This is a genomic window from Clostridium sp. Marseille-P2415 (assembly GCF_900155545.1).
Classification (GTDB): Bacteria; Bacillota; Clostridia; order Lachnospirales; family Lachnospiraceae; genus Lacrimispora.
The window spans coordinates 2,844,656-2,959,998 of the sequence record NZ_LT732526.1 but is presented as its reverse complement, the minus strand read 5'-3'; the positions used below and the strand labels follow the sequence as shown (position 1 = coordinate 2,959,998).

82 protein-coding genes and 6 pseudogenes (1 of these 88 cut by a window edge) are annotated in these 115,343 nt (G+C 42.7%); 80 read left to right on the top strand and 8 right to left on the bottom strand.

Annotation, left to right across the window (positions count from 1 at the left end):
• The 22 genes and pseudogenes from allD to BQ9856_RS18295 form a co-directional block, all read left to right on the top strand.
• Window positions 1–901, top strand: partial view of an ureidoglycolate dehydrogenase gene (gene allD, locus BQ9856_RS18400; RefSeq protein ID WP_077612324.1) — the 3' portion only. 152 nt of this gene lie to the left of the window's left edge; only the last 901 of its 1,053 coding nucleotides appear in the window; the start codon falls outside the window, past its left edge; it ends in the stop codon at window positions 899–901.
• A gap of 14 nt (window positions 902–915) precedes the next feature.
• On the top strand, window positions 916–3,939 hold the full coding sequence (fdrA, locus tag BQ9856_RS18395; RefSeq protein ID WP_077612323.1) for a DUF1116 domain-containing protein: 3,024 nt from the start codon (window positions 916–918) through the stop codon (window positions 3,937–3,939).
• Window positions 3,914–4,864, top strand: a complete 951-nt coding sequence (arcC, locus tag BQ9856_RS18390) for a carbamate kinase (RefSeq protein ID WP_442855546.1) — start codon at window positions 3,914–3,916, stop codon at window positions 4,862–4,864. The genes fdrA and arcC overlap by 26 nt, the downstream gene beginning before the upstream one ends.
• A 21-nt stretch (window positions 4,865–4,885) precedes the next feature.
• Complete coding sequence (locus BQ9856_RS18385) at window positions 4,886–6,496, top strand: L-lactate permease (protein WP_077612321.1); 1,611 nt, start codon at window positions 4,886–4,888, stop codon at window positions 6,494–6,496.
• A 42-nt stretch (window positions 6,497–6,538) separates the two neighbouring features.
• Window positions 6,539–6,751: a hypothetical protein gene (locus tag BQ9856_RS18380; protein WP_077612320.1), complete on the top strand. Its 213-nt coding sequence runs from the start codon at window positions 6,539–6,541 to the stop codon at window positions 6,749–6,751.
• A gap of 14 nt (window positions 6,752–6,765) precedes the next feature.
• Window positions 6,766–8,004, top strand: coding sequence for a M20 family metallo-hydrolase (locus tag BQ9856_RS18375; RefSeq protein WP_077612319.1), 1,239 nt, complete (start codon window positions 6,766–6,768; stop codon window positions 8,002–8,004).
• A gap of 155 nt (window positions 8,005–8,159) precedes the next feature.
• Complete coding sequence (locus BQ9856_RS18370; RefSeq protein ID WP_077613440.1) at window positions 8,160–9,824, top strand: PucR family transcriptional regulator; 1,665 nt, start codon at window positions 8,160–8,162, stop codon at window positions 9,822–9,824.
• A gap of 107 nt (window positions 9,825–9,931) precedes the next feature.
• Window positions 9,932–10,374, top strand: a pseudogene (locus BQ9856_RS18365) (nitroreductase family protein).
• A 225-nt stretch (window positions 10,375–10,599) separates the two neighbouring features.
• Window positions 10,600–11,154: a dTDP-4-dehydrorhamnose 3,5-epimerase gene (rfbC, locus tag BQ9856_RS18360; RefSeq protein WP_077612318.1), complete on the top strand. Its 555-nt coding sequence runs from the start codon at window positions 10,600–10,602 to the stop codon at window positions 11,152–11,154.
• A gap of 15 nt (window positions 11,155–11,169) precedes the next feature.
• On the top strand, window positions 11,170–11,982 hold the full coding sequence (locus BQ9856_RS18355; RefSeq protein WP_077612317.1) for an ABC transporter permease: 813 nt from the start codon (window positions 11,170–11,172) through the stop codon (window positions 11,980–11,982).
• A 22-nt stretch (window positions 11,983–12,004) separates the two neighbouring features.
• Entirely contained in the window at window positions 12,005–13,351 is a 1,347-nt protein-coding gene (locus tag BQ9856_RS18350; RefSeq protein ID WP_077612316.1) for an ABC transporter ATP-binding protein, read from the top strand.
• 13 nt (window positions 13,352–13,364) lie between these two features.
• On the top strand, window positions 13,365–14,144 hold the full coding sequence (locus BQ9856_RS18345; protein WP_077612315.1) for a class I SAM-dependent methyltransferase: 780 nt from the start codon (window positions 13,365–13,367) through the stop codon (window positions 14,142–14,144).
• A complete protein-coding gene (locus tag BQ9856_RS18340) occupies window positions 14,131–17,244 on the top strand; it encodes a glycosyltransferase (RefSeq protein WP_077612314.1) in 3,114 nt (1,037 codons plus the stop codon). The genes BQ9856_RS18345 and BQ9856_RS18340 overlap by 14 nt, the downstream gene beginning before the upstream one ends.
• A 70-nt stretch (window positions 17,245–17,314) precedes the next feature.
• On the top strand, window positions 17,315–18,403 hold the full coding sequence (locus tag BQ9856_RS18335; RefSeq protein WP_077612313.1) for an acyltransferase family protein: 1,089 nt from the start codon (window positions 17,315–17,317) through the stop codon (window positions 18,401–18,403).
• Window positions 18,404–18,518: 115 nt separating this feature from the next.
• Complete coding sequence (locus BQ9856_RS18330; protein WP_077612312.1) at window positions 18,519–19,226, top strand: nucleotidyltransferase family protein; 708 nt, start codon at window positions 18,519–18,521, stop codon at window positions 19,224–19,226.
• A complete protein-coding gene (locus BQ9856_RS18325; protein ID WP_077612311.1) occupies window positions 19,223–20,293 on the top strand; it encodes a GHMP family kinase ATP-binding protein in 1,071 nt (356 codons plus the stop codon). Before BQ9856_RS18330 ends, BQ9856_RS18325 begins: the two co-directional genes overlap by 4 nt.
• Before the next feature lie 36 nt (window positions 20,294–20,329).
• Complete coding sequence (locus tag BQ9856_RS18320; protein WP_077612310.1) at window positions 20,330–20,908, top strand: D-glycero-alpha-D-manno-heptose-1,7-bisphosphate 7-phosphatase; 579 nt, start codon at window positions 20,330–20,332, stop codon at window positions 20,906–20,908.
• Window positions 20,909–20,922: 14 nt separating this feature from the next.
• Window positions 20,923–21,549 carry a D-sedoheptulose-7-phosphate isomerase gene (locus tag BQ9856_RS18315; RefSeq protein ID WP_442855595.1) on the top strand — a complete coding sequence of 209 codons (627 nt, stop codon included), beginning with the start codon at window positions 20,923–20,925 and terminating at the stop codon, window positions 21,547–21,549.
• A gap of 75 nt (window positions 21,550–21,624) precedes the next feature.
• Complete coding sequence (locus BQ9856_RS18310) at window positions 21,625–23,457, top strand: hypothetical protein (protein WP_077612308.1); 1,833 nt, start codon at window positions 21,625–21,627, stop codon at window positions 23,455–23,457.
• Window positions 23,458–23,475: 18 nt separating this feature from the next.
• Entirely contained in the window at window positions 23,476–24,864 is a 1,389-nt protein-coding gene (locus tag BQ9856_RS18305; protein ID WP_077612307.1) for a hypothetical protein, read from the top strand.
• A gap of 12 nt (window positions 24,865–24,876) precedes the next feature.
• Window positions 24,877–27,141: a sodium:solute symporter gene (locus BQ9856_RS18300; protein ID WP_077612306.1), complete on the top strand. Its 2,265-nt coding sequence runs from the start codon at window positions 24,877–24,879 to the stop codon at window positions 27,139–27,141.
• Window positions 27,142–27,158: 17 nt separating this feature from the next.
• Entirely contained in the window at window positions 27,159–28,094 is a 936-nt protein-coding gene (locus BQ9856_RS18295) for a glycosyltransferase family 2 protein (RefSeq protein WP_077612305.1), read from the top strand.
• Window positions 28,095–28,181: 87 nt separating this feature from the next.
• On the opposite strand, the gene BQ9856_RS18290 is transcribed toward BQ9856_RS18295, so the two are convergent.
• The 3 genes from BQ9856_RS18290 to BQ9856_RS18280 form a co-directional block, all read right to left on the bottom strand.
• The gene (locus BQ9856_RS18290; protein WP_077612304.1) at window positions 28,182–29,981 is read right to left on the bottom strand and encodes a GH25 family lysozyme; all 1,800 of its coding nucleotides are present in this window, start codon (window positions 29,979–29,981) and stop codon (window positions 28,182–28,184) included.
• Between the two features lie 144 nt (window positions 29,982–30,125).
• Window positions 30,126–31,226, bottom strand: coding sequence for a cell wall-binding protein (locus tag BQ9856_RS18285; protein WP_077612303.1), 1,101 nt, complete (start codon window positions 31,224–31,226; stop codon window positions 30,126–30,128).
• Between the two features lie 116 nt (window positions 31,227–31,342).
• On the bottom strand, window positions 31,343–33,172 hold the full coding sequence (locus BQ9856_RS18280; protein WP_077612302.1) for a sugar phosphate nucleotidyltransferase: 1,830 nt from the start codon (window positions 33,170–33,172) through the stop codon (window positions 31,343–31,345).
• A gap of 450 nt (window positions 33,173–33,622) precedes the next feature.
• On the opposite strand from BQ9856_RS18280, the gene BQ9856_RS18275 reads away from it, so the two are divergent.
• From BQ9856_RS18275 to BQ9856_RS18120, 29 genes and pseudogenes are all read left to right on the top strand, one after another.
• A complete protein-coding gene (locus BQ9856_RS18275) occupies window positions 33,623–35,293 on the top strand; it encodes a cell wall-binding protein (RefSeq protein WP_077612301.1) in 1,671 nt (556 codons plus the stop codon).
• 682 nt (window positions 35,294–35,975) lie between these two features.
• On the top strand, window positions 35,976–37,550 hold the full coding sequence (locus BQ9856_RS18270) for an O-antigen ligase family protein (RefSeq protein WP_077612300.1): 1,575 nt from the start codon (window positions 35,976–35,978) through the stop codon (window positions 37,548–37,550).
• A 217-nt stretch (window positions 37,551–37,767) separates the two neighbouring features.
• On the top strand, window positions 37,768–39,123 hold the full coding sequence (locus BQ9856_RS18265; RefSeq protein WP_077612299.1) for an exopolysaccharide biosynthesis polyprenyl glycosylphosphotransferase: 1,356 nt from the start codon (window positions 37,768–37,770) through the stop codon (window positions 39,121–39,123).
• 4 nt (window positions 39,124–39,127) lie between these two features.
• Entirely contained in the window at window positions 39,128–40,111 is a 984-nt protein-coding gene (locus BQ9856_RS18260; protein WP_077612298.1) for a glycosyltransferase family 2 protein, read from the top strand.
• Window positions 40,111–41,637: a glycosyltransferase family 2 protein gene (locus BQ9856_RS18255; RefSeq protein WP_077612297.1), complete on the top strand. Its 1,527-nt coding sequence runs from the start codon at window positions 40,111–40,113 to the stop codon at window positions 41,635–41,637. Before BQ9856_RS18260 ends, BQ9856_RS18255 begins: the two co-directional genes overlap by 1 nt.
• Window positions 41,638–41,658: 21 nt before the next feature.
• Window positions 41,659–42,447 (top strand): ABC transporter permease, encoded by a 789-nt coding sequence (locus BQ9856_RS18250; RefSeq protein WP_077612296.1) that lies wholly within the window; start codon window positions 41,659–41,661, stop codon window positions 42,445–42,447.
• Window positions 42,448–42,469: 22 nt separating this feature from the next.
• Window positions 42,470–43,213 carry an ABC transporter ATP-binding protein gene (locus BQ9856_RS18245; protein WP_077612295.1) on the top strand — a complete coding sequence of 248 codons (744 nt, stop codon included), beginning with the start codon at window positions 42,470–42,472 and terminating at the stop codon, window positions 43,211–43,213.
• 17 nt (window positions 43,214–43,230) lie between these two features.
• Window positions 43,231–45,039: a glycosyltransferase gene (locus tag BQ9856_RS18240; RefSeq protein ID WP_077612294.1), complete on the top strand. Its 1,809-nt coding sequence runs from the start codon at window positions 43,231–43,233 to the stop codon at window positions 45,037–45,039.
• A 16-nt stretch (window positions 45,040–45,055) separates the two neighbouring features.
• Window positions 45,056–45,991 carry a glycosyltransferase family 2 protein gene (locus tag BQ9856_RS18235; RefSeq protein ID WP_077612293.1) on the top strand — a complete coding sequence of 312 codons (936 nt, stop codon included), beginning with the start codon at window positions 45,056–45,058 and terminating at the stop codon, window positions 45,989–45,991.
• A gap of 31 nt (window positions 45,992–46,022) precedes the next feature.
• Window positions 46,023–48,560 carry a YfhO family protein gene (locus BQ9856_RS18230; RefSeq protein ID WP_077612292.1) on the top strand — a complete coding sequence of 846 codons (2,538 nt, stop codon included), beginning with the start codon at window positions 46,023–46,025 and terminating at the stop codon, window positions 48,558–48,560.
• Window positions 48,561–51,029, top strand: a complete 2,469-nt coding sequence (locus BQ9856_RS18225) for a hypothetical protein (RefSeq protein ID WP_077612291.1) — start codon at window positions 48,561–48,563, stop codon at window positions 51,027–51,029. It abuts the gene before it with no gap.
• A 448-nt stretch (window positions 51,030–51,477) separates the two neighbouring features.
• A pseudogene (locus BQ9856_RS25785) lies at window positions 51,478–51,822 on the top strand (transposase); the annotation flags it as partial.
• A 136-nt stretch (window positions 51,823–51,958) separates the two neighbouring features.
• Window positions 51,959–52,300: pseudogene (locus tag BQ9856_RS24995) on the top strand (transposase); the annotation flags it as partial.
• A 454-nt stretch (window positions 52,301–52,754) separates the two neighbouring features.
• Window positions 52,755–52,832 (top strand): annotated as a pseudogene (locus BQ9856_RS25780) (dTDP-4-dehydrorhamnose 3,5-epimerase); the annotation flags it as partial.
• Window positions 52,833–52,965: 133 nt separating this feature from the next.
• Window positions 52,966–53,403, top strand: coding sequence for a DUF1972 domain-containing protein (locus BQ9856_RS18210; RefSeq protein WP_077612290.1), 438 nt, complete (start codon window positions 52,966–52,968; stop codon window positions 53,401–53,403).
• 317 nt (window positions 53,404–53,720) lie between these two features.
• Window positions 53,721–55,421 (top strand): phospho-sugar mutase, encoded by a 1,701-nt coding sequence (locus tag BQ9856_RS18205; protein WP_077613439.1) that lies wholly within the window; start codon window positions 53,721–53,723, stop codon window positions 55,419–55,421.
• A 17-nt stretch (window positions 55,422–55,438) separates the two neighbouring features.
• Window positions 55,439–56,752 carry a sugar phosphate nucleotidyltransferase gene (locus BQ9856_RS18200; RefSeq protein ID WP_077612289.1) on the top strand — a complete coding sequence of 438 codons (1,314 nt, stop codon included), beginning with the start codon at window positions 55,439–55,441 and terminating at the stop codon, window positions 56,750–56,752.
• A 534-nt stretch (window positions 56,753–57,286) separates the two neighbouring features.
• Window positions 57,287–58,036 (top strand): WecB/TagA/CpsF family glycosyltransferase, encoded by a 750-nt coding sequence (locus tag BQ9856_RS18190; RefSeq protein ID WP_077612288.1) that lies wholly within the window; start codon window positions 57,287–57,289, stop codon window positions 58,034–58,036.
• 263 nt (window positions 58,037–58,299) lie between these two features.
• The gene (locus BQ9856_RS18185) at window positions 58,300–59,442 is read left to right on the top strand and encodes a glycosyltransferase family 4 protein (protein ID WP_139348726.1); all 1,143 of its coding nucleotides are present in this window, start codon (window positions 58,300–58,302) and stop codon (window positions 59,440–59,442) included.
• A gap of 337 nt (window positions 59,443–59,779) precedes the next feature.
• A complete protein-coding gene (locus BQ9856_RS18180) occupies window positions 59,780–60,901 on the top strand; it encodes a glycosyltransferase WbsX family protein (RefSeq protein ID WP_077612286.1) in 1,122 nt (373 codons plus the stop codon).
• Window positions 60,882–62,006 carry a Coenzyme F420 hydrogenase/dehydrogenase, beta subunit C-terminal domain gene (locus BQ9856_RS18175; protein ID WP_077612285.1) on the top strand — a complete coding sequence of 375 codons (1,125 nt, stop codon included), beginning with the start codon at window positions 60,882–60,884 and terminating at the stop codon, window positions 62,004–62,006. The genes BQ9856_RS18180 and BQ9856_RS18175 overlap by 20 nt, the downstream gene beginning before the upstream one ends.
• Window positions 62,007–62,035: 29 nt before the next feature.
• Window positions 62,036–63,376 carry an oligosaccharide repeat unit polymerase gene (locus tag BQ9856_RS18170; RefSeq protein WP_159442031.1) on the top strand — a complete coding sequence of 447 codons (1,341 nt, stop codon included), beginning with the start codon at window positions 62,036–62,038 and terminating at the stop codon, window positions 63,374–63,376.
• A gap of 5 nt (window positions 63,377–63,381) precedes the next feature.
• Window positions 63,382–64,008: a hypothetical protein gene (locus tag BQ9856_RS18165; protein ID WP_077612283.1), complete on the top strand. Its 627-nt coding sequence runs from the start codon at window positions 63,382–63,384 to the stop codon at window positions 64,006–64,008.
• Between the two features lie 33 nt (window positions 64,009–64,041).
• Window positions 64,042–65,178, top strand: coding sequence for a polysaccharide pyruvyl transferase family protein (locus tag BQ9856_RS18160; protein WP_077612282.1), 1,137 nt, complete (start codon window positions 64,042–64,044; stop codon window positions 65,176–65,178).
• 39 nt (window positions 65,179–65,217) lie between these two features.
• A complete protein-coding gene (locus BQ9856_RS18155; RefSeq protein WP_159442030.1) occupies window positions 65,218–66,633 on the top strand; it encodes an oligosaccharide flippase family protein in 1,416 nt (471 codons plus the stop codon).
• A 223-nt stretch (window positions 66,634–66,856) separates the two neighbouring features.
• A pseudogene (gene tnpA, locus BQ9856_RS25775) lies at window positions 66,857–66,955 on the top strand (IS66 family insertion sequence element accessory protein TnpA); the annotation flags it as partial.
• 278 nt (window positions 66,956–67,233) lie between these two features.
• Window positions 67,234–67,476 (top strand): annotated as a pseudogene (locus BQ9856_RS18145) (IS66 family transposase); the annotation flags it as partial.
• 1,553 nt (window positions 67,477–69,029) lie between these two features.
• On the top strand, window positions 69,030–70,448 hold the full coding sequence (locus tag BQ9856_RS18125; protein ID WP_077612278.1) for a sugar transferase: 1,419 nt from the start codon (window positions 69,030–69,032) through the stop codon (window positions 70,446–70,448).
• A gap of 29 nt (window positions 70,449–70,477) precedes the next feature.
• Complete coding sequence (locus tag BQ9856_RS18120; RefSeq protein ID WP_077612277.1) at window positions 70,478–71,851, top strand: hypothetical protein; 1,374 nt, start codon at window positions 70,478–70,480, stop codon at window positions 71,849–71,851.
• Between the two features lie 86 nt (window positions 71,852–71,937).
• On the opposite strand, the gene BQ9856_RS18115 is transcribed toward BQ9856_RS18120, so the two are convergent.
• A complete protein-coding gene (locus tag BQ9856_RS18115; RefSeq protein ID WP_235839320.1) occupies window positions 71,938–73,065 on the bottom strand; it encodes a glycosyltransferase family 4 protein in 1,128 nt (375 codons plus the stop codon).
• A gap of 499 nt (window positions 73,066–73,564) precedes the next feature.
• Here BQ9856_RS18115 and BQ9856_RS18110 point away from each other — a divergent pair, with 499 nt between their 5' ends.
• From BQ9856_RS18110 to BQ9856_RS18085, 6 genes are all read left to right on the top strand, one after another.
• The gene (locus tag BQ9856_RS18110; RefSeq protein WP_077612275.1) at window positions 73,565–74,218 is read left to right on the top strand and encodes a DUF5710 domain-containing protein; all 654 of its coding nucleotides are present in this window, start codon (window positions 73,565–73,567) and stop codon (window positions 74,216–74,218) included.
• A gap of 36 nt (window positions 74,219–74,254) precedes the next feature.
• Window positions 74,255–74,473 carry a hypothetical protein gene (locus BQ9856_RS18105; RefSeq protein ID WP_077612274.1) on the top strand — a complete coding sequence of 73 codons (219 nt, stop codon included), beginning with the start codon at window positions 74,255–74,257 and terminating at the stop codon, window positions 74,471–74,473.
• Between the two features lie 438 nt (window positions 74,474–74,911).
• On the top strand, window positions 74,912–76,399 hold the full coding sequence (locus BQ9856_RS18100) for a TIGR02677 family protein (RefSeq protein ID WP_077612273.1): 1,488 nt from the start codon (window positions 74,912–74,914) through the stop codon (window positions 76,397–76,399).
• The gene (locus BQ9856_RS18095) at window positions 76,396–77,559 is read left to right on the top strand and encodes a TIGR02678 family protein (RefSeq protein WP_077612272.1); all 1,164 of its coding nucleotides are present in this window, start codon (window positions 76,396–76,398) and stop codon (window positions 77,557–77,559) included. The genes BQ9856_RS18100 and BQ9856_RS18095 overlap by 4 nt, the downstream gene beginning before the upstream one ends.
• The gene (locus BQ9856_RS18090) at window positions 77,546–81,646 is read left to right on the top strand and encodes a TIGR02680 family protein (protein ID WP_077612271.1); all 4,101 of its coding nucleotides are present in this window, start codon (window positions 77,546–77,548) and stop codon (window positions 81,644–81,646) included. The genes BQ9856_RS18095 and BQ9856_RS18090 overlap by 14 nt, the downstream gene beginning before the upstream one ends.
• Window positions 81,624–82,910, top strand: coding sequence for a TIGR02679 domain-containing protein (locus BQ9856_RS18085; RefSeq protein ID WP_159442028.1), 1,287 nt, complete (start codon window positions 81,624–81,626; stop codon window positions 82,908–82,910). Before BQ9856_RS18090 ends, BQ9856_RS18085 begins: the two co-directional genes overlap by 23 nt.
• A gap of 168 nt (window positions 82,911–83,078) precedes the next feature.
• On the opposite strand, the gene BQ9856_RS18080 is transcribed toward BQ9856_RS18085, so the two are convergent.
• The gene (locus tag BQ9856_RS18080) at window positions 83,079–83,222 is read right to left on the bottom strand and encodes a hypothetical protein (protein WP_235839246.1); all 144 of its coding nucleotides are present in this window, start codon (window positions 83,220–83,222) and stop codon (window positions 83,079–83,081) included.
• A 324-nt stretch (window positions 83,223–83,546) separates the two neighbouring features.
• Between BQ9856_RS18080 and BQ9856_RS18075 the strand changes: the two genes are divergently transcribed.
• The 4 genes from BQ9856_RS18075 (at window position 83,547) to BQ9856_RS24930 (ending at window position 87,085) form a co-directional block, all read left to right on the top strand.
• Window positions 83,547–84,938 carry a citrate transporter gene (locus tag BQ9856_RS18075; protein ID WP_077612268.1) on the top strand — a complete coding sequence of 464 codons (1,392 nt, stop codon included), beginning with the start codon at window positions 83,547–83,549 and terminating at the stop codon, window positions 84,936–84,938.
• 63 nt (window positions 84,939–85,001) lie between these two features.
• Window positions 85,002–85,544 carry a hydantoinase/oxoprolinase N-terminal domain-containing protein gene (locus BQ9856_RS18070; RefSeq protein ID WP_442855545.1) on the top strand — a complete coding sequence of 181 codons (543 nt, stop codon included), beginning with the start codon at window positions 85,002–85,004 and terminating at the stop codon, window positions 85,542–85,544.
• Between the two features lie 74 nt (window positions 85,545–85,618).
• Window positions 85,619–86,386, top strand: a complete 768-nt coding sequence (locus BQ9856_RS18065) for a hypothetical protein (protein ID WP_077612267.1) — start codon at window positions 85,619–85,621, stop codon at window positions 86,384–86,386.
• Window positions 86,387–86,935: 549 nt separating this feature from the next.
• Window positions 86,936–87,085, top strand: coding sequence for a hypothetical protein (locus tag BQ9856_RS24930; protein ID WP_200801323.1), 150 nt, complete (start codon window positions 86,936–86,938; stop codon window positions 87,083–87,085).
• Between the two features lie 52 nt (window positions 87,086–87,137).
• On the opposite strand, the gene BQ9856_RS18060 is transcribed toward BQ9856_RS24930, so the two are convergent.
• Together BQ9856_RS18060 and BQ9856_RS18055 are read right to left on the bottom strand one after the other, a co-directional pair.
• Window positions 87,138–87,539 (bottom strand): hypothetical protein, encoded by a 402-nt coding sequence (locus tag BQ9856_RS18060; protein WP_077612266.1) that lies wholly within the window; start codon window positions 87,537–87,539, stop codon window positions 87,138–87,140.
• A gap of 243 nt (window positions 87,540–87,782) precedes the next feature.
• Window positions 87,783–89,123 carry a cell wall-binding protein gene (locus tag BQ9856_RS18055; protein WP_077612265.1) on the bottom strand — a complete coding sequence of 447 codons (1,341 nt, stop codon included), beginning with the start codon at window positions 89,121–89,123 and terminating at the stop codon, window positions 87,783–87,785.
• Between the two features lie 408 nt (window positions 89,124–89,531).
• Between BQ9856_RS18055 and BQ9856_RS18050 the strand changes: the two genes are divergently transcribed.
• From BQ9856_RS18050 to BQ9856_RS17990, 13 genes are all read left to right on the top strand, one after another.
• Window positions 89,532–91,466, top strand: a complete 1,935-nt coding sequence (locus tag BQ9856_RS18050) for a thiamine pyrophosphate-binding protein (protein WP_077612264.1) — start codon at window positions 89,532–89,534, stop codon at window positions 91,464–91,466.
• Window positions 91,467–91,491: 25 nt separating this feature from the next.
• On the top strand, window positions 91,492–92,433 hold the full coding sequence (locus tag BQ9856_RS18045) for an NAD-dependent epimerase/dehydratase family protein (protein ID WP_077612263.1): 942 nt from the start codon (window positions 91,492–91,494) through the stop codon (window positions 92,431–92,433).
• Between the two features lie 20 nt (window positions 92,434–92,453).
• The gene (locus BQ9856_RS18040) at window positions 92,454–93,653 is read left to right on the top strand and encodes a class I SAM-dependent methyltransferase (RefSeq protein WP_077612262.1); all 1,200 of its coding nucleotides are present in this window, start codon (window positions 92,454–92,456) and stop codon (window positions 93,651–93,653) included.
• Between the two features lie 8 nt (window positions 93,654–93,661).
• A complete protein-coding gene (locus tag BQ9856_RS18035) occupies window positions 93,662–94,729 on the top strand; it encodes a zinc-binding dehydrogenase (protein ID WP_077612261.1) in 1,068 nt (355 codons plus the stop codon).
• Between the two features lie 4 nt (window positions 94,730–94,733).
• Window positions 94,734–95,741: a glycosyltransferase family 2 protein gene (locus BQ9856_RS18030; protein WP_077612260.1), complete on the top strand. Its 1,008-nt coding sequence runs from the start codon at window positions 94,734–94,736 to the stop codon at window positions 95,739–95,741.
• On the top strand, window positions 95,738–97,930 hold the full coding sequence (locus BQ9856_RS18025) for a glycosyltransferase family 2 protein (protein WP_077612259.1): 2,193 nt from the start codon (window positions 95,738–95,740) through the stop codon (window positions 97,928–97,930). Before BQ9856_RS18030 ends, BQ9856_RS18025 begins: the two co-directional genes overlap by 4 nt.
• Window position 97,931: 1 nt before the next feature.
• The gene (locus BQ9856_RS18020; RefSeq protein ID WP_077612258.1) at window positions 97,932–98,921 is read left to right on the top strand and encodes a glycosyltransferase family 2 protein; all 990 of its coding nucleotides are present in this window, start codon (window positions 97,932–97,934) and stop codon (window positions 98,919–98,921) included.
• 99 nt (window positions 98,922–99,020) lie between these two features.
• Window positions 99,021–100,439: an undecaprenyl-phosphate glucose phosphotransferase gene (locus BQ9856_RS18015; protein ID WP_077612257.1), complete on the top strand. Its 1,419-nt coding sequence runs from the start codon at window positions 99,021–99,023 to the stop codon at window positions 100,437–100,439.
• A gap of 36 nt (window positions 100,440–100,475) precedes the next feature.
• Window positions 100,476–102,602 carry an LCP family protein gene (locus BQ9856_RS18010; protein WP_077612256.1) on the top strand — a complete coding sequence of 709 codons (2,127 nt, stop codon included), beginning with the start codon at window positions 100,476–100,478 and terminating at the stop codon, window positions 102,600–102,602.
• A 185-nt stretch (window positions 102,603–102,787) separates the two neighbouring features.
• Window positions 102,788–104,233 (top strand): S1C family serine protease, encoded by a 1,446-nt coding sequence (locus tag BQ9856_RS18005; protein WP_077612255.1) that lies wholly within the window; start codon window positions 102,788–102,790, stop codon window positions 104,231–104,233.
• Between the two features lie 187 nt (window positions 104,234–104,420).
• A complete protein-coding gene (gene clpX / locus BQ9856_RS18000) occupies window positions 104,421–105,824 on the top strand; it encodes an ATP-dependent Clp protease ATP-binding subunit ClpX (RefSeq protein ID WP_200801381.1) in 1,404 nt (467 codons plus the stop codon).
• A 29-nt stretch (window positions 105,825–105,853) separates the two neighbouring features.
• Window positions 105,854–106,378, top strand: a complete 525-nt coding sequence (locus tag BQ9856_RS17995) for a signal peptidase II (RefSeq protein ID WP_442855544.1) — start codon at window positions 105,854–105,856, stop codon at window positions 106,376–106,378.
• Window positions 106,379–106,464: 86 nt separating this feature from the next.
• Window positions 106,465–107,715: an HlyC/CorC family transporter gene (locus BQ9856_RS17990; protein WP_077612253.1), complete on the top strand. Its 1,251-nt coding sequence runs from the start codon at window positions 106,465–106,467 to the stop codon at window positions 107,713–107,715.
• A 738-nt stretch (window positions 107,716–108,453) separates the two neighbouring features.
• Here the strand turns inward: BQ9856_RS17990 and BQ9856_RS17985 are convergent.
• A complete protein-coding gene (locus BQ9856_RS17985) occupies window positions 108,454–108,813 on the bottom strand; it encodes a TIGR04086 family membrane protein (RefSeq protein ID WP_077612252.1) in 360 nt (119 codons plus the stop codon).
• Window positions 108,814–108,996: 183 nt separating this feature from the next.
• Between BQ9856_RS17985 and scfA the strand changes: the two genes are divergently transcribed.
• From scfA to BQ9856_RS17955, 6 genes are all read left to right on the top strand, one after another.
• Complete coding sequence (gene scfA, locus BQ9856_RS17980) at window positions 108,997–109,143, top strand: six-cysteine ranthipeptide SCIFF (protein ID WP_002601553.1); 147 nt, start codon at window positions 108,997–108,999, stop codon at window positions 109,141–109,143.
• A gap of 135 nt (window positions 109,144–109,278) precedes the next feature.
• Entirely contained in the window at window positions 109,279–110,673 is a 1,395-nt protein-coding gene (gene scfB / locus BQ9856_RS17975) for a thioether cross-link-forming SCIFF peptide maturase (RefSeq protein WP_077612251.1), read from the top strand.
• Between the two features lie 45 nt (window positions 110,674–110,718).
• Window positions 110,719–112,872 (top strand): protein translocase subunit SecDF, encoded by a 2,154-nt coding sequence (locus BQ9856_RS17970; protein WP_077612250.1) that lies wholly within the window; start codon window positions 110,719–110,721, stop codon window positions 112,870–112,872.
• Window positions 112,873–112,888: 16 nt separating this feature from the next.
• On the top strand, window positions 112,889–114,031 hold the full coding sequence (gene tgt / locus BQ9856_RS17965) for a tRNA guanosine(34) transglycosylase Tgt (RefSeq protein ID WP_077612249.1): 1,143 nt from the start codon (window positions 112,889–112,891) through the stop codon (window positions 114,029–114,031).
• Window positions 114,032–114,171: 140 nt separating this feature from the next.
• A complete protein-coding gene (gene yajC, locus BQ9856_RS17960; protein WP_442855594.1) occupies window positions 114,172–114,438 on the top strand; it encodes a preprotein translocase subunit YajC in 267 nt (88 codons plus the stop codon).
• A 262-nt stretch (window positions 114,439–114,700) separates the two neighbouring features.
• Complete coding sequence (locus BQ9856_RS17955) at window positions 114,701–115,153, top strand: MarR family winged helix-turn-helix transcriptional regulator (RefSeq protein ID WP_077612247.1); 453 nt, start codon at window positions 114,701–114,703, stop codon at window positions 115,151–115,153.
• Window positions 115,154–115,343 lie beyond the last annotated feature (190 nt).

Sequence of the window (115,343 nt, the reverse complement as noted above, 5' to 3'; positions counted from 1 at the left end):
TTATTGTGAGAGAATTTCGAAAGGCGGCATTACAACAGATCCCCATTTTGAATTTAAGGAAACAGGTCCGTGTTCTGCTATTTTCGAAGGGGATAATGGATGCGGATATGTGGCTGTGAAAATGGCAATGGATAAGGCAATTGAAATGGCAGAGAAAAATGGTATTGCAGTTGTTGGTATCCGTAATATTTCACACAGCGGTTCTTTGGGATATTATACGGAAATGGCAGCAGACCGGGACATGGTGGCAATTTCCTTCTGCCAGTCAGATCCAATGGCGGTTCCGACCGGAGGAACAGAGCCGTATTACGGAACAAATCCAATTTCTTTTGCAGCGCCCACGGCGGATGAAAGAAAAGTCGTATTTGATATGGCAACCACGGTGCAGGCATGGGGCAAGATTCTGGATAAAAGATCCAGGGGAGAATCCATTCCGGATACCTGGGCTGTAGATGAAAAAGGGAATCCGGTAACAGATCCTAAGAAAGTAAACGCGCTGGTTCCGATTGCAGGCCCAAAAGGATATGGCCTTATGATGATGGTGGATGTTTTTTCGGGAATCCTTCTGGGCGTGCCTTTCGGCAAGCATGTAAGCTCCATGTATCATGACTGCTCGAAAGGGAGAGAGCTGGGACAGATGCATATTGTTATGGATCCGAAGCGTTTTACAGGAATAGAAGAGTTTAAGAAAAACATGTCCGTTACCTGCGATGAGTTAAACGCAATACCGCCGGCAGAAGGATATAACAAAGTATACTATCCGGGCGAGAGGGCAGTTATGAGACGGGACAATGCTTATGAGACCGGCGGAATTGAAATCGTAGATTCTATTTATGAGTATTTAAATAGCGATGCGGTCCATTTTAACAGGTATGATCACAAAAACAGATTTGCAGAATAAGGAGAAATGCCAATATGTTAAGAACAGTAGTAAAAAAAGGAAGCTATCATGATTCAGTGGTACTGATGCTTCTTACAAACCAGTTATCAACAATCAAAGGAGTAAACAAAGTTTCTGTCATGATGGCGACGCCGGCTAACAAAGATATTTTTAAGCAGAGCGGTCTGGATACGGAAGAATTAATGGAATCCACAGCAAATGATATGGTTGTTGTTGCCGACGTGGAAGATGACAGTATGCTTGATACCATTATGGAAGAAGCAGAGGAATTCTTAAAGAAGCAGTCCGCATCTGCAGAAAATAAGACAGGAGCAGAAAATGTAAAATCATGGGACAAGGCACTGGAGAAGCTTCCGGATGCCAATCTTGCGGTGATTTCCATACCGGGAGCCTATGCGGCCCTTGAGGCAGACCGGGCATTAAATGAGGGTATGAACGTGTTCATGTTCAGTGACAATGTCACGATTGAGGACGAAAAGAAATTGAAAGAAAAGGCACATGAAAAAGGACTTGTTGTTATGGGCCCGGATTGCGGGACCAGCATTATTCAGGGTGTGCCGATTGCGTTTACAAACCGTGTAACACCAGGTGCCATTGGAATTATAGGGGCATCCGGAACAGGCATCCAGGAGCTTACTACAATCATTGACCGTCTCGGCGAAGGTGTAAAAAACGCCATAGGGACCGGCGGCCGGGATCTGTCGACGGAAGTCGGTGGTATTACTATGATGGATATGATCGATGCAATGGAAGATGATGACAGCGTGAAGGTCATGATCGTAATTTCCAAGCCGCCGGCAAAATCAGTCAGAGAAAAAATTTCAGCAAGACTGAGTGTCAGCAGGAAACCGGTAATTACTTTGTTCCTGGGAGAAAAACCGGAATATCATGAGGAGAATTTCTATCATACATATACACTTGATGAAGCAGCCCGTCTGGCAGTCAGTCTGGTACGCGGGGAAAAGGTAAATGAAGGTGAGGTTCATGTGGATAAATCCGCATGTTATCCTGCAAAAGCGAAGAAGACGATCAAGGCATATTACTCAGGCGGAACGCTTGCCGGAGAAGCTGCTATGCTGATGAAAGATGCGTTGAAGCTTAAAATTCCGCCGGAAAAAGCAGAAGGATATATGCTGAAAACCGGAGGGCACATCGTTGTAGATCTGGGTGATGATGTATATACACAGGGCAAGCCCCATCCGATGATTGATCCCGCAAAAAGAATCGAATGCATGAAAGAAGCAATTGATGATGAATCTACAGGAGTAATTCTTCTGGATATCATGCTTGGATATGGATCTCATGCAGACATGGCAGGAGCTTTGCTTCCGACAATAAAGGAACTTCGTGATAAGGCAGAGAAAGAAGGCAGAAAAGTTTTCTTTATTGCAACTGTCTGCGGTACAAGAAGCGATTTCCAGGGGTATGATGATGCGGTGAAAAAGCTTAAGGATGCCGGAGTTATTGTATGCGAAACAAATAAGCTTGCTGTTCGTACGGCTATCCAGTCGATTGGTCTTGACTTTGAGGAGCCGAAAAAAGAAATCCGGCCAAAGCAGGTTTCGGATGTGATTCCGGGAAAGGCTTCAGAAAAATTGCTGCAGATGCTGGCAGAGAAACCAAAGATTATAAATCTTGGGCTGAAAAGCTTTTCAGAAGTCGCAGAGCAGTTTGGATGTGAAGTGGTACAGTACGATTGGACGCCTCCGGCAGGCGGAAATGTGGAATTAATAAAGATTCTGAATTTTCTTAGAAATTATAAAAATCTGGATATCGATGAGGCGAATCGTGCAGTAATCACAAAAGTCGTTGCAAGTCAGCCGGTTATAAAAGACAATGTCCGTGCAAAAGAGGTGATTCCTGAATTGAATGAAGGAAAAGTCATCCTTCATGCAGGTCCTCCGATTGCTTACAGCGATATGCCGGACCCGATGCAGGGATCATGTGTGGGCGCAGTTCTTTTTGAAGAATGGGCGGATACCGAAGAAGAGGCAAGAAAGCTTTTGGAGTCCGGAGAAGTGAAATTCATTCCCTGTCATTCTGTAAGGGCAGTAGGACCGATGGGCGGAATTACCTCTCCGAATATGGCAGTGTTTGTTGTGGAAAATACGACAGACGGGAATGAAGCTTACTGTACCATGAATGAGGGAATTGGTAAGGTACTTCGTTTCGGCGCATACTCCGGAGAAGTTGTAAGCAGACTCCGCTGGATGAGAGATGTCCTTGGACCGGTCCTGGGAACAGCAATCAGGGAGATAGGAGGAATTAATGTAAATCCTCTTATTGCAAAAGCCATTGCCATGGGAGATGAATTCCACCAAAGAAATATTGCTGCTTCTCTGGCATTTTTGAAAGAAGTCGCCCCGGCAATTACGAAAATGAAAATGGATGAAAAGGATCGTTATGACGTTATTAAATTCCTGTCAGATACAGATCAGTTCTTCTTGAATATTATGATGGCAACCGGAAAGTCAGTTATGGATGCGGCACGGACTCTGACAGACGGTACGATTGTGACTGCGATGTGCAGAAATGGTGTGGAATTTGGTATCCGCATTGCCGGAATGGGTGATGAATGGTTCACAGGACCGGTAAATACTCCGCAGGGGCTGTATTTTACAGGCTATGACAGCGAGGATGCCTGCCCGGATATGGGAGACAGTGCAATTACAGAAACATTTGGGGTAGGCGGCATGGCAATGATCGCTGCACCTGCTGTTACAAGATTCGTAGGGGCGGGCGGATATGAAGATGCGCTCCGTACCAGCACAGAAATGGCGGAAATCACCGTTGACAGGAATCCGAACTTTATCATTCCAAACTGGAATTTCCAGGGAATCTGTCTTGGAATTGATGCAAGGCTTGTTGTGGAAAAAGGAATTACTCCGGTAATCAACACAGGAATTGCCCATAAAATTGCCGGATATGGACAAATAGGAGCAGGGACGGTGCATCCGCCGATGGAATGCTTTGAAAAAGCGATCACGGCGTATGCGAAGAAACTGGGTTTCGATGAAGGAGAAAGCCGTGGAAAATAAAAGAATTGTAATAGCCCTGGGAGGAAATGCCCTGGGCAAAGATATAGAAGAGCAAAAGGAAGCAGTTGCCAGGACAGCCAGGGTTATCGTGGATCTTGTACAACAGGGGTTTTCTATTATTGTTACACATGGTAACGGACCTCAGGTGGGGCTGATTCAAAATGCCATGGATAACCTTACCCTGGTGCAGGAAGGCTGTAAACAGGTACCTCTGCCGACCAGTGTGGCAATGAGCCAGGGATATATAGGAATTGACCTGCAAAATGCGATCAAATATGAATTTTTCAGGCGCAATATAGATGGAAAGGTTTCTACCATTCTTTCACAGGTGGAAGTGGATGAGAACGACGAAGCCTTTCAGAATCCAACAAAGCCAATCGGAAGATTTCTTACGAAGGAAGAGGCGGAGAAAAATGAGGCAAATGGAGTGCGGTGTATGGAAGATGCAGGCAGAGGATACCGCATCGCCGTACCGTCTCCCATGCCAAAGAGAATCCGGGAGTTGGAAACAATAAGGACACTCATGAACGCAGGGCATGTGGTTATAACCTGCGGAGGAGGAGGAATCCCGGTTGTCAGCAGAGCCGGGAAGCTTGTCGGCATGAATGCGGTAATTGATAAAGACAACGTGAGCAGCCTGCTGGCATCGCAGACAGGAGCTGATTATCTGGTCATTCTGACGGCTGTGGAAAAGGTTGCGGTAAATTTCGGAAAGGAAAACCAGGAATGGCTTTCAGACCTGACAGTAGAAAAAGCCAGAGAATGTATTGCGCAGGGACAGTTTGCAAAAGGTTCCATGCTTCCGAAAGTCGAAGCAGCCATCCGGTTTGCAGAATCCGGGAAAGGCAGAAAAACGTTAATTACGCTGCTGGATAAAGCATCGGACGGAATTACCGGAAAGACGGGAACCCTTATTCATGTATAGTAAGAACGAGGAAATTTTGATATGAATATACCAGTTAATATATTTACGTGGGGAATGGCATTTCTGCCGATCATTGTATTATTGATCCTGATGATTAAATTCCGGTGGGGAGCGACGGAGGCTGCACCTGTCGGGCTTATTATAACAATTATTACGGGAGCTGTTTTTTTTAAGGCTGATTTAACAGTGATTGCATCGGAAAGTGCGAAGGGCATATGGAATGCATTGATTATTTTGATTATTGTCTGGACAGCGATTCTTTTATATCAGGTAGGCGATGAAGCAAAAGCTTTTCTGGTAATACGGGACGGAATGAGAAAGCTGCTGCCCAATGAACTGCTGCTGGTACTTGCAATGGGCTGGGTGTTTGAAGGTTTCCTTCAGGGAATTACCGGATTTGGTGTTCCGGTTGCCGTTGGCGCCCCTCTTTTGATCGGAATCGGAGTGCAGCCGGTCTGGGCAGTCATTATTCCCCTTCTTGGACAGGCATGGGGAAACACTTTTGGAACATTAGGAGCAGCGTGGGATTCCTTGGTCATGAGTGTCAGTCTGGCAGCAGGAAGCAGAGAGTATATGATGACTGCATTTTGGACTGCTGTATTTATCTGGTTCTGGAATATTGCTGTGGGAGTTGTCGTATGCTGGTTTTACGGAAGAGGAAAGGCTGTAAGGAAGGGGCTGGCAGCAGTGATCATTCTATCATTGATACAAGGCGGAGGGCAACTTCTGCTTACGCAGGTCAACACAACGATAGCCTGCTTTGTACCGGCCTGCCTGTCTTTGCTTGTCATACTTCTTCTGGGGAGAACCAGAATGTATAAAAATGAATGGAGCCTGGAAGACAGTCCGATCATGGATCGGGAATTTGCAAAACAAGAGGGCGGGCAACTTCCGAAAGGCATGACGCTGGTACAGGCATTTGTCCCTTATTTTCTGCTGTCAGCGATTGCGCTGGCCGTTCTCGTAGTAAAACCGGTTCACGGGTTTCTGGCGCAATTCCAGTTTGGACTGGCTTTTCCGGAGACTTCGACCGGATATGGATTCGTGAATGCGGCAAGCGGCTGTTTTTCCCCATTAGCACCATTCACGCATGCAAGCATGTTTTTGCTGGTGTCTTCTGTTGCCGGACTTTTGTATTACAGGAAGAAAGGCTTTATAAAAGAGGGAGGGACAAAGCGGGTATTTGTTAAATCCGTTTCCATGACCATGCCTTCTGGTATTGCGATCATTGGTCTTGTAATGATGTCAAAAATTATGGCTGGAACAGGCCAGACGGTTGTATTGGCCAACGGAATTGCGAACGTGCTTGGAAAGGTATATATTGCGCTGGTACCTTTTGTGGGACTTTTAGGTACATTTATGACCGGAAGCAATATGAGCTCCAATATTTTATTCGGCGGATTCCAGATGACAACAGCAAATCTGCTGCAGGTTGATCCGACAGCTGTTTTAGGAGCCCAGTCAGCAGGCGGTTCAATCGGAGGTGCAGTAAGCCCGAGCAACATTATTCTGGGAACCACAACAGCAGAAATTCTGGGAAGTGAAGGGGAAGTGCTAAAAAGAATTCTCATGGTTACGGTCCCGGTTACAATCGTAATCGGATTGTTTCTGTTTGTATTGCTGGGAATATAATAAATTCATAATAAATTCATAAGAAAGAAGAAGCAAGTGTGAATGAAAGAGAAAGGTTTTTTTCAAACGAAAGCAGGAGGATTGACCATTGCATTTATTGCAATTATAGTTGCATTTATTACAATAATGATTGGCTTGTATAGTGCCAGTAAGGTGTTATGTCTCGTGGGCTTCGCGATTGTTGTTGCTGCAATGCTTTATTCACCTTGTAAAGTGTATATTTACGATTGCATGAAAAACGATAAAAGAAAATAAGCGAGGGAAAACAAATGGCTGTTGAAGAGGTAACAGGCAGAATCGCCAAAGATTTGGAGTGTTTAAAACAGTATACTGCAACTCCGGGAGAAGGATGTACCCGTCTTCCTTTTACAAAAGAGTCCAGAAATGCGGTAGAATATCTTAAAACAGTTATGAGGGAAGCAGGGCTAAAAGTGCATGAAGATGCGGCAGGAAATGTAATAGGTGTCCTTGAAGGAGAAAATCCGGAGCTTCCATGTGTTATGATGGGATCTCATTATGACTCTGTAATGAATGGTGGAGACTTTGACGGGATTGCAGGAATTGTATGCGCGATAGAAGTTGCACGGGAGCTGAAGGAAAATTGCATTACACCAAAAAGAAATTTTGTGGTTGTTGGCTTTTGTGATGAAGAAGGCATGCGGTTTGGAACCGGTTATTTTGGCTCCGGAGCAATACTGGGCAACCGGGATGCAGAGTATTGCGGGAAATTTAAAGATACCGACGGAATTTCCATTTATGACGCTATGAAAGGATATGGATTGGATCCTGAGAAGATCGGAGAGGCAAAATGGCCGGAAGGCTCTATTGGATATTTTCTGGAGATGCATATCGAGCAGGGGCCTGTTCTGGATGCGGAAGGAACGGAACTGGGGTTGGTGGACTGTATTGTCGGCATTCAAAGATATATGGTTACAGTCCACGGAAGAGCAGATCATGCCGGAACAACACCAATGGACATGAGGAAGGATGCGGTAGATGCTGCTTCCAAAGTCATCTCAAAGATAGCGGACTGGGCCAGAGAAAAAGCGGATGGAACCGTTGCAACAGTAGGATATATCAATACGATTCCGGGAGGCATGAATATTGTGGCTGAAAAGTGCGGGTTTACAGTGGATATCCGCTCAAGAAACAACGATAATATCAGTGACATTGCAAAAAGAATTCGTACTGCTTTGGACCATGAAGTAAAGCTGATGGGAGGCAGTTACGAAATGGAAAACAAGCTTAAGATTACATCGGTAAATTTATCGGCGGATATGCTGAAAATAATGGAAGAAAGCTGTAAAGAACATGGATTCAGCTATAAGTATCTTTCGAGCGGAGCCGGACATGATGCGCTGGAAATCGGGCAGGTGATCCCTGCGGTTATGCTTTTTGTTCCAAGTAAAGATGGAAGAAGCCATTGCCCGGTAGAATTTACAAAATTCAGTGATTTTGCAAAGGCATCAGTCATTATGACGGAACTTGCGGAGAAATTGCTGGCATAGAGGAAATGAGTTTACAGCCTGAAATTCAGGAGCCGGGCTTTTCAAAGCCCGGCTATTATGCCCCAATGAGGACACTCATTAACTACCGTTTCCTGCTATTTTGTGTTATACTAAATGAATATGATAAAACAATAAGAAGGGAGGCGAAGGAGGCAATGAAATTTACAGTTGAAGAATTTCTCCGGATGGAAGAATTAGGAAAGATGACTTTGATTTGCGGAGAGAACGGCTTAAAAAAGGAAATCAAGGGCGCTACAATCATTGAGGCTCCTGATATTGTCAAATTTATCAATGGAGGAGAGCTGTTGCTGACAGGTTTGTATGCGTTTCGTTCATGTACAATTGAAGAGTTTAAAAACTATATTTCCGAGCTGCAGAGAAAAGAAGTAAGCGGATTGATTTTAAAAAGAAGGAGACTGGTGGAAGATGTGGAAAGTAAGATCGTGCTGTTGAAAGAATATGCAGAAAAATGCAATGTTCCTTTGATCGAGGTCCCTTTTGAAATATCTTTCCAGACCATTTTGTCACTGGTTATGGAGCGGCTTTTTAACGAAGAAGTGACAAAATTAAAATACTATAAAACAACGCATGATAATTTTATGGCTTTGTCGCTTTCCAACAGTTATAAAAAAAATCCGGTCGGGGATATTTTAGATATGCTCAACAAACTGATTCGTAATCCGATCGCTCTTTACAATCAGAATATGTCGTGTTATGCGTCAGCAGGTGATGAGGAGATAGGATTTGAATTATCCAAAAATGCGAGTGAGTATGATCCCGGTATTTTTTCTAATTATAAGTACATGGAGCAGAAGGGGGAATATACCCAGTATATTGTCAGAATTAGTCTGAATGTAGGGGTACAGATGTACCTCGTGATTATAGAAAAAGAGATCAGGTTTAATCAGATGGATTGTATTGCAGTGGAGAATGCTATCGTTGCACTTCAATATGAATTCTCAAGAAAGTTCGCCGTATCGAAACTGGAAAAGAAGTATCAGCATGATTTGTTGAATAATATTCTGAATGGAAAAGTAACTTCTGCTGATGAGCTGAAAAAGAATGCGAGCCTTCTTGGGATGAACCCAAATGGATATTACCGGGTTATTGTCTTTGGAGTAACGTATGAAGGAAGCCCACAGAAGAAAATGAACGAGAGGCTACGTCACATTAATTGGCTGGAAGAAGTTGTAAAACAGCAGCTTATGGATGTGAAAGTGCTTACGGATATGGATAAGGTAGTTGCTATAAAGACAGTAAACCCGAATCGGACACAGGTAGAATACCGCAAAGAATTAAAAGAAATGTGGAACAAGGTGCAGACTGGCATGAGCCGGCATAATAAAAAGTTTCGGGTTAAGGCCGGAGTGGGAAAGATTGTAGATGGGATTATGCAGCTGGCGGTGTCATACCAGGAAGCGGCCGATGCATTTTCCTTCATTGATATTGCAGCGGATATTTTATATGAGGGAAATTCGTATATCATGATGTTTTCGGATTTAGGAATCTTCAAGCTGCTGTGTCAGATGGATGATCCGGCTATGCTGCTGGAGTATGTTCCGGAATCGCTTCAGAAATTATATAATTATAAGAAACCGCAGCAGGAAGATCTTGTTATAACACTGAAGACCTATCTGAATTATAACCAGAATCTTTCGAAGACGGCGCAGGACTTATATGTGCACTATAAAACGGCGGCTTACCGCATTGCAAAAATCTCAAAGATTACAGGGATAGATTTTGACAATGCTAATGAAAGGCTTGCAGTCAGGATCGGGCTGGTAGTTTACAAGCTGATTGAGAATTACAATAAAATGTAAAGCAGGTAAGCGGCGAGAATGGCAATAAGGCTTGGTGCGGATGTACATGTTGTTGAAAATGTGGCTGTTTATAATTTTACAGACAAAATGGAAGTGAGGGAAGGAATATGGATCTGATAGAAATTATGAGAACAAGACGGAGTGTCAGAAGTTATACAGAGGAAGAGATTTCTGAAGAAAAGATTATGAAAATCGTGCAGGCAGGGCTCTTATCAGCTTCAGGAAAGGCAAGCTGAAAGAAGCGGCATGTGCGATTGTAGTCATCGGAAATTCAGACGTGACGGATGTATGGATAGAAGACTGTTCTGTAGCAATGAGCAACATGCATCTCGCAGCGCACAGTCTTGGACTTGGAAGCTGCTGGGTGCAGGGACGGCTGCGTAAGGCAAACGATGGAAGAGATACAGAAGATTTTTTACGGGATATACTGGAGTTTCCTGAAAATTATAAGCTTCAGGCTATCCTGACAGTTGGAGTTCCGAACGAAGAAAGGGGAGCATACGGTTTATCGCAGCTTCCGATGGATAAAGTCCATATTGGGAAATTTTAAAGATGCCGCAGTCATGAAATGGCTGTAGTAAGTGCTTCAAAAGATGACGTACGCAATATCCACACCATGGTGGTAAGCGGGTGATATCATTTTTTGAGGCACTTCTTATTGGCCCCGTTCCTGTCATATTTTAACAAAAATCCCCCTATATATAGAAATCTGCTCCAACTTGTGGTAGAATGCTACAAGTAAAAGAATGATTTAACAGGTAAAGGAGCATAAATTATGGGAAAGATAAAAGTAACAGAATGCGGGATTGAAGGGCTATATGTGATCGAACCAACGGTATTTCCTGATTCCAGAGGTTATTTTATGGAAACCTATAACCAGAATGATTTTAAGGAAGCCGGACTTTCCATGGTTTTTGTACAGGATAACCAGTCCATGTCCGTAAGAGGGGTCCTGCGTGGCCTCCATTTCCAGAAGCAGTTTCCCCAGGGAAAGCTTGTGCGGGTCGTGAGAGGAAAGGTATTTGATGTGGCGGTGGATTTACGTTCCTCTTCAGGGACCTACGGAAAATGGTTTGGCGTGGAGCTGTCTGCGGAAAACAAGAAGCAGTTTTATATTCCGGAAGGCTTTGCACACGGATTTTTAGTTCTGTCCGATGAGGCGGAGTTCGCGTATAAGTGTACCGATTTCTATCATCCGGGCGATGAAGGCGGAATTTTATGGAGTGACCCGGAAATCGGCATTGACTGGCCGGTCGAAGAGGGTATGAAGCTGATTATTTCCGATAAGGACCAGAAATGGAGCGGAATCCGCGATACCTTCAAATTTTAGTGAGAGGAGAAAACCATGAGTTATCTGGTTTCCTTGTTAAAAGAAATCGTCATAAAAAGAAAATTGATTCTGGACTTGTCAAAAGCCGATTTTAAGAAGCGGTTTGTAGGCTCCTATTTCGGCATTGCGTGGATGTTTCTGCAGCCTCTGGCAACGATTCTGGTGTACTTTTTCGTGTTTCAGCTGGGCTTTAAAAGTGTTCCTCCCGTACCGGATTACCCATATGTGCTGTGGCTGATACCCGGCATCGTTCCCTGGTTTTATTTCAGCGAGGTTTTGAATATGGGAACCAACTGCCTGCAGGAATACAATTACCTGGTGAAAAAGGTGGTGTTCCGGGTGGAGATCCTGCCGGTCATCAAGATGCTTTCCTGCCTGATGGTTCATGGCATTTTTGCAGTCATCATGATCGTGGTATTTCTCTGCTATGGTTTTCTGCCTAAGATCAGCTGGATCCAGATCATCTATTATTCCTTTGCAAGCTCCATGCTGTCTCTGGCGATCGCATATTTTACCAGTGCCGTCAATGTATTTTTCAAGGATATCGCTCAGATCGTAGGGATATTCCTGCAGTTTGGTATCTGGATGGTGCCTGTTATGTGGGCACCGGAGATGTTTCCCTCCATACCCGCCTGGCTGCCTTCCCTGCTTAAGGTCAACCCGTTCTATTATATCGTGGCGGGGTACCGTGACAGCATGCTGACCGGAAACTGGCTGAACGAGCGGCCCACTCTGGGACTGTATTTCTGGGGTGTTACCATTGTCCTCATGCTTGTGGGGCTGAAAGTATTTAAAAAGCTGCGTCCGCATTTTTCTGATGTGCTGTAACCAGCTTAATTTGGAGGATTTAATGTCCGTAGAATCGAACAACAAAGCAATTTCTGTTAATAATGTAACAAAAATCTATAGATTATATGACAAGCCTATAGACCGTTTAAAAGAATCCTTAAGTATAACCCATAAGAACTACCATCGGGATTTCTATGCCTTAAACGGCATTTCCTTTGATGTGGAAAAGGGACAAACCGTGGGAATCATCGGTACCAACGGTTCGGGCAAGTCCACCATACTGAAGATCATCACCGGAGTCCTGACTCCTACCAGCGGCAAGCTGGAGGTAAATGGGGTCATTTCCGCTCTGTTGGAGCTAGGAGCCGGGTTTAACATGGATTATACCGGCATCGAAAACATTTACATGAACGGAACCATGATGGGTTTTTCCAAAAAGGAGATGGATGAAAAACTTCAGGATATCCTGGAATTTGCGGATATCGGGGATTTTGTTTATCAGCCGGTCAAGACCTATTCCAGCGGCATGTTCGTCCGGCTGGCATTCGCCCTGGCGATCAATGTGGAACCTGAAATTCTGATCGTTGATGAGGCGCTGTCCGTAGGCGATGTATTCTTTCAGGCAAAATGCTACCGCCGCATGGAGGATATCCGGAAGAACGGCACCACCATTTTGATGGTTACACATGATATGGGAGCAATCATTAAATACTGTGACCGTGTAGTAGTACTGAACAAAGGGAATTTCATTGCCGAGGGAGAACCGGGGAAAATGGTGGATCTTTATAAGAAGATCCTGGCAAACCAGATGGACGACCTCGGTGAGGAGCTGGAAGAGATCAGAACCGGCGTTTTAAACGATTTTTCCGGGGAACCGGCTGTTTCCGGGAAGCAACCGGAGAGTACCCGTTATCAGGGTCTTATGAAGGAGAAGCTTACGGTTAACCCCAATCGCACCGAATACGGTGACAAAAGGGCGGAAATCGTGGATTTCGGGCTTTTTGACGAGAGGGGAAATGTGACTAACCTGCTGTTAAAGGGGGAACGCTTTACCATTAAGGAACGGATCCATTTCAATACGGAGATCGAGACGCCGATTTTCACGTACACCATCAAGGATAAAAGAGGAGCCGATTTGACCGGCACCAATACCATGTACGAAGCCTCTGATGTAAAGGCTGTAAAAAAAGGCGATGAGTATGAGGTGGAATTCAACCAGAAAATGACCCTTCAGGGAGGGGAATATCTGCTGTCCATGAGCTGTACCGGTTTTGAAAACGGAGAACATGTAGTCTACCACCGCCTGTATGATATTGCAAACATTACAGTCATTTCCAATAAGAATACGGTAGGGATTTATGATATGGAATCGGAAGTAAGCCTAAAGCTTTACCGTGCAGGAGAATGAGGAGGAAGTATGCATGAAAGATATCAGTCCTGAGGTCAGGAATCTGTTGCTTAAATATAACGGGGATATGAAAAAGCTGCTTAAGGAAAATCCTAACCAGGATTACTTATATGCCTTATCGGATATCCGTGAGAACATACTGGAGTGGTACGGGTTTGATGAGGAGGCTTCATTACTGCAGGTTGGTTCCGACTACGGCGCTCTTACCGGCTTATACAGCAGAAGGGTGAGCCAGGTAACGGTCCTTGACCCGAACCGGAATAACCTGTCAGTCAACCGCCTCCGCTATCAGAAGCAGGAGAATATCCGTTATGTGACCGGGGATTTAGACTCCTTTGAAGAAGATGGGTTTGATTATGTGGTCATGGTTGGATCCCTGACGTCCCCTTATGACGGGCAGATCAAAAAAGCAAAATCCCTTTTAAAGCCGCAGGGAAAGCTTATTCTGGCTGTTTGCAACCGCCTGGGCTTAAAATATCAGGCAGGGGCTGTGCCGGACAAAGACCGGCTTTCCAGGGCAGAAGTCCGGGAGCTTCTGTGCGGCAGGGAAGGAACGGACGGACAGGCAGAATTCTATTATCCCATGCCGGACTACCGTCTGCCCATAACAATATATTCCGACGGGTACCTGCCGGGCAAGGGAGATTTGTCCCATGCCATTCTGGCCTATGATTATCCCAAATACTTAAGGTTTGATTTGGGAAAGATGTTTGATGAGGTATGCGAGGGAAAGCAGTTTGAGACATTTGCCAATTCATTTTTAGTCATATGGAGCCGCCATGAAGAAAATTAATTTTGTAAAATACAACAAAACCCGCAGGGAAGCGTTCCAGATCCGCACCAGTCTGGTGGAGGTGGATGGTTGTCCCTTTGTGGAAAAAACAGCCTTAAGGGATGAAGGCGCCGCCCATATAAAATCACTTGCGGACAAATACCGGAGCTTAAAGGAGCAAAACCAGAAGCTGAAGGTTGTAGAGGTTTCCCTAAGTCCCGATGGGCGGACCGCCCGTTTTGATTTCCTGAAAGGGGAAACCTTATCCGAGCTTCTTGGAAAGGAGATCCGTGATGGAAAGGTTTCCGTTTCCCACGTGGAAGACGGGATTTCCATGATTTTAAATGTCAGGGAAAACTACATTATTCCCTTTACCATCACCCCCGAATTTGAAGAGGTATTCGGCAGCCTTTCTGAGGCGGATGAAAGCATGAAAAAGGACTGGTCCTTTCAAACGTCCAACATCGATTGTCTTTTTGAGAACATCATGATGACCGCGGATGGCCCGTATTGTCTGGATTATGAATGGGTATTTTCCTTTCCGGTCCCCATGACATTTATTAAATTCCGGATGCTCTATTATTTTTATGAGCAGTATAAGAGTATTTTACGCTATGGTTCCATGGAAGAGTATATGGAAGAATTCGGCGTGGAGACAGAGCGCATCGGTACGTATCAGGAGATGGAGCGCCATTTCCAGGAATACGTCCACGGGGAGAACCAGCAGATCTATCTGGTCAATTATATGCATGAAACCCATGCACTGCCGGAGGATATGTACGTCCTGTCACAGATGATCGATGATACAAAAGAACATATATCTCAACTGGAGCTGGAGATAAAGGAAAAGGATGTAACCATCACAAAGCAGCAGGAAGAGAAGCGCCTGACCGATAATCATGTGAGCAACCAGGAAATGATCATTGACACGCTTCGCAGGGACTGCCAGAATATGCAGGAGATGGTCGCCGGCCTTCAGGGGCACCTGGCATTTACCTACCGCGTTGGGAGAAAGCTTGGAAGAATCTTCGATGATAAATTTCCCGAAGGGACGAGAAAACGGAAATTTTTATCTTACGCCAGGGATACAGTTCTCCATCCGGTCCGGTCCTTTCGCCTCTATACAACCGAAGAGGGGAAAAACCTGATCGAAGGGGATATGAAAATCGGAGATATATACCGTATACATGGAAAACTCCGCTTTGTAAAAGAGGGGCACCCAACCGTGTCCATCATCATTCCGGTTTACAACCAGATCCATTATACCTATGCCTGCCTTGCGTCCATTCTGGAACATACAAAGGATGTGGTCTATGAAGTCATCATAGCGGACGATGTTTCCACCGACGCCACGGCGGAACTGTCTAAATTCACCGAAAATGTAGTGATCTGCCGCAATGAGACCAACCAGGGGTTTTTAAGAAACTGCAACCAGGCGGCTAAGGCGGCCAGAGGAAAGTATATCATGTTTCTTAACAACGATACCCAGGTGATGGAAGGCTGGCTCAGCAGTCTGGTAAATTTGATCGAATCCGATCCGTCCATCGGCATGGTGGGTTCCAAACTGGTTTATCCGGATGGGCGGCTGCAGGAAGCAGGCGGGATCATCTGGAGCGATGGTTCCGGCTGGAATTACGGGCGCCTCGATGATCCGGATAAGCCGGAGTACAATTATGTGAAGGATGTGGATTATATTTCCGGTGCAGCGATCCTCCTGTCCAATGATCTGTGGAAATGGATCGGCGGATTTGATGAACGCTTTGCGCCTGCTTACTGCGAAGATTCTGATCTCGCCTTTGAGGTGCGGAAGGCGGGGCTGCGGGTCGTCTATCAGCCGCTTTCGAGGGTCATTCATTTTGAAGGCGTATCAAACGGTACGGATGTCAATGGCTCAGGCCTTAAGCGGTATCAGGTGGAAAATGGACGGAAGCTGAAAGAAAAATGGGCGGCCGAGTTTCGGAAGCAGTGTGAAAACGACGGAAATCCCGACCCCTTCAGGGCCAGAGAGAGAAGCCAGGGCAAGGATATCATTCTGGTGGTTGACCACTATGTGCCGACCTATGACCGGGATGCCGGTTCCAAGACCACCTTTCAGTATTTGAAGATGTTCCTGGAAAAGGGGTATGTGGTGAAATTCCTGGGCGATAACTTCCTTCATGAGGAACCTTATTCCACTGTTTTGCAGCAGATGGGAATCGAGATTCTTTACGGCAAGGATCATCAGGCCGGGATCTGGGACTGGTTAAAGAAACATGGAGATGACATAAAGGTGGCATATTTAAACCGCCCCCATATTGCTACAAAGTATGCTGATTTTATCAAAAACCACACAAAAATGAAAATCATTTATTACGGTCACGACCTGCACTTCTTGCGGGAAGGCAGAGAGTATGAACTGACCGGAGATCCGGAAAAGAGGAGGTCCTCTGAATACTGGAAGTCCGTGGAGCTGCGTATTATGAGAAAGGCGGCGGTTTCCTATTATCCCTCCTATGTGGAGCGGGAGGCCATCCATCAGATCGAGCCATCCATAAATGTGAAGGCCATTGTGGCCTATGTATTTGAGAAGTTCCTAAATCACATACCGGCTGACTTTGAAAAGAGGGAAGGTCTGCTGTTTGTAGGAGGCTTTGCCCATCCGCCGAATGCAGATGCGGTTTTATGGTTTGCCGGAGAAATATTCCCCCTTATCCGGGAACGGCTCAAGGTGAATTTCTATATCGTCGGCTCCAAGGTGACGGATGAGATTAAAGCTCTGGAACAGCCGGATAACGGGATCATTGTTAAGGGCTTTGTTACGGAAGAAGAATTGTCAAGGCTTTATGCCGGCTGCAGGATCGTGGTGGTGCCGCTGCGCTACGGCGCCGGAGTGAAAGGAAAAGTCATTGAAGCCTTGTATCATGGTGCTCCTGTGGTTACCACGTCTATAGGCGCGGAAGGAATTCCGGAGTCAGAGACGGTTATGGCGGTAAGAGATGAACCGGAGGCTTTTGCCGGGGAGGTCTTATCCCTTTACCAGGATGCAGACCGGTGCAGGCAGATGTGCCGGGATACCCAGGATTATATCCGCAGATATCACAGCATAGACGCAGCCTGGAACGTGATCGGAGAAGATTTTTAAAGGAACTGTCTGGAAGGCGGCCGCGCCCTGGTTTCCCCGGGTGCGGTACCGTCCAGTCAGGGAGAATTACATGGAAGAAAAAAAGAAGGAACGGTTTTTGTTCTGGGATATTTTAAAAGGAATCGGCATTGTATCCATTGTTTTCGGACATTCCCAAAACCTTGGGATTGCCATTCGCACCGTATATTACTATCATCTGGCTATATTCTTTTTCATATCAGGATATCTTTATAATGAAGAGCGCTATGGCGATAAACCCTTTGAATTTTTTGCACGCAGGCTGAAGAATATGTGGGTTTCTTATATCAGCTATGGCGGCCTGTTTGTTTTATTACATAACCTGCTTTCTGAATATCTTCTTTTTCCGTCAGATGATTACAACAAAAAAGAACTTTTGTACGCCATGATGAACACCCTGTTCCTTCGCTGCGCCGAAGGGCCTGCAGGCGCGTTATGGTTTGTTCCTGTCATGCTGGGAGCCGGTACGGTCTTTTCGGTCATCATCTGGTTTTGCCGTAACTACCTTCCCGCTTCTGTTCGTTCGTGGGCGGCAGCAGCTTTCTGTATTGTGACCGGCCTATTTGGCATAGCCTTAAACCGGAAAGGATTATTCTTAAACTACCACATGCAGACAGCCATACTGGTGATTCCGGTTTACTATGGAGGATATCTGCTGCGGAAAAGGAAGATCTCCGTTGAGAAATACACGACCTGGTATGGTGCAGCCGCCTGTGCAGGGCTTTTCTGGTATTTTCTGGCGTTTACCAAAGAGAGTGTAGAGTTATCCGTCAATGAAATACCGGGAGGAATCAATTTCTATGTAATATCCGCAGCCGGGATCTATCTCTGCTGCTTTGCGGCCAAATGCCTTCAGAAAATTCCAAAGGCAGGCCGGGCAGCGGCTCTGCTTGGAAGATATTCCTTTGACATTATGGCTCTTCATTTTCTGGTGTTTAAGACCATTGACTGGATCCATGCACGGCTCATATCCGAGCTCATAGAAAACCAGGGCGGATTTCCCTATTCCTATCCGGAACTCCATTTCCTGTACCTGGTTTTAGGAGTGCTCTTACCTGTACTGGCTGCAATGGGAATAAGGAAAGCGGTCCATGGGCTGGGGCATGTGGTCCGGACATGGGCCGGAAGTCAGGAAACATGACCTTCCGCCTTTCCAACTTTATGCCAAATATAGTGGATTGTTCCAAAGGATATATGATATAATAAGAACGTTTCAACCATTTAACCGATGAAGATGATATCAGGAGGATACCGATATGCAGGCAGTTTTGCTGGCAGGAGGTCTTGGCACACGGCTCCGTTCCGTGGTAAGCGACAGGCCTAAGCCAATGGCGCTGATTGAAGAGAAACCTTTTATGGAATATGTAGTAATGGAGTTAAGGAAACATGGAGTGACTGAAATTATTTTTGCTGTTGGATATAAGGGCTCCATGGTAGAAGAATATTTTAAAAACGGATCAGAGTGGGGAATCCGGGTTTCCTATGCCTATGAGGAGGAACTCCTGGGAACCGCAGGAGCCATTAAGAATGCAGGACAAAAGGTGACCGAAGACCGGTTCCTGGTCTTAAACGCGGATACCTTTTACCAGATTGATTATACCAGGCTGATGACCTTAAGCGAAGAGCGCGGCCTTGACATGGCTCTGGTGCTGCGGGAGGTGCCGGATGTGTCCCGTTACGGACAGGCTGTTTTAGAAGACGGCTGGCTGACGGCATTTGATGAAAAGACAGAAGAAAAGCGCCGGGGAACCATTAACGGAGGCGTTTATCTGATGAACCGCTCCCTGCTCGATGCCATACCAAAAGGTAAGGTGTCCTTAGAGCACGACATGATTCCGAAATGGCTGTCCGGGGGAAAGAAGCTTGGCGGTTTTGTCAATGACGGATATTTTATTGATATCGGAATCCCGGAGGACTATTACCGGTTTATGGATGATGTGAAGAAAGGAACGGTGATCATATGATAATCAGAGGACGTGCACCCCTGCGGGTGAGCTTTGGCGGAGGCGGTACGGATGTGGCTCCATTCTGTGACGAGCAGGGAGGAGCGATCATCGGAAGCACCATCAATAAATACGCATACTGCTCCATCGTTCCCAGGGAAGATGATCAGATCATCGTTCATTCCCTGGACTTTGATATGACAGTCAAGTATAATACCAAAGAAAATTATGTATATGACGGACGCCTTGATCTGGTAACGGCTGCATTAAAAGCCATGGACATCAAACAGGGTTGTGAAGTGTATTTGCAGTGCGATGCGCCGCCGGGATCGGGTCTTGGGACATCCTCCACCGTCATGGTGGCCTTGCTCACCGCCATGGCCAAATGGAAAGGCGTGGAGATGGACTGCTACGCCATGGCGGATCTGGCTTATAAAGTAGAGCGGGAGGATTTGAAAATCGACGGCGGATATCAGGACCAGTATGCCGCCACCTTCGGAGGCTTTAACTTCATTGAATTCCACGGACGCAACAATGTGGTGGTCAATCCTCTCCGGATCAAGAAGGAAATCATCCACGAGCTGCAGTACAACCTGCTGCTCTGCTATACGGGCAACGTCCACGTATCCGCCAATATCATCAAGGATCAGGTAAAGAATTATGAAAAGAAGGATCCGTTTGATGCCATGTGCGAGGTAAAGGCTCTGGCTTATGCCATGAAGGATGAATTGTTAAAGGGGAATTTATACAGCTTTGGAAAGCTTTTGGATTACGGATGGAAGAGCAAAAAACGTATGAGCAGCAAGATATCCACGCCTCAGATAGAAGAGCTTTACGAAGAGGCCTTAAAAGCAGGAGCCTTAGGCGGAAAGCTTTTAGGAGCCGGCGGAGGCGGGTTTCTCCTGGTATACTGCCCTTATAACGTGCGCCATAAGGTGGCGGCCCGAATGGAAGAAGCCGGGGGACAGCTTACGGACTGGAACTTCGAGCTGCGTGGAGCCCAGGCGTGGATCACCGATGAAAACCGCTGGGATTATAATAATATCCGGGTTGCCATTCCAGGCGGCGAATATCATTTTGAACTGTAAACGAGAGAGAAAGGCACCAGGAGAATCGAAAAACAGATGGAGAAAATTGTATTTTTAGACCGGGACGGTACCATTAACGAAGAAGTGGAATACTTGCACAAACCGTCGGATCTGGTCATCCTGACCGGGGTGCCGGATGCCTTAAGGCGGCTGAAAGAGCACGGATTCAAGCTTGTGGTGGTCACCAACCAGGCGGGGGTGGCAAGAGGGTATTATGGCGAAGAGGATGTGGTATCCCTGCACGAATATTTAAACAGCCTCCTTTTAAAAGAGGGAGCCGGGATCGACCACTTTTTTTACTGTCCCCACCATCCGGTCCATGGAATCGGAAAATACCGCCGGGAATGCCATTGCCGGAAGCCGGAGACCGGCATGTTTGAGATGGCGGAAGAATATTTCCAAGTGGACAAGGACCACTCTTATATGATCGGGGATAAGCTTCTGGATACGGAAGCCGGAAGGAGATATGGAGTGAGTACGGTGCTGGTAGGAACCGGATATGGCCGGGAATTGTATGAAAGCATGGCCGGGGAACAGAAGAAGGAATCTTTTGATGCCTATGCCGCAACCATGAAAGAGGCTGTGGACTGGATACTGAACAGAGAAGGAGTGTAAAATACATGGAGCCAATGAAATATTTAGAAGAACTGATGGAGCGTTACCCGGTGCTTGAGAGAGTGAAGCCTCAGATCAGGGAAGCTTATGAAATTCTGGCAGCCTGCTATGAAAGCGGCGGAAAGCTGTTGATCGCCGGAAACGGCGGAAGCTGTGCCGACGCAGAGCACATTGTGGGGGAATTGATGAAGGGGTTTGTGAAGCGCCGTGCCGTATCTGCGGATTTTGCAAAGAGGCTTATGGAAGCGGATCCGGAGCGCGGAAAAGAACTTGCTGAGAAACTGCAGGGTGGCCTTCCGGCCATTGCCTTGACCGGCCATCCCGGCCTTTCGACCGCATATTTAAACGATGTGGACGGTGAGATGATTTATGCCCAGCAGACCTATGGCTATGGAAGAAAGGGCGATGTATTTCTGGGAATCTCCACTTCCGGCAATTCGAAGAATATCATGTATGCCCTTACGGCAGCAAAAGCGATCGGAATGAAGACCATTGGCCTTACCGGAAAAGACGGGGGGCTTTTAAAAAGGGCGGCAGATGTTGCCATTGTGGTCCCGGAGACGGAGACATTTAAAATACAGGAACTCCATCTTCCGGTTTATCATGCGCTCTGCCTGATGTTAGAAGAACGGTTTTTTTAAGAAAGGGAGTAAGGGGAAAGAAATTTCCCCCATTCCTGAGCAAATGACGTTTAAAACGCGTAACAGGAGGAAAAGATGGAAGACAGACAATGGATCGGAAAAGAAGCCGCATGGAAAGACGAAATCATCGCAGCCGCACTTTTGCTGGCCTTTGCTTTTTTCATAAACAGGGGGATTGAGATAAAAGGACTTTATATGGATGACCTCTACCTTTGGTCCTGCTACGGAGAGCAGTCGTTCCGTGAATTTGTATTTCCATTGGGAGGTACCAGGTTCCGTTTTGTGTATTATCTGGCAGCCTGGCTGGAGCTTATGATCACAGGCAGCCATATCGGCTGGTTTGTACCGTTTAACATTTTATTAAACACCTGCATTGCCTATACGGTATACCGGTTCGGAAAACGTTTGTCAGGCAGGTGGCTGATCGGATTTCCCTGCGGGATCCTGTATCTGCTCTCCAGAATGTCCTACTATCAGATCAGCCAGGTATACGGTCTGATGGAAAGCATGGCGCTGTGGGCAGCGATCGGCATTTTTTATTGCCTGTACCGCTATGTGTCTGAGGAAGAAGAAAGTAAGGGACTTGCATCCGCGGCAGTGGCTCTGTATTTTTCCGTGTGCTTTATCCATGAACGTTACATGGTTCTGCTTCCGCTGTTTTATGCAGCTTTTCTTATGAGAAAGGAAAGGCGTCCGAAACACTGGCTTGGTGTTACGGCCGTATTTCTGGCAGTTCAGGCAATCCGCTTTTTTACGATTGGAAACCTCTCTCCGGCAGGAACCGGCGGAACGACGGTGGCGGATACCTTCCGGCTTTCAGATGCATTCCGGTATGCCATCAGCCAGGTGTTCTACCTGTTCGGAATCAACGCAGGACCGGATCACTTAAACGGTTTAAGCTGGGGGAAATCACCGGCCTGGCTTCATGTTCTGGTAGTTTTTGCGGATCTGTTCCTTTTCAGTATGATCGTAATGTTTCTGATAACAGTCATCAGAGAACGGGAATACTTAAAAGTACGCCTTCGTGTAATAATCCTGTTTCTCCTGTTCATCGCCTTGTGCATCGGCTCCTCCAGCGTTACGATCCGGGTGGAAACCAGATGGATTTATGTATCCATGACGGCTGCATGGCTTTTTGCTGCCTACATGTGCGGTGTTGTGGTGCCGAAAAAGGAGACAGGAGTGAAGCTTGCCAAACCGCTTTTTTACTGTGGCCTGTTCTTTTTTTACGGTCTTTTCATGCTGCCTGTGGAAAGTTTTTACCGCGGGAAATATGAGAACCTGTATTACTGGTCCGACCAGCAGCGGTATAACTCGCTTGCAGAGGTGACTTACGAAAAATATAAGAATGATATATTTGGGAAAAAGATCTTTATTATGGGTGATTCTTATGAGATGAGCGATTTTACCGCCCATACTTTTTTTAAGACCTTTGACAGGCAGCGGAAAGCAGAAGGGACGGAGGTGTACTTCATTAAATCCATTCACGACATCGGCCTGGTAACTCCCAATATGCTGATCCTTCGGGAAGATCCGGCCCACAATGCATTTCAGGATGTCACAGATTTTGTCCGGACCATGAAATTAGAGCCGGTATATGGATATTATGAGGACGGCTGGCTGGATGAAAGTGCCAAAGTCCGGATAATGGCAGGGAAAGAAGGAAAAATTCTTTTAAAGTTCTACTATCCGGGAAAGATTACCGGCTTGGAACACATTACCGTGACCATTGATGGGAAAGAAGAAAATGTAATTCCCATCAATTCCAGTACGGTAACCGCTGAAATTGACGGGTCGCCGTATCAGGTCACAGAGCTGGGTTTTGAAAGCAACTTTTATTATGAAGATGCGACGGAACAAAGAGGAGAGAAGCACCTCTCTGTGGTCGCTGAAATGACCGCAGATTAAGGGATATAAGGTGAATGCATGAAGCGTAAGTATTTTTATTATTTGTTACCTCTTTTGGGGACGGTTTTCGGCCTCTGGTATATCTTTGCTGCTACCTGTGACGGGATATATTCGGATTATGTCCGCCTTGTTAACAGCTATCTGCCGGATGTATGGAATCCGGCCAGGTTTTTTGTTCCGGATATCCTTACCAGAATTCCGGTCAATTACCTGGGCAGGATCATCAATGTATCCCTTTTTGGGTATAATATCATGTTCGACCGGGTTCTGGGCGTTCTGGCCCTGGGACTTTCCGGTGCGGTACTGGGAGGATACTGTTACCGCCGGCGGATTTCCACCGGCTGGTTTGCTCTTATCCTGGTCGTGCTGTTCAGCCTCAATAAATGGGAAATGCTGACCAATGGAAGCGGCTGGGCCCATTTTTTATCCTTTGCATGTTTCTATTACCATTATGAGGTTCTGGACCGGGTTTGGAGCGGCCAGGAAAAAAGGCATGACCGCATAAAGCTCATGCTCCTTCCTTTTATCACGACACTGTTCATAGCAGGGCCATATTGCGCGATCTATTCGGTGACAGTGATTCTAGCCTGCGGCCTTTGCTTTTTGTTGAAGAGGCATGACAAAAAATCCGGTTACGGCCTTTATGGACTCTGCGCTCTGGTACCGCTCCTTCTTTATCTGTGGAGCAATTCCTATGCGGTGGAAGATCATGCCGCACCGGCGGAAGTATCCCTTTTCACCCAGTTAAAGGATACGCCCGGTTTTTTTGCGCGTTTTTTTGTAAAATCCTTCTCTTCCATGGTCATAGGCGGGGAACGGGCCGAAGAAATCTTTCACAGCAACGCACCGTTTCTGATCCTGGGCTTTCTGGTCATAGCGTTATACCTGCTTGCCCTGTGGTTTCACTGGCGTTACCGGCTGTATGAGGAAACAATCCTGCCTCTCATTCTTATCGTATCCGGTGGGCTGAATCATGTGCTCATTATGCTGTCCAGATGGATATTCCTACAGGAAAATTACGGTCTCAGTTCCAGGTATGCACTTCAGTTTCAGACCGGTATCCTGGGGATTCTGCTGACTTTTGCTTTATTATTAAAAAGGCAAAGAGAAAAAAACAGGTGTCTGGTGCGGATTGCGGCCGGGACAGCCTGTGTTTTGTTTCTCGTTGGAAACTGTTACACCACTTATATTGAAGTAAAAAAGATTCCCAACCGCAGAGATCTTTATGAAAAAAGGGCAGAATTGGCTCTGAATTTTGAGCAGTGTACGGACGAGGAACTGCGGGCAGGCTTTGAATACCGGCCCGGCAGGTCGGACAGCGGTGCTAAGGTACGGAGCGCCTTGGCCATTTTAAAAGAGAATGGATACAGCGTTTTCCGGAATGATTTTATGCGGGAAAAAAGATAGTTGGGGGTTTTTATGAATCGGTCACAAAAACATCGGTATGGGGTGCTGCTGTTCATGCTGCTCTCAGCAGCAGCGATCCTGTATTCTCTGGAGCAGATTCTTAATCAGGAAGCTTTTCAGTGGATCATGAATCAGAACGAATATAAAACCATGCTGGCAGAGACGGCGGAGCTGTTTGCTGCCTTCTGCTTATCCGGATTTTTGATTCCGGGGAACCGGCAGAAGCTTATGGCAGCAGTTCTGATCCTGTCCGTCTTTTTGTGGGCTCATACGACTTTTGTACCTGTGCTTGCTTCCGGCCTTTATCTGGCCTATATTCTGTTTTTGGGACGCTTCCTGAGGGTTTCTGTGTGGAGGCTTCCGGGAAAAGACGGTATGGCATCGGACTTCCTCACCGGCGGGGCCTTTCTCATGATTATTTTTTGTCTGATGTCCGCTGTGGGCATTGGATCCGTTCCCTGTTTAAATATTTTTGTTTTTATCAGTGCCGGAGCGCTGGTGTTCCTGGGAAGATCCTGTCTGAAAACAGACTGGGATAAGGAAAAAGCTGCTCCATATAACTGGAAGGAAATATTCTTTCTTGCATTTCTTATGACCATGCTGTGCATTCAGGCCGGAAGGATTAACATTGCAGTGGATTATGACAGTCTGTGGTATGGAGTCAGATCCCGCTATATTCTGGATAATGGCCACGGAATCTATGAGAATATGGGGACCATCGGAATCGTTTATACCTATTCCAAAGGCTTTGAGGTTTTGACGCTTCCCCTGTCTCAGCTTCCTTCCTATAGCTTTATCACCTCCGTTAACCTGTGGCTGGCAGGAGGAGTCCTTTATCTGGGATACAAGATCGGCCGGTTTTATATGAAACGGGAACAGGCGGTCTTTTTGGCGGCCATGCTCTCGGCGAATCCTGGGATTATGAATATGGCGGTTACTGCAAAAAGCGATATGATCACGCTGTTATTTCAGGAGATCATGGTATATTACCTGCTTTGCTACAGAAAGGCAGGGAGGCAGTCCTGGCGTTATCTGGGGTATGCAGTTTCCGCCTTTTTCATCAGCCTTACCTTAAAGCCGACGGCCCTGGTTTTTTCCACCGCTGTTTTTGGCATGGCCGTCTTATACCTGCTCGGAAAGCTTTATTTCCCGAAATTCTGGGCAGAAGGGCAAAACAGCGGAGTTTTGGCAGTTATGGCGGGGGCTGCTCTGGCCTTGGCAGGAATCTGGGCAAGAACACTGATCATAACGGGGCTTCCCCTTACATCGGTATTTTCCTCTCTGCTGACAAGGCTGGGATTTCATATGAAATATCCCTTTGTGGCCAATTCCATACCCAATTGCAGCTCAGGAAGCTCCCTAAAAGAACAGGCATGGCAGTTCGCAAACAGGCTTTATGGATTTTTCTTCTGCCCGGTTGGTGCAGACATGGATCATGTCATACTTGCCTGGGGAGGATTTATGCTGTTCTTTCTTCTCCTTTTGTGGATTGTAAGCCATTTTTGCGGCAAAAATGTGGACAGAGGGGAAAAGCATGAGCTCTCCGTGCTTTTAGGGCTCATCTATGTACCGTTTTTAATCGTAAATCTCATAAGTCTGGCTATGCTGACCCAGGTAGACGGGAATTATTTTATGCTTCTCTATGTGCTTACAACGGTCTATGTATTAAAGGCCGCGGCAGAAGCCGGAGAGAGGGCCGTATGGCGGGGAGCAGTAGGAGCCGGGGTCTGGGTGCTTCTTTTCTCTGTATTTTTCACGGCCATGGTAAATTGGAACTGGAGCCTTGGCTTTACCCCTGTATCATTCCGGCACAGGGGATATTATAACCATCAGGATGCAGCCAGACAGGACATGATTTCAAAGGGAAACGAAAAGATATGGAATCTTCTTGCCGCCGACCCGGAAACAAGGCTCATTGCCATCGGAGAACACCCGGGTGTACTGGCGTTCCCATGCAGTGTCCAGTCCTACGATGATATTACAGGGGTCTGGGGAAATGTGGCTCTGGTCAAGAAAATGGATTATTTCGTAGAATTCATGAATTATGCAAAAACCGATTATGTTTATGTACAGGCAGGCTATAGCGGAGAAAAGAACCGGTCTTATACCCTGATAAAAGATTTGATCGAATGGGGGAAGCTGGTCCCGGTCTGCTTTGAGGACGGAAATCTCCTGGCTGCAGTAGAAATAAACGGGGAGTACAGTGAAATGTCGGCCAGGGCATTGACAGAATTTGAACGATGTTATATAAAAAAGGAAGCAAATGAAAAGCAATAGCTTGAGGAGCATAAATTATGAGAAAAACACTATCGGTCGTTGTATCGTGCTACAACGAAGAGCTGGCTTTGGACCAGTTCTATCAGGAAACGGCCATTATTTTAAATAAGCTGCACTGGAATTATGAACTTATTTTTGTAAATGACGGAAGCCAGGATGGAACCATGAAGATCCTCACCCGTTTATCTGAAATGGATAAACAGGTAAAGGTCATCAGCTTTTCCAGGAATTTCGGCCATGAAGCCGCTATGATCGCAGGGCTTGATTACAGCAGCGGGGATGGAATCGTCTGCATGGATGCGGACCTTCAGCACCCACCGGAATATTTGCCAGAGATCATTAAGAAATTAGAGGATGGTAATGACGTCATAAATATGGTCCGCACCAAAAATGAGTCCGCAGGCTGGTTTAAAAATTTTGCCTCCTCTGCCTTTTATCATTTGATCAATGCACTTGCCGACGTGAAATTTGAGCCAAATGCTTCCGATTTTTTTGCTGTATCAAAGCGGGCATCAATCGTGCTTAAGGATAATTACAGGGAAAAGGTACGTTTCCTGCGCGGATATGTGCAAAATATCGGCTTTAACCGGACCACCATTGAATATGAGGCCAGAGTCAGGGTAGCAGGTGAAAGCAAATACAGCATTAAAAAGCTGGTGGCCTTTTCCCTAAATACTATCATGTGCTTTTCCAACCTCCCCTTAAAGCTTGGAATTTATGCCGGCTGCGGAGCCGGTCTTTTGGGAGTGCTGATGATGATCTATACCATATGGAGTTGGGCAAGAGTCGGGACGCCAAACGGATATGCCACCACCATTGTACTGATCTGTTTCATGTTTGCGGTTTTGTTCCTGATCGTGGGTATAATCGGCAATTACATTGCCATCCTGTTTGCAGAGCTAAAGGACAGGCCCATTTATATTGTGGGAGAAACGAAAAATTTTCCGGAATAAAAGAATGTATGGATGCAAAAAACCACCTTGGCTTTTCATTTTACATTTGAACAAAGCCTTAGGTGGTTTTTTCCATTTACTTATTACTTATTTGTGAATTCCAATTCCAGGGCCGATTTCTTTCGTCGGGTTGGTACCGGAATCAGTCGACGCAGTATCCGTTTGTGCAGTCTGACTTTCCGCCGTGTTCTGTCCATCCGTCTGTTCGGCTGTTGTTTCCGGAGTCAAAGTGCAGACGCCGTTTGCATCGGCGGTGTAGGAAACGCCTTCCAGGACAAACGTAGCAGATTCTGCCATTTTCCCGTCAGCCGGATTTAAATAATACTGTTGGCCGTTGACCTGCGTCATGCCGGTTGTCATGGCGCCGCTTCCGCCGAAGTAATACCAATTTCCATCGATCTGTCTCCAGCCAACGGTCATCTTACCGGAAGAAGTGCTTAAATAATACTTTGCTCCCCGGTCCTCCAGCCATCCGGACTGCATTTTTCCGTCCGTTCCAATGTAATACCAGTTCCCATCCGGGCTGACCCAGCCTGTCGACATGGCTCCATTGGGGTTAAAGAAATACCAATCGTTGTTAAGCTGCTTCCATCCGGTAGAAACTGCACCGCTTTCAGCCATATAATATTTGGAAGAACCATCGGTGTGCCATCCCGTTACCATAGAACCGTCGTTATTCAGATAATACCGTGTACCGTTGTTATCGAGCCATCCGGTAGCCATAACTCCGCTTTCCTGCAGGAAGTACCACTTGCCGTTTAAGTCCTTCCATCCGGTTGCCATCTGGCCGGAAGAAGGCTCCAGGTAGTAATACTGGTCGTTTAATTCCTGCCAGCCTGTTGCCATGGAACCATCGGAATTTAAATAATAACGTGCTCCGCTGTCAGAGAGCCAGCCGGTATTCATGGAGCCGCCGGCGTTAAAGAAGTACCATTTGTCAGAAAGCAGCTTCCAGCCGGTGTTCATCCGCCCCGTGGTTTCATCAAGATAATAGTGCCGCCCGTCCTTATCAAACCATCCGGTGGCAGGCTGCCCCTCTCCGTTCATATAGAACCATCCGGTACCATCGTTGATCCAGGTATCCTTCTGCATAGAATAATTTTGATAGTAATAAGTCCTTCCTCCAATGGTTCTCCAAATATTTCCCGGAAGCTTTGGAGTCAGATCCTTATAGAGAAAATCAATATCAACGTTTCCGCTTATGCCATCGATGGAGCCGGAGCTGGTGACCTGCCACATAATCGGGTTGGAATAACTGTGCTTTGCCTCATACCGGGCAACCCACACATCATATTTCATGTTGGATAAATCGATTTTGTTCGATAACCAGTAATCATTGGCGTAAACGATCGGGTAATATCCGGCATCCGCGATGCGCTCACAGAATGCATTGATAACCTTGCTTACTTCTGCGGGCGGGAGCGTTCCAAGGGTGGCACTGTCCTCTGCGTCAAAAGCAATGGGAAATGAGACCGGATAATCCTTTACCAGACTCAGGACAAAATCCGCTTCTTCCCTTGCCATTTCAGGAGTGGTGGCCAGTGAATAGATATAAGCCCCAACCTTGAGTCCGGCTTCTGATGCACTCTGAACATTGGTATGGAAATATGGATCCACCACGCCCTTAGACCTGGTACCCAACATGACGAAACTGACATCATCCGCAGCCACCGCCGTCCAGTCTACATTGCCCTGCCATCTGGAAACGTCGATTCCTCTGGCAATAACCTGTTGAATCACCGTACCATCTGCCAGCTGATAATGCCCATTTACCTTTTCATAACCCGCTGCCCAGGAATTCATGGCCGGGTAAAAACCGGCGCTCATTCCCATAAAAGCACATAATGCTGCTGCGGCAAAACGCCGGCTTCCTTTTTTGTGTCTCAATGCTTTAGCCTCCTTATCATTCAGGTATTTTTGAATACTGTGCGGAAAACGCTAACATGTTCATTTGGCTCGTTGCCCGCGTAAATAAAAGCGGGTATCCGCGCCGAGGTGCAGATACCCACACAGATACGAAGTATGAGGATATCAGCCAGGTCCGGAAGTAAGTCCCGGTGATAACTGATAAACTCCGTTGCTTGAAGAACTTCCTGAACCGCCCGGTGTGTCGTTTGCAGTGCTGCCCGGGGCTCCGCTTAACGTATTGCCGTCGGAGGAAGATCCGCCTGGTCCGCTGGAATCCGATCCAGTTGTGGTGGTTCCGCCCGGCGCGTTGACCGTACCGGTGGCAGTGCCTCCGGGAGTGGTTCCATTGTTTGTTCCGGAAGGTGAATTGGAAGCGCTCTCCTGATAAGCTCCGCTGGAACCAAAGGTATAGCTTTTTCCATCAATGGTAAGGGTCGTATTGGCCGCCATCTTACCGGTGGAAGGATCAAGATAGTAATAAACTCCGGAAAGCTGTACCCAGCCCGTCTGCATATGTCCGGAATCGTTGAAGTAATAATAAGAACCGTCGATCTGTTTCCAGCCATGAGCCATCTTTCCGCTGCTGGTATCCATGTAATACTTATTCGCCCCGTCGCTGAGCCAGCCGGTCATCATCCTGCCTAACACAGATTTTGAATCAGCATTCAAATAATAGTAGGCATTATCAACCTGTTTCCAACCGGTGACCATTTTACCGTCAGAGCCAAAATAAAACCAATCGCTTCCAATCTGCCCCCAGCCAATGATACATTTTCCGTTTTCCTTAAAATAATACCAGCCGCCATCCATCTCGCGCCAACCTGTGGACATGGAACCGTCGCCCTTCATATAATAATAGTCGTTCCCGATTTTCAGCCAGCCCTTTACGAGAACACCGGTGTTATCCATGAGGTAATAATACTTTCCTCCATCCTGGATCCACTTGGTAGCCATGGCTCCGTTGGAATGGAAATAATACCAGTTCCCGTTGATCTGTTTCCAGCCGGTTGCCATATGACCGGTGGAGAGATCAAGAAAATAAAAAGTTCCGTCTGAGGTCTTTACCCAGCCCTTATGTACCGAGCCGTCCTGGTCAACATACTTCCATTGGGAACCATCCGCAACCCATCCTGTCGCTCCCCAGGCCGTACCAGCCGGTATCAGAGCAGCGGTTCCTATAAGCCCCGCCATTAACAGTGCGGTCGCTTTCTTTCTATATCGCATGCCGTTCTCCTCCTCCTGTTCTAGCCTTTCCCTTTTTCACACATAAAGCCATTATAGCATAGTACCCATAAGAATGCATAAAATTTTTATTACGATTTAAAGACAAATTTCCAAAATTATCTTATATTCGCGATTTTACAGCATTTTTTGTAGTAGTTCTTCGCATAGCGATACATGATAATCGTGTATTCGCCAAATTCATCACCCAGTGATGCCTTGTATATTGCCCAGAGGCTCCACAGGAAACCGCCCAGAGCCATATAAGCATAAATTGTAAACCTCTCTTCCCCGGTAGGTTCCCGCTCTAAGTAAACTTCGATCAGGTGATCGGTTTCTTCCTTGCTGTAATAAGAGTAAATTGCACACATGGCAATATCAGCCAACGGGTCGCACATTCCGGCATACTCCCAGTCAATTAAGCGCACATCGCCGTTCGGCAGCATCAGGAAATTGTCCACGACCGTATCCAGATGAGAAAGAACCTTCTCATGTCCAAAGCTTTCCAGTTTATTAAGAAGTTCTGTCATATGACCGCGGACCTGGCTGTAATCTTCAAATAAAATATCACCATGAGACTTGCAGAGCTTTTCATAAAAGTCAATGCGTTCCTTAAAATCAAAGGTATGTCCGACCTTAAGACCGGATTTATGAAATCTGCGGACCACTGCCATACACTTCTCCATTTCCTCCTGGCTGCGTGGATCGGCATTGTGGGCGCCTTCGTAAAATTCTGCGATTTTATATCCGGTTTCTCCGTTAAAATAAATCACCTTCTCCGAGATATCAAACCCGGTCAAAGCATCATAAACTGCCTTTTCCTGCTTCCTGTTGATCAAAGCTTCTGTTCCGGGTCCCGGGATGCGGCAGATGTAATGGCGGTCCTTAACTTTAAACAGGAAGGATTTATTCGTCATGCCCGCCTTTAAACAGCGTATTTCCGTAATTTCAGATTCCTTTACGTGAAAAACCTTAGAAACCAGTTCCATTGCTTCATTATCAGAATGATGCTGATATTTAATATCAAAGCGGCGCAGCTCTTCCAGATTTTCAAATTCATATACTTCGTCTGCCGGTCTGCGGTTGATGAACATATCGATCTCCCGGCCGGCTTCCGGTACATCCGGAAGTCTCCCCGCAGCCTCCCCGGACAACATATCCATATAAACGTTTTCCCAATAGAACTGTTCTGTTCCCGGAAGCTTATAATAGCCTTCCAATACGGTCAGAAACTGCTCAGAAAAGGATTTTGAAAAAAATGCCGGTCCGTACATGACCCATTTGTCCCGGCCGCCTACGGATACATTCAGAATCCGGCCCTTTTTATTATAGTCCAGGCACCATTCCGAGGTTTCCCCTTCCATATAAGATGAGGAATACCAGGCGCCGCCTTCATAAGCGTGGTACATGTTATGTCTCATCCAGTTATCAGAAGAGAGGACATACATGTTCTTCCCGCGTAGAACCTCCCTGGCATGGTAAATGGTGGTCAGAGTATTTTTATGGGAATACTCCGGATTATATAGAAGCTTAACCTGATATTTATCCATAAGATATTCGAATTTTTCTTTTAAATAACCGACTACGATTGTGATATCAGTAATCCCGGCCTCATGCAGCTGCCGGATCTGTCGTTCAATCATGCGTTCTCCAAATACCTCCAAAAGTCCCTTGGGAGTTTCAAAGGTCAGGGGAACGAAGCGGGAACCGAAGCCTGCCGCGATGATCAAAGCACCGTCAACCTTATTTTGACTTAAAAGCATCCTCCCTGCTGGGAGCAGTTCATAGGAACAGTTGACCTTTCCTGTAGTTATCAGTTCTTTTTCCATGCATTCTTTTACCAGGTTATTGGCAGTTCCAAGAGAAACATTCAGCTCCTGGGACAACTCTCTCTGGGTGACAGCCGGATTCTCAAGGATAGAGCGGCAGATAATGACATTGCGGTCCATAGCGGTGTAACCTCCATATATTCAATGAAATAATGTTCAAAAGTAAAAAAATAAATCAACAATATGAACATTATAACATTGAAATGGTAAAAAGCAATACGGTATTTCCATATTTTATATAGAAGAAAAGGGTACTTTAAGGTTGAAAATCAATCTTATGTATGGATAAAAATACAATATTTGAGGAAAAAACCTATTCCGTAAAGATTATGTAAGAAAATGAACAGAGAAATGTTATAGCATTTTCCTAAAATTTGTATTATACTGTTCCATGTGATGGAGGAATTGATAGCTTCTGCCGGAAATGTAAATATTTTTTGCTTTTTGAAAAATATGCAAAAAAAGTAAAAAAAGTATTGATAATTTCCATTATAGGAAGTATAATTACCTCGTAATGCAATTAGGAATTTCAGAAAGTATTTCAAAAAGAAAAAGGAGAGTGCATTAATTATGAGAAAGCAGACCAAATTAGTTGCTGTATTATCCACAGCAGCACTGCTTGCAGTAGGCGCTTCCATGACCTCTTTCGCAGCAACAGGCTGGCAGGAAGAAAATGGTACATGGGTGTACTACGATAAGAGCGGCGACTTAGAAACCGAAAAGTGGGAGAAATCCGGTGACAACTGGTTCTACCTGAACGAAGACGGTGAGATGGCTACCGATGCTATCGTTGAATACAACGACAACTACTACTATGTAGACGAGAACGGCGCTATGGTAGCTAATAAGTGGGTTTCCGTTGAAAATGACGAATATGGTGATGGTGATGAGGACGAGGAACCGGTAAATCACTGGTATTACTTCGGATCCAATGGTAAGGCTTATAAGAGCTCTTCTACCAGCAACGCAGCTTCCTTCAAGACCGTAAACGGTAAGAAATACATCTTTGATGATGAAGGTAAGATGCTCTATGGTTGGATCAATTCCAATGGCGAGAGAGAGACCGGCGATGAAAAGTGGCAGGAAGGTGTTTACTACTGCGGCGATGAGAATGACGGCGCACAGGCTGTTGGTTGGGCTTATCTTGACATTATAGACAATAATTATGAGACAGACAACGAAGGTATGTCCAGCAGCAATGTCTTCGATGATGAGAACCAGACACGTTGGTTCTACTTCAAGGGCAACGGTAAGAAGATGGTTGACGAAAAGGGCAAGACCATCAATGGCAAGAAGTACAGCTTTGATGAATATGGCCGTATGAATGCAGAGTGGGTAGTTTATGATGCTTCACCAACTACAGCAACTGCTAGCCAGGGTACAGCAGACTATTCAAGCAATTGGAGATATTATGGAACACCAGAAGATGGTGCCAGAGTAACCAAGGGCTGGTTTAAAGTTGTTCCGGATGAGAATCTGTATGAAGATAAGTACAATGATGATGAAGATTATTGGTACTATTCCGACAAGGATGGTAAGTTAGTAGCTTCTGAAATCAAGTCTATCAATGGTAAGAAGTATGCATTCGACTCTTATGGTAGAATGAAAGACGGTCTGAAGTTCATCAAGTTCGAAGACGGAAGCACAACTAAGATTGAAGAAATCTTAGCTGATGATACCCGCGATGATGCTAAGTTTGATACAGAAGATAACTTCAAAGAAAGCGCTAATAAGTTGTTAAGTGAGGGATATTACTGCTACTACTTCGGTAATGGCGATGATGGCTCAATGAAGACCAACAAGCAGAGCGTTGAAGTCGATGGAGAATCTTTCAACTTCTTATTCAACAAGTCCGGCAGCTATAAGGGTGCTGGTAAGTCTGGCGTAGATAACAGCAAGTATTACATGGCTGGTATGCTTATGAAGGCTGATAAGGATGATAAGTATGCAGTTCTGAAAATTGACGAAAGTGGTGCTACACCAACATATGAACTTTTAACAACTGATAAGTTCATTGATGAACCTGATGCATATGTAAAAGAAGAAGCTGTTCCAGATAAGAAAGATTGGGAAGAGTATTATGTAGTTGATAATGCTGCTGCTGCAGCTAATAAGATTACCTATAAGCTGATCAATACTTCTGGTAGTGTACAGAAGAGCAAATCCAAAGCTAAAGATGGTAATGATCGTTGCTACAATCAGACTGGCGAGAAGATTAACTATATCTTCGTAGAAGATTAATCATATTTTTTGATGTGAAATTCTAATTGCTTTGAAACCGGTGATAAGGAGTCTTATCACCGGTTTTTACAATGTGTTTAATCTTTTTCATTATCAATCATTGGAGTGGGATTCTCTAGTATCCTGCTCCATTACTATATTTAAAGCTAATTTTACATTGAATGGTATGACCTTCGGCTACGTGAAGAAAGCAAATCCAAGATGGTTTTTATTCTAGTGAGAACCTGCTAAAGATGTTTATTTGGCAATAATGCCCCCGATTGGACAGGCTACCAGTACCCATGATCGATATGCCTGGAATTTGCATTATTATAAGTAAAGATTAAGAGTGAAAAAACAACTCCACCCTAAAATAGCTATTTACATATCCTTCATCAGTTTTTCAAGCTTATGCAGATTATGTAACAGTCTCTCGCCTGAAGGCCCCATATTATAATGATTATGTTTTGGTACTTTGATTTTACAATAGGAACTTAGTGCGATATGTCTGAAAGTTCATTTTGAAGATATTCAGGATATCTAATTTCCAGTTGTTATATTGAATATTTTTAATTGCTTATGTGATCTTTTAGATAAAATAATGTTTCCATTCACAAAGAAGAATAAAAACCTGGAAAAAGTTGCAGTCTGAGATATAAGGTGTTATACTAAGACAAAACATTTGGAATGAAAGGAATTATATATGTCAACTAATTCTTATAAAAATGTGGAAAGAACAGATGAAAAGCGAGATTTATTATCAATACTCCTTGGAATATATGTAATATCCATTGGCGTAGGTCTTCCGCTTGCTGTTAGGGATCGCTATTTTGATATTCTACTCTTTAAATACTATTATTTTTGCTTTTGCACAATATTAATGGTGGTATTGCTGGTAGGATATTCCTTCACTATAGGGTTTAAACGTACGGCATTATATTTGAAAAATTTTACTTTAAAAGCCTTTTTAAAAAATTTAAAGGTACAAGACTATTTTGTATTGATTTATTTATTCATAGCTATAATATCGACTGTCACATCGGATTATCTTTATGAATCATTTTGGGGTAATGAGGGAAGATATACAGGACTTTTTTTGATTACCCAGTATGTTGTAGCCTATTTTTGTATAAGCAGATTCTGGAATTATAAACGCTGGTATATTGATTTGATATTAGCAACTGGAATATTTGTATGCCTATTTGGGATTACAGACTATTTTAATTTGGATATTTTTCGTTTCAAGGTTGCTATGATTGCTGAACAAAGGCCAATTTTCACCTCCACTCTTGGCAATATAAATACTTACACCGCTTATGTTGGGTTAATCACTGCTATTGCTACAGTTCTTTTTACGACAGAAGAACGGTTTAAATATAAAATTTGGTATTTTGCTTGCATGGTAATCAGCTTTTTTGCTATTATTATGGGAGTTAGCGATAACGCTTATCTTTCCTTAGCTGCATTATTTGGTTTTTTACCTTTGTATTTATTCAAGAGTAAAAAAGGCATTCAAAGATATCTCATTCTACTGGCAACGTTTTTTACTGTTACTCAATGCATTGAATGGATTAATACTTGTTTTGGAGATAAAGTTCTTGGCATAAATAGTGCATTCAATCTGGTGATTGGATTTGGCGGTTTACACTTTTTAGTAATTACCATGTGGGCTGTTGTTCTGTTTTTATATATTATAGGCTATAAAAGAAAAGCGGGAGTGAAAGAGTACGGCAATACGTTCAGATATGTATGGTTGGGGATGATTGGATTAGTTTTAATTGCTATTCTATATGTCTTTTTTGATTGTAATGTTGCAGGCAATGTTGAAAAATACGGGAACTTAAGTAATTATATCCTTTTCAATGATGAGTGGGGAACTCATCGAGGATATATCTGGAGAAATACTATGGAATGCTATTTAAAACTATCTACGTGGAAGAAAATAATCGGATTTGGGCCTGAAACCTTCGGCATTTTGGTGATGAGAAAAACTGCTAACAATCCCTATCATGAATTATTTGACAGTGCACATAATGAATATTTGCATACCTTGGTGACTGTCGGCATAGCAGGCTTGACTGCATATCTGATTTTTATATTTTCTTATATAAAAAAATGTTTTAGCTATAAAAAGAAAGATCCATATATCATAGCAATCGCTTTTGGCGTTATTTGTTACAGTGTCCAGGCCTTTGTAAATCTCAATCTCCCTATTACTACACCTATACTTTGGCTTTTATTGGGAATAGGATCTGCAAGATCAATAGAAGAACAATAAATGTAAAATAATTGCAAACTCCAAAAACTGATGAATTCTGCCTAAATTCACCAGCTTTTGGAGTTTTTTAATAGAAAGGTAAAATATTCATAAAATCTTAAATAATAACAGCGCTTTTTGTCATGGAGAAGATTGTACTAAGCGGAGAAAATATGGTATACTAATAAGGCCTTAGGCGGATTACAACAAGATTAATAGAGATAAAGGTGCATTTTAAATGAAAGTTGATCAGAAATATAAACGGCTCATTAAAATAATATTCACTTTTGGGATCACGTCAATGCTGATTGCGCTGTATGGCTGGACGTGGATTTACCATTATAATAGGATTATTGAGTTTCCGTTTTTTAGAAGAGGAAACTGGATGATGATTTTCCTCTATGGTGTTCTTCTTGTCCTTTTTATGAGTACATACGGTGGATTTAAGGTTGGATATCTAAAAAAAGGGAATCTAATATATTCCCAGATTCTGGCCGTAATATTTACTAATATTTTTACATACTTGCAAATTGCAGTTTTGGACAAGCACTTTTTAGGCCCTTTGCAGTTGATTAAGATGACAGTGTTGGATTTTCTGGTCATTATATGCTGGACTCTGGTGTACCAGTGGATTTATGGTAAGATGTTTCCTCCGAGAAAGATGCTTTTGGTATCCGGAAAAAGATCAGACTATCATCTTATGGAAAAGATCAATTCAAGAGAGGATAAATACGAAATATGTCAGATCATTAACATTGAACAGGGTATTCCTTTATTGATGCAGGAAATATTAAAATATGATGGTGTTATAGTGGGGGATATTTCTTCCCATGAGAGAAATCTGATATTAAAATATTGCTTTGCAAATTCCATTCGTACCTACAATGTTCCCAAGATATCAGACATTCTGTTAAAGAGTTCGGTAGAGTTGAATCTTTTTGATTCACCGCTTCTGTTGTCCAGAAATGAAGGGTTAACCATTGAACAGGAGTTTTTGAAACGACTGGTCGATATAGTCGGGGCTTTGATCGGATTAGTGGTGTCAAGTCCCCTTTTCCTTGTCATAGGTATTTGCATTAAGCTGACGGATCAAGGTCCAATTTTCTTTAAACAGACCAGACTAACAAAGAATGATAAAATATTTGAAATTTATAAGTTCCGTACCATGGTTCAGGAAGCGGAAGAGGATGGAGTAGCGCGTTTGGCATCGGAAGGGGATTCCAGAATTTTGCCGATCGGGCATCTTCTTAGGAGAACGAGGCTGGATGAACTTCCACAGTTGTTTAATATACTGATGGGAGATATGACCTTTGTAGGCCCTCGTCCTGAGAGACCAGAACTGGCGGAAGAAATTCTAAAGGAAATTCCGGAATTTTCATATCGAACCAAGGTCAAGGCAGGTTTAACTGGATATGCACAAATTTATGGAAAATACAATACAACATCATACGATAAGCTGAAGTTGGATTTGACCTATATAAGGAACTATTCACTACTTCTTGATTTAAAGCTGATATTTATGACTCCTAAGATTATGTTTATGAAAGAGGCTACAGAAGGGGTATTGCCGGATTCAGAAAATAAAAGGAAATAATAAAATGAAAACTTTGACAGTTATTGTGCCAACTTATAATGTAGAAAAATATCTAAATCAATGTCTGAATTCTTTTGTGGTCCCAGAAATTATGGGAGAATTAGAAGTTTTAATCATTAATGATGGATCAACTGATTCCAGTCCGCAAATTGGTCAAAAGTATGTAAATAACTATCCCCAGACTTTCCGGATGATCACAAAGGAGAATGGTGGTCACGGTTCTACAATCAATAAAGGGATTGAAGAAGCAGCTGGTAAATATTTTAAGGTGGTAGACGGCGATGACTGGGTTCTGGCAGAAGGGCTTAAAAGCCTGATGGCTCTATTAAAGTCTATAGAGGCTGATCTCGTACTGAACAATTATTACTGGGTGAATGATTCAACAGGAAGGAAAAGCAAAGAGGTTGATCAGATATGTCCGGGAATAAAATATGGTCAAGAGGTTTCATTTAACAGTATATCGGATAAAATATTCTTTAAAATGCACGCTATTACATATCGTACAGAAATCCTTAGAAAAATTCCTGAAAAAATTGATGAACATTGTTATTATGTAGATATGGAATACATGACATTTCCGCTTCCTTATATTAATTCTGTAGCTGCTATACCAGATTATGTATATATGTACCGGATTGGACAGCCGACACAAAGTGTGAGCATTGAAAATATGAGGAAACGATGCGCGCAGCATGAAAAGGTTTTAGGTCATTTGCTTCAATATTTTGAAGCTTGCAGGAATGAAGAGTGTAGGTACTGTATGGCTGGAATAGTTGGTAGAGTGGTTACCAGCCAGTATAAGATTTATTTAAGCTTCGGGTTGGATCATAAAAGAAAATTAATCAGAATGGAAAAAGATTTACGAAACAAATATCCGGAAATTTACGGGGTAGTTAAAAACCCAGCAATACTGATTATGAGGAAGAGCAGCTATTGCCTTTACGGTTTGATATCTAGACTGGTAAATTATAAACATGGAGGTAGCTGATGAGATTACAATCAATAATATTCCCCTCTCTAGAAGGTCTTGATGCAAAAGAATTGTACGCCAAGTTTAATGAGAAGGTTCAAATTTTGAATTATAATAAAGCTCGGGTTGACAGTGGTGGAGTTCTTGATACTGGAACTTATTTTAATAGTATTTCAATTAGAAAGTGGAGAGAATATACAAAGATTAAACAAATTAAATTAGAAGGAAAAATAAAAGGACATTATTGTCTGGAAGTTTTCGAAAGAGCTTTTTTCAAAGATAATGTACAAGATCAATGTATATTTAGTTGCGAACAGAATGCTGAGGACGAAATATCTCTTGATGTGGCACTGACTCCACAGCATTTGAATAGTATGTGCTACGTAAAAATAAGGTCAATTTCAGATGTTGAAGTGGAAGACCTGCATTATTCTGGAGAAGAAACGTGTGATTATAGTATAAAGATTGCTATGATCGTATGCACTTATAAAAGAGAAGAGTTTATTAAACGGAATATAGACCAGATTAGAAAAAGAATTTTACAGAATGGTGAAGCGCTTTTAAGAAAACATTTAGATATAATCGTAGTAGATAATGGACAAACATTAAATGATGGTTTTGAAGACATTCTTTTAATTAAAAATCGTAATACGGGTGGAACAGGGGGATTTACCAGAGGGATTATTGAAGCACTCCACCAGAAAGAAGAGAAGGCATATACGCATATTCTTTTAATGGATGATGATGTTGATATAGAACCTGAAGCATTTGAAAGAATGTATTCTATGCTATGCCTGCTAAAAGATAATTATAGAAAGTCTTTTATAGGCGGCGCAATGTTGAGACGTGATGAGCCATGTGTGCAAGAAGAAGCCGGTGCTGCTTGGGATGGAATCTTACACCCACAGGGCAAGGGCTATGATTTAAAAAAAGCAGAAAATATTTTAAAAAACGATGAAATTTATCCTGTAGATTATAATGCATGGTGGTATTGCTGTATGCCATTGTCAGAGATAGGATTGAATAATTTACCTCTTCCGTTTTTTATACATTGTGACGACATGGAGTATGGTCTACGTAATGCTAGAAATTGGATTCTTCTTAATGGAATTTGTGTATGGCATGAAATTGCTGCTGTTAGAAAAAATATTATAAGGGATTATTATGATGTTAGGAACTTTATGGTTTTAAATATTCTTTATAATAAAAAAGGATATTCAAGGTGGCGGTTGACTAAAGCACTTATCCGTCGACTGGCAGCTGGATTAATTATGCCAAGATTAAGTTTTCCAATGCGGGTTAATGCAATGAAGGATTTTTTTAGAGGGGTTGAATGGTGGGAAAAACAGGAAATTGATATTCTTCACCAGAAAGTGAATTCTGAAAAAGAAAAGGCTTCTGTTAGAGATATTATTAATGTGTGTGTAACAGTACTGCTTTTCCCTGTATTCTATGATAAATACCATAATAATTATCATAAATATTGGCGGTTATTAACTACTGAAAAATATTGGAATAAATATGAAACGCCTCCAAATGTATAAAAATGAGGAAAGGTAAGAAAAATGAAGCCATTTATAGAACATTTTAATGTATTCTATTCATATCGTTTTTTGCTTCAGCAATTAGTGGAAAAAGATATTAAACTGAAATATAGACGTAGCTTTTTGGGCTATATCTGGAGCATATTGAATCCTTTGATGATCATGATGATCATGGTGATTGTGTTTTCGAATATGTTCCGTTTTGAAATAGAAAATTATCCAGTTTATCTTATTATTGGTCAGACAATGTTTAACTTTGTTAATGAATCTACAACCTTATCCATTAATTCTATAATGGATAACGCGCCGTTATTAAAGAAAACATATGTGCCAAAATATATTTTTACTATATCCAAAGTAACAAGTTCATTGGTGAATCTATTGTTTGCTCTGGGAGCGATGTTGCTTGTATTTTTAGTATGTAAAGTCCAGTTTAATATATATTTTCTGTTTATTCCTCTGATTTTGCTTCAAATATATGTATTCAGCCTTGGACTTGGTTTGTTTTTAGCTCAGGCAGCTGTTTTTTTTCGTGATGTTCAGCATATATATGGTGCAGTTATTACAGCTTGGATGTATTTAACTCCTATATTTTACCCTATTACGGCCTTACCTGAAAAAATTTATAAATTAGTAGTAACCTTCAATCCAATGTATTTTTATATATCACAATTCAGGACAATTGTTATGGAAGGGAAGATGCCTTCTCAGGCATTAATCTTGCCGGGAGTATCAATTTCTTTAATAGTCTTAATTATTGGAATTTGGGCATTTAGTAAAACTCAGGATAAGTTTATATTATATATCTGATTGGAAAGTTTAGAGGGTTTCTATGGAAAAAAAAGATTATGTAATAGAAGTATCAGATGCTACAGTTCGTTTTAATATGGCCTCAGAGCAGATTGATAATTTAAAAGAATATTTTATTAAGATGGTTAGAGGGCAGTTAATGTTCCAAGAGTTTCTGGCTTTGCAAAGTATTGATTTTAATGTGAGGAGAGGGGAAGCTTGGGGGATTATCGGTACGAATGGTTCTGGAAAATCTACTTTATTAAAATTGATTTGTGGTATTTTAAAGCCCTATAAGGGGAGTGTGAATATCAATGGTACAATTGCACCTTTGATAGAATTAGGTGCCGGATTTGATGGGAATTTAACTGCTAAAGAAAATATTTTTTTAAATGGTACTTTACTTGGCCATAGTAAGCGATATATGCAGGAACATTTTGATGAGATTGTTGATTTTGCAGAATTAAAGGATTTCTTAGATATGCCTATTAAAAATTACTCCTCAGGTATGGCGGCTCGTCTGGGCTTTTCCATAGCTACTATGGTGTCACCTGATATTTTGATTGTTGATGAAGTGCTCTCTGTAGGAGATTATGCTTTTCAACAGAAATGTGAGAGAAGAATGCAGGAAATGTTGAATGGAGGAACTACATTGCTATATGTATCGCATTCCATTGAATCAGTTAGAAATCTTTGTAATCATGCGTTATGGCTTAGAAAGGGACATTCAGTAATGTGCGGAGATGCAGAGACTGTTTGTGATTCCTACATGAAATCTTTGCAATAGGAGGAGAATAAATAAAGATGAAAAAAGAATTGCAGAAAATATTGTTACCGAAAGATGAAGTTTATAAGGAACAATGGGAGCTTTTTTATCATAATAATAAGTTTATGATTGATAATGATATTGATGCTTTGAGGATTCCGGCCTTTCATGAAGTAGATTTTACCTCTTATTTAAATGGCTGTTCTTATGGAAAATGGAAGAAGTATACTAATGTAGGAACAATATCCTTAAATCTAAAAGTTTCTGGAGATTTTGAGTTAGTACTGGTTGGATATCATTTGGAGTTAGGAGAGGTTGAAAAAAAAATATTTGGAACTACAAGATATAAGGTTGATAAAAAAACTGATATTGTGATTCCATACCCAGACAACAAAGAACAGATTGTGGGTTTTGAGATAAGGACCTACAGTGATTGTGAAATATATGGTGGCTCTTATGTAGGAGATTGTGAAGAGTCAGATGTTAAGAAGGTAGTACTTTCCTTAGCTACAACCACATGTTTTAAAGAAGAATTTATAAAAAGTAATGTAGAACTTATTAAGAAAGAGTTACTACTTGAAGATAGTGAAGTCAGAGAAAACTTATATATTCAGGTGGTTGATAATGGGAGAACATTAAATAAAGAAGATATAGAGGGCTATCACGTAAAGCTGTATCCTAATAAAAATTCTGGCGGATCAGGTGGATTCTCCAGAGGAATGATAGAATCTTTACGTCAGGATCCTCAGGCAACACATGTTTTGTTAATGGATGATGATGTTTTAATGATCCCAGAGAGCATTAGAAGAACGTATATCTTGTTAACGTTGTTAAGAGATGAGTTTAAAGATAGCTTTATAAGTGGAGCTATGCTGTTTTATGAGAGAAAAAATATTCAGCATGAAGATATTGGAACTTTAACAAAAAATTGTAATTTTGTTTCATTAAAAGGCAGGTGTTTTCATGAAAAACTGCAAGAAAATTTAAGAAATGAGTCTGAATTTACAAATACCAGTAATGAATATGCAGGCTGGTGGTATTGCTGCATACCGAGCTCACAGATAAAGAAAAATGGATTATCTTTACCAATATTTATAAGATGCGATGATATGGAATATTCACTAAGATGTAAAGCTCATATATTAACAATGAATGGAATATGTGTTTGGCATATGGGATTTACGAATAAATATAATGCTGCATTTGACAGATATCAGCAGTGTAGGAATTTGTTAATCGGAAAGGCAGTTAATTCGATATCAAATGTTAATGTTTTTGATTTTGTTCATAAATCTTATCGTACAGAACTAATGCGATTTAATTATGATGCCGCAGAATTAGTAATAAAGGCATTGGAAGATTATATGAAGGGACCAGAATTTTTGATTAGTAGTGATGGGGAAGATATTGTTAATAAAAATCGAAAGTTTAATGAAATACTTATATCGTTAAAAGAGTTTAGCAATATAGAGGTAGATTTAAATGCAATATATTATGATCCGCCGCGTACCTTTTTAAAAAAATGGATATTTAGATTAACATATAATGGTCAACGCTTTATTCCTGTAAGCTGGCTGAATCAGGAACCGGTAGCTATAGCATTTGATCATGTTTATCAGCCTGCTAAAATGGCATTACATAGGAATTTATTGGCGGTAAATCCATTTACAAAGCAGGCAGCTATCCGTATTTTGGACAAGCAAAGATATAAAAATTTACAAAGACGCTGGAGAAAAAATGTACGTTTGTATAAGAAGAACAACGGAATAATTGAGGAAGAATATGCAGCTAAACGTGCTTATATTACTTCTGTAGAATTCTGGAAGAAGTATTTAGGTATATTGTAAATTTGGAGAAGGAAAAATGAGAGAACTGATATCTATCATAGTGCCCTGTTATAATGAAAGTGAAGCATTACCATTATTTATGAAGGAAATGGATAAAGTTGCTCATCAAATGCACGAACTGAATTTTGAAATAATTCTAGTGGATGATGGGTCTATAGATAATACAAAACAGATTATAAAACAAATAGCAGAAGTGGATGATAAAGTTAAGTTTATATCTTTTTCTAGAAATTTTGGGAAAGAAGCAGCTATTTATGCAGGTTTTCAACATGCTAAGGGTAGTTTTGTAGCAATGATGGATGCAGATTTACAGGATCCACCAAGCCTTTTACCTGATATGTATAAGGCAGTGACAGAGGAAGGGTATGATTCTGTTGCGACTAGACGAGTTACCCGTAGGGGGGAACCACCCATCAGATCTTTATTTGCCAGATGCTTTTATAAAATTATTAATAAAATGTCAGATGTAGAGATTGTAGATGGTGCCAGAGATTTTAGATTAATGAATAGAAAATTTGTGGACGCACTATTAGAATTAAGTGAATACAATCGATTTTCTAAGGGATTATTTGGCTGGGTTGGATTTAAAAACAAATGGATTGACTATGAAAATGTGGAACGCGTAGCAGGTAAAACAAAGTGGTCTTTTTGGTCTTTATTTCGTTATAGCATAGAAGGTATTGTAGCATTCACTACAACACCATTAGTAATTTCTTCTATAGTCGGTTTTATATTTTGCTTGTTATCAATAATAGCAATTACATTTATAGTAGTAAGAAGGCTTCTGTTTGGTGATCCTGTGGCTGGTTGGGCCTCATTAACATGTATTATTACATTTTTGGGGGGCGTCCAATTATTCTGTCTGGGGATACTAGGGCAATATCTGGCCAAAATGTATCTTGAAATTAAAAAAAGACCTATTTATTTAATAGATGAGAGTAATATAAAATAAAGCTAATTGTATTTTGGGGAAAGGAATTAATATGTTTTTTTCGAAATTATATGAAAAAAAAATTTATATTATTTCAGCGTTGCTATCTATTGTAGGAATTTGCTTGATTTTTTTGTATTGTGGTGTTTATCCGTTAGGAAAGACAAGCAACCTAGCTTCTGATTTATATTATCAATATATTGATTATTTTGGCTGGTTAAGAAATGTATTGTTAGGAAATGCAAAATTGACTTATTCATTTTCAATGTCTTTGGGAAATCAAACCATAGGATTATTTGCATATTATTTATCTTCGCCCTTCAATTTGCTCATCTATTTCTTTTCAGAAGAGCAGATACCTTTATTCGTCTTTTTGATAACCATCTTAAAAATTGCATTATGTGGAGTAACATTTACCTATTTTGCTAGAGTAAGGTTTAAAAATTGCAAGGATAGTTATATTTTAATCGCATCTGTATGCTATTCTTTGATGCAATATAATATAGCGCAGCTTACTAATATTATGTGGCTAGATGGAGTTTATCTACTTCCTCTAATGCTTACTGGAGTGTATCGCTATATTATACAGAAAAATCATAAATTTTTTTGTATAATGGTCTTTATATCAATCCTATTTAATTGGTATACTGCATACATGAATTGTATATTTGTAGTTTTATATTATTTATATGAAAGATTTTTAGTAGAGAGAAAGATTGATTTTATAAAAGATTTTTTCGTTTTTTGTTTTTATGAATTGATAGGAGTTTTAAGTAGTTTCTTTTTTTTCTTACCGGTTATAATAGCTATGATCAAAGGAAAAGCTGATTTTGGATCACAAAATATATTTCAGTTTAGCTTTAATGGGAATTTAAATAACCTTATTAAAGGGTTTATGATAGGAAATTTAGCACCGGATACTACACGTCAATTATCGATGTTTTGTGGATATATTATATTAGTATTTCTATTGTTTTATTTTTCTAATAAAACAATAAATATTAGAGAAAAAATATGTTCTGCTATTTTTTTATTTATAATGCTTATATCAGGATTTGTCTTTGCTATTGAAAATATTTGGAATGGATTTAGAAGAGCAGATAGCTTTTACTGTCGTTTTGGGTATCTTATTATTTTCCTTATTATATATTTAGGCCTTAAAGGAATGACATTATATAAAAGCGCAGATAAACTGGCTTTAGCGAAGCATATAAGCTTACTAGCAGTTACTTTTGAAGCTTTATATCTATTTCTACCATTTGAACCTAAAAAAATCATATTAACATTGTTTATTTTGAGTTTTTATTTAATCTGGATTATTTGCTCAAAATATAGATTGGCTTCGATAATGCTTTGCGGGATAGTGTTTTTCGAATTAATAATAAATGGTATTTTAGTTAGAGATGGGAGCTACAATACTGGAGATATAGAAAAATATAAGCAATATACAAAAGAGCAGACAGAAATAGTAAATGATATTAAAGGATTAGATACAAATTCTTTTTATAGGATTGAAGAGACGCTTAATCGTCAGATAAGCGGGAATGGAATAAGTGCGGCTTTTAATGATAGTATGGTCTATGGATTTCATGGAGTGGCCAATTATACTTCAACGATAAATTCGGACATTATGAAGCTTATGGTGGATCTGGGATACTATGATGGGGAACATTATATTATTCCATATGGAGAACCAAACCTTGCTGCTGATAGTTTTATGGGAATTAAATATCTTATGACACAGAGACAATATGCTGGATTTGATAAGATAGAAGATATTGAGCAGAAATGTGGAAAGAATGTATATATAAATCCATATGCTTTGGGTTTAGGAATGAGTGCTAGTTCAAGAGTACTGGACAAGATAGAAGATGTTAACCCATTTGAATTTCAAAATAAATTATTTTCTGCAATTTTAGGAGAAGATATTGAAATATATAAAAAAATAAGTTTTAATAGTCAAAATGAAAATGGAAATATTATTTTTAATACTCCTGTAATTGATATTGACGGTATTATATATGGTTATGCTGAAACTCCTCGAAGGGAGCTAAAGTTATTTATTGATGATGTTTATCGATGTGATTATAATCAGTGGTTGAGTTATAAGACTTTTAACGTTGGACAGATAAATACTTTACATCAAATACGGTTTGAAAATTATAATGATACAAATGATAATATGGAAATGCAGTTATACTATCTTGATATGGCTGTATTTAGAAGAGCAATTGATCAATTGAAGCAGAATGTTTTTAATGTAAGTAAGTTTATGGATGGCGATGTAGAAGGAGAATTTTATTCGGATAAAGCAGGATACCTCTTATTAACCATTCCATATGATGATGGCTGGGAAATTCAGGTTAATAGCAGTAAAGTCTCAGCGCAAAGGGGAGGAAATACTTTTTTGACTATTCCTGTTGAACAGGGAACAAATAAAATTAAGTTACAGTATAAGATTCCGGGTATTATTCCAGGCTTTATAATATCAGCAATTGCCTTTTTTATTATTTATTTTGATGAAAAAAAGAAAAAATTATTATATTATTATAAGAGTAAACGGGAAACTGGCCGAGGCGAGGTAGAATGAATGAATCAAAATCTTTATTATAAGCATAGAATTGAGGTATTATTAAAACTGAATATATTACTTTTGTTAGCTGTATTCTTATTCGTTTTATTAAAAGCCAGATTTTTCTTTTCTTTTAGTTCTCAATTAGTGTTTGCCGGCATTTTCTTTACTTTTATATTTATGCTGATTTTAAAAGTTAAGGAATTTTCACATATTTTTAAGCTTAATGAATCTTGTAGAATTTCCAATTTAAAAAGTGCTTACTATTTAATCTTGGAAACGAAAAATTTAAAAAAAATAGGTAATATACTCTTTTTTACAGCACTTGGGATTTTTTTTATTCAAAGCACACTAAGCATCAGCATGCTGAATCTCACAGGAGACTGGTGGAAATTAACTTTGCTATTAAAGAAGGTTTGTATTCTAATGGCATTTTTAAAAATTGCACTGGACATTGTTGAGGAGAAGTATAATTTAAAAACATTATTTGTTATTACATTCATTAGTACTTTTCAATGTGTGTTATATTTAAAGACAGAAAATTTGACAATGGTCACTTTATGGGTATTCATATTAGCGGCAAAAGAAATTGAATTTGATCAGATAATAAAATATTCTTTTTATGTAAATGTTTACCTTATGCTATTCGTTGTGGCAAGCAGCTTGTTTGGGGTTGTGGAAAACAGAATATATCTGAGATTCAATGGTGATTACAGGTATAGCTTAGGATACCAGTATACTACTAATATAGCAAACCTTTATATGCATATGATTATCATGTATGTATATTGGAAGAAAAAGAAAATCAGTATTGTATCAATGATTGTATTAATGCTTATAAATGTAGTTATATATAGGTTAACAGATACAAGAAATGCTTTTGGAATAGGTTGTATAGTATTGATTGGGGCATTCGTATTAAAAATTTCATCATATTTCTCTAAGCCTCATAGATGGATAAATTATATATATATATGGTCTATTCCGTTCTTTGCGTTCATAACTGTGTGCATGACAAGTTTGTACAATCAAAATATTTCATGGATGAATTCCATGAACATCTTTTTTAATGATAGGCTAAATCAAGGAAAATTAGGAATAGAACAATACGGTATAGATTTGTTTGGAAATAAAATTGAATGGGTAGGGGGCGGAATTATTTATGAAATTAATCAAAAGGCTTATAATTATGTAGACTCTTCTTATGTTCAATTTTTGTTGGAGTTTGGTCTTATTGCTTTTTTATTGGCATGTATTTATTTTATGAAGCTAAATGATAGAGCAATTAAAAAGAAAGATGTCTGGTTTGGAATGTCAGTATTTTTAATTGCGTCGCACAGTATTTTGGATCCCCAGTTGATGTGGCTGGAATTTAATCCTTTTCTTTTATATGGTTTAAGCAAGGCTTGGGATGGGGAGTATTACAAAGACAATGCATTGAAAGCCGCAGTTGATAAGAAGAATGGAATACTAATAAACTTCTTGCTTGTAGGTATTTTAATTTTAACAATATTTTATGGTTCCGAACTTAGTGGTATGATTCGCACATGGATGAATATGTATCAATTCTATGCGGCTGACAGGCAAAAATATTTTGTTCTATTCTTTATTATCATGTCTGGCATTGTGATTTGTATTGGGTTGAACATTGGTAAGAAAAAAATTAGGAATAGAATTCTTGTTGGGGGCTGTGTTTTGTTAATGGGTGTAGGTTATTGCTCTATTATATTTATGATTGCTCAAAAGCAGAAGGATTATGAAAAGGATATACAAGCAGGAATTCATCTAATAGAAGAGTTGGAGAACCAAGGAAATCAGTTTGATGCAATTTATGTTGAAGATATTCCTTACTGTTATCGAAAACTGTTAAAAGGAGTTCCTGTAATTGCAGGAACAATGCCGAAACAGAATGAAAATGCCATTGTCTTTGCGAAAAAAGGAAATTATTATAAAACTTTGTTTAATAATAATTATTTCGGTAGTTTACTTTATGACAAAGAATATGTTTTTGTGAAAAATGAAAAATTAAAACAAGGAATCATGCAGCAGGGTGTTGATTTAAAACAATATTATGACGGAATTGAGACAGTTGATCTTAAAAATCTAGCAAAGATGAATGATCTTCCTATGATATTACTTAAAAATGGACAGACTGCAATGGAAGTTACTGGAGAAGAAAAATCGTTGGTTCATGGTCCATATCTAACTGTATATAAAGGAAAGTTAAAGGTTACATATGAATTAACTCTACTTGAGACTAATATAGATACTGGTGAGGTCGCAAAAGCCCGAATATCAAGTGACTATGGAAAAAACATAATTGCACTTAGAGATATAAATAAGGGAGAGTTTAATGAGAATGCACAATTAACTATAAGTATGATACAGGATGTTTCAGACAGTGCTAATATGGAGTTTTTACTTTTTGCTAATGGAAATTCGAAAATAGCAATCTCGGCAGTAAAATACCAAATAGTAAGCGATTAGAAAGATAGTTAATACTATTTTTTGAAAGAAATATGTAGATGAAGCTAGAAAATTTATCAAAAATACATATATACCCATAATTTTGAATGTCTGCATTCTGAGCTAGATTATGAGATTCTAACATACTACTATTATCAAGAATGTTTTTGTGGGAGGCGGAACGAATATGTTGGAATTTTTAATGAATATGGAGAGGCAGTTATTTTGCTTCCATTTGACAAATATTGTTATAAAATTAAAGTGAATCATCTTACGCTAGAAATTATATTCCAATATCAGTGTTATAAATAGTGTCTGCTGATTAATTTAAAATCAGCCAGAAACTATTGATTTTACTGACTTTCTCACTCCAGAGTGGTATACTATAAGTGCACGGTTTACGATGAATTCAAATCTTTTTTCGTGCAGTTTTTCATAGAAAAGTACCATTTTAGGAGCAAATAATTTAATGTATAAATACACCGATAATACACAGAGCAACTTTCTCAGTTTCAATCAGCCAATGGGACTCCATATGAATCCGGAGAATCGATGGATAAAAATGGCAGATTCTATTCCGTGGGAGATATTTGAAAAGAAATACTCCCGTTTGTTCAAGGGAAAGAATGGACGCGTAGCAAAACCTTTACGTCTTGCCCTTGGCTCTCTGATTATTCAGACCAAGTATCAGTATTCTGATCGGGAACTGGTTGATCAGCTGACGGAGAATCCGTATTATCAGTATTTTATCGGTCTTCCAGGATATCAGGAAGAACCACCGGTGGATGCAAGTACGCTGGTCTTATTCCGTAAATGCCTGAAAATGGACGTTATCATGGAAGCCAACGAATATATGCTGAATGCCTTCAAAGAGAAGGAGTCCAGTGATGATAATGATGATGATGACCATTCCAATCCTCCAACAGGTGGATGTGGAAATGATGAGCCGCACCGTACTGATTGAGGCAGTAGAACGCTTCAAGAAACGCACCGGTCATTATCCAGAACGTGTACTTGCCGATCAGATTTATCGGACCAGAGGAAACCGCAGTTTCTGCAAGCTCCATGGAATTCGGCTATCTGGACCAAAACTTGGAAGACCAAGTTTGACAAAACCTTCAGCCAAAGATAAAAAACAGGAATATCAGGATAACACAGATCGAATTGAAGTGGAGCGGTTTTTCAGTTTAAGCAAGCGCTGCTATGGACTGGGATTGATCAAGACCAAGCAGTATGATACGACACTTACATCAATTGCGTTATCTGTATTTGTGACGAATCTTTTCAAGATTCAGGCACGAATACTTTTTGCCCTGATTTGGCTTTGGGAGCTGATAGCATATCAACCTGCTGATTTTGAACCGGAGACGGTTTAATCAGCAGACACTAGTTAAACCCATGTTCTGTGTATCATAACAGAGCATGTGAAATAATTCGTTATGAGTTTTCTGGTCATTTTAATTTCATCGTATCGAATCTTTGAATAAATACTCAGATTATCATATTGTTTTATGTGGACTACTTGATTTATGCGGGCAATTTGTCTAAATTGAACGAGGTACTGAAAAATCCGAGTTTTCGTTACTGTAAAATTAGCATTTATGATCGCGAAGCAATTTATCGGCTGTTTGAAGAAGAACTTGCTGATATTATTATTAATTTTTCTGCAAAGTCGCATGTTACTGTTCAATTAAAATCCGGAAGTGTTTCTTAATACCAATATTAAAGGTACTGCTGTGATGGTAGCGAGCCTATGGCAAGTGGTATGATGTGGAGCTGACAGAAGAGAACAAAAAGCAGTTTTACATTTACGAAGGCTTTGCGTAAGGATTCCTTGTTTTGTGTGAGACTGATGAGTTTTGTTACAAAGTGACTGATTTTTATCTCCTGGCGACGAAGGTGAATTGGATTGAAGGATACATTTAAATTCTAAATACTTAAGAGGGGGAGGAAAACTATGAAACATGTGTTTATAGTCGGTGCCCAAAATTGCGGCGCATATGGCGGATATGAAACATTTTTGTATAAGCTAACAGAGTATCACCAAAACAATAAGAAAATTAAATATCATATCGCATGGAAAGGTGCTGAAAACAAAGAGTTTGAATACCATAATGCACATTGTTTCCAGATTAAAGTTCCCAATATCGGTCCAGCTCAAGCGATTTACTATGATGTGGTGGCACTAAATTTTTGCGTAAAGTACATCAAGAAAAATAAAATTAAAAATCCTATCATATACATACTTGCTTGTCGTATTGGTCCATTTGCTGTGCATTTTCAGAAAGAAATCCATAAGCTGAGAGGTAAGGTCTATGTGAATCCAGATGGTGCTTGTGAAATAATTGGGACAACCGGAAAAAAGCTTGATTTTTCAAGGCTTTTGGCGGCTTGACTGTCCAACCTCAATTTATGCTACAGGGTAGAGCAGCAGGCCACAGAGATGCTGAAAACAGGCTTGACGGTGATGTTCCTCATTATTTACCCGAATTATGAGAGCAGAAATTGAACAGGAAGAAGGATGGCCAAGCCTGACGATGGACTTCTGAAAGGAGGTTCTCGACAAGCTATTTGACGTACTTGTTCTTCATGGTAATGGGGTGTTGAAGAATTTCATGAATATCGGACATCATCTTAGACTTAGATGACGTTCAAAGTGATTTGGTAGATTTTCTGTGTTTTAAAAATAGCAGGTTGGGAGAGTTAATGAAGATGGTTTACAAGAAAATATACGAACAGTGGTTAAATGATGAGTTCTTTGATGAAAAAACCCGTAAAGAACTTGCAACGCTTACTGATGAAAAGGAAATAGAAGACCGATTCTATCGCGACCTTGAGTTTGGTACGGGGGGGTTACGAGGCGTGATGGGCGCAGGAACGAACCGTATGAACAAATACACCGTGGGCAAAGCAACTACTGGTTTGGGAAGATATCTGCTTGATACCTATGGTGCAGATGATTGTAAAAAGCGAGGCATTGTCATTGGATATGATACTCGCAATAATAGTGAATATTTCTCAAAAACAGCGGTGGATGTTCTGAGTGGCATGGGCATAAAAGTCTATCTTCATGTCCATGCCCGGCCTACTCCTCAGCTCAGTTTTTCCGTAAAGTTTTGGAATGCGCTTGCTGGCGTTGTCGTGACCGCAAGCCATAATCCGAAAGAGTACAACGGCTACAAAGTTTATGACGAGTTTGGTTGCCAGCTGGTTCCTAGGCAGGCAAAACAAGTTACAGCCTATGTCGATGCCATCACAGATTATCACACTATCAATTTTACTGGTGATGATTCGCTGGTTTCGATGGCAGATGTAACTGACAACTTTGTGATGGCTGTTATGAAACAGAGCCGTTATGACAGTAGCGAAGCAAAGAGCAAGCTGAAAATTGTTTATACTCCGCTGCATGGTACGGGTAATGTCCCTGTGCAGAAAGCACTCCGTTTGGATGGCTTCAATCAAGTGGATGCAGTTGCAGAGCAAGTTGTTCCAGACGGAAATTTCCCGACTGTTGTTTCTCCGAATCCGGAAGACCGTCGGGCGCTGGAACTTGGTATTGCGCAGGCAAAGCGCACGGATGCGGATATTGTTCTTGGCACGGATCCTGATAGCGACCGTGTGGGTGTTGCCATTAAGAAGGTTGAGGGAGAATATCAGCTGCTGACGGGCAATCAAGTTGGCGCATTGCTGATGGATTTCATTCTGAGCCATACGGATATGAACAAATATCAGCATCCCGCAGTGGTTAAGACGGTTGTCACATCGGAACTTGGTGCAGATATTGCCCGTAAGCGTGGTATCGCTGTGTTTTCAACTTTGACCGGCTTTAAGTTCATTGGAGAGAAGATTACCCAGTTTGAGCAGGCAAAGCTGAAGGGTAATAAGGAGCAGGATTATGACTTCCTGTTTGGTTATGAGGAATCTTATGGTTATCTTGCTGGTACCCATGCGAGGGATAAAGACGCAGTTGTTAGTTCTTTGTTGATTTGTGAGATGGCAGCAGAAGCAAAAGCTAACGGTAAATCTCTACTGGATGAGATGGATGAAATCTATGCGGAATATGGCTATTACCGTGACGCTTTGGACAGTTTTACCCTTAAAGGGAAAGATGGGCTGGAGAAGATAAGTTCTTTGATGGCCGCCCTCCGTGATTCCGGTTCCCCATTTGAGGGAACAAAGGCTGTGATTGATTACAGTATTCTGATAGAGGCTGAGCCTGGATTTGGTATATTGCCGACTTCCAACGTCCTGAAATATGTTTTGGAAGATGGCTCTTGGATTGCTGTACGGCGTTCTGGTACAGAACCAAAGATTAAGCTGTACTACAGCATTAAGGGCTCGGATCAGAGTGCTGCTGAGAAGAAGTTGAAAGAAATCCAGGACAAGATCCAGGGCAAATTGGGATTGAAATAACAGGGAGGACAAGGATTATGAATATCATTTTACTTTCTGGTGGTAGTGGCAAGCGTCTTTGGCCTTTATCCAATGATGTGCACAGCAAACAGTTTATTAAATTGTTCAAGGATGACAATGGTGAGTATGAGTCGATGGTTCAGAGAGTTTACCGCCAGATCACCACGGTGGACTGCGATGCCAGGATTACGATTGCGACCAGTAAATCACAGGCGAGCGCCATTAAAAACCAGCTGGGAGAGAAAGCATCCATCTGCGTTGAGCCTTGCCGCCGTGATACGTTCCCGGCTATCGTATTGGCGGCGGCTTATCTGCAAGATGAGCTTCATATAGGCTCTGAAGAAGCTGTTGTGGTCTGCCCAGTTGATCCCTACGTAGACAATACATATTACGAGGCAGTCAAGACCTTGCAGGAACTGGCGGAACATGGAGAGGCTAATCTGACGCTAATGGGTATCGAGCCGACGTATCCGAGCGAAAAGTACGGATATATTATTCCGGAAAGCGGCGATAACGTCAGCAGGGTCAAAGAATTCAAGGAAAAACCTGCCACTGATACTGCAAAGAAATATCTGGATCAGAAGGCTTTGTGGAACGCGGGTATCTTTGCATTCAGGTTGGGTTACTTGTTGGATAAAGCCCACAGTATGATTGAATTTGAGGATTACCGGGATCTGTTTAGCAAATACGATACGCTTACTAAAATCAGCTTTGATTACGCAGTCGTTGAGAGAGAAACAAGTATTCAAGTTCTGCGGTACAGCGGTGATTGGAAGGATGTCGGAACATGGAACATGATGGCAGAGGTTATGGCTGACAAGACCAAGGGTAGAGCAATTCTTGATGAGACTTGTGAGAATACCAATGTTGTGAACGAATTAAATATCCCAATTCTTTGTATGGGATGCAAGGGCTTAATTGTTGCAGCCAGCGGAGATGGTATTTTAATTTCTGACAGAGAACGAAGCGGCTATATGAAACCGTATGTTGAAAAAATCGAGACTGAGGCAATGTATGCTGAGAAGTCATGGGGATCCTATACCGTCATTGATGTCCAGCCAGGTTCCATGACTGTCAAGGTTTCTATGAAGGTTGGAGAAAGAATGAGTTACCATATGCACAATTATCGGGAGGAAGTTTGGACGGTTGTGTCAGGTAAGGGCAAAGCAGTTGTAGACGGTATGGAGCAGATACTTCGCACTGGAGATGTAATCACCATCGCAGCAGGTTGTAAACATACTGTAGAAGCAATTACTGCTATTGATATTGTTGAAGTTCAGTTGGGTGATGAAATCAGTGTAAACGATAAGATCAAATTTTCAATGGAGTAAAAGGCGGTAGGGAAAATGGAAATTCTGAAATTACTACCGACTGGAAAAGATTATCTCTGGGGCGGAACAAGGCTTCGTGAGGAATATGGAAAGAAAATTGATATGACTCCATTATGATACTACTCCACCGTGTAGACAAGGAATGGGAAAAAAAGAGAGTTGCATTTTGATAAAGCAGTGCAGGTCATGAATATGGGAATTGCGTCAGAGGCGAAGCAAAAGCCGCGATTGGTGAAATGTTATCCGGGGTGTTCATGCGAATTGTTGTGCCGTTGCAAGTATTTTGAAGCGGAGTGAATTCAAATGAAAAAAGGTCTCTCATTCTCAGTGCTTAAGAATTCGTTTCAGGTGCTGATGTGTTTGAATGGATACGGACAAATCGAGACTATAGAAGCGGATCAAAAACCGATATGATTCAGCAAAGGGGAGACAATGTTTTTACCAGTTGGAATAGGAAGATGCATGATTATTGGTGATGCGACAGTACTAAAGATAAGATGTTAGCTTGTTTTTCCTGTTGCGGGGAGGATATAAATGGCAAGAATGAATTTTATGAACACAGAAATAGACAATCTGACAATGGAAGAAGCATTGCAGGCTATCGACTTGTTGATTGAGGAAAACAAAGGTTCTTATGTAGTAACGCCAAATGTGGATCATATTGTACAATTAGAAACAAGCAAGGAATTGCAGGCTGTGTATAAGAATGCTTCTCTGATTTTGACTGATGGAAAGCCTCTTTTGTGGATTGCGAAGTGGTATGGAACTCCAATTAAAGAAAAAATATCCGGTTCTGATCTGTTTCCACTTTTATGTAAAATGGCTGCGGAAAAAGGATATAAAATGTTTTTCCTTGGCGCTGCTGAAGGTGTTGCTGCAAAAGCAGCGAAGAATCTTGTAAATCGATATAAGGGGTTGCAGATAGTTGGTACATATTCACCACCGTTTGGCTTTGAAAAAGATATAGGAGAAATGGCAAAGATCAAAGTGATGATAAAAGAAGCGAATCCCCAAATTTTGATTGTTGGATTAGGTTGTCCGAAACAGGAGAAGTTCATGTACCATCATTGCAAAGAATTGTGCGTTCCAATTTCATTAGGATTAGGAGCAAGTTTTAATTTTGAAGCAGGAAATATTAAACGCGCACCAAAGTGGATGTCTAATCATGGACTTGAGTGGGTATTTCGCATCACACAAGATCCTAAAAGAATGGCAAAACGATATCTGGTTGATGATCGGAAAATTATAGGTTTGGCTTTAAAATATAAAAAACAGGGTGTGTAGCAATGAAAGGAAATACTTATTACTGTAATCACGCTTGTCTATAATCATGAAAAATATTATTGACGGTATTTTTAAATTTACCTCATTTATATTTATTGATTATGTAAATGATGGAAGTAATGATCATTTTCGGATAAGTTGAATGCTGTTGATACTATAAAATATAAATCATTTAAGACGCTCTCTGTTTTATTATAGATATAATATGATCGTGATTACAGAAACTATTCTGTACGTCTGAAAAGGACTGGATTTTAGTAAGTTTGAAATTAAAAATGTGGGGTGTGGACATGAGGGTGCTAATAGATTTAACTTCTCTCGCAGATAATTTTTCTGGAATAGAGAGATTTGCACTTAGCATTACAAAAGAATTAATAGTAGATAATAAAAGAAAAGATATAAAGTATATTTTACTGTTTAAAAATAGCATTCATGAAGAATTTAAAAGTATAGAACCGAATGTAAAGAGCATAGTACTGAAAGGGAAAAATAAATTGATTTTCAATCAAGTGATACTTCCATCAGCATTAATGAAAATAAAAGCGGATTACTATTTCTTCCCAGCTTTTCCGGCACCTTTTTTCTTTTTTAACAAGAAAGCTATCAGTACGATTCATGATGTAGGATGTTGGGATTGTCCGAGCAAAAATAAAAAATATATGACAGTATACTTTAAAATTATGTATTGGAAGGCAGCATATGGAAATAAGCAAGTGGTTACTGTCTCAGAATTTTCTAAAGAGAGAATACAAATAATCTTAAAAAAATCACCATCACAAATCAATGTAATATATGATGGAATTGCAGATTGTTTTGAAAATTTTACGTATGATATAGAAAAAAATAAGAAGGCTATTACTGAATATAAATTACCAGATGAGTATCTTTTGTGTCTTTCAACATTAGAACCGCGCAAGAATCTTCGTTTATTAGTTGAGGCTTATGATCAACTTTTGACTGAAGGCAAAGTCAATATTGATTTAGTGCTGGCTGGAAGAAAAGGTTGGCTTGTAGATGATTTGTTGGCAAATTTGAAAAAAAACACAGTGGATAGAATTCATTTCACAGGTTTTGTTGATGATAATTTGCTTCCATATGTGTATAGAAATGCACGATTGTTTGTATTTCCATCTATATATGAAGGCTTTGGTGTCCCTCCTATAGAGGCTATGTCAATGGGGATTCCAGTTGTATCTTCCGATGCAGCATCGCTGCCAGAGGTACTGGGAAATGCTGCATTTTTTTTCCCTAATAGAGATTGTGAAGGACTTAAAAAAGAAATCCTTAATGTGCTTTCTCTTACAGAAAACGAACTATCTTTAATTAAAAAAAAGGGAATAAAACAAGCTCAAAAATTTAGTTGGAAAAAAGAGGCAGAAAAACTTAGAAATAATATTTTCATTTGATTTTATTGAAGGATTAAGTATAACATATAGGCACAGCAGAAAATAGTCAGTATAAAAGTAATATTATATTTGATGTAATAGGAAATGATATCAGATCAGTCTTATCTGATATATCTTAGCTACCAGAGACGCTTGATGATGTAGTCGTTTATTACAAATATAATAAAAAAGAATTATATTGGAGGATCTTCTATTCCCAACTATTGGAGAAAGCAAAGAAATAGAAACAATTCAAAGGTCACATTAATAATAGTTGGAAATTTCAGTGGCTTGTTTTGGTATATAAGATTGGTAATCATATGGATGAATGCCCAGATAGAAGGAGTTGAATAAATATATGGCAAAAATTATAGCATTATATTTACCTCAGTTTCATCCCATTCCAGAGAATGATGAATGGTATGGAAAAGGGTTTACGGAATGGACTAATGTCGCAAAGGCAAAACCACTTTTCGCCGGACATAAACAGCCGAGAGTTCCAGCTGACCTTGGATTCTATGATCTTCGGGTTCCAGAAGTAAGGTATGCACAGGCTGAAATGGCACAGAAATACGGGGTAAATGGATTTTCATTCTATCATTATTGGTTTGGAAATGGTAAGCAGCTTTTGGAGAAACCTTTCCAGGCTATATTAGCAGACAAGAATTATAAGTTCCCGTTTATGTTGCACTGGGCTAACGGCTCATGGTCAAAAAAGCTATGGAACGCCAACGGCACTGGAGACAAGCTCCTTGTAGAGCAGGTCTATCCGGGAGAAGAAGATGCTATCAGGCATTTTTATACGCTTCTACCTGCGTTCAAAGATGAGCGATATATGCGACATGATGGAAAGATCATGTTTGCGGTTGATCTTCCATTGAATTCTCCGGAGATTGAGAAGATACTGTCTTTGTGGAGAAGGCTTGCAGCGAAAGAAGGCCTTGGTGAATTCTTTTTTATTGCACATGCAGCACACTATAAGGAATCTACTGTATTGAGCGAGTCAGGAGTTGGAGGCCTGTTAGGACTGAACGGCTTGTACCATGGCGCTTATGATGCTATTATGGATTCCCAATATAGGAAGGTAATGTATCGAAATCTATATTGTAAGGGTAAGTATGTGATTCGGAAAAAATTAAACATCCCGAACACATATAATTATGGATCGACCATAAAGTGGGTCATGAAGGAATATGACAAGGATGAGAGAGTCTTCCCGGAGATATTCCCGCGCTTTGATCACTCTCCACGTTCAAAGGGAAAAGAACTGATTTACACTGGTTGCACGCCTGATCTTTTTAAAGATTATGTAAAAAATGCGTTAGAGATTGTTAAAGATAAGAAGCCAGAGAATCAGCTAATATTCATTCGCGCATGGAATGAATGGGGCGAGGGCAACTATCTTGAGCCGGATACATATACCGGACTAGGTTATCTGGAGGCCATTAAGGGGGCATTGGATGAGTTCGGGAAACATTAACTGTATTGGAGATAACTGCTGCGGTTGTGAAGCTTGTTATTCGGTCTGTCCGAAAAATGCCATATACGCTGAGCGTGGGCGTAGAGGTGAACTTCTCTATAAGTCAAATGAGGAGTGCATTAACTGTGGTAGGTGTCTCAAAGTATGTGCCGCAAATAATACAAAGCTACATGATGAAGTAGACATATTCTACAGAGCAATTACGAAGCAAAAAGATGTATTGAAGAAATCCTCTTCTGGCGGAATTGCTTATGAAATAGCACGTCTTATTCTTTCAGAGGGAGGTATTACGTATGCGGCAGTTTGGGATGTTGATAAGCAAAGAGTGCAGCATTCAAGGATAGCTTCGGTGCAGGAATTGCCAGCCATTCAGGGAAGCAAATATGTCCATAGTACGATTGAAAAAGATACTTATGAAAATATTCTGAAGGATGTAAAAGAGCACAAAGTACTCTTTATAGGATGTCCTTGTCAGGTTTCTGCAGTAAAAAATCTTGTAGGAGACAAAAGTAAATTAATATGTATTGACTTGGTATGCCATGGAGTACCAAGCGCTGAAATGCTGAAGAAACAAATTAAAAAAATAACAGATGACATGGTTGAGACGATTTCATTCAGACGAGGTCTTAGTTTTTTCTTAAATTTGAAGGATAGATCTGGAAAAACATATTCAATAAATGGATATGATAATCCATATTATGTGCTTTTTCTTACTTATACATCCTTAAGAGAAAGTTGCTATAAATGCAGATATGCTCAAAGGAAGAGAGTTGGGGATCTCACTATCGGAGACTATACCGAGCAGGGAAAGGGATATTCATGCGTTCTTCCGAATTCAGAAGTGGGACAAAGGTTGGTGGCAGAAACCTGTTCATCTATTCAATATGAAGAAAGAAATACTGCATTGTTGAAGGAAAATGATGCTTTAAATCATCCAACTGTCAGAAGTTCAAAGGTGGATGTCTTTACCGAAAGATATAATAAGCGAGGAATTTATTATGCATATTACAGAACATTCTTAGCCTTTGTAATGAAACGCATCGGAAGAAGATTATTAGGGGACAAAATATACGATAAAGCTATAAAACGATTTAAGGGAAAATAGATTTAAAGGAAATACAGGAGGCCGAACGATTGGGACTTTTTTATTTGGTATGCTACGCAGTCATTACGTGCGTAATCACGATTCGATCAATATTGAAAAGAAGGAATATTATATACATTGCGTTATGGTGTGAGTATGCGGTTTCTTCGGTTTTCTGTGTGCTCGGTAAAGTGTATCAAGCTAATTTGGTTGGAATTAGTACATGGCATAACAAGTGGTATGATCTGTCAGATACGACTTGGTGGGGATATGCACTGATTATCATCTGCAACCTGATTGCTTTCAAACCATTTGAGGTTTTTGATCACGATTCATCTTTAGGAGATATGGGTGAAAGAAAAGGTGCAAAACAATATATGGGTTATTATGCTTACATTTATATTTTGTTGGCACTTATATTTGTTATACTTTCATTCAGCAATATTAGAAGTATTCTAGAAACAGGAGACCTCGGTGCATTACGTTCATCTTTGTATGGAAACAGTGATAATGAATCAACGCTGGTAATAACGAATAATTTTGTCGCAAATTTATGCTATAAACTTTGTATTCAATTCAAATATTTAAGTATTTTCATTGCGCTGCTTATGTTTAAGGAAAGATATCGTGTTAAAACAGCAGTGGGTCTCCTTGTGACGACATTTACAATTTATTATATCTATGCATCTGCAAATGCAGCACGTGGCGGATTGCTCATTTTTGTATTTTGTTCATTCCTTATGGTGTTGACATTTTTTAAGTATATGAGCAAGGGCTCAAAAAGGAAACTCATAATCTTAGGGGCTGTGTGCGGTGGAGTTGTGGTTTCGTTTTTCTTAGCCGTTACAATGTCTAGACTTGCTACCGACACTGGTGGAGGAAATTTACTCCTTAGAAACATATCGTTTTATTTGGGACATGGCCCAATTGAGTTTAGCAAAGTAACAGGGTCTTTGGAGGATTTTGCATATGGCAAAACAATCATCGGAAGGCTGTTGAACCACTATTTTGGAATATCCTATAGTTGGGAAAATATTCAAGCGGAGATTGGATATCCAAGTATTGGACCAGTTTTCATCACATATTTGGGCTACATCTATACAGATTTTGGAATCTTTAGCTGTGTTGGTTTCACAGCTTTGTGGTCATACTTTATGTGTAGGCTGTTAAGAAAGCCAACCTTGCGTATTAGCACGGTGTTTATTTTCCTGTATTATCTGAGCTTCTATGTGACTGGAAATTTTGCTGTTGGTCGTTTGGAATACGCAGGAATGATCACAGCGCATATTATCGCGCTTTTGATTCGATTGATTGAGGATCAATTGCGAATTAGAAGCCGTAAGTATTCACTTCTATATACACATAAGGAGAATGTATATGAAAAGAGGTAGCAGAGTTGTTTGGAATAAAGAATAAGATACGAGGGATTGTTATCAGATATAAATGGAGAAAACATAATCCCCACAATTATACTAATGCAAATACTATATTTAATGAGCAGAAGGTATCTGTAGGAAAGAAAACCTATGGAGAGCTGAACATTAACCTTGGTACCAATCCAATTCGTACAGTTAAAATCGGTAGCTTTTGCTCAATTGCTCCGGGAGTTCAGTTCATCATAAATCCTCACAATTATCGTTTCTTCTCATCGTGGGGATGGCAGGTTTATGAGTATCATGAGCGGTATTATGATTGGGAGAAAAAGACCAGCATCATTGTAGAAGATGATGTTTGGCTTGGGCAAGGAGCATCAATACTTGGTGGAGCTATTTTACATCAGGGATGTGTGATTGGTGCAGGTTCTGTAGTAAGCTGTGAGGTTCCACCGTATGCGATATACGCCGGTCATAAGATTATCAAATACCGATTCAGTCAGGAAGTGTGCAATAAATTACAGAAGATTGATTATTCTAAATTTGACCAAGCGGTTATTGATCGAATCAAAGGGTGGCACAAGATAGAAATCAATGAGTCTAATGTAGATGAGTTGCTGAAGCTTGTACCACTGAAAGAAGAGATTTAATTTGAAAATACATAAATATGAGGACATTATGAAATGAGAGTTTTATTACCATATCATTTAGGCTGCGGGAATCGAGGCTGTGAAGGCATAGCGAGGGGCATTGCTAAAATTTTAGATTTAAATAAGGATCAATTAATACTATTTGACATTTCTCCGTATGACTATGCTGGCGATTTAAAATTGGGATTAAATAAAGTCGGAGTATTAAAGCAAACCAAGGACAATAATGGAGTAGAAACGGCAAGATTAATGTGCAGGGTACTGCAGAAAATGAAGCTGCCATATTTTTATAATGAACTGATGAGTGGCTATTATGTAAATACCGCAAAACCAGGGGATGCCATTTTTATAACTGGCGGTGATATCTATTGCTACAAAGGAGCCTCCGCACTTCCCAACCTGATAGCGAAGAAGGCAAGGAAAAAGGGTATAAAGCCAGTACTCTTTGGAGTCTCAATGGAGAAAAAATTCCTTGATGATAAGGTAGTAGCTGGGTTAAGAAACTATGATCTTATTATCACGCGCGAAACAATATCTGCAAAAACTATGACTGATCTCGGATTGAAGAATTATCTTTATCCGGATCCAGCTTTTTCGCTTAAACCTGTAAAGTGTCCGCTACCTAATTATTTTGGCAAAAAGGTTGTCGGTATCAACTCCAGCCCCTTTACAGATGCTGATGGTTTGTTCGAAGAAAATATGAATAAGTTCATCGAATATGTCCTGTCACAGGGCATGGAAGTGTGCTTTATTCCTCATGTGTTCTGGAAAGAACAGGATGATCGGAAGTCAATTGCAAAATACATAAAGAAGTATGGAAATAAGGTTCATGTATTAGATTCAGAGAAGATGTCTTATTTGCAGATTCGATATGCTATTTCGAAATGTAAGTACTTTGTCGGTGGACGCACTCATTCCGTCATCTCTGCATACAGTACTCATGTTCCGTGCATTGCTCTTGGTTATTCGGTAAAAGCCCGAGGAATTGCAGGGGACATCGGTATGCCGGAATATACGGTTGTTGACAGCAAGCATTTGAAAGGTAGCACGGATATCCTAGATGCATTTATTAAAGTAGAGCAGAATTACGATAGTATCATGCGAGCCTATGAAGGCATGGATGCATATATCAAGAGGATAGATGGACTAAAAGAATTGGTCTTGGGATAGTCATATTAAGAAGGCTATTTGACAGGAGGAAAGTATATAGTGGTATCTAAAGATAATAAATATTTCCAGTTGATATTGAATACATCCTTATTTGCGCTTGGAAACCTTGGGTCTAAATTTATAGTGTTCATTCTTATGCCGCTGTATACCAACGCTTTGACTACGACAGAATATGGTATCAGTGAATTGGTTATAACCGGAACCAATCTGCTTATACCTTTCGTATCAGTTTCCATCCAAGACGCAACATTAAGATTTGTACTTGATAAAAATAATAAATCAGGGGAGGTGTTAAAGAATACGATCCTGATTCTTGCCATAGGATCGATTGTGACCTGCCTATTGTATCCGTTCATTGGTCTGTATAAAGCTATTGATGGATGGACGCAGTATTTCTTGATATTGACCATTGTGTATATGGTTCGAAATGCACTTTCTATTTACTTGAAGGCTATCGGAAAAACAAAGCTTTTTGCTATTGACTCTATTTTATATACATTGTTCCTTATGATAAGCAATATTGTGCTTCTGACTGTTGTTAAACTGGGATTGAAAGGATATTTTTATGCTATTATTATTTCTACAGTTGGATCGATAATTATATTATGTATATTTGGGAATGTATTTGGAAGCTGCAAAAAAAACCGTGTCAACAAGAAATTATTAAAGGACATGGTGATTTATTCACTACCGATGATTCTCAATAACATTTCGTGGTGGATTATCAATTCATCTGACAAGATTATGATAGAATATTTTGATTCTGCCTCAGCTTCTGGAATCTATTCTGTTGCATCTAAAATACCGTCGATTCTCACCACGCTGACCAATATTTTCAATCAAGCTTGGATCATCTCTTCTGTTTCCGAATATGATACAACGAGAGATGGAAAGTTCTATTCCAGAACCTTCACAGTATTTAATTGTATGTTGGTTATGGTTGCATCTGGAATTGTTCTTATAATTAAGCCATTTATGCAGATTTATGTTGGTGTAAACTTTGTAGAAAGCTGGCAGTATGTTCCGCTGCTTTTATTGGGAAGTATTTTCCAGTCTTATGCCGCTTTCTTTGGAGCTATATACACATCGGCAAAAAAGAATGTAAGTATAATGTCAACTACATTAATTGCAGCTGTGATCAACATTGTTTTAAATACAATACTGATTCCAACCATAGGAATTCAGGGTGCGGTAATAGCTACAGCTGTAGCATACTTCGTTGTATTTGTGTTCAGAATGATCGATTCTCAAAAGTATATACAGTTCGAAGTTCAGGTTACGCAGGTGCTTCTATCAATGGTTATTTTAACAGGGCAATGTGTTTTAATGATCACAATAGATGGAGTACTCAGGTATGTAACATCAATAGTGTGCTTTGCGGTGTTGTTTGTTCTGAATGCAAAGACTATCGTTTTGCTGTTTAATATGTTCAAGGCGAAGCTTAGGAGACGATAGTATGCGGTAAGAAAAGCGACTAAAATTTGAGAGAGGTGTCAAATTAAATCAACGGATAGCCACCCCATGATTTTGTTCCATAATTGTAGATAAGAAATGCAAGCGTTTTACTTCATTGGTGTTGCTAGATAACGCGGGATGCAAGCATTTTACTACATTGAAATTATGGAGGAATGCCATACGAGCAACTAAAGTATCTGCTGACGAACAGTACCGACTCATTATGGAATGCAGACAAAGTGGTCTGTCTGATCAGCAGTGGTGTCTAAACCACGATATCAACCCCGGTACTTTTTATAACTGGGTGAAACGTCTCCGTCATAAAGGCAGCTATGATATTCCGGCAGCAACACGACGTTCCTACAAAGAAGTTCCAAAACAGGAAGTGGTGAAACTGGAGTTTGAGCAGAAACCTGTTTCTTCCAATTCAGAGTCATCTGCTGTTTATACCGAATCATACCAGGAGCAAAATCCAGGAATGCCTATGATGGAATTATCTCTTGCAGGTGCCTGCCTGCGCATTACAAACGGAATAGCACGGGCCGGATATAATGCAGAGGCATTCCCTGAAGGCGCTGAAGGTTATCTACAAGGGCCTATCTTGAGACGTATCTTGAGGAGGGCAGATGTAGCATTTCGAACAACCTCAGCGAGAATTCTATTCGTCCTTTTACATTGGGCCGAAAGAACTGGTTATTCAGTGATTCTCCCAAAGGGGCAACCGTCAGTGCTACAGTCTACAGTATAGTGGAGATGGCTAAGGCAAACGGTCTCAATATCTATAAGTATTTAAATTACCTGCTGGATCACCGGCCAAACAAGGAGATGTCTGATGAGCAATAGCCTGATGTGCATAACTATCAAAAATTTGAAGAAAAGTGGAAGAGTCATTCCAAAGAAAAAATCGGAGTTTACGGATGAGTTGGCTTTTATTTATTTTTTAACGCCGGCATAACAAACTTCTAATTGTTTTATATAAGAAAATATACTATAATTAAATTCATGATAGTTTATAAATATAATATGAGGGTTAAAACCTTTATATAAAAAGATTCTGTACATTGAAAAATTCACGTTAAAATCGCAAAGCAGTCAATGCGGAGTTATTCTCGTACTAAATCAGTGATTTACTATAACCAATTTTTAGACTATTACCAGGTTTTGGCTGTTCTGTTCTAAGCTATCCTAATATTTGAATATTCTAAAATTCAATGTTGCGATTTTAAATCTGTACCAATGTTTCGTAAGTAGAGTTCCCCGAATTGGCATGTGGCCGACATCATATTTCCTGTGGAGTGTGGAAAGTATAGTTTCCACTCCTTTTCGGAACCGACTTAATTCCGTGAACTCTTCCGTCTTCATCTGTCTTTGTATTTGTATCTGAGCCCCGGAATTGATTTCTGAGATAGGAACACGATAGCTGTTTGTTGAAAGATTTTGAACGGTATTCATTTTTATGCAGATAATTCTCTTAGTCGCTGTTGCAGGCAGAAGGCAGTACATCTGTGTTAGAAGATATGGTTTTTAGTCTATCTTTACATCGGGATTCCGGCTGTAGTAGATGACTCTGTTGCAATTGGCTTGGATCGTAATGATGCTCCATTCCGGTAAATTTGTCGTCCTGCCCTTTCTTACGAGATATGTTACAAGGTTTTAAATACAGATATATAGCAGCTCCAGTCGGTTCAGCTTTAATATTGGCTGCAACCATCAGGGAATCCATTCTCTTAATTCTGGAATTAATCTTCATAAAGGAATCCATCTCACCAGTAAGCCCTGTCACAAAATCATGGTTAAGATATTTACCGTCTATAACCTCGTAAGTAAAGAAGTGGTTTCATAAGCGACTGAGGATTTATCACTCAGCAGCTGTTACTCAAAGCTTGTCGCGTGAAGTACGTATTGAAAGCGAATATCAAACATGAGGAACTCCACGATTTCATCATCCGTCATGTAATGAAGTTCCTTGAGGATAAGAGCTCCAACATGATATTGTACGATGCATTCTGTCTAGATGTTTTTATTATTGTATAAAGGTTCTTCCTTGATGATAGGGAAAATATGTTTAACAAGGACCTTTGCCCATGATTTATCACTCTTTTTTCTTTCCCTGTATGTCAGGTTAACAGTGGAAGTGCTAAAAGAAATTTGTTGACGACGGTTTAACACGAAAGACATCGGTATACCATGCCTGTTTTGTGGTGAGATAAGTATACGATACACCCTGGTTTCAAGGATTTATTAATGTGAAATTTTCAAGATGCAGAAAAGATTTCGGCCTTCGTATCATAGAATTTGAGATTTAAAAAAGTAGTGGCTGAATTATTGTACCTGGCAAACCATCAAGCCTGCGATCTGGTGCAATATATATTACCATTAATTTAAGGAGCCTTATAATGTATCAAAAGAGAAAAGCTATTGAGAATATATTTATATTATTGACTGACATCATCTGTTTATGGATAAGTTTGGGAATAGCCTTTGAAATACGCTATGGAATGGTTTATGGTATATATGATAATGGTGATCAGTTATGGCAGATTGCGCTTATATCCATGCTTTATGGACTTGTTAGTATATTTGGTAATTTCGCCAGACATTTCTTCCGAAGGGGATATTTTGAAGAACTGGTATCTATTATTCGTTCTCAGATGATTTTCTCCGTTCTCTGGGTAGTAACGTTATTTCTTATACATAGAAGCAGTGAACTTTCTCGATTAGTCTATGGTTATTTTATTGTTTTAAATATTTTACTGACTTTTATTGGAAGAATTACATTTAAACAGTTCATGATAAAAGTTTTTAAAACCAGTAAATATAGTAATCGGTTACTTGTAGTAACAACAGCGGAACAGGTCGATACAGTTATCAAAAATTTAATTAAATACAACGAATGGAGTCGTATTCTGACAGGAATTGTTTTAATAGATAAATCTATCATTGGAAATGCTGTATGCGGGTTACCGGTTGTAGCGGATAAGTCAACCTTAATTGATTACGTTATTCACCATAACGTAGATGAGGTATTTATTAACGATCCAGCTATAATGTCTGATTCGATGCTGCAGCAATGGGTATCAGACATGGAAGGGATGGGGGTTATCGTAGATGTAAATATTGATATTTTCAATATTACATCCGGAGGGAAAAAGACCTTAAACCGGGTTGGTAAGTATGCAGTAGTGACATTTGCCAGAAACATCTTTTCCACAAGACAAATGATGGCGAAAAGAATTTTGGATGTTATCGGAAGTATCATAGGAATCATAATACTGGCAATTGCCACAATATTTGTTGCCCCTGCAATAAAGCTGGATTCATCGGGGCCCGTATTTTTCGGACAGACTCGAGTCGGAAAAAACGGACGCAAATTCACTTTCTATAAGTTTCGTTCCATGTATCAGGATGCAGAACAAAGAAAAAAGGAATTAATGAAGAAAAATGAAGTGAAGGGACTTATGTTCAAACTGGAAGATGATCCAAGGATAACAAAGGTAGGCAAGTTTATTCGTAAGACAAGTATTGATGAATTACCACAATTCTGGAATGTCTTAAGAGGTGATATGAGCCTGGTGGGGACCCGTCCTCCGACAGTTGATGAATTTGAACGTTATGAGGCCAAGCATAAATGCCGTTTAAGCATGACGCCTGGTTTGACAGGTTTGTGGCAGATCAGCGGCAGAAGTGATATCAAGGATTTTGACGAAGTCGTGAAGCTGGATATGCAATACATAGATGATTGGTCAATTTTAAAGGATATAAAGATTTTAATTTTGACGGTTTGGGTGGTTTTAACTGGTAAAGGCTCAAGATAAAATATGTTAGGATTTAATAAGGAGAAAATATGGACAATACATATGAACAGGAAATTGATTTAAAGGAGCTGTTGTTTTTTATATTACATAAGTGGCGTCAGGTATTACTTATTGCGCTCGCCATAGCTGCCTTGATGGGGGGCTATAAGTTTGGAAAAGGAATTCTTGATCATCAGGATGAAGAGTACATTGCTAAAATACAGAAAAATTATGAAGCTGATATAAATGAATATGAACAGACGAAAGCTGGTTATGAAAGAGATATTAATAATCTTATAGCAAATATTGCAAATGAAGAAAATTATCAGAAAAAATCTGTTTTATTAAAAGTTGATCCTTATAACAAATGGGTGGCTACGACAGATATTTTTGTGAAGATGGAAGAAAAAACTGCAGAAAATGGTTTGACGGTTACTGCGGTCGACCCTGCAGATAGTGTTTTAAAGGCCTATGCTTCTGCGGTAGATAAAGGAAACAGCCTTTTAAAGTTTTCACAGGAGAATTCGATAGATACACAATATTTAAAAGAGTTAATTAATGTTACCACAGATTATGACGGTAATATGCTTACAATTTCTAGCACTTATATTGATAAAGATGGAGCGGAGGAAATTTTAGATATAATTTTAGACAGTTTGAAATCTATGTATCCGGAAGTTGAAGATAGCTTAGGACTTCATAAAATGGTTGTTATGAACCAGAATATAAGCACGGTAACCGATCCGGTACTTGCAGAGAATCAGAAACAAAGAATTAATAATCTAACTACCATGCATAATAGTCTTGATGATACTCAGGCTGCGCTTGAAGAGTTGAAAGAGCCTGAAAAACCAGTAAGCTTATCAAGGATGAACATATTAAAGAATGGGATCAAATATGGTGTTTTAGGCGGTGTCCTCGGTGGATTTATAACAGTCTTTTTTATCAGCATAGCATTTATGAGCGGTAAGGTGATTTCTTCAAATGAGTTAAAAAATCGTTTTGACATAAAGATCTTAGGTGTTTTTACGAAGGAAAGAAAAAAGAGAGCTTTTTCAGGAATTGACAGCTGGTTAGACAGGCTGGAGGGAAAAGGATACATTTCTGATGAAACTGTTTATGAAAGAATTGCAGCAAACACCGCAAACTATACAGAGGAAGGTCAGGCAATCTTATTAACAGGAACAACCGAAGGCGATATTTTAAGCAGTATTGAGTCTAAGCTAAAAGAGAAACTTCCTGATATACATTTTGAGGTGGCTGTGGATATGAATAAATGTCCGGAAACTTTAACAAGACTTCCAAAGGTGGACGGAGTTATCCTCATTGAAAAGTGCGGAGTTTCAAAATATGATGATATCCTGAAGGAATTAGAAGCTGTTTATAACTTGAATAAGAAAGTGATTGGCTGTATAGTCCTGTAATTAAAAATCCGGTTCTGTGCCAAATATGAGAGATATGAAATATATTTCTTATATTCAGCACAGAACCAGATTTTCTCTGTAAGAAGTTAAGGCAGTAACCCACGATATATTTTTTCCATAGTACTTTTTACAAGTTTATCGCTGAATTCTTTCGCCCTATGGCTATTCTTTTTCCCCATTTCCTGCATCAAGTTCCTATCCTTTAACAATAGTAGAATCGCCTGGCCGTATGCTGATATGTCATCAGTCCGTTTTACCATAATCCCCCCATCACAATAATCCAATGATTGTTCCGCACATTTTCCCATCAGATCTCTGCTTCCGCGTATATCCGAACAGATGACTGGAAGACCGTATGCCATAGCTTCCAGCAAAGCCATGGGAAGCCCCTCCTGAAATGAAGGGAAAATAAACATATCTGCAATTTGGAAAATCTCCATCATATCTTCCCGGTATCCCAAAAAAGATATAGAATCAGAAACCTCAAGCTCTTCAGCTATTTGTTGCAGGTATCCATCTAATACTCCATGTCCGCATATCACATAATGAAAGTCCAAAGGTAAAGGTTCTGAAGAGGCAGCAGATTTCTGCTTTAATTCCGCGACTGCACGGATAATTGCTTCATGGTTCTTACGTTTTATCAGTTCACCCGAAGACAGAAGAATTACTTTATCCTTAGGAAGACCCAGTTCCTCTTTTTTGCGAGAGACATCAACTGTTTTCTGAATTTTTTCAATGTTTATCCCAACTCCTGGAATATAATCAACATGTTTTGCGTGAAAATGTTTTTTTGCGCGTTCATAATCCTCTTTATTAATGCAAATCTGTTCATCAGTAAAACGTGAGAGAATCTTTTCTATCGGATAGTAACACAGCCAGTTGATGATGGAAGCTCCCTTAAAAAAGTGAAATCCATGTGCGGTATAAATGACCGGAGCGGTTTTTGTCGCATGGGCAGCCAAACGTGCCATGACTCCGCCCATGGGCGTATGGCAATGGACAAGGTCAAAGTGTTCCGCCTGCATCAGCTGCTTAAGCTGTTTATAGATTTTGATATTTTGGGGCTTAAAGGGACTTCGGATAAAATCTATCTGATGCCGAATAATACCGGTTCCATCCAGCCGATGGTTATCTTTGCCATAGGAGGGGGTATTATAATTAGCTGCATAATGAATTTCATATCCCATGCTTTGGAGGATATGGACATTTGACATTTCAAATTGGGGAACGAAGCCGCTGACTGTTGTGACTAAAAGTGCTTTTTTTGTTGGTTTCATTTGCATTTACCATACCTTTTATTAATAAGTGTAGTATATCATATTTTTGCAGCGAGTTCAAAAATTAAAGTGTTAAAATGAGAAATATTTACGACCACGTTTGCAATTTATGTTATACTAGTCATATACAATGTAGTGGGTCAAGTATAAGCAATGTAAAAATCCTGGGTAAGCTTAAAGATATCGTCAGTAAAGAGAATCTTGATGATTTTTGCAGATTGCAGACCTATATTTGGGACATTAAGAAAAAAACTGATTTACATAATTTCCCATAAAGAGTTTATAGCTGTGAAGACATAGTGCTTGCTGAAATAAGTAAGAGATTCAACTTCGTCATGTGATCTTCTGTCCAATAAAAAACCTGGACAAAATGCAATAGAATTTTTATTTTTCATATAAATTATTCAAATACACTTATAATGAGGAGAGATATATAATGGCACTACTGTTAAATGTCCCATTTAATGAAAAAGATGAGGCTAAGAAATTAGGAGCAAGGTGGAATCCGGAATTAAAAAAGTGGTATGTTCAGAATAAAAGTGATTATCCTAAATTTGTAAGATGGATTTCTGAAAACGGTAACTTTGAAATTATATGTGACTGTTTATATATCGTGGAAGGTAAAAACACTTGTTTTAAGTGCGGCAAGACAACAAGGGTTATTGGTTATGGTATTGAAAACTATTATGAATTTTGGAATATGGGAGACTCAGACAAAGATCACTATTATGAGAGCGGAGAAGTACATATTGCTTCCCATATAAAGCCTATGCCAGCTGCATTAATGGAGTACATACAAAGTCAATATAATTACAAAAAGAGATATTCAAAGACAATAAAAAGCTCTTATCTGGCTAATTGCTGTGATAACTGCGATGTTTTACAAGGGGATTTTTTTCTGTTTGAAGAAGTTGACAGTCCGTTTTTCATTTATGATAAGGATGTAGCTTCAAAACTTAAATTATATAAAATTCCTTTAAAATATGATTTAGTTTTAGATACGGTGGAAGTAGGAATTGGTTCGAATGATTATTTAATCAAAGAAAATGCAGAAATTATAAATCTTGATATTTCACGAAAACGGAACTGAGTTCCGTTCATGGGAATGTTATCGACGGAGTGAGAGGTGGATTTTATCGCACAGCTGGGCGATAATAAAATCTATTATCAGGTTTCAGCCAGCATTTTAGACCCGGTTACTTATGAGAGAGAATTTGCATCATTGAAGAAAATCCCGGATCACTATCCGAAGTTTGTCCTGACTATGGATGATTTCCCAATGGGCGAAGATGGCATCAGGCAAATGAATATTATCGACTTCTTGCTTGATTGCCAGGAAATATGATCCTTTTCGCTTCTCGTAGGATAAAAAAGCATCTGCGGGAAAGGTATCCACGTTTCCCCAAAATGAGATAGAACTTGCCAAGAGATATAGGAAAGATTATTTGGAGAGGTATGGTGAGACGAAATGAAAACCTTAAATCAGTTTTTGGATGATCAAATGAAACATGAAGAATTCAGAGATGAATATGAAAATCTCCAGCCAGAGTTCGATATTATCCGTGCACTGGTGGATAACAGAACCAGCCGGTTCTGAAATTGAATTTCGTACCTAAAAAGATGTAATAAAAGAAGCTGCTTACTATTGGGATTCCCATAGCAGGCAGCTTCTTTTGATACCGGTGTTTGCAGCGAAGTATTATACCTTGAAGAAAAAACCATTGTAATATCTTAAATCTTTTGTTATGATTATGTCATAACAGTACCACCAAGGAGCAGTGCAATGCAGCTAACCGAAAAACTAATGAAGCCAATCAAAGAAACCACATATTTAACAGCGGAGAATGCCAGGCGGTATCGTGTGATTCTTCGCTTTTTTTATATGCAGTATGAAAAAATCAAGTACTGGATGGAGCAGGAAGAAATCTACCGGGAGTTAAGCTCCCACGAGGAATTTGCTGACTACACCGTCGACCAGTGCCGCCAGGATCTGGACTCGCTGCTGGGCTGGGGAAATCTTCTGACCATGCAGGATACTAAGAGGGTTACTTCCATTGAAGCCTTTAAGAACAGACAGTACAGATACCAGCTTGCGGAATATTCCGTTGAGATCGAGAGAATGACCATCCGGCTGGAGAAGCTTTTTGTGGAAGGCGCGTCCTTAGAGCCCACGCTGCTTGAGAAAATTAAATCTGAGATGGCGAAGATTTTCCGGATATCGGAAGGAACTCCGCTTGAGGTATATGGCTGGTGGAATGATCTGAATAATGATTTTATCAGGCTGAACCAGAATTATCAGGACTATATGCGGGACTTGAACAGCGCCAGGGCGGAAGAACTGATGAAAACCACGCAGTTTTTAACGTATAAGGATAAGCTGATCGACTATCTTCGTTCCTTTGTGAAGGGGCTGCAGCTGAATGTGGGAATGATTGAAAATCTGATGAAGCAGGTAACGGAGGAAGTGGCAGAACAGATATTTCATAAGGCAGTCGAATATGAGATGTCCATACCCAGGCTCGACACAGAGTTAGATCCGGAGGAGCTTTATGAGAAGGCAAAGGGCCGTTTTATAAGCATGAAGGAATGGTTTACGGAGTGTAACGGAATTCCCAGTGAGGCATCCCGGCTCTTTGATATGACCAACGAAAGCATTCGGAAAATCACCCGTTATGCGACCCGGATCAGTGAGCAGTTTACAAACGGTGCCAACCGGAAGGAAGAGTACCGGAAGCTGTGCGGGACCTTTTTATCATGCAGGGATATTAGTGAGGCACACTGCCTGTCTGCAGTCGTATTCGGAGTGGAAAGGCCCCTCCATTTAAAAGGGGGAATGGAGAGGACCACAGACAGCATCAATGCAGGCATCTATGAGGAACCGGCCTGTGTGATGGAGATTGTGCCCCGGGTAAGGGAATACCGTGAAAGAACGGAGCGCAGCCATATCAGGGAGTACGGTACGGAGAAAGAGCAGGCCAGAAAAGAGGCCATGGAGAAGCTTAAACGGGAGAGAATGATGATGGACAGCTTCTTAAAGGAAGGAGAGATTGATTTTGCAATGCTTCCGGTCCTTAAGCAAAACACCAGAAACCTCCTTCTTCGGTGGCTGGCAAAGGCCCTGGAGGGCAGCGGGACAGGCAAGACGGAGGACGGGAGAGTTTACCGCGTGGAAAATCCGGATACCAAAGAGCGCTGCGTCGTGGAATGTGAGGATGGTGCGTTTGAAATGCCGGCGTTCGTACTTAAATTTGAGGAGGCAGGGAATTCGTGAATGTACTGGAAGAATTGATGAATGAACGGTGGATTTCCAAATACAGGGATCGGGACCGGTACTACCGGATCAAGGATGAACTGGGGACTGTCCGGGATTTTCTTGTGGAAAAGCTGGGATACCGGATCATAAGCAACAGCAGTCTGGTGAAGCTGGAGAAGCTTCCGGGGGAAGCCCTTCCATGGATGGGAGTCCAGGAATTTAAGAATCCGTCGGATTATGCTCTTTTTTGTGTGATCCTCATGTTTTTGGAGGATAAGGAGGCAGAAGAGCAGTTCGTGTTGTCCCAGCTGACGGAGTATATTACGGCAAGCTTTCCTGAGGGTCAGATGGCGTGGACTGTGTATACCAACCGTCAAAGGCTGATCCGCGTGATGAAATATTGCATGAAAAATGATCTGTTGCTGATTGACGACGGCAATGGGGATAATTTTGTCACGGATATGGAGGCGGAGGCCCTGTATGAGAATACAGGACTGTCTAAGTATTTCGTCAGAACTTTTACTAAGAATATTAACAGTTACCAAACCGTGGCCGATTTCTTCCAGAGCGAATGGCTTGATATGAATGAGGAACGGGGGGTCATACGAAGGCAGAGAGTATACCGGAAATTGCTGCTTTCCCTTGGAATGTACAGGGAAAAGGAACAGGATGAAGATTTTAATTATGTAAAGAATTACCGCAGTATCATAGAAAATGATTTGGAGCAGTTTTTGGATGTCTCCCTTCAGATTTATAAATCCAGCGCCTATCTGATTCTGGGAGAAAATGGGGATTTAGGGAGGACATTTCCCGCAAGAAACAGCCTGTCCGATGCAATTTTACTGTTTCACGCAGAGGTGAGGAATCGGGTGGAATCAGGAGAGCTTAAGCCCGAAATCAATGAGCGGATTCTGGTTCCGTTGCTTAAGCTAAGGGAAATGATCCGGGAAACAAGGCAGAAGTATGGAAGCGGGCTGACCAAAGCTTACCGGGAGATGTCCGGCCGGGAGTTTGAGGATTGCCTTATAGAGGAACTGAAGAGCCTGGACTTCCTGCGGATTGATGCGGTGACAGAAGAAGTACAGATTATGCCGGTTGCAGGGAAAATCATGGGAACTTATCCGGAACGTTATCTGGAACAGAAGAGAGAGGAGGGAGATACCGATGCAGACCAGTAAATGGGTTATTAACCGGATCGGGTTGATTGATTTCTGGTATTATGACGAAGAGGAATTTCAGTTCAGAGATGGAAGGCTGCTCCTTCGGGGAGCCAACGGTTCGGGAAAGTCTGTTACCATGCAGAGCTTTATTCCCCTTCTGTTGGACGGCAATAAAGCAGCTGAGCGGCTGGATCCCTTTGGAACCAGGGCGAGGAAGCTTGAGAATTATCTTCTTGAGGAAAATGACGGGAGAGAAGAAAGAACCGGTTATCTGTATATGGAATTTAAGCGAAAGGACAGTGATTCCTATGTGACCATAGGGATCGGTCTTTGTGCAAAGAGAAATAAAAAGCTGGATTCCTGGCATTTCATCCTTCAGGATGGCCGCCGGATCGGCCGTGATTTTTTCCTGTATAAGGAACTGAAAAATAAAATCACCCTCAGTAAAATAGAACTGGCCAACCGTCTTGGGGAAGGCGGTAAAGTAATTGATGGTCAGAATGATTACATGAAGCTGGTCAATGATACCCTGTTCGGTTACGAGAATGTGGAGGAATACAAGGAGCTGGTGGATCTGCTGATACAGCTGCGGACCCCCAAGCTGTCCAAGGACTTTAAACCCACCGTTTTAAATGAGATCCTGAGCAGTTCCCTGCCTCCTCTTTCCGATGAGGATCTTCGTCCCATGTCAGAGGCTATAGAAAATATGGACAATTTAAAGACCAGGCTCCGAGAGCTTGAAACCAGCAAAAAAGCAGCTGACAGGATCAATGAGGTTTATAAGCAGTATAACCGTGCTGTATTATACGAAAAAGCAGACAGATACCGGAAGGCAGAACAGGAACACCGCAGGATTGAGAACGAATATACCCGGACACAGTTAAACATTGAGGAATGTGCCCGGAATTACCAGAAGGAAATTCAGAGAGAAGAAGCGTTAAATATTGAGAGGACTTCCCTTCTGCAGAAAAAGGAAAGCCTGGACAAAAGTGATATTGCCAGGCTGATGGAGCAAAAGCTTGAGGCAGAAGAAAAGCTTGCCCTGGCAGGCCGGGAATTAGCCGGGAAAGAAAAGAGCCTTAATGAGAGGAGCCAAAAGGAAACTGAGCTGCATTATGCGCTGAAAGAGCAGCAGGAGAAGCTGGAACAGCAGAAGGCTGACATTTTTGAAAAACTTGAAGATATGGAAGCCGGTCTGCAGGTTCTGACCTTTGATGAGCATGTATTTATGGCAGAGGAGCTAAAGAAGGGGCTGGAGGAATCCTATTCCTTCGGTACCTTACGAGGGCAGATGGACACCCTCCGCAAAGATATTGACCTTGGCATCGGGATTCTGGAAAAACGGCAGCGGATATCGGAAAAACAGGAGGAAGCCCTCATCCAGCTTGAAAAGACCAGGCAGGAGCAGCAGAAGTGTGTTCTTCTTAAGAAGGATCAGGAGGAACAATTAAGACAGGTGAAGAGTGAGTGGGAGGAGCAGTTTTACCAATGGACCAGAGGCAATACCTGTTTAATCCTCTCTGAAGAGACGGAGCACTATTTTACCGGCCGGATCCGCTCCTATGATAAGCTTACGGATCCTTTAGAAGCAAAAGAACAGCTCCGTGAGCAGAAGGACCGGATTCTGACCGGGCTTCAGAAGGCCGGAGTCGTAATGGCTCACCGGCTTAAGCTTGATGAGGAGGAATATGGCAGCAAGAAGCAGGAGCTGGAGGAATGGAAGAATAAAGAAGATCCGGAACCGGATAAAGACGATGGGGTCCGGGCCAACCGGAAATGGCTGAGGGAAAATCATATTCCCTATTATCCTTTTTACAAAGTGGTGGATTTCGCCGAAACGCTGGATCCGGAAAAGCGGAACCGTCTGGAAGAAGCCCTGAACTGCATGGGAATGCTGGATGCGGTACTTGTTCCTGGAAATTATGAAGAAAAGGTCCTGGCTTCCCGTACCGGCATGAGGGATACCTATATCTTTGGTGATATCACTGTGGTGAAGGAGAGCATAGCCAGGCTTCTGGAGATTTCTGCTGAGATAGAGGATATCGTATTTTATCAGGAGCTTGCAGCTGTGCTTAGCGGAGTGGCAACGGCAAGAGGAGGACAGACCTGGATTGATGAAGAAGGCAGATTTGGCCTGGGACTGTTAAAGGGAACCATTACCCATCGCTATGAAGCCAGATATATCGGTGTGAGGGCAAGGGAAAAGTACCGGATGGCAAAGATACAGGAGCTGGAGGCGGAACTGGCGGCATGTGCCGGGAAGCTGGAGGAAGACGGAAAGGCCCTTGAGGAAAATGACAAGGCCATATTAAAGCTGAAGGCAGAGTACGAAGCATACCCTTCTGAATGGGACGTACAGGAGGCAGTAAAGGAGCTTTCGGAAACCGTGGAAAGGATAGACAAGCTGCAGCGGGAAGCAGAGGAAAAGGAGCTGGCGGTTTCCGTACTTCAGAAGGAGCTGATGGAGGCAGGGCTTGCGGCCTCCGAAAACAGCAAAAAGCTGTATTTAAAAAGCGATCTGTCCATATATAGGGAAGCAAGGGCGGAAGCCTCCGGCTATTTCGATGCCATCGGCAGTCTGGAATTACTGCATCAGGCTTATCTCCATACATTTGAAAGCGTTGGTGTCCTGAAAGACAGAATGGAGGAACTGACGGAGCTTCTTGATGAGATCCGTTATGATATCAATAAGCAGAACCGGGTGCTGATGGAGCTTAAAAGCACCATTACCGTTTGTGAGGAACAGCTGAAAGCCCAGGATTATGAGTCTGTCAGGGAACAGCTGGAGGCCTGTGTACAGCGGTTAAAAGAGATCCCGGAGGAACAGAAGGACTGTTACTTGAAACAGAGCGGTCATGAGAAGGATTATAAATTCAATGAAGACAGGCTTGGCACTATAAAAATCCAAAAGGAAAAGAGTTTTTGTGATCTGAAGCTTCTGGAGAAGGGGCTTGTGGATGAGAAGAATCTTTCTTATGCCGGCGGACTGGAGGAGGTATCCTGGGAGGAGATATCGGAAGCTGCCGGAAGCGTATGCCGGCTGCTTCAGCCGGATCACATAAAGAGCAGTACGGAATTAAGCAGCCTGCTTCAGCAGAAATTTTACGAGAATCTCAGCGAACTGGTTGATTTTAATCTGACCATCAACCCGATTTTTGGAGATGAGGATTATACTGATTATACGGATGGAGCCATGGAGCCGGGGTTTAAGAGGCTTGCCATTTTTGCAAAGTATAAAGGTAGAGAGGTTCCTTATGATACGCTGATCCATGGAATTGCCGGAGATGTGGAGATTCAGAAAAGTCTGGTGAGAGAGAGCGACCGCGCTTTGTTTGAGGATATTCTTGCCAACACCGTGAGCAAAAAGATCCGTTATAAGATTTATAAGAGTGAAGGCTGGGTCGAAAAGATGAACCGGCTGATGGGAAGTATGAACACCTCAAGCGGACTGAAATTAAGCCTGGTATGGAAGAAGAAAAAGGCAGAGGAGGAGGGGCAGCTTGATACCGGTAAGCTGGTAGAGCTGCTGAAAAAGGATGCCGGGCTCATGAGGGAGGAAGAGCTGGAGCAGCTATCCCTGCATTTTCAGACCAAGGTACAGGAGGCCAGACGGATCATGGATGATACCGGCAGCAGCCGCAGCTTCCATGGGATCATGAAGGAGGTTCTGGACTACAGGAAATGGTTCGAATTCCAGCTGTTTTACCAGAAGACCGGAGAGAATCGCCGGGAATTGACCAATAATGCATTTTTCACCTTCAGCGGAGGGGAAAAGGCAATGTCCATGTATGTACCGTTATTTTCGGCGGTCGTAGCCAAATATGACGGGGCCAGAGCGGATGCTCCCAGACTGGTATCCTTAGACGAGGCTTTTGCAGGTGTGGATGAGCAGAACATCAGCGACATGTTCCGGCTCATGGTGGATATGGAATTTGAGTTTATCATTAATTCACAGATTTTATGGGGAGACTGCGATACCGTACCGGAGCTTGCCATTTACCAGCTGCTGCGCAAGGAGAATGCGAAATTTGTCACGGCACTTCCTTATATCTGGAATGGAAAGGTTAAGAGGCTGGCAGTCGATGGAGATATGGAACGAGAGTGAAATGCTTGTGCAGGCGGCGGAATATTTTAAAAAGCCGGGGTTTGAGCGCTTGTTTGCCGGCCTGCGGCAGCGCTATGGAACCCTTTCCCGTCTGGGAGGAAGCATTTGCTTAAATGCACTGACAAAGGAGGAGGCAGAGGCGCTGGAAGGCTTTTTGCAGATCAATGTTCCGGAGGGCAGCAGGCTTACCGTTTCTGTCAGCCGGATCAGAAAGGCATTGAAGCATACCCGTTATGATAAATGTACCTTAGAGGAGCTTGTCCCCTTTGTTTTGAAAGAGAAAATGATATCCAACAAGGAGGAACGGACAAAGAAGGAGCTGGAAATGCAGGCATTCTTAGACAGCATGCAGGAATGCTGCTATGGGACGCCTGCCGGAGAATGGCTGGTAAGCTGCCTGGTAAAAGGCAATCCTTTAACCGCACTGATATCAAGGGATTACCATTCGGACAGAGACTGGCTTACAGAGAATCTGCCTCTGATCATTAAGGCTGTAAACCGGCTTCCTGCGCTTACAGGAACCTATCTGCGGCTTCCTGTTTTTGCAGCATCCATTACCGGAAATCCCCATTATTTTGATGAAGGAAAAAGAAGCCTTAAATATCTGTTGTATGGGATCCGCAGCCTGTTTGGTTCAGGAAGCTTTGGTACGGGCAATTCGGAAGAAAAAACAGAGCTTCTGTACCGGGGCGGTATCGTAAAGGATGATCTGTCCAACTGGGTTCTCTGTTACGGAATCCACGGATATGTCTCGGATAAAGAGCTTCACAGGGGGATGGAGGAATATTTGAAAAGAGAAGAGCCTCAGATTCTGACTCTCAAGAATCTAAGTGCCTTAAAGTCAGCGGCTGTGGAAGGGAAGGAGGTCTATATCGTGGAAAATCCTTCTGTTTTTTCCTGGATCGTAGAAAACAGCCGTGAAAGATGCGCCTGTATATGTTCCGGCGGGCAGCTCCGCCTTTCGGTGCTGGTTTTGCTGGACTTACTGGCAGAGCGCGGAGTGACTCTGTATTATTCCGGGGATTTTGATCCCGAGGGTCTGGCCATTGCCCAGAAACTGGTCAGCCGGTATGGAAACCGGCTTAAGCTGTGGTGCTATCATGAAGAGATCTACCTTAAAGCCATATCCTCGGAAACCATCAGTGAGAAGAGACTCAAGCAGCTGGATTGCCTTACAGATGAAAGGCTGGCGGCGCTGGGAAGGCTGCTCAGGGAATATAGATGCTCCGGCTATCAGGAGAATGTTATGGAATGCTTTATCTGACTGTTGCAATGTCTTCCGGGTCTGAGGCCTTCCGTTAAAGAAAAAAATGCCTGTTTCAGCATGGAAGCGGCCAGGGACTGAAAAAAGTCCCTGACTGGCTTTGCAAGCGGTCTCAGGCATTTTGTTTTCAAAGAAATAGAAATATCACGTTCATAAGGGGATTCCCCCTCATTCCTTTTTCCGCAAGGCCTCTTTTTCCTTATGCAGAGCATGAAGTCCCAGGCGGATCAGTTCTACCGTTGCTTCAGAACGGGTCTGGAACCGGTTTTCAAACCGGAAATCTTCGATCTGCCGGAACAGATCATCATCCACAGAGACCGTATATCTTGATTTAAGAACAGTGAAGAGAAAGTATTTTTGCAAGGCGACCCAGAATGAGATGATAAAAGAGTTAATCCTGCGTGGATTAAATACATTGGAACTGAATAGGGATGTAAATGGAGTTAAGAGCAGCAAAGTTTCTGAGAACAGGCAGCGGTTATATCGGTTTTAAAGGAGGGAAAGAAGAAAGAAAGTAGGAGTGGTGATTAACAGGATGAAGGAAGTGGTAAAAGCAGAGTCATGAGAGGTCTGCCGCTTCACGCAGCGGCGGAAGATTACAATTGTATGAAAACAAAAGTTACAGGAGGTATGATTATGGAGTATGTGATTGGAGTTGTTTTACTGATTTCTTTTTTTGGTCTGGCTTACTATTGCATTAAGGGACATAACCTGATGATCGGTTTTTTGGTGATTACCGTTCTCTGGACCATTCTTCCGTTAGGAGGGACACTTTTTGCCAGTGAGACATTCCTGGCAGCCAACCCGCTGCTGCAGTTTGGAGAAGATAATACCCTGATATCTATCTTGAATAAGATTTATCAGTCTGCTCCCGAGGGCTGGGGTACTACACTGGTAAACGTTTGCTGGGGAGCATGGTTTGGCCGTGTGCTGATGGAAACAGGGGTTGCTTCCACCCTTATCCGCAAGACAGTGGAACTGGGGGGAGACAAACCCCTTGTTACGGTGACGCTGTTAAATATTGTAACGGCTTTGATTTTTACGGCTATGATGGGGGCAGGTCCGGTTATTGCAATTGGTGTGATTGTTCTTCCGATTTTGATGTCCCTTGGAATTCCCAAGGCCATTGCGCTGTTTGACTTTATGGGCTCTGTGGCAGCTGGTATTTATTTAAATCCTGTAATTTTTACTCAGCTCCGGGCATTCTTTCTCACGCCGGAACAAATGCCTGAATTCACCCTTGGCTGGTATGCACTGCATTGGGGATATGCAGCGCTCTTGATTATGCTGGTAATGACTACTTTTCTTACCGCGATTCAATTAAAGCGTATGAAAACGGTTCATGCATGGGCGGCTCAGACCCGCAAAATAACTTCCGAACAGAAGAATGCCCCATTTTATACCCTGATTCTTCCGGTAGTTCCGGTGGTGTTGAAGATCTGGCTGGATTTCTCTGTAATCGGAGGTTTTGTAATCGCTGGATTTCTGGCATTGTTCCTGTGCGGAAAACTGAAAGGAAGCTTCAAAGAGAATTGTCAGCTAGTTAATAAGCTTTACTATGAGGGTGTGGTTGATACTGCTCCGCTTGTAGGCTTCCTCCTTACCCTGCCGATGTTTAATTCGGTAGCATCCTATGCTTCTCCGTATTTTAAAGTGATACTGGGAGGTATTATGCCCAAAAGTGAGATTGTTGTATGTGTTGTATTTGCCGTGCTGCTTTGTATGGGGTTGTTCCGGGGGCCTATGACCCTGGTCGGCTGCGGTGCCGCAACGCTCGGCGTATTGTCCAATGTTGCATCCTTCTCCATACCGTTCTTATATGCGGTCTTTGCCATTCCGACCATTACCGTAAATATCGGCTGCTGCATTACCCAGTCATGGATTGCATGGGGGCTCGCCTACACAAAGGTGGAGTCAAATGATTTCTTAAAACTTTCCATTCCCAACGCTTATCTTACGGGTGTACTGCAATATATAACTGCTTTCGTCATGCTGGGCGGACTTGGCGCTGCATGGTTCCTGGCATGATTTTTGCCGGACAGGGAGACAGGTACATGAAGCTCAATCGAATTTAAGAAAGGGATGTAATCAATGGCTGAACGTATACATAGAGCGGTCCGTATGGGCATTGACGTAGGAGGTACATATACCAAATGCGTAGCCATGGACAATGAAACCCATGAAATTATAGGAAAAAATGAAGTAAAGACAACACATGATCACAAAGATGGTGTTGCGGCCGGCGTGGTGCAGAGCTTTGAGAATTGCATGCGGGAGAATCATATTGCGCCGGAGGATGTGGTTTTCGTTGCTCACTCCACAACGCAGGCAACCAATGCCTTCATTGAAGGAGATGTGGCGAATGTTGGAGTGGTAGGAGTAGCCGGCGGCGGTCTGGAGGGCTTTCTGGCAAAGGGCCAGCTTGCACTTAAGGATATTGTGCTGGATGAAAAGGTGGGACGTATGATCCGGGTGTTTTATACCTTTATCAAAAGGAGGTGGTGGTGGACCTCTGGAAAGAAAATGCCGTATTTAAGACTGATACGGTATTGCGCCCGGACTTCTTTCTATGTGTTGGTCCCCGGGTATGTGACTATAGTTCAGTGGATTTGGAGCAGATTCTGCTTCTTATGAACCTGGATCTGGGAGACCGGGAGGCGGATGAGGAAATTATGATCATAGCTTCTGTCAGGGAGATTTAGAGGATTATGACGAAGGAAGTATTTCAAAGGGCCATTCATCCCATTCGGGCAGGTCTTTTTGGCAATCAGGAAACAAGAGGATACAGGCGTCCGTATATTCCTGTGCGTTCTTTGGGGGAAATGTTAAGAGACCTCGCTGCAATTGAGCCGGTGGATTGGTATTCCTATGCGTTTTCGAGAGAGCCATTAAACGGGAAATTGAAGGATGAACAGCGAAGAAGCTGGATGAAGAAAAGTCTGGACTGCGGCAGGGAATACGCACATAAAATTTGCCGGGAATATCAGACGGAAGATCCCGATAGTCTGGCCGATTCCATGGGGATTACTATTACTTATCCGGAATTTCCGGAAAAGACCGACCGTGTGCTTTTTGCGGAATTCCGGGTGCCTGATAAGATATGTATTTATATGGATGCAGTGAAAAAAGCAAAGAAACTCTTTGAGGAACCTGGAGTTGCGGAGATACTGACAAAGGAACTGGACATCAGACGCCTTCTCCTGTCGCATGAACTTTTTCACAGTGTGGAAGAACGCTGCAAAGAAGAGATATATACCAAAAATGAGAAGATCAGACTCTGGTCGGTTGGATTTTTTCATAATGATTCGAATGTGATCGCTCTTAGTGAGATTGCTGCCATGGGATTTGCACAGGAAATTACAGGTATCCGTTATTCCCCTTATTTGATGGATGTGTTTTTGGTCTATAGCTATTCACCGGAGGAAGCAGGCGGATTGTATGAGGAGATGATGGAAAGGGCAGCCAATAAGGAATAACCAGCCACATGCAATTCCGAAAATCAACAAGATATTTTTCTGAAATCGTATCATCTAAGAAAAGTAACACAATCGCCAACTGATTATCTTTTTTCCTAAACCGAAAAAAGAAATCCTGATTATGATTATTTTATCAGCATAGTGAGCCGATAAAATAGTAAAGAATTCTAAATCGAAGTGGATTAGCAGAACACTATAACATAAATATCTGATCATCCCTGAATCTATCAGGGATATCTCAAAAAACATATTAAAAGTCAGACGAGATAATAGTTAAAAACATAATTTGAAAAAAATATTAGTTTTTAGCATGTTTTTCGTGCCAATTTTGTCGACATAAAATTTGTTTTGTTAATCATAGATGTTGTGTTACATTCTTAACAAATAAATACATATAGTATCTCATCCTTTTATGCATCTTTAAAAAGCAGGCTGTTTTGGATAAAATGACAAAATAATGTCGAATATTGCGATTAATTTTGCTTTTCAAAAAGTCAGAAACAGCTTATAGTGATTACAAGAAAAGCAGAAAAAAGGAGGGTTTTCTATATGACAGACGCTGAGAAGCTGCGGATTATAGAGATGGAGAATGTGAGGTTGACGGAAGAGAACATGAAACTCCATAAGGTGATTGAGAGGTTAAATCAGACGCTTAACAGATTGATCGGGCGTTACATAAGCGCTGATAAGATTGCCTGACAGGTGATAGTCGGGGAGTGCGGGGCACTCCCGGGAGTATCCCTGTCAGGGATCAATCCCGGTTTTTGGAATTTTCCTTATCATCCGGAACAATTCCTTTATTTTTGCGGACCAGTTCCCATATTGTCTGGTGCATCCATTCAATGGTTTTATTCAGCTTTTCATTTTCTATCTCTAATTCGGTAATGCGGTCCCCCATGCGGGCGATGATCTCCCGATTGTTATTAGCCTTGTGCGGCGCCAGCAGGCGCCTGACATAAGGAGAAGATGATGTAATAATATGCGTGGAAAGTAATTCGTCCCTTGCTTCACAGGACAGATTCATGAAGTCCTGGTAGCTAATGGACAGCGGTACCATGTCCACCTTGCATTTGGGGCACACCGCATTCCGTTGAAGCTGGTAATAACCATAGTAACCGCACTTAGGACAATAGTACACGGACAGTTCTCTCATTGGTCTCCTCCTTTTTTCTTATTTATGATAAAGACAGCCTACTTCTATAATATATAACGTAAAATAAAACGAAATATAACGAAAAAAAGTGCAAAATATATAAAAAAATGTAAATTTATAGAAGTTATACAAAAAAGAAACAACGATTCGTGCAAAATACACAAAAAAAGGACCGCAGCGTCTAAAACGTGCGGACCTTTTTTCTGTTTGAACGGATGAATTTTTTATGACTTATTTTTTAATTTACTGGATAATGCCGTTTTCATCGACAACCCATACTTTGTCATTGGAATCTTTGTAATCCTTATATCCTTTTCCAAGCTCTGGTTTTGTTGCAGATTTGGATGAGGAAGTTGCTTTCTGGAGGGAACCACTAGCATTTACGAGGTACTGTTTGCCGTCAAAGGAAATAGGAGCAACCTTTAAATCGGCATCCGCTTCTTTTCTTAAGCCGTATTCATACAGAGTGTTGTCACGAACACCGTGAACGCCCTGTCCTTTGTTAGAGCCTTCTGTCTGGAAGAACCATACCTGGTTTTCATCCAGATCCTCGTTGTAGATTGTCTGCTTTCCGGTAGTCATAGCGCCGTCTGTTCCGAAGTAGAAGTTGGCAATTCCTCCATCTTCCAGGTTGACGACCTCAAGTCCGGTCTGCATTTCACCCTTTGTATTGAAAGCATATTTCTTGGAATCTACAGTAAATAATTCAAGACCTTTTGTTGCATGGTAAGGAGCACCATTCTTGAAATAGAAGGTGTAAATTTCGCCTTCCTGACTGAGTCCGGAAATGCCTTCGATCTCCTTCCAACCGTCAACCCGTGCTCCGTTATCCGGATCATAGTACTGGTATCCGGCTGCTGTAAGTGTGTCAGCGGTTGCTTCCGATGCAGTTGCAGCAGTAGGAAGTTTGTACCAGCCTGTCTGCATAACACCGTTTACAAAGGTATAATAGTTACCGTCGATCTTTTTGTCAACCTGGTTATCTATCATACGGCCGCTCTTGTCAAAATAGTACCAGGAATGAGTTTCATCAAGGTCTTCAGAATCATTCTCAAGCTGGATCCAGCCTGTTTTCATGACGCCGTCATTCTCTTCACCTAAATAATAAGTACTGCCTTCAATCTCGACTTTTCCGGTCATCATTTCGCCCTGGTCATTGAAGTAGTACCAATTATCGTTGATTTTCTGCCACTTGGAAACAACAGCCTTACCGTTCTTTCCATAGTAGTGCCACAAAAATTCCGGAGCGTCAGAAGAATCCCAGAATTCATCATTTGATAAAGAGATCCATTTGTCGGAAACCCTTTTCCCACTTTCATCTACGTAATAATCATCGATCTGTGCATCAGTGGCGACTTCGCCGTCCTCGTTTAAGTAATACCAGTCTTCGCCGCGCTTTTTCCAGGCATCGGTTACGTAACTGTCATTATCATCATAAAATTTCCAGCTTCCGTTTTCCTCAACCCAGCCGACTACTTTCGCATAGGCGGTTGCTGCTGTACTGATTAAGCCCAGCTCTGGAGCTGCAGCGGTTAAAATACCGGCAGCGGATAATACAGCCATCAATTTTAAATGCTTTTTCATAAATATGTTCTCTCCTTTTTTGCAATAAGTTTTATCGTGGCCGAAAATCCATAGTTGCATTACTCTGCGATTATATCGTATTTTAGAGGGACTTTTATAGTGTGGTTTGATGGCAGATATGGAAGGAGATAACATAACAAGAAAAAAGATGAGAAATTCCAGGGGTACCGGTTATAGCCCGATTGATACGGAAACGTAAGGAAAATCAGCCTTTTTTCTGGAAATAATGATTGGCTCCGGATCCGTGGAAATACGAAAGGAAATGTTCCGTAATAAAACATGTTTCTGGAAAAATGGAAGCTAATAGAAAGCTAATAGAAAGTAAGAAAACTTTAATAGGAAAATAAAGGCTGGTGTGGTATAATCACAAACAGATAATTAACATCCCTTAAAAAAGGAGAGCGATCCATGAGAATGAAAGTATCCAACTATATCTCCCAGAAACTGGTGGATTCCGGGATTACACAGGTGTTTACCGTTACAGGCGGAGGAGCCATGCATTTAAACGATGCGCTGGGGCACCAGGAGGGAATGCATTGTTTATACAACCATCACGAACAGGCGTGTGCCATAGCGGCGGAATCCTATGCCAGGATCCATGGCCGCATAGCGGCTGTCTGCGTGACCACAGGACCCGGGGGGACCAATGCGGTTACCGGAGTGCTTGGCGGGTGGCTGGATTCCATTCCCATGTTCATCTTATCCGGCCAGGTGCGCTATGATACGACGGCCAGATGGTCAGGTGTTGGGATCCGGGCCATGGGGGACCAGGAGTTCGATATCACAAAAGCAGTTGACTGTATGACGAAATACAGCGAGATGGTCATTGACCCTATGCGGATCCGCTATTGCCTGGAAAAAGCCATTTACTTATCCCTTTCCGGGCGTCCGGGTCCCACATGGCTGGACATTCCCTTGAATGTCCAGGGAGCCTATATTGAGACAGAGGATTTGATAGGCTTTTCGGCAGAGGATTATGAACGGGGCGGAGACGGCTGGGCTTCTGTAAGCGATGCGAAGATCAGGGAGGATGAGGCCGGATGCGGAGAAAAACGGCAGATCCTTCCGGAGAAAGTGACAGCTGATACGGCCCGTGCCATTTTGGAAAAGATCAGGTCTTCCTCACGCCCGGTGATCAATGCCGGCAACGGGATCCGGATCGGACAGGCTCATGAGGTATTCATGCGGGTGGTGGATAAGCTGGGAGTTCCGGTCGTGACCGGCTGGAACAGCGAGGACTGCATGTATGATGAACATCCGCTTTACACGGGGCGAGGAGGCGGCATGGGAGACCGTCCCGGTAACTTTGCCGTTCAGAACAGCGATCTGGTCCTTTCCCTGGGAAGCCGCTTAAGCATTCGGCAGGTAGGGTATAATTATACTACATGGGCCAGGGAAGCCTATGTGATCGTCAATGACATCGATAGGGAGGAATTAAAAAAGCCCTCCGTTCACGCTGATATGCGGGTGCATGCCGATGTTAAGGATTTGCTGAATGTTCTGGAGGAGCTTCTGGATTCAGAATACGGAGCAACCGGGGAACAGCCGTTTTTTGCCGGCGGCAAAGGGCTTGACGGCATGACCTGGAATGAAACCTGCCGCATGTGGAAGGAGAACTATCCGGTTGTGCTTCCAAAGCATTACAGCCACGGCGGGGAAGAGGATGTCAATGTTTATGCGTTTATTAAGGAATTGAGCCGAAGGCTTTCTGAGAATCAGATCACAGTGGTCGGTAATGGATCAGCCTGCGTTGTAGGCGGGCATGCTTATGTCATGAAGGAGGGCCAGCGTTTTATAACCAATTCAGCGGTTGCCTCTATGGGCTATGATCTTCCTGCGGCTATTGGAGTCTGCAAGGCGGATCCGGGACAGGATATCATTCTGGTTACCGGTGATGGCAGCATTCAGATGAATCTGCAGGAGCTGCAGACCATCATTCATCATCGTATGCCCATTAAGATATTCCTTATTAATAATGGAGGATATCATTCCATCCGCCAGACCCAGAGGAATTTTTTCGGAGAGCCTTTGGTGGGAATTGGGGAGGACAGCCATGATTTAAGCTTTCCGGACATGGAAAAGCTTTCGGCAGCTTATGGCTATCCTTATGTTTGCGCACGCCATAACAGCGGGTTGGAAGAAGCCGTTGAAACGGCGCTGTCCAGGAAGGGGCCGGTCATCTGTGAGGTTTTTGTCAGCCGGGATCAGAATTTTGAGCCGAAATCCGCGGCGAAACGGCTGCCCGACGGAAGCATGATATCACCACCGCTGGAAGACATGTCTCCATTCCTTTCAGACGAGGAGATGGACCGCAACATGATCATCCCGCGGATTAAGGAATAAAACTTTACGATGTGGAGGAAAAACGTTGAACATTGTTGTAACAGGGGCCACCAGTTTTCTTGGACGGGCATTGGTTAACAGGCTTTTAAAAGAGCATAATCATGTATTTGCGGTGGTCCGTCCCGGCTCAAAGAATCTGGGAAGCCTTGATAAGGAACAGCAGGGGCTTATCCTGATCGAGCGGCAGCTGGAAGAACTTCATGAACTGGACAAGGGAATCGATGAACCATGCCAGGCTTTTTACCATTTTGGCTGGGAAGGGTCTGGAAGTGCGGGCCGGATGAAAAGGGAAGTGCAGCAGAAGAATGTTGAGGACTCCTTGAAGGCTTTGGAAGGAGCCAGGCGTCTTGGCTGCAGCCGGTTTCTTTTCAGCGGTTCCCAGGCAGAATACGGAATTCATAAGGAAGCCATGACAGAGGAGGCGGTGTGCAGCCCCGTCTCCGAATATGGCAAAGCCAAGCTTGAATTCTTAAAACGGGCATCGGAACAGACGGAAAAGTGGAGGCAGACGGGAATTTCCGACATGGAATACATCCATTCCAGGATCTTCAGCGTTTATGGACCCGGAGATCACCCATGGTCTTTGGTCGAAAGCTGTCTGAGGGTATTTGGCAGTGGAGAGTATATTTCCCTGGGTGAGTGTACGCAAATATGGAATTTTTTATATCTTGATGATTGCATCCGGGCACTGGTACTTCTGATGGAACAGGAGAATAAATCAGTTTCCGGAATTTATAATGTAGCGGGACCGGAAGGGGAAAACAGGCCTTTAAGGGAATATATCCGGATGATATATGAGGTCCTGGGCTTTCACGGCAGCTATAGCTACGGACGGAGGGAGCCCAATGCAGAAGGGCCTGCAAATCTTATTCCTGATATAAAAAAGTTGAAGGAGATGACCGGATGGGAGCCTGCGGTGACATTTTCTGACGGGATCCGGCGGACCTTTCAGGCGGAAAAATATTGACATGGAGGAAATTTTGTGGTATGAGAGATAGGATTTGTATTGTGTGCGGCGAGCCTCTTGGAGAAAAACCACTTATGACACTTGAGTCTATGCCTGCTGCGGCTCAGGATATTCCGGGAAAGGAAGAACTGAAAGAAGATCAGGGCATTACCCTTAAGCTTCATCAGTGTGAAAGATGCGGTCTGGTGCAGTTTGACTGTGAACCTGTGGCCTATTATAAGGACGTCATCCGGTCCGGCGGCTTTACCACAACCATGGTGAATTTAAGAAGAAGCCAGTACCGGCATTTTATTGATGCATATCATCTGGAAGGAAAGAAACTGATCGAGGCGGGCTGCGGACAGGGGGAGTTCCTTTCGGTCCTTTCGGAATTTCCGGTGAAGGCCTATGGAATAGAGCACCGGGAAAGCCTGGTTTTGCTGGCCAGGGAAAAGGGGCTTGGGGTCTGGAAGCAGTTTGCGGACGAAGGAGAAATTCTGGCGCCGTCCGATGGAAGCGCAGCGGGCCCTTATGACGGATTTTTATCCTTTAATTTTCTGGAACATCAGCCGGAACCGGTGAAAATGCTCCGCTGCATTGCGGATAATCTATCGGAGGAAGGCGTAGGGCTCATCACGGTTCCAAGCCTGGAATATATCCTGCAGTATGACGGATATTACGAGCTGATTCGGGACCATCTGGCTTATTATACCTTTGACACTCTTGGGTTTGCGGTCCGGGAAGCCGGATTTGAGGTATTGGAAGAGGAAATGGTCAACCGGGATACGCTTTTCGTTATTGTGAGGAAAAAGAAACGGGCGCAGGCAGGCGGGCAGCCCGGACAGGGCAGGAAGGCGGAAAAGGTGGAGCCTTACGGCCTGATACAAAGCCGGGATGCCATAGGAAGAGAGATGGAAGGGCTTGTAAGGGAGCTTAAGGCTCAGGGGAAACGGCTTGCCATATGGGGAGCCAGCCATCAGGGCTTTACACTTGCTTCCACTACAAAAATCGGCAGATTTGCGGAATACATCATAGATTCCGCACCCTTTAAACAGGGAAAATACGCACCCGCTTCCCATCTTCCCATTGTCTCTCCGGATCATTACGGAAAGGATCCGGTGGATGCCATTTTAATTGTGGCACCTGGGTATACGGAAGAAATCGCAGGTACCATACAGGAAAAATTTAACCGGAATATTCAGATTCTGGCGTTGAAATCCAATCATCTGGAAAGGATATAAGAAAACCTATGAAAGCTTTTGTTTTAATAGAACCGGGGAAGGTTGGCTGGTATGATGCACCGGAACCGGCCGTAACTCCATATGGCGCCGTACTCCGGCCCATTGCAGTAACTCCATGCTCCTCTGATGTCCATACGGTATATGGCGGCGGCTCAAGGAAGGCTCCCAACCTGATTCTCGGCCATGAATGCGTGGCGGAAATCATAGAAACCGGAGAGCTGGTTCATGACTTTAAGCCCGGTGACAGGGTAGCGGTCCCTGCCATTACACCGGACTGGAGGGCCTGCGGAATCCAGGAAGGGAATTATAAACATGCTTCGGCCCCGTTTTCCGGCCATCAGCTTGGAAGGTCGGTTCCCGGAGTTTTTGCGGAAAAATTTCTGATCCCGGATGCAGATACCACTCTGGCTGAGATTCCGGATGGGATCACCCTGGAACAGGCGCTTATGTGCGTGGATGTGGTGACAACGGGCTTCACGGGTGCGGAATCCGCTGATATCAAGATCGGAGATACGGTGGTCGTCTTAGGGATAGGGCCCATCGGCCTTATGGCCATTGAAGGAGCCCGCCATCTGGGGGCCGCCCGTATCATTGCGGTTGGCAGCAGGCCTGTTTGTGTGGAGCTTGCGAAGGAATTCGGAGCCACAGAGGTGATAAGCTATAAAGACGGTGATGTGGTAGAGCAGGTTATGGAGCGGACCGGCGGCCTGGGGGCCGATGGAGTCATCATCTGCGGAGGCGGGGATGAGGTCTTTGCCCAGGCAGTGGATATGGCCAGATACGGGATCGGCACCATTTCCAATGTGAATTATTACGGCGGCACCGGATACCTGCCCTTTCCCAAGTTTTCCGGCGGGCGCGGCATGGCTGGGAAGACCGTTCATACCGAGCTTGCAAAGGGAGGCCGGGTCAGAATCGAACGCCTTTTAAAAATGGTCCGGTATGGGAGGATCAATCCCCAGAAGCTGGTGACTCACCATATGTACGGTTTGGAGCAGGTGGAGACAGCGCTGCAGCTGATGAAAGAAAAACCGGAGGATCTGATTAAAGTTATGGTTCGGATAGATTGGAAGTGAACATATGAAAACAATTAGCATCGTAGTCCCCTGCTACAACGAGGAAGAGAATGTAGAAGCCATGTATCAGGCTGTTGACTGTATATTTAATAAGGATTTACCGGATTACCGTTATGAGCTGATCTTTATCGACAATGATTCCAAGGACCGTACCAGGGAAATCATCCGAAGGCTGTGCTCCGGGGATGAAAGGGTCAAGGGGATATTGAACGCCAAGAACTTTGGACAGTTTAATTCTCCTTATTACGCCATGCTTCAGTCAACGGGAGATTGTACCGTACTTATGGCTGCAGATTTCCAGGACCCGGTGGATATGATACCAAAGTATGTAAAGGAATGGGAAAACGGCTATAAGATCGTCATCGGGATCAAGAAATCCAGCAAAGAGAATAAATTCATGTACTGGTTGAGAAGCTGTTATTATAAAACCATCAAGAAGCTTTCCGACGTAGAGCAGATTGAGCATTTTACCGGTTTCGGCCTTTATGATGCGAGGTTTATTAAGGTTTTGCGGGAACTTCATGATCCCACGCCGTTCCTTCGCGGTATTGTGGCAGAGCTTGGCTTCCGGCGCAAGGAAATCCCATACGAACAGCCAAAGAGGCGGGCCGGGAAGACCAGCAATAATTTTTACCGCCTTTATGATGCGGCAATGTTAAGCATTACTTCCTATACAAAGGCAGGGCTTCGCCTGGCAACTATTTTCGGAAGCATCTGCTCCTTTATCAGCCTGGCGGTGGCGCTTGTTTATCTGATCATGAAACTGATGTACTGGGACCGTTTTCCGGCAGGTATGGCCCCTCTTTTGATCGGCATGTGTTTTCTGGGATCCGTACAGATCTTTTTCATCGGCCTTGTGGGGGAATATGTACTGTCCATCAATGCCCGGGTCATGAAACGGCCGCTCGTCATTGAGGAAGAGAGGATCAATTTTACAGAAGAAACGGAAAAAGATCCGGAAGAGGATATACTTCTTACGGCAGCATCTGTGGAGGATGGGAATCAGAGATGAAATATAAGATAGATGTAGCGAGAATCCGTGACAATTCAATCGTATTAAATGGCTGGGTGATCGGAAAAATCCCGGAGGCAGAAGCGGAGTTTGAAGTTTTGGATGAACAGGAAAGGCCCGTGGAATTTAAGTGCGTTCCGGTCCGCCGGGATGATGTGAGCCAGATTTATTTCAAAAAAAATCCGGACAAGGATCTGGGGTTCGATATCCGGATCCCCTATATCCGGGAGAAAAATGAGGACAGGTTTTTCGTGATCCGATGTGACGGGAAAACCGCAAGAGTGAAGCTGAATGCCCAGATCATTGAGAGGCAGAACAGCTCTGCCCATAGGAAAAGCGCAAAGCTTAAAAGCATGATGAATATGCAGACCGTTCAGTCCGCCATGGACTTCTGGAAGGAAAACGGATTCCGGGCTTTTGTGTTAAAGTCCAGGCACAAGCTTCAGGGAATTGACAGCGATTATGATTATCCGGAATGGTACGCCCTTACAAAAACAACGCAGGAAGAGCTGGAGGCCCAGAAGAAAACGGTTTTTGACTATATGCCGAAGCTTTCCGTGGTGATTCCGGCTTATAAAACGCCGGAGCGCTATCTGGCGGCCATGCTGGATTCCTTATTGGCCCAGACTTATGAGAACTGGGAAGTATGTGTGGCAGACGGAAGTCCCAGAGGAGAAGGCGTAGAGCGCGTTTTAAAGCGTTATGCCATAAAGGATGAACGGATTCGTTATGTGATTTTGGGAGAGAATAAGGGAATTTCAGGAAACACCAACGCAGCCATCGAAATGGCGGCGGGAGATTTTATCGTCCTGGCAGATCATGACGATACCCTGGCTCCCGATGCCCTGTTTGAATGTGTAAAGGCCATCAATTCCGATCCTGAGATCGATGTGGTTTATACCGATGAGGATAAGCTGGATATTGACGGAGGGGAACTGTTTGAGCCTCATTTTAAACCGGATTTTAACCCGGACCTTTTGACCAGTGTCAATTATATCTGCCACTTGTTTGTGGTAAACCATGAGCTGCTCATGGAAGTGGGAGGCTTCCGGGCGGAATACGACGGGGCTCAGGATTATGATTTCATCTTCCGCTGTACGGAAAAGGCCAGGAAGATCTGTCATGTTCCAAAGGCTCTCTATCACTGGCGCTGTCATCAGAATTCCACTTCCAGCAATCCTGAGAGCAAGCTGTATGCCTTTGAAGCCGGGGCGAGAGCCGTCAAAGCCCACTATGAGCGTATGGGGATACCCGCCCTGTCTGTGGAAAAGGGCGTGGATTACGGCATTTACCATACCACGTTTCAAATAACCGGAGAGCCGCTGGTTTCCGTCATCATTCCCAACAAGGACCATGCGGCTGACCTGGATTTATGCATGCGCTCTATTATTGAGAAATCCACCTGGAAAAATCTGGAATTCATTGTTGTGGAAAACAACAGTACAGCTCCGGAAACCTTTGATTATTATGAAAGGATCCAAGAGGAATTTGATTTCGTTCATGTGGTAAAGTGGGAGAGGGAGTTTAATTACTCCGCCATCAATAACTTTGGCGTTACCTTTGCAAAGGGGGAATACCTGCTGTTTTTAAATAACGATACGGAAATCATAAATCCGGAAAGCATTCAGGAGATGCTGGGCTTCTGCCAGAGGGATGATGTGGGGATCGCCGGAGCCAGGCTTCTGTATTCGGATGATACCATCCAGCATGCCGGTGTTGTGGTGGGCTTCGGCGGCATTGCCGGACATACCTTTATCGGACTTCATAAGGCGGAAAGCAGCTATTTTAACCAGGCCATGTGCGCCCGGGATTACAGTGCTGTAACAGCAGCCTGCATGATGAGTAAGAAATCCCTGTTTGAGAAAGCAGGGGGCTTTTCCGAGGAGTTGGCCGTTGCCTTTAACGATATTGATTACTGTATGAAGATCCGCTCTTTGAATAAGCTGGTAGTTTATGCGCCTTATGCGATGTTTTACCATTATGAGTCAAAATCCAGAGGTCTTGAGGATACGCCGGAAAAGGTGGCCCGTTTTAACCGGGAGATCCGGATATTCTCTGAAAAGTGGCCGGAAATTTTACGGGACGGAGATCCTTATTACAATCCGAATCTGACCCTGCGCAAATCCAATTTCGCCCTGCGGGACTTACGGAAGGAAAAGATCGGGGAACCCTACAGGCTTGAGGTATGAAATGGAGAAAAAAGTAACCATCATAATTCCGAATTATAACGGGCTGAAATTCATGGAACCTTGTTTCAATGCCCTGGAAGCTCAGAGTGATAAGAACTTTGAGCTTCTTGTGGTGGATAACGGTTCCACGGACGGCAGCGTAAAATGGCTTGAGGAACGCAGGATCCCTTCTATTTTCCTGCCGGAAAACACAGGCTTTTCCGGGGCTGTGAATGTGGGCATCCGTCATGCGAAAACGCCTTATGTCATTCTTTTAAACAATGATACGGAGCCGGAACCGGATTATGTAAAAGAACTGGTCCGGACCATGGACCGGTCGCCGGGGATATTTTCCGCCAGCAGCAAGATGATCCAGCTCCATCATAAGGAGCTTATGGATGATGCCGGGGATATGTACAGCATTTTAGGCTGGGCCTATCAGAGAGGCGTAGGGCAGAGCAGCCGGGGCTATAATAAACCCCGCAGTGTTTTTGCTGCCTGTGCGGGAGCTGCCATTTACCGGAGAGAGGTCTTTGAGGAAATCGGCGGCTTTGACGAGGCTCATTTCGCCTATCTGGAAGACATTGACGTGGGATACCGGGCAAAGATCTTCGGATATGAAAACGTGTACTGTCCGGCAGCCGTGGTTTACCATGTGGGAAGCGGGACCAGCGGTTCCAAGTACAATTCCTTCAAGGTCAGGCTGGCGGCCAGGAACATTGTGTATTTAAATTATAAGAATATGCCGGCCTTGCAGCTTTTGGTGAATCTGGTTCCGCTTTTGGCAGGAATCTTCGTAAAATACTTATTCTTCCGGAAGATCGGCTTTGATTCGGATTACGTGGAAGGATTGAAAGAGGGCCTGCGGACAGCCGGAAGTACCAGAAAAGTCCGGTTTCGGATGTCCCATCTCGGCAGCTACTTACGGATTGAAGGAGAGCTGATCATGGGAACGTTCCTCTATATCTGGGAATTTTTAAGAAGAAAACTAAAAATTGTCAGGTCATATTAAGAATATTTTAATGGCATCATATTGACATATCATGTATAATATACGGGATATTATCATGGAGAAGTATGGTGCAACGCACGATTGGAAGGTTTTGCTGCTATGATAAAGGATAATCAGAAAAAATTAAATGGGTTTCATGTAGTACTGGACGGGCTGGTCATTCTTGTGTCCTATGTATTTGCCTGGCTGCTGCTTTTGTTGGGCAACCGGTTGTTCAGCCCTTATAAGCAGGTTTTGGCACCACAGTACTATTTTGCGGCGCTTCTTGTAATTTTGCCGACCTATCTGCTGCTTTACGGCATCTTCCATTTGTATGCGCCGAAAAGGGTACAGGAGAAGAGGTATGAATTCGTCAATATCTTAAAGGCCAACTTTTTTGGGGTCCTGCTCTTTGCCTTGCTCCTGTTACTGATTAAGAAAAATCCGTATTTCCGTGAATTCTCTACCAGGATGGTGTTTTATTTTTGCGCCATCAACATTATTCTGGAGGTGGCAGAACGGAACCTGATCCGTTATATGCTCCGTTCCATGCGTTCCAGAGGGTACAATCAGAAGCACATTCTTTTGATTGGCTACAGCCGGGCGGCGGAAGGATTTATAGACCGGGTGCTGGTAAATCCGGAATGGGGTTATCAGGTAAAAGGCATTCTTGATAATACGAAGGAATGGGGGACCGGATATAAGGGAGTCCATGTCATAGGAAAAGTTCGGGACTTGGATGAGATTCTCGCCCTGAACTCTCTTGATGAAATCGCCATCACCTTAAGCATCAACGAATATGCAAATTTAGAAAAAATCGTGGCTTCCTGTGAAAAATCAGGCGTCCACACCAAGTTTATACCGGATTATAATAATATGATCCCTACAAGGCCTTATATTGAGGACTTACAGGGTCTGCCGGTGGTCAACATCCGCCGGGTGCCCTTAACGGATCCGGTTAACGCCCTGGCAAAAAGGGCGGTTGACATTTTAGGGGCTGCATTTGCCCTGGCTTTATTTTCACCCATTATGCTGATGACAGCAGCACTCATTAAACTGACCGCTCCGGGGCCGCTCATTTACAGCCAGGAGAGGGTAGGCCTTCATAACAGACCGTTTAAAATGTATAAATTCCGTTCCATGGTGGTCCAGGCTCCGTCTGAAGAAAAAGCAAAATGGACAACGCCCCATGATTCCCGTGTAACGCCTGTGGGACGGTTTATCAGAAAGACAAGCATTGATGAGATGCCTCAGTTTTTAAATGTTCTCCGGGGGGACATGAGTCTGGTGGGACCAAGGCCGGAAAGGCCGCTCTTTGTTGAAAAATTCAAAGAAGAGATCCCCCGCTATATGATCAAGCATCAGGTACGGCCGGGAATTACAGGCTGGGCCCAGGTGAATGGATACCGTGGAGATACTTCCATTACAAAGAGAATTGAACATGATTTATATTATATCGAAAACTGGACCCTGGGATTTGATTTTAAGATATTGTTTCTTACCATGTTCAAAGGGTTTATCAATAAAAATGCGTACTGATACCGGATACGACACGATTAGGATGAGGTTAAATAGATGAGAAATGAATTTGATGATGAATTAAACCGTGATAACATTAGAAAGGGAAGGCGCGGTTCCAATTCAAAACCAGATCCGTCCGATGAAGATTACTACCTGGATGATGATTATGAAGATTATCAGGAGCCGAAACACGGCGGAACAAATCAGACAGCTGGCCGGGGTGATATGACAAAGAAGGCCGGTGAGAGGGCCAGGGGAGCTTATGGTTCCCAACCTTCAGCCGCAGGCAGCCAGGCGATGTTCCGGGGCCAGTCATCATCCGGAGCCGCTCAGAATAAAAGCCAGGGAGCGCCCCGGCCCCGGCAGGCATCAGGAAGCAGCACAGGCAGGAACCAGGTTTCATCCGGGAACAGGAACGCTCAGGAAACCTCCCGTCCGCAGCCGCAGGCAGGAAGAAGTCAGGGAACGTCACGCCCGCAGGCATCATCAGGAAGCGGCCAGGGAACATCCCGTGCCCAGACAGCGGCAGGAAGCGCCCAGGGAACAGCCAGAAGCCGCACTGCATCAGGAAGCAGCCAAAATGCGCCCAGAGGCCAGATTGTAATAGGAGACGGCGGGACAAGGCAGCAGCCCAGAATGTCAGTCCAGGATATCCAGGCAAAGAGCGCGGCGGCCAGCAGATCGGCAGCCCAGACTGAAAAAAAGAGAAAGATCAGGCGCATCATTATTATGACGGTTGCGGAAATATTTACGCTGGCGCTTATTTTCTCCTATGCTTATGTAGCGAGACTGATGGGAGCCATTCAGAGACCGGATAATTTTAATGAGAATCAGGTCCGGAATGAGATCATGTCACCGGAACAAAAAAAGCACATGACAGGTTACCGTACCATCGCGATATTCGGCGTTGACAGCCGGGATGGCAATGTGAACAAAGGGACCAATGCTGACGTGATTATGATCTGCAATATAAACAGAGATACCGGAGAAATCAGACTTGTATCCGTATTCCGTGATACATATTTGAATACAAATGAAGGTAATACTTATAACAAAATAAACTCTGCCTATGCCAACGGAGGTGCTCAACAGGCTCTGGTAGCCCTTAATAAAAATCTTGATCTGGATATCAGAGAATACGTCACATTTAACTGGAAATCGGTTGCTGACGGGATTAATATGCTTAACGGTGTAGATATTGATATCAGCAAGGCCGAATTCCGTTACATCAATTCTTTTATTACAGAGACAGTCAAGGAAACCGGAGTTCCGTCGGTTCATTTAAAATCAGCAGGCATGAATCATCTGGATGGAGTTCAGGCTGTTGCCTATGCCAGACTTAGAAAGATGGATACCGACTACGCAAGAACAGAGCGTCAGCGCCTTGTGATTCAAAAGACATTTGATAAGGCAAAGAAGGCAGACTTGGGATTGCTTAACAGAATCTTATTAATGGAAGTGGAGCAGATCGGTACGAACCTTACGTTCAGTGATTTTACAGAACTGATTTTGGATATCAGCAAATATCATATCGGGGAAACAGGGGGCTTCCCATTTGCCCGCGGCGATATGACAATAGGCAAAAAAGGGGACTGCGTAATCCCCCAGACTCTGGAAACCAACGTTTCGGAGCTTCATAAGCTTCTTTTTGATAAAGAAGACTATGAACCGTCTGAAATGGTTAAGAAAATCAGTGCCAAGATAGCTGCTGATTCCGGCATGTACAAAAAAGGAACCAGCATTGATCACGTTTCGACGGATGAAGGGGATGTTCCGGAGAAAACCACGAAAGCGACAAAGGAAGAAAAAACCACGGATGCAGAAGAATCCTCTTCCCAGGGAGACTTCATAGAGGAAACAGATGAAAACGGAAAGCCAATAAAGCCTGCGGATTCATCGGAAGGCAGCACCGGAGCGACAAAGGAAACAAAGCCCGGAGAGACGAGACCCCAGGAAACAACGTCCGGTGCAACGAAACCAGGAGAAACAAAGCCAACGCCTACCGGCGGCGTCACAGAGACGACAACGGCGGCTCATGGGCCGGGATCCAATCAGACGACTGCTCCTGAGACTACGTCAGCCGGACCGGGCGGTCCGGGGGAGACGGCCGCATCCCAGAATTCCAATGCGAACGGCGGGGCCTCAGAAGTTCCGGTGGTGTCTGCACCACCAGTTGATTAATAAAAAAGGAAAAAGAAGGAATAATACCCTGCAGACAGGGCCTTGATGATTTGACAGGCATCTGATGCGGGGTTCTTTTTCATTTCACATATTGAATATATTTTTATCACAAAATGGTCACAATTCATTGGTAAACTTTGATTATCAAAGAAGAGGAACAGTATACATGAAAGGAGACAGGTCTTATGTATGACGAAGATGAAAACAAAGTGACAGGCGGAATGAATCCTGAAGATCATAAAGAAGAAGCAATGACTACCAATTTTATTATGAGGGATCCGGAGCCGGAGAGCTCCGAACGGTCTCAGGCCCGCAGTGCTTATGAGAATCAGCAGAATATTCCGCATTATCAGGAATACCAGTATCAAAGAATGGCGGAACAAAGTCCGCTTCCGGAAGAAGGGAAACCCAAAAAGAAAGGCGGTTTTGTAAAGAAGGCCGCCGGCCTTGCAGGCGGAGCCCTGGTCTTCGGTGTGATTGCCGGAAGCGTCATGGTTGGGATTAACTGGGCCGCCGGGGCCTACGAAAGCAGAAATTCCGTCGAGATAAGCCGGGCAGAGACCATTCCTTCTACGTCTGCAGCAGCCGGTACCCAGGTAGCCAACGCCTCCAGTGTTTCCACAGTCAATGATGTTTCTACCATCGTAGACAAAGCCATGCCGTCGGTCGTTGCCATTACCAGCAAGGTGATTTATGAAAGCCAGACCTGGTTTGGCCCCATGCAGAGAGAAGGGGAGGGCAGCGGTTCCGGTATCATTGTGGGAAAGAATGACGATGAACTTTTAATCGTAACCAATAACCATGTAGTAGAAGGGGCAAATGAGCTGAAGGTCACCTTTATTGACCAGGTGGCCGTGGATGCAGCTATCAAAGGAACTGACGCAGACAGCGATCTGGCGGTCATTGCAGTTCCGTTAAAGAATATCTCTTCCGACACATTAACCAAAATTTCCTTAGCAAACCTTGGCAATTCCGACAATTTGAAGGTAGGCCAGGGAGTTGTTGCCATTGGAAATGCTCTTGGCTACGGACAGTCCGTTACCGTCGGTTACATCAGCGCTCTTGACCGTACCGTCCAGACCGAGGATGGAACAAACCGTAACCTGCTTCAGACCGATGCAGCCATCAATCCCGGTAACAGCGGCGGCGCTCTGTTAAATATGCAGGGAGAGGTAGTTGCCATTAACTCAGCAAAATATTCTTCCACAGAAGTTGAGGGCATGGGGTATGCGATCCCGATTTCAAAAGCCCAGGATATCATTGACAACCTGATGACCAGAAAGACCAGAACACAGGTTGCCGACGGGGACCAGGGATACTTAGGGATCCAGTGCAAGAATATTGATGCGGCTACAAGCCAGCAGCTCGGTATGCCCCAGGGTGTATTTATCTATAAGATTGTAGAAGGAGGTGCGGCTTCCCAGTCCGATTTACGGGAAAAAGACATCATTACCAAATTCGACGGCCAGGGCATTAAGACTTATGATGACCTGACAAATATGCTTAAATATTACGAAGGAGGAACAACCGTAACCCTTACCGTCCAGTCTCTTGAGAACGGTCAGTACGTAGAAAGAAACGTAGACATAACCCTTGGTAAGAGGCCGGCAGAGGTCCAACAGCAGGGATAAGAGGAAAATGGCTCCTCAGGCTCATTCACCGGGCTTGGGGAGTTTTTCAATTCATTAAAAAAATCTAAATTACTGATCCGCACTTGTAGGACAGTTTTAAATGCTTTATAATGACATATTATGCGGTATATAATTACAGATAGAGGGAGACTATAGTTTGGAAGACAAAGATATTCTGGAGGAGAAGATGGAAGACACGACTGTCCGCAGCTCTGATGGTGATAAAAAGAAAAAAGAAGACGATGAATACGAAAAAATCTGTTATGTCTGCCGGAGACCGGAGAATGTGGCAGGGCCGATGGTTTCCATGCCTGGAGGCATGAATCTGTGCCATGACTGCATGCAGAAAGCATTTGACTCTGTAACTCAGGGCGGATTTGATTTGTCCAAGATTCAGAATATGCCTTATATGAATTTGAATTTAAGGGATCTTGGCAATATAAACAGTCAGGATCTTGAGATACCCAAAAAGCAGAAGATTAAAAAAAGAACGGAGAAAGAACCGAAGCAGGACCTTAATTTAAAGGATATTCCCGCTCCTCATGTAATCAAACAGAAGCTGGATGATTATGTCATTGGCCAGGAGCAGGCAAAAAAAGTGATCTCCGTAGCGGTTTATAATCATTATAAGAGGGTCTATCTGGTGGATTCGAAGCAGCGGGATGAGGAAGGGAACGTTCAGATTGAAAAATCAAACATTCTCATGATCGGTCCGACTGGCAGCGGGAAAACCTATCTGGTTAAGACCCTGGCAAAGCTCCTTGATGTACCTCTGGCCATTGCCGATGCAACTTCTCTTACCGAGGCAGGATACATAGGCGATGACATTGAGAGCGTAGTATCCAAATTGCTGGCAGCCGCTGATAACGATGTGGACAAGGCAGAGCGCGGCATTATTTTTATTGATGAGATTGATAAAATCGCGAAAAAGAAGAGTACAAGCAGCAGAGATGTAAGCGGGGAATCTGTCCAGCAGGAGCTTTTAAAGCTGCTGGAGGGGAGCACGGTGGAGGTTCCGGTAGGCTCCAATCAGAAGAATGCCTTAACGCCTATGACTTCGGTCAGTACAGAAAACATACTTTTCATCTGCGGAGGAGCGTTCCCGGATCTGGAAGACATTATAAGGGAACGGCTGAAAGAAAAATCCTCCATCGGCTTTTCAGCCGAATTAAAGGATAAGTATGAAAAAGATTCTGACATTCTTACTCATGTGACCAACGAGGATTTAAGAAAATTCGGTATGATACCGGAGTTCCTGGGCCGACTTCCCATTACGGTTACCCTAGAATCCCTGAATAAGGACTTTCTGATCCGTGTTTTAAAGGAACCGAAAAACGCCATTTTAAAACAGTACAAAAAGCTTTTGGAGCTTGATGAGGTGAATCTGGTGTTTGAAGAGGATGCATTAGAGTGGATCGCAGATGAGGCTCTCAAGAAAAAAACCGGGGCCAGAGCGCTGCGCGCCATTATAGAGAACTTCATGCTCGATATCATGTATGAGATTCCCAAGGATCCGAATATCGGTTCCGTGGTCATAACGAGATCCTATCTGGACAGGAACGGCGGTCCTCACATTCAGATGCGCGGTTAATGATACAGGAAATCAGCGGGAATTGCCGGATGAAGGATAAAAAGAACGGTAACATGGTGATAATAAGGACGGAAGGAGTGTACGTCATGGTATTGATCGGCTTCATTGCATTATTAGCATCCCTGGATCTTTGCATAAAAAGTGCCATTGAGGAACAGAACGAATCCGATTTCCCCAAAGAACTTGAGGGAAGCTGCGGAAAAATTTTGTTGTATAAAAATCATAATGCCGGTTTTTCCTTCGGCTATTTAAAAAATCATCAGTCGCTGGTACAGATGATTCCTCTTGCAGTTGCTTCTTTTATTGGAGGAATGCTTGCCTGCCTCCTTCAAAGAAAGGGGAGGACCGCAGAAAAACTGGCCTTATCCATAGCCTTAGGCGGCGCCGTCAGCAATCTGTATGACAGGCTGGTCCGGCATTATGTGGTGGATTATTTCAGCATTCAGTATGGGAAGCTTAAGAAGGTTGTATTTAACCTGGGAGATTTGTTCATATTTCTGGGAGCCGGTATCATGCTTGTGGCGGCAGTGATCCGGTCTTTCAGGGAGCGTTAAGTGTAAAAAAGCGGCTGTTTTCTTGACATAGCCGCTTTTCTATTGTAAAATCAAAGACAAAATATAAAAAACGGGAGTTGATCTTTTTGGATTCGAGTGACTATATACAGTTGCTTATATTAATTTTTCTGGTTGGTTTATCAGCATTTTTCTCATCGGCTGAGACTGCACTTACTACGGTGAATAAGATCCGGGTCCGGACTTTGGCGGAGGCAGGCAATAAGAGCGCCATCACGCTGACGAAGATTCTGGAGAACCAGGGTAAGATGCTCAGTGCGATTCTGGTCGGTAACAATGTAGTAAACTTAACTGCCTCATCCATTTCCACCACACTGGTTCTGAGCATATGGGGCAATAAGGCGGTAGGCATTGGGACCGGTATCCTTACTCTGGTCATTCTGGTATTTGGCGAGATTTCGCCGAAGACCATTTCAACACTATATTCCGAAATAATAGCTTTAAAATATGCAAAAACAGTATATACCTTTATGATTGTCATGACTCCGGTCATTTATGTTGTCAACATACTTTCATCGGGCTTTTTGCGGTTCATCCATGTGAATCCCAACCGAAAGCAGGAAGCCATCACAGAAGATGAACTTCGAACCATTGTAGATGTCAGCCATGAGGAAGGCGTTATCGAATTGGAAGAAAGAAAAATAATCAACAACGTATTCGACTTCGGCGATTCCGTGGCACGTGATATTATGATCCCACGTATCGATATGACTCTAGTAGAAGTAAACGCCACTTATGATGAACTGATTGATATATTCCGGGAAGAGATGTACACCAGAATTCCGATTTATGAAGAAACCAGTGATAATGTCATCGGAATCATTAATATGAAGGACCTTCTTCTCATAAACAATGATGACGGTTTCAGTATCCGAAATATTTTAAGAGAGCCGCTCTATACATATGAGTATAAAAAAACTGCAGAACTTATGTTAGAGATGCGCAAGACCTGCAACAACGTTGTTATTGTCCTGGACGAATACGGAGCAACGGCAGGGATGATTACTTTAGAAGACTTGCTGGAAGAAATCGTCGGAGAAATCCGGGATGAGTACGACGAAGACGAAGAAAATGAACTGGTCGAAGTTGCGCCGTTTGAATATGTGGTAGAAGGCTCCATGAAGCTTGACGATCTAAATGACCGGTTAGGCCTTGAACTGGAATCTGAGGATTATGATTCCATTGGCGGCCTGATCATCGGACAGCTTGACCGCCTTCCGGAGCAGGGAGAAGAGGTAATCTGCAACGAAATCAGGCTTGTAGTTGATAAACTGGATAAAAACAGAATTGATAAGGTGCATATGTATTTGCCGCATTGAGGGACTGGCTGCGGTGACGTGGACTTTTGCTAAGATTTCGAGGGAAAAGAGGCAGAGGGGGAGGGGCAGCAGTTGGAGTTTCGGCGGAAGAACTTCTAAGGCCGGAAGGATACAAAAAACATGGGATCGGAAAACTCCACCCGAATTTCTGAAAGAAATTCGCGTTCCGGGTTTCCTCGGACATTGGCTTTGAAGCCAATGTCCGCCCATGTTTTTTGTATCCTTCCAACCTAAGAAGTTCTAATCCGCCTGCAAACCAACCGCTGCCCCTCCCCCTCTGCCTCTTTTCCCGGCTAAGTGTTGGAAAAGTCCACTGTGTACGGGCCTTCCGAATTGAATATTTAAACCTCAGCCTCCAAATTATAAACATGGTTTTCAACTATGATTTTCGCCAATACCCTTAGCGGAAATGGAGAGCTGCCGTATTCTGGCCGGAAAATGAGGAAAGGCTCCCCGGATACAGCGATTTTTGCAGGACGTCGATAGGCGTTAGGGAGAGGGTACGGGATAATGAGGGAAAAAACGGACTCACAAAGTCCGTTTTTTAGACGCCCTGAATCGAGTTTTCATCAGGAAAACTCGATGAATGGTGTCGGTGCCCTCATTATCCCGTGCCATCTCCCTTACACCTATCCCGTCCGAAACCATGAGCGTATCCGGGGAGCCTTTCCTCATTTTCCCTCCAAAACCCTAAGCGCAGTTCTCCATTTCCTCACAACCTTATGAGTAAAACCATTTTTAACTCATCATCCCCCCCGCAGTCCCGCTGACCACACATATCGCCATAGTGGTAAGAATCTGGTTCATGGATCCGTTTAACCCTTTGTTCAATAGGAAAGAAACTCCTAAGAGCACCAGGAAATAAAGAAGTCCCAGTAAAAGTCCCCAGAAGAACCTCCGCTGCCGTATGCTCTTTCCCATTAAAATCCCCCCAAAGAGACAGGTGATAATATAAACCGCATTGACACCCAGTCGTATCTGGCCTTCCTTCAACCGGAATCTATAGAGTGCTAAGGCCAGGACCACCAGCAGGATTCCGGTCAGTATGTAGGTGATGAGCAGGTTTCTTAGTGTGACCTGAAGCTTTGATTTTTCCATTTGACTACTCCTTATATCTTGTCTTATGGTTCAGTATATTCTGCCTGTACAGAGGATATTCTAGGATGTTTGGACAATAAAAATTTATACAGGCCTGTTTGTGAGGGGGCAATTCATCTTGCACTCGCCAAAAACATGTGGTATAATCTCAAGGAATTAGGTTAATACAGGAGGTGTAAGTATATGAAACACGTGAAAACATTAAATTCCAGTACTTTAAAAGAATCCATGAAAAAAGGTGGCTGCGGCGAATGCCAGACTTCCTGCCAGTCAGCCTGCAAGACATCCTGTACAGTAGGAAACCAGAGCTGCGAGAATAGCAACCGTTAGTTTATGAAAACTGTATAGAACAGCCATAAGGCAGATAAGCAGATGCCCCTACGGTCATACGACGGTAGGGGTTACTTCGCTTGTCTGCCCAAAACCGATTAAAGGTTAAAATCTTTCAAAATAAGGAGACTACAAGTGATTCATCAATATATCAATAATGGGTTTCATATCGTGATGGATGTCAACAGCGGCTCGGTTCACTCCGTGGACCCGGTTATGTATGAAGCTGTAGAGATCGCCGCAGGTATGGTGCCGGAGATGGAAGAGCCGGAGGCACTTCCAAAAGAGGCGGAAGAAGAGATTTCCAGCCGCCTTTCTGAAAAGTACGGAGAATCAGAAGTAAAGGAAGCTTTGGAGGAGATTCAGTATCTCATCAATGCGGGAGAACTGTTTACCAGGGATGTATATCACGACTATGTGGTTGATTTTAAAAAGCGGAAGACGGTTGTTAAGGCGCTTTGTTTACATATTGCCCATGACTGCAATCTGGCCTGCAAATATTGCTTTGCGGAAGAGGGAGAATACCATGGCAGGCGGGCGCTGATGTCCTTTGAAGTGGGGAAAAAGGCGCTGGACTTTCTGATTGCCAATTCCGGCAGCCGGAAAAACCTGGAGGTGGACTTTTTTGGCGGAGAACCGCTCATGAATTGGGAGGTAGTGAAGCAGCTTGTTGAATACGGCCGCTCAAAAGAGAAAGAATATAATAAGAATTTCCGTTTCACCATGACGACCAACGGTGTGCTGTTAAATGATGAGATCATGGAATTCTGCAACCGGGAAATGAGCAATGTTGTGTTAAGCCTTGACGGACGTAAGGAAGTCAATGACAGGATGCGCCCGTTCCGCAACGGAAAAGGCAGCTACGATCTGATCGTTCCCAAGTTTCAGAAATTTGCTGAGCTCAGAGGAACCAGGGATTATTATATCAGAGGGACCTTTACCCGCAATAATATGGATTTCTCAAAGGATGTTCTGGAATATGCAGATCTTGGCTTTTCCAGCATGTCCATCGAGCCGGTGGTAGCGCAGCCGGAAGAGGATTATGCGATCAGGGAGGAAGACCTCCCGCAGATCCTTGAAGAGTATGACAGGCTTGCAGTGGAATACATTAACAGGCAGAAGGAAGGCAAAGGTTTTAATTTCTTCCATTTTAATATTGATTTGAATCAGGGACCCTGCGTGGCAAAGCGGTTGTCAGGCTGTGGTTCAGGGACTGAGTATCTGGCAGTGACCCCGTGGGGAGATTTCTATCCGTGCCACCAATTTGTCGGAGAGGAGAAATTCCTTCTCGGCAATGTAGATACAGGTGTGACCAATTTACAGATTCGCGATGAGTTTAAGCTTTGCAATGTTTATGCTAAGAATAAGTGCCGGGATTGTTTTGCAAGGTTCTACTGCAGCGGAGGCTGTGCAGCCAACTCCTATAACTTCCATGGATGCATTACGGATGCTTATGATATCGGATGCGAAATGCAGAAGAAACGGATTGAGTGCGCCATCATGATCAAGGCGGCTCTGGCTGAAGACTAAGGTTGGAAAAAAGCATTTATTATCCCAAAAAAAAGGAGAAAAGTCATGAAAAGTAACAAAGGCAAGGGCCTGTTAGGGCTGATTTTTTCACTGGCCATGGTTGGATTGTTCGCCTATTTTGGCTACACGACCATGAATGACATTAAGCTGGGCCTGGATCTGGCAGGGGGTGTCAGCATTACGTATCAGGCAAAGGAAGAAGATCCAAGCGCTGAGGATATGAAGGACACCATCTATAAGCTGCAGCAGAGAGTCCAGAATTACAGCACGGAAGCAGAGGTTTACCAGGAAGGAAACAATCGGATTAACGTGGACATTCCCGGCGTATCCGATGCCAATGCTATTTTAGAGGAACTTGGAAAGCCCGGCTCCCTGATTTTTGCAGATGAAACCGGCAATACGATTTTAAATGGCAATCAGGTGGCTACGGCGAAGCCGGTGATCACCGAAAATAACGGCATCAAGGAATACCTGGTGGATTTGACCTTTACAGACGAAGGGAAGCAGATATTCGCAGATGCAACGACCAATAATGTCGGAAAACGGATTGCCATTATTTACGACGGCAAGATTTATTCCAACCCGGTCGTTCAGGAGCCGATCACCCAGGGACAGTGCCAGATCAGCGGTATGACCTCTTACGAGGAAGCGGAAACCCTGGCCTCCACCATCCGAATCGGTTCCCTTTCCCTGGAGCTGGAAGAACTCCGTTCCAATGTGGTAGGTGCAAAATTAGGACAGGAAGCCATTACCACCAGCTTGAAGGCAGGTGCCATCGGTTTTGCCATTGTTGCAGTATTCATGATTGCAGTTTATCTGATTCCGGGAGTGGCTTCTGTTATCGCATTATCTCTTTATGTGGGCATTATTTTGATTCTGCTGGCTGCCTTTGAAGTGACCCTGACCCTTCCGGGTGTAGCAGGTATCATTCTTTCAATCGGTATGGCAGTGGATGCAAATGTTATCATTTTCACACGTATCAAGGAAGAAATCGGTTTTGGCAAGACGGTGAAATCGGCCATACAGGCTGGTTTCAACAAGGCTCTGTCAGCGATTGTTGACGGTAATGTGACAACCCTGATCGCTGCCGGCGTTCTGTTCTGGAGAGGATCCGGCACGGTAAAGGGGTTTGCCTCCACGCTGGCGATCGGTATCGTTTTATCCATGATCACAGCGCTTTTTGTCACAAAGTTCGTTTTGAACATGCTGTTCCAGCTGGGGTTTGATGATCCGAAATTCTATGGCACTAAGAAAGATGGAAGGGTGATCAATTTCCTTTCCAGAAAGAAGCTGTGGTTTGCCGGTTCCCTTCTTGTGATCGTCATCGGACTTGCATGGCTGGGAGTCAATAAGTCCCAGACAGGAAACATCTTAAACTACAGCATGGAGTTTAAGGGCGGTACTTCTACCAATGTGCCCTTTAATGAGGATCTGACTCTGGAGAGGATCTCCTCTGAGGTGGTTCCGGTTGTGGAAGGAATAACAAAGGATGCGGATGTTCAGACTCAGAAGGTTGCCGGAACCAATGAAGTTATTATAAAGACCAGGACCTTAAGTGTGGACGAACGTGAGGCTTTAAACAAGGCTATGGTCGATAACTTTGGCATAGAAGCCGAAAAGATTACGGCAGAAAGCATTTCCGGAGCAGTCAGCCAGGAAATGAAGCAGGATGCCATTGTAGCCGTTATCATTGCTACGGTCTGTATGCTTCTTTATATCTGGTTCCGTTTTAAAGATATCAGGTTCGCGGGAAGTGCGGTGCTTGCACTGGTTCATGACGTTTTGGTAGTACTGACCTTCTACGCTCTGTTAAAATGGTCCGTAGGTTCCACCTTCATTGCATGTATGCTTACCATTGTAGGGTATTCTATCAATGCTACGATTGTTATTTTCGACCGCATCCGGGAAAATTTAAAGACCCAGAGAAAGCTGGAGCTGGATGAGATTGTGAACTTAAGCATTACGCAGACATTTACAAGAAGCATTAACACTTCACTCACTACCTTCATCATGGTATTCGTGCTGTATATCCTGGGGGTATCATCCATCCGCGAGTTCGCGCTGCCTTTAATGGCCGGTATCGTATGCGGTACGTATTCTTCCGTATGCATAACAGGCTCCCTGTGGTATGTGATGAGCATTCATAAAAATAAAAACAGTGCAGGGGCGAAAACAACTGCTAAAAACACGAAAAAATAAAAGTAAGGGAATGTAAATGAATTATAAGATCATTGCAAAGGATGGACGTGCGAAGCGGGCGGAGGTAACAACCGTCCACGGCACGATCCAGACTCCGGTGTTCATGAATGTTGGCACGGTGGGAGCCATCAAGGGAGCTGTTTCCACGGATGATCTCCGTGAGATCAAGACCCAGGTAGAGCTTTCAAACACCTATCACCTTCATGTGCGCACCGGCGATAAATTAATTAAAAAATTCGGCGGACTTCATGCTTTTATGAATTGGGACCGCCCGATTCTTACAGACTCAGGCGGGTTTCAGGTATTTTCTCTGGCCGGATTGAGAAAGATAAAGGAAGAAGGCGTTACCTTCCAGTCCCATATAGACGGCCATAGGATTTTTATGGGCCCGGAAGAGAGCATGCAGATCCAGTCTAATTTAGCCTCTACCATAGCCATGGCCTTTGACGAGTGCCCGCCTCATCCGGCAGCCAGGGAATATATGCAGAACAGCGTAGACCGTACCACCAGATGGCTGGAAAGGTGCCGGATTGAGATGGAAAGGCTGAATTCCCTGCCTGATACTTTAAACCGGGACCAGCTGTTGTTCGGCATCAACCAGGGCGGGACCTTTGAGGACATCCGGATCGCTCATGCCAAAACCATATCTGCCATGGGTTTAGACGGCTATGCATTAGGCGGGCTTGCAGTGGGGGAAAGCCATGCGGAGATGTACCGTATTTTAGATGAAACGGTTCCCTATCTGCCGGAGAACAAGCCGACTTATCTGATGGGAGTGGGAACCCCGGCCAATATTTTAGAGAGCGTGGACCGGGGCGTGGATTTCTTTGACTGCGTATATCCGTCAAGAAATGGCCGCCATGGTCATGTGTATACCAATCAGGGAAAACGGAATTTATTCAATTCCAGGTATGAACTGGATCATAAGCCCATAGAAGAGGGGTGCCGGTGCCCGGCCTGCCGCTCTTACAGCAGGGCCTATATCAGGCATCTTTTAAAGGCAAAAGAAATGCTTGGCATGAGATTATGTGTCTTGCATAATTTATATTTTTATAATACAATGATGGAAGAGATTCGTGACGCAATCGAAAACCGCCGTTATGGGGAATACAAGGAACAGAAGCTTTCCGGTATGACGGCGGTACAATCCGGGGAATAATCCTCTTAAGGAAGGCAGGCTTAGCCGTTCGAAGAGCCGCCAGGTGAATCGAGCTTCCTGAAGATGAGGGACAAGCAGGCGGCGGATCGTTATATAAGGAGGAAATGGTTATGTTATCAGCAACAGGCGGTACCATGGGCATGGGTTTCTGGGTTATCTACATCGCAGTGATCTTTGGCTTTATGTATTTTATCGCAATCAGACCGCAGAAAAAGGAGAAAAAGAGACAGCAGGAGATGTTTGCAAACATTGCAATCGGTGACAGCGTCTTAACCTCCAGCGGTTTTTACGGCGTTATCATCGATATGACAGATGATACGGTTATTGTTGAATTCGGTAATAATAAGAACTGCAGAATTCCTATGCAGAAGTCAGCAATCGTTCAGGTTGAAAAACCAGAAGCCTAAAGGTGGCCTGACAACCGGAATTGCAGATCAGGAACGGGTTGCCCGGAAGAAAGGTTCCTTTTTTCCGGGCACTTTTGCGTTTTGGACTTGACATACTGCGTTTGCCTGTTTATAATTCAAAAACGAATGGTTCAAAAGTGAACGATCCAGTGTCGGGATCTCATATAGGGAAACCAGTATACAGCATTGGATCTCAGACATATGATTTATTAAGGGTTATCGTTTGTTTGGATAGCCTGAATGTGTTATTTAAGGAGAAGAGATGAGGCAGAAAGAAGAGGGGGATTTTACATATTTTGCAAAGATAGACAAGATATACCGGAAGGTTTGCGGAAAGGCTGTTGCGGAATATGATTTTACTCCCAATGAGATCCTTGTGTTGATGTTCCTTTCCAATAATCAGGAGCTTAACAGCGCATCCGACATAGCCCAGTGCCGGAATATTTCCAAAGGTCTTGTGGCAAAATCCGTGGAATCCCTGTGTGAAAAAGGGTATCTGACGACCGGAAAGGATAAAAAGGACCGCAGGCTTGTCCATTTATACCTAACGGAAAAAAGCCAGAAAGTTGTGGCGAGGATTAAGACATGTAAGCAGGAATTCATGGAAGAACTGCATAAAGGCATACCTGCGGAGGATTTAGAGGCTTTAAACCGCACCGCGAAAGTGATGAACCGGAATCTGGAGAATATGCTGAGGCTTACGGAGAAAAGCTGACCGGTTTAAGAGAGCAGCTTTGCTTTCGTCAAGCGGATATTCGCAATCCGCTTCGCTACTTGCTCACAGCGTGCCCCGCTCCACCGGGCATAACCGAATAGCAGCTATCGCTGCTTGTCAGGTGGAGCTTGTACTCCACCTGACACAAGCAAGTCCCCACCCACCACTTAATGCTTTTCGCATTTGAAGT

Excerpts from the sequence above, each read along its gene's own strand:
- BQ9856_RS18260 (WP_077612298.1), top strand. The coding sequence starts at position 39,128 with ATGAAAACTTTGACAGTTATTGTGCCAACTTATAATGTAGAAAAATAT.
- BQ9856_RS18300 (WP_077612306.1), top strand. The coding sequence starts at position 24,877 with ATGAATCGGTCACAAAAACATCGGTATGGGGTGCTGCTGTTCATGCTG.
- BQ9856_RS18125 (WP_077612278.1), top strand. The coding sequence starts at position 69,030 with ATGTATCAAAAGAGAAAAGCTATTGAGAATATATTTATATTATTGACT.
- BQ9856_RS18320 (WP_077612310.1), top strand. The coding sequence starts at position 20,330 with ATGGAGAAAATTGTATTTTTAGACCGGGACGGTACCATTAACGAAGAA.
- BQ9856_RS18175 (WP_077612285.1), top strand. The coding sequence starts at position 60,882 with ATGAGTTCGGGAAACATTAACTGTATTGGAGATAACTGCTGCGGTTGT.
- BQ9856_RS24930 (WP_200801323.1), top strand. The coding sequence starts at position 86,936 with ATGACAGACGCTGAGAAGCTGCGGATTATAGAGATGGAGAATGTGAGG.
- BQ9856_RS18090 (WP_077612271.1), top strand. The coding sequence starts at position 77,546 with ATGCAGACCAGTAAATGGGTTATTAACCGGATCGGGTTGATTGATTTC.
- BQ9856_RS18020 (WP_077612258.1), top strand. The coding sequence starts at position 97,932 with ATGGAGAAAAAAGTAACCATCATAATTCCGAATTATAACGGGCTGAAA.
- arcC (WP_442855546.1), top strand. The coding sequence starts at position 3,914 with ATGAAGGAGAAAGCCGTGGAAAATAAAAGAATTGTAATAGCCCTGGGA.
- BQ9856_RS18230 (WP_077612292.1), top strand. The coding sequence starts at position 46,023 with ATGTTTTTTTCGAAATTATATGAAAAAAAAATTTATATTATTTCAGCG.
- BQ9856_RS17955 (WP_077612247.1), top strand. The coding sequence starts at position 114,701 with ATGAGGCAGAAAGAAGAGGGGGATTTTACATATTTTGCAAAGATAGAC.
- BQ9856_RS18100 (WP_077612273.1), top strand. The coding sequence starts at position 74,912 with ATGCAGCTAACCGAAAAACTAATGAAGCCAATCAAAGAAACCACATAT.
- BQ9856_RS18085 (WP_159442028.1), top strand. The coding sequence starts at position 81,624 with ATGGAGATATGGAACGAGAGTGAAATGCTTGTGCAGGCGGCGGAATAT.
- BQ9856_RS17985 (WP_077612252.1), bottom strand. The coding sequence starts at position 108,813 with ATGGAAAAATCAAAGCTTCAGGTCACACTAAGAAACCTGCTCATCACC.
- BQ9856_RS18305 (WP_077612307.1), top strand. The coding sequence starts at position 23,476 with ATGAAGCGTAAGTATTTTTATTATTTGTTACCTCTTTTGGGGACGGTT.
- BQ9856_RS18315 (WP_442855595.1), top strand. The coding sequence starts at position 20,923 with ATGAAATATTTAGAAGAACTGATGGAGCGTTACCCGGTGCTTGAGAGA.
- tgt (WP_077612249.1), top strand. The coding sequence starts at position 112,889 with ATGAATTATAAGATCATTGCAAAGGATGGACGTGCGAAGCGGGCGGAG.
- BQ9856_RS18055 (WP_077612265.1), bottom strand. The coding sequence starts at position 89,123 with ATGAAAAAGCATTTAAAATTGATGGCTGTATTATCCGCTGCCGGTATT.
- BQ9856_RS18060 (WP_077612266.1), bottom strand. The coding sequence starts at position 87,539 with ATGAGAGAACTGTCCGTGTACTATTGTCCTAAGTGCGGTTACTATGGT.
- BQ9856_RS18310 (WP_077612308.1), top strand. The coding sequence starts at position 21,625 with ATGGAAGACAGACAATGGATCGGAAAAGAAGCCGCATGGAAAGACGAA.
- BQ9856_RS18270 (WP_077612300.1), top strand. The coding sequence starts at position 35,976 with ATGTCAACTAATTCTTATAAAAATGTGGAAAGAACAGATGAAAAGCGA.
- BQ9856_RS18180 (WP_077612286.1), top strand. The coding sequence starts at position 59,780 with ATGGCAAAAATTATAGCATTATATTTACCTCAGTTTCATCCCATTCCA.
- BQ9856_RS18030 (WP_077612260.1), top strand. The coding sequence starts at position 94,734 with ATGAAAACAATTAGCATCGTAGTCCCCTGCTACAACGAGGAAGAGAAT.
- fdrA (WP_077612323.1), top strand. The coding sequence starts at position 916 with ATGTTAAGAACAGTAGTAAAAAAAGGAAGCTATCATGATTCAGTGGTA.
- BQ9856_RS18010 (WP_077612256.1), top strand. The coding sequence starts at position 100,476 with ATGAGAAATGAATTTGATGATGAATTAAACCGTGATAACATTAGAAAG.
- BQ9856_RS18075 (WP_077612268.1), top strand. The coding sequence starts at position 83,547 with ATGGAGTATGTGATTGGAGTTGTTTTACTGATTTCTTTTTTTGGTCTG.
- BQ9856_RS18120 (WP_077612277.1), top strand. The coding sequence starts at position 70,478 with ATGGACAATACATATGAACAGGAAATTGATTTAAAGGAGCTGTTGTTT.
- BQ9856_RS18280 (WP_077612302.1), bottom strand. The coding sequence starts at position 33,172 with ATGGACCGCAATGTCATTATCTGCCGCTCTATCCTTGAGAATCCGGCT.
- BQ9856_RS18190 (WP_077612288.1), top strand. The coding sequence starts at position 57,287 with ATGGCAAGAATGAATTTTATGAACACAGAAATAGACAATCTGACAATG.
- BQ9856_RS18380 (WP_077612320.1), top strand. The coding sequence starts at position 6,539 with ATGAAAGAGAAAGGTTTTTTTCAAACGAAAGCAGGAGGATTGACCATT.
- BQ9856_RS18025 (WP_077612259.1), top strand. The coding sequence starts at position 95,738 with ATGAAATATAAGATAGATGTAGCGAGAATCCGTGACAATTCAATCGTA.
- BQ9856_RS18065 (WP_077612267.1), top strand. The coding sequence starts at position 85,619 with ATGACGAAGGAAGTATTTCAAAGGGCCATTCATCCCATTCGGGCAGGT.
- BQ9856_RS18225 (WP_077612291.1), top strand. The coding sequence starts at position 48,561 with ATGAATCAAAATCTTTATTATAAGCATAGAATTGAGGTATTATTAAAA.
- BQ9856_RS18050 (WP_077612264.1), top strand. The coding sequence starts at position 89,532 with ATGAGAATGAAAGTATCCAACTATATCTCCCAGAAACTGGTGGATTCC.
- BQ9856_RS18275 (WP_077612301.1), top strand. The coding sequence starts at position 33,623 with ATGAGAAAGCAGACCAAATTAGTTGCTGTATTATCCACAGCAGCACTG.
- BQ9856_RS18285 (WP_077612303.1), bottom strand. The coding sequence starts at position 31,226 with ATGCGATATAGAAAGAAAGCGACCGCACTGTTAATGGCGGGGCTTATA.
- BQ9856_RS18375 (WP_077612319.1), top strand. The coding sequence starts at position 6,766 with ATGGCTGTTGAAGAGGTAACAGGCAGAATCGCCAAAGATTTGGAGTGT.
- BQ9856_RS18160 (WP_077612282.1), top strand. The coding sequence starts at position 64,042 with ATGAGAGTTTTATTACCATATCATTTAGGCTGCGGGAATCGAGGCTGT.
- BQ9856_RS18250 (WP_077612296.1), top strand. The coding sequence starts at position 41,659 with ATGAAGCCATTTATAGAACATTTTAATGTATTCTATTCATATCGTTTT.
- BQ9856_RS18325 (WP_077612311.1), top strand. The coding sequence starts at position 19,223 with ATGATAATCAGAGGACGTGCACCCCTGCGGGTGAGCTTTGGCGGAGGC.
- BQ9856_RS18350 (WP_077612316.1), top strand. The coding sequence starts at position 12,005 with ATGTCCGTAGAATCGAACAACAAAGCAATTTCTGTTAATAATGTAACA.
- yajC (WP_442855594.1), top strand. The coding sequence starts at position 114,172 with ATGGGTTTCTGGGTTATCTACATCGCAGTGATCTTTGGCTTTATGTAT.
- BQ9856_RS18240 (WP_077612294.1), top strand. The coding sequence starts at position 43,231 with ATGAAAAAAGAATTGCAGAAAATATTGTTACCGAAAGATGAAGTTTAT.
- BQ9856_RS18110 (WP_077612275.1), top strand. The coding sequence starts at position 73,565 with ATGGCACTACTGTTAAATGTCCCATTTAATGAAAAAGATGAGGCTAAG.
- BQ9856_RS18335 (WP_077612313.1), top strand. The coding sequence starts at position 17,315 with ATGGAAGAAAAAAAGAAGGAACGGTTTTTGTTCTGGGATATTTTAAAA.
- BQ9856_RS18385 (WP_077612321.1), top strand. The coding sequence starts at position 4,886 with ATGAATATACCAGTTAATATATTTACGTGGGGAATGGCATTTCTGCCG.
- scfA (WP_002601553.1), top strand. The coding sequence starts at position 108,997 with ATGAAACACGTGAAAACATTAAATTCCAGTACTTTAAAAGAATCCATG.
- BQ9856_RS18345 (WP_077612315.1), top strand. The coding sequence starts at position 13,365 with ATGAAAGATATCAGTCCTGAGGTCAGGAATCTGTTGCTTAAATATAAC.
- BQ9856_RS18295 (WP_077612305.1), top strand. The coding sequence starts at position 27,159 with ATGAGAAAAACACTATCGGTCGTTGTATCGTGCTACAACGAAGAGCTG.
- BQ9856_RS18115 (WP_235839320.1), bottom strand. The coding sequence starts at position 73,065 with ATGTCAAATGTCCATATCCTCCAAAGCATGGGATATGAAATTCATTAT.
- BQ9856_RS18015 (WP_077612257.1), top strand. The coding sequence starts at position 99,021 with ATGATAAAGGATAATCAGAAAAAATTAAATGGGTTTCATGTAGTACTG.
- BQ9856_RS18205 (WP_077613439.1), top strand. The coding sequence starts at position 53,721 with ATGGTTTACAAGAAAATATACGAACAGTGGTTAAATGATGAGTTCTTT.
- BQ9856_RS18005 (WP_077612255.1), top strand. The coding sequence starts at position 102,788 with ATGTATGACGAAGATGAAAACAAAGTGACAGGCGGAATGAATCCTGAA.
- BQ9856_RS18355 (WP_077612317.1), top strand. The coding sequence starts at position 11,170 with ATGAGTTATCTGGTTTCCTTGTTAAAAGAAATCGTCATAAAAAGAAAA.
- BQ9856_RS18070 (WP_442855545.1), top strand. The coding sequence starts at position 85,002 with ATGGCTGAACGTATACATAGAGCGGTCCGTATGGGCATTGACGTAGGA.
- BQ9856_RS18370 (WP_077613440.1), top strand. The coding sequence starts at position 8,160 with ATGAAATTTACAGTTGAAGAATTTCTCCGGATGGAAGAATTAGGAAAG.
- rfbC (WP_077612318.1), top strand. The coding sequence starts at position 10,600 with ATGGGAAAGATAAAAGTAACAGAATGCGGGATTGAAGGGCTATATGTG.
- BQ9856_RS18265 (WP_077612299.1), top strand. The coding sequence starts at position 37,768 with ATGAAAGTTGATCAGAAATATAAACGGCTCATTAAAATAATATTCACT.
- clpX (WP_200801381.1), top strand. The coding sequence starts at position 104,421 with ATGGAAGACACGACTGTCCGCAGCTCTGATGGTGATAAAAAGAAAAAA.
- BQ9856_RS18245 (WP_077612295.1), top strand. The coding sequence starts at position 42,470 with ATGGAAAAAAAAGATTATGTAATAGAAGTATCAGATGCTACAGTTCGT.
- BQ9856_RS18035 (WP_077612261.1), top strand. The coding sequence starts at position 93,662 with ATGAAAGCTTTTGTTTTAATAGAACCGGGGAAGGTTGGCTGGTATGAT.
- BQ9856_RS18040 (WP_077612262.1), top strand. The coding sequence starts at position 92,454 with ATGAGAGATAGGATTTGTATTGTGTGCGGCGAGCCTCTTGGAGAAAAA.
- BQ9856_RS17970 (WP_077612250.1), top strand. The coding sequence starts at position 110,719 with ATGAAAAGTAACAAAGGCAAGGGCCTGTTAGGGCTGATTTTTTCACTG.
- BQ9856_RS18255 (WP_077612297.1), top strand. The coding sequence starts at position 40,111 with ATGAGATTACAATCAATAATATTCCCCTCTCTAGAAGGTCTTGATGCA.
- BQ9856_RS17995 (WP_442855544.1), top strand. The coding sequence starts at position 105,854 with ATGAAGGATAAAAAGAACGGTAACATGGTGATAATAAGGACGGAAGGA.
- BQ9856_RS18210 (WP_077612290.1), top strand. The coding sequence starts at position 52,966 with ATGAAACATGTGTTTATAGTCGGTGCCCAAAATTGCGGCGCATATGGC.
- BQ9856_RS18200 (WP_077612289.1), top strand. The coding sequence starts at position 55,439 with ATGAATATCATTTTACTTTCTGGTGGTAGTGGCAAGCGTCTTTGGCCT.
- BQ9856_RS18235 (WP_077612293.1), top strand. The coding sequence starts at position 45,056 with ATGAGAGAACTGATATCTATCATAGTGCCCTGTTATAATGAAAGTGAA.
- BQ9856_RS18330 (WP_077612312.1), top strand. The coding sequence starts at position 18,519 with ATGCAGGCAGTTTTGCTGGCAGGAGGTCTTGGCACACGGCTCCGTTCC.
- BQ9856_RS18340 (WP_077612314.1), top strand. The coding sequence starts at position 14,131 with ATGAAGAAAATTAATTTTGTAAAATACAACAAAACCCGCAGGGAAGCG.